Source organism: Arthrobacter sp. NyZ413, assembly GCF_049390645.1.
GTDB lineage: Bacteria > Actinomycetota > Actinomycetes > Actinomycetales > Micrococcaceae > Arthrobacter.
Genome location: NZ_CP155434.1, coordinates 4228299 through 4341135 on the forward strand (window position 1 = coordinate 4228299; position 112837 = coordinate 4341135).

108 protein-coding genes (2 of these 108 only partly in view) are annotated in these 112837 nt (G+C 64.2%); 44 read left to right on the forward strand and 64 right to left on the reverse strand.

Going from position 1 to position 112837, the window contains the following annotated elements:
- On the forward strand, positions 1-1511 hold the 3' portion of the coding sequence (locus ABCW42_RS19725; protein ID WP_423182772.1) for an FAD-binding monooxygenase. 388 nt of this gene lie to the left of the window's left edge; the window shows 1511 of its 1899 coding nt (coding positions 389-1899); its start codon lies beyond the left edge, outside the window; it ends in the stop codon at positions 1509-1511.
- Between the two features lie 52 nt (positions 1512-1563).
- Positions 1564-2268 (forward strand): alpha/beta fold hydrolase, encoded by a 705-nt coding sequence (locus ABCW42_RS19730; RefSeq protein ID WP_423182773.1) that lies wholly within the window; start codon positions 1564-1566, stop codon positions 2266-2268.
- Positions 2269-2305: 37 nt separating this feature from the next.
- Here the strand turns inward: ABCW42_RS19730 and ABCW42_RS19735 are convergent, their stop codons facing one another.
- Together ABCW42_RS19735 and ABCW42_RS19740 are read right to left on the reverse strand one after the other, a co-directional pair.
- Entirely contained in the window at positions 2306-2647 is a 342-nt protein-coding gene (locus ABCW42_RS19735) for a hypothetical protein (protein WP_423182774.1), read from the reverse strand.
- Between the two features lie 520 nt (positions 2648-3167).
- Positions 3168-3473: a hypothetical protein gene (locus tag ABCW42_RS19740; RefSeq protein ID WP_423182775.1), complete on the reverse strand. Its 306-nt coding sequence runs from the start codon at positions 3471-3473 to the stop codon at positions 3168-3170.
- Here ABCW42_RS19740 and ABCW42_RS19745 point away from each other — a divergent pair.
- Both ABCW42_RS19745 and ABCW42_RS19750 read left to right on the forward strand, forming a co-directional pair.
- On the forward strand, positions 3430-4908 hold the full coding sequence (locus ABCW42_RS19745; protein WP_423182776.1) for a L,D-transpeptidase family protein: 1479 nt from the start codon (positions 3430-3432) through the stop codon (positions 4906-4908). The two genes, ABCW42_RS19740 and ABCW42_RS19745, sit on opposite strands and share 44 nt — an antisense overlap.
- A complete protein-coding gene (locus ABCW42_RS19750) occupies positions 4892-5533 on the forward strand; it encodes a hypothetical protein (protein ID WP_423182777.1) in 642 nt (213 codons plus the stop codon). Before ABCW42_RS19745 ends, ABCW42_RS19750 begins: the two co-directional genes overlap by 17 nt.
- Positions 5534-5606: 73 nt before the next feature.
- Here the strand turns inward: ABCW42_RS19750 and ABCW42_RS19755 are convergent, their stop codons facing one another.
- Positions 5607-6644 (reverse strand): LacI family DNA-binding transcriptional regulator, encoded by a 1038-nt coding sequence (locus tag ABCW42_RS19755; RefSeq protein WP_423182778.1) that lies wholly within the window; start codon positions 6642-6644, stop codon positions 5607-5609.
- A 280-nt stretch (positions 6645-6924) separates the two neighbouring features.
- On the opposite strand from ABCW42_RS19755, the gene ABCW42_RS19760 reads away from it, so the two are divergent.
- The 7 genes from ABCW42_RS19760 (at position 6925) to ABCW42_RS19790 (ending at position 13569) form a co-directional block, all read left to right on the forward strand.
- Positions 6925-8244, forward strand: a complete 1320-nt coding sequence (locus ABCW42_RS19760; protein ID WP_423182779.1) for an extracellular solute-binding protein — start codon at positions 6925-6927, stop codon at positions 8242-8244.
- 3 nt (positions 8245-8247) lie between these two features.
- Complete coding sequence (locus ABCW42_RS19765) at positions 8248-9150, forward strand: carbohydrate ABC transporter permease (protein ID WP_423182780.1); 903 nt, start codon at positions 8248-8250, stop codon at positions 9148-9150.
- Entirely contained in the window at positions 9150-10052 is a 903-nt protein-coding gene (locus tag ABCW42_RS19770; protein WP_423182781.1) for a carbohydrate ABC transporter permease, read from the forward strand. The genes ABCW42_RS19765 and ABCW42_RS19770 overlap by 1 nt, the downstream gene beginning before the upstream one ends.
- Positions 10053-10064: 12 nt before the next feature.
- Positions 10065-11276, forward strand: coding sequence for a Gfo/Idh/MocA family protein (locus ABCW42_RS19775; protein ID WP_423182782.1), 1212 nt, complete (start codon positions 10065-10067; stop codon positions 11274-11276).
- 12 nt (positions 11277-11288) lie between these two features.
- The gene (locus ABCW42_RS19780; protein WP_423182783.1) at positions 11289-11987 is read left to right on the forward strand and encodes a ThuA domain-containing protein; all 699 of its coding nucleotides are present in this window, start codon (positions 11289-11291) and stop codon (positions 11985-11987) included.
- On the forward strand, positions 11972-13114 hold the full coding sequence (locus ABCW42_RS19785; protein ID WP_423182784.1) for a Gfo/Idh/MocA family protein: 1143 nt from the start codon (positions 11972-11974) through the stop codon (positions 13112-13114). The genes ABCW42_RS19780 and ABCW42_RS19785 overlap by 16 nt, the downstream gene beginning before the upstream one ends.
- 197 nt (positions 13115-13311) lie before the next feature.
- Entirely contained in the window at positions 13312-13569 is a 258-nt protein-coding gene (locus ABCW42_RS19790; RefSeq protein ID WP_423182785.1) for a hypothetical protein, read from the forward strand.
- 162 nt (positions 13570-13731) lie between these two features.
- On the opposite strand, the gene ABCW42_RS19795 is transcribed toward ABCW42_RS19790, so the two are convergent.
- Both ABCW42_RS19795 and xylA read right to left on the reverse strand, forming a co-directional pair.
- Positions 13732-15276 (reverse strand): xylulokinase, encoded by a 1545-nt coding sequence (locus ABCW42_RS19795; protein ID WP_423182786.1) that lies wholly within the window; start codon positions 15274-15276, stop codon positions 13732-13734.
- Between the two features lie 4 nt (positions 15277-15280).
- Positions 15281-16471 (reverse strand): xylose isomerase, encoded by a 1191-nt coding sequence (gene xylA / locus ABCW42_RS19800; protein WP_423182787.1) that lies wholly within the window; start codon positions 16469-16471, stop codon positions 15281-15283.
- Positions 16472-16707: 236 nt separating this feature from the next.
- Between xylA and ABCW42_RS19805 the strand changes: the two genes are divergently transcribed.
- The 3 genes from ABCW42_RS19805 (at position 16708) to ABCW42_RS19815 (ending at position 20228) form a co-directional block, all read left to right on the forward strand.
- The gene (locus tag ABCW42_RS19805; RefSeq protein WP_423182788.1) at positions 16708-17967 is read left to right on the forward strand and encodes an FAD-binding protein; all 1260 of its coding nucleotides are present in this window, start codon (positions 16708-16710) and stop codon (positions 17965-17967) included.
- 10 nt (positions 17968-17977) lie between these two features.
- On the forward strand, positions 17978-19219 hold the full coding sequence (locus ABCW42_RS19810; protein ID WP_423182789.1) for an ROK family protein: 1242 nt from the start codon (positions 17978-17980) through the stop codon (positions 19217-19219).
- 88 nt (positions 19220-19307) lie between these two features.
- The gene (locus tag ABCW42_RS19815) at positions 19308-20228 is read left to right on the forward strand and encodes an aldose 1-epimerase family protein (RefSeq protein ID WP_423182790.1); all 921 of its coding nucleotides are present in this window, start codon (positions 19308-19310) and stop codon (positions 20226-20228) included.
- 608 nt (positions 20229-20836) lie between these two features.
- On the opposite strand, the gene ABCW42_RS19820 is transcribed toward ABCW42_RS19815, so the two are convergent.
- The 3 genes from ABCW42_RS19820 to ABCW42_RS19830 all read right to left on the reverse strand — a co-directional run bounded on the left by ABCW42_RS19820 (position 20837) and on the right by ABCW42_RS19830 (position 23490).
- A complete protein-coding gene (locus ABCW42_RS19820) occupies positions 20837-22024 on the reverse strand; it encodes a 4-hydroxybenzoate 3-monooxygenase (RefSeq protein ID WP_423182791.1) in 1188 nt (395 codons plus the stop codon).
- A 126-nt stretch (positions 22025-22150) separates the two neighbouring features.
- Entirely contained in the window at positions 22151-22891 is a 741-nt protein-coding gene (locus tag ABCW42_RS19825) for an IclR family transcriptional regulator (RefSeq protein WP_423182792.1), read from the reverse strand.
- 8 nt (positions 22892-22899) lie between these two features.
- Entirely contained in the window at positions 22900-23490 is a 591-nt protein-coding gene (locus tag ABCW42_RS19830) for a TetR/AcrR family transcriptional regulator (protein ID WP_423182793.1), read from the reverse strand.
- Between the two features lie 111 nt (positions 23491-23601).
- Here ABCW42_RS19830 and ABCW42_RS19835 point away from each other — a divergent pair, with 111 nt between their 5' ends.
- The gene (locus ABCW42_RS19835; protein WP_423182794.1) at positions 23602-25158 is read left to right on the forward strand and encodes an MDR family MFS transporter; all 1557 of its coding nucleotides are present in this window, start codon (positions 23602-23604) and stop codon (positions 25156-25158) included.
- A gap of 265 nt (positions 25159-25423) precedes the next feature.
- Here the strand turns inward: ABCW42_RS19835 and ABCW42_RS19840 are convergent, their stop codons facing one another.
- Positions 25424-26476: an FUSC family protein gene (locus ABCW42_RS19840; protein ID WP_423182795.1), complete on the reverse strand. Its 1053-nt coding sequence runs from the start codon at positions 26474-26476 to the stop codon at positions 25424-25426.
- 284 nt (positions 26477-26760) lie between these two features.
- On the opposite strand from ABCW42_RS19840, the gene mscL reads away from it, so the two are divergent.
- The 6 genes from mscL (at position 26761) to ABCW42_RS19870 (ending at position 33585) form a co-directional block, all read left to right on the forward strand.
- Positions 26761-27192 (forward strand): large conductance mechanosensitive channel protein MscL, encoded by a 432-nt coding sequence (gene mscL, locus ABCW42_RS19845; protein ID WP_423182796.1) that lies wholly within the window; start codon positions 26761-26763, stop codon positions 27190-27192.
- Between the two features lie 1191 nt (positions 27193-28383).
- Entirely contained in the window at positions 28384-29742 is a 1359-nt protein-coding gene (locus ABCW42_RS19850) for an MFS transporter (RefSeq protein ID WP_423182797.1), read from the forward strand.
- A gap of 133 nt (positions 29743-29875) precedes the next feature.
- Positions 29876-30589, forward strand: a complete 714-nt coding sequence (locus ABCW42_RS19855; RefSeq protein WP_423182798.1) for a GntR family transcriptional regulator — start codon at positions 29876-29878, stop codon at positions 30587-30589.
- 2 nt (positions 30590-30591) lie between these two features.
- Positions 30592-31407 carry an aspartate/glutamate racemase family protein gene (locus ABCW42_RS19860; protein ID WP_423182799.1) on the forward strand — a complete coding sequence of 272 codons (816 nt, stop codon included), beginning with the start codon at positions 30592-30594 and terminating at the stop codon, positions 31405-31407.
- Positions 31408-31414: 7 nt separating this feature from the next.
- Positions 31415-32842, forward strand: a complete 1428-nt coding sequence (locus ABCW42_RS19865; protein WP_423182800.1) for an amidohydrolase family protein — start codon at positions 31415-31417, stop codon at positions 32840-32842.
- An 8-nt stretch (positions 32843-32850) separates the two neighbouring features.
- The gene (locus ABCW42_RS19870; protein ID WP_423182801.1) at positions 32851-33585 is read left to right on the forward strand and encodes a maleate cis-trans isomerase family protein; all 735 of its coding nucleotides are present in this window, start codon (positions 32851-32853) and stop codon (positions 33583-33585) included.
- Between the two features lie 2 nt (positions 33586-33587).
- Here the strand turns inward: ABCW42_RS19870 and ABCW42_RS19875 are convergent, their stop codons facing one another.
- The 4 genes from ABCW42_RS19875 to ABCW42_RS19890 form a co-directional block, all read right to left on the reverse strand.
- Complete coding sequence (locus tag ABCW42_RS19875) at positions 33588-33791, reverse strand: cold-shock protein (RefSeq protein WP_133204904.1); 204 nt, start codon at positions 33789-33791, stop codon at positions 33588-33590.
- Between the two features lie 176 nt (positions 33792-33967).
- The gene (locus ABCW42_RS19880) at positions 33968-34609 is read right to left on the reverse strand and encodes a TetR/AcrR family transcriptional regulator (protein WP_423182802.1); all 642 of its coding nucleotides are present in this window, start codon (positions 34607-34609) and stop codon (positions 33968-33970) included.
- A 22-nt stretch (positions 34610-34631) separates the two neighbouring features.
- Positions 34632-36104 carry an APC family permease gene (locus ABCW42_RS19885; RefSeq protein WP_423182803.1) on the reverse strand — a complete coding sequence of 491 codons (1473 nt, stop codon included), beginning with the start codon at positions 36102-36104 and terminating at the stop codon, positions 34632-34634.
- Between the two features lie 118 nt (positions 36105-36222).
- Positions 36223-37278 (reverse strand): iron ABC transporter substrate-binding protein, encoded by a 1056-nt coding sequence (locus ABCW42_RS19890; RefSeq protein WP_423182804.1) that lies wholly within the window; start codon positions 37276-37278, stop codon positions 36223-36225.
- 270 nt (positions 37279-37548) lie between these two features.
- Here ABCW42_RS19890 and ABCW42_RS19895 point away from each other — a divergent pair, with 270 nt between their 5' ends.
- Positions 37549-38208, forward strand: a complete 660-nt coding sequence (locus ABCW42_RS19895; RefSeq protein ID WP_423182805.1) for a hypothetical protein — start codon at positions 37549-37551, stop codon at positions 38206-38208.
- Here ABCW42_RS19895 and ABCW42_RS19900 read toward each other — a convergent pair.
- From ABCW42_RS19900 to ABCW42_RS19910, 3 genes are read right to left on the reverse strand one after another with little or no spacing between them, the layout of a single operon-like run.
- Positions 38195-39568: an NAD(P)(+) transhydrogenase (Re/Si-specific) subunit beta gene (locus tag ABCW42_RS19900; RefSeq protein ID WP_423182806.1), complete on the reverse strand. Its 1374-nt coding sequence runs from the start codon at positions 39566-39568 to the stop codon at positions 38195-38197. The two genes, ABCW42_RS19895 and ABCW42_RS19900, sit on opposite strands and share 14 nt — an antisense overlap.
- Complete coding sequence (locus tag ABCW42_RS19905; protein WP_423182807.1) at positions 39565-39903, reverse strand: NAD(P) transhydrogenase subunit alpha; 339 nt, start codon at positions 39901-39903, stop codon at positions 39565-39567. The genes ABCW42_RS19900 and ABCW42_RS19905 overlap by 4 nt, the downstream gene beginning before the upstream one ends.
- On the reverse strand, positions 39903-41087 hold the full coding sequence (locus ABCW42_RS19910) for a Re/Si-specific NAD(P)(+) transhydrogenase subunit alpha (RefSeq protein WP_423182808.1): 1185 nt from the start codon (positions 41085-41087) through the stop codon (positions 39903-39905). Before ABCW42_RS19910 ends, ABCW42_RS19905 begins: the two co-directional genes overlap by 1 nt.
- A 208-nt stretch (positions 41088-41295) precedes the next feature.
- Between ABCW42_RS19910 and ABCW42_RS19915 the strand changes: the two genes are divergently transcribed.
- Positions 41296-41907: an NADPH-dependent FMN reductase gene (locus tag ABCW42_RS19915; protein ID WP_423182809.1), complete on the forward strand. Its 612-nt coding sequence runs from the start codon at positions 41296-41298 to the stop codon at positions 41905-41907.
- Here ABCW42_RS19915 and ABCW42_RS19920 read toward each other — a convergent pair.
- Positions 41904-42134: a hypothetical protein gene (locus ABCW42_RS19920; RefSeq protein WP_423182810.1), complete on the reverse strand. Its 231-nt coding sequence runs from the start codon at positions 42132-42134 to the stop codon at positions 41904-41906. The genes ABCW42_RS19915 and ABCW42_RS19920 overlap by 4 nt on opposite strands.
- Before the next feature lie 12 nt (positions 42135-42146).
- On the opposite strand from ABCW42_RS19920, the gene ABCW42_RS19925 reads away from it, so the two are divergent.
- A complete protein-coding gene (locus ABCW42_RS19925) occupies positions 42147-45812 on the forward strand; it encodes a hypothetical protein (RefSeq protein ID WP_423182811.1) in 3666 nt (1221 codons plus the stop codon).
- 11 nt (positions 45813-45823) lie between these two features.
- Here ABCW42_RS19925 and ABCW42_RS19930 read toward each other — a convergent pair whose 3' ends face one another.
- The 12 genes from ABCW42_RS19930 to ABCW42_RS19985 form a co-directional block, all read right to left on the reverse strand.
- Complete coding sequence (locus tag ABCW42_RS19930) at positions 45824-46645, reverse strand: IclR family transcriptional regulator domain-containing protein (RefSeq protein ID WP_423182812.1); 822 nt, start codon at positions 46643-46645, stop codon at positions 45824-45826.
- A gap of 84 nt (positions 46646-46729) precedes the next feature.
- Complete coding sequence (locus ABCW42_RS19935; RefSeq protein WP_423182813.1) at positions 46730-47395, reverse strand: 3-oxoacid CoA-transferase subunit B; 666 nt, start codon at positions 47393-47395, stop codon at positions 46730-46732.
- A 1-nt stretch (position 47396) separates the two neighbouring features.
- The gene (locus ABCW42_RS19940) at positions 47397-48056 is read right to left on the reverse strand and encodes a 3-oxoacid CoA-transferase subunit A (RefSeq protein WP_423182814.1); all 660 of its coding nucleotides are present in this window, start codon (positions 48054-48056) and stop codon (positions 47397-47399) included.
- 6 nt (positions 48057-48062) lie between these two features.
- Positions 48063-49265, reverse strand: a complete 1203-nt coding sequence (locus ABCW42_RS19945) for a thiolase family protein (protein WP_423182815.1) — start codon at positions 49263-49265, stop codon at positions 48063-48065.
- A gap of 28 nt (positions 49266-49293) precedes the next feature.
- Complete coding sequence (gene pcaC, locus ABCW42_RS19950; protein ID WP_423182816.1) at positions 49294-49740, reverse strand: 4-carboxymuconolactone decarboxylase; 447 nt, start codon at positions 49738-49740, stop codon at positions 49294-49296.
- Entirely contained in the window at positions 49737-50540 is an 804-nt protein-coding gene (locus ABCW42_RS19955; protein WP_423182817.1) for an alpha/beta fold hydrolase, read from the reverse strand. The genes pcaC and ABCW42_RS19955 overlap by 4 nt, the downstream gene beginning before the upstream one ends.
- Positions 50533-52005, reverse strand: a complete 1473-nt coding sequence (locus ABCW42_RS19960) for a class-II fumarase/aspartase family protein (protein WP_423182818.1) — start codon at positions 52003-52005, stop codon at positions 50533-50535. Before ABCW42_RS19960 ends, ABCW42_RS19955 begins: the two co-directional genes overlap by 8 nt.
- Positions 52002-52592, reverse strand: a complete 591-nt coding sequence (gene pcaG, locus ABCW42_RS19965; protein WP_423182819.1) for a protocatechuate 3,4-dioxygenase subunit alpha — start codon at positions 52590-52592, stop codon at positions 52002-52004. Before pcaG ends, ABCW42_RS19960 begins: the two co-directional genes overlap by 4 nt.
- 4 nt (positions 52593-52596) lie before the next feature.
- The gene (gene pcaH / locus ABCW42_RS19970; RefSeq protein ID WP_423182820.1) at positions 52597-53472 is read right to left on the reverse strand and encodes a protocatechuate 3,4-dioxygenase subunit beta; all 876 of its coding nucleotides are present in this window, start codon (positions 53470-53472) and stop codon (positions 52597-52599) included.
- 42 nt (positions 53473-53514) lie between these two features.
- A complete protein-coding gene (locus ABCW42_RS19975; RefSeq protein ID WP_423182821.1) occupies positions 53515-55443 on the reverse strand; it encodes a bifunctional sugar phosphate isomerase/epimerase/4-hydroxyphenylpyruvate dioxygenase family protein in 1929 nt (642 codons plus the stop codon).
- Positions 55443-56342, reverse strand: coding sequence for a shikimate dehydrogenase (locus ABCW42_RS19980; RefSeq protein ID WP_423182822.1), 900 nt, complete (start codon positions 56340-56342; stop codon positions 55443-55445). The genes ABCW42_RS19975 and ABCW42_RS19980 overlap by 1 nt, the downstream gene beginning before the upstream one ends.
- A gap of 163 nt (positions 56343-56505) precedes the next feature.
- Positions 56506-57276: an IclR family transcriptional regulator gene (locus ABCW42_RS19985; RefSeq protein WP_423182823.1), complete on the reverse strand. Its 771-nt coding sequence runs from the start codon at positions 57274-57276 to the stop codon at positions 56506-56508.
- Between the two features lie 209 nt (positions 57277-57485).
- On the opposite strand from ABCW42_RS19985, the gene ABCW42_RS19990 reads away from it, so the two are divergent.
- Positions 57486-58805 (forward strand): MFS transporter, encoded by a 1320-nt coding sequence (locus tag ABCW42_RS19990; RefSeq protein WP_423182824.1) that lies wholly within the window; start codon positions 57486-57488, stop codon positions 58803-58805.
- 181 nt (positions 58806-58986) lie between these two features.
- Positions 58987-59223: a hypothetical protein gene (locus tag ABCW42_RS19995; RefSeq protein ID WP_423182825.1), complete on the forward strand. Its 237-nt coding sequence runs from the start codon at positions 58987-58989 to the stop codon at positions 59221-59223.
- A 15-nt stretch (positions 59224-59238) separates the two neighbouring features.
- Here ABCW42_RS19995 and ABCW42_RS20000 read toward each other — a convergent pair whose 3' ends face one another.
- The 3 genes from ABCW42_RS20000 to ABCW42_RS20010 are packed head-to-tail and all read right to left on the reverse strand — an operon-like array spanning position 59239 to position 60945.
- Positions 59239-59526 carry a MoaD/ThiS family protein gene (locus tag ABCW42_RS20000; protein WP_423182826.1) on the reverse strand — a complete coding sequence of 96 codons (288 nt, stop codon included), beginning with the start codon at positions 59524-59526 and terminating at the stop codon, positions 59239-59241.
- Positions 59527-59534: 8 nt separating this feature from the next.
- Positions 59535-60689, reverse strand: a complete 1155-nt coding sequence (locus ABCW42_RS20005; protein ID WP_423182827.1) for a WD40/YVTN/BNR-like repeat-containing protein — start codon at positions 60687-60689, stop codon at positions 59535-59537.
- 55 nt (positions 60690-60744) lie between these two features.
- A complete protein-coding gene (locus ABCW42_RS20010) occupies positions 60745-60945 on the reverse strand; it encodes a hypothetical protein (protein WP_423184957.1) in 201 nt (66 codons plus the stop codon).
- A gap of 104 nt (positions 60946-61049) precedes the next feature.
- Here ABCW42_RS20010 and ABCW42_RS20015 point away from each other — a divergent pair, with 104 nt between their 5' ends.
- From ABCW42_RS20015 to ABCW42_RS20030, 4 genes are all read left to right on the forward strand, one after another.
- On the forward strand, positions 61050-61613 hold the full coding sequence (locus ABCW42_RS20015; protein WP_423182828.1) for a universal stress protein: 564 nt from the start codon (positions 61050-61052) through the stop codon (positions 61611-61613).
- A 407-nt stretch (positions 61614-62020) separates the two neighbouring features.
- Complete coding sequence (locus ABCW42_RS20020) at positions 62021-62452, forward strand: metal-sensitive transcriptional regulator (protein WP_423182829.1); 432 nt, start codon at positions 62021-62023, stop codon at positions 62450-62452.
- 52 nt (positions 62453-62504) lie between these two features.
- A complete protein-coding gene (locus ABCW42_RS20025; protein ID WP_423182830.1) occupies positions 62505-62744 on the forward strand; it encodes a heavy-metal-associated domain-containing protein in 240 nt (79 codons plus the stop codon).
- Positions 62745-62753: 9 nt separating this feature from the next.
- The gene (locus ABCW42_RS20030; protein ID WP_423182831.1) at positions 62754-65198 is read left to right on the forward strand and encodes a heavy metal translocating P-type ATPase; all 2445 of its coding nucleotides are present in this window, start codon (positions 62754-62756) and stop codon (positions 65196-65198) included.
- Positions 65199-65296: 98 nt separating this feature from the next.
- On the opposite strand, the gene ABCW42_RS20035 is transcribed toward ABCW42_RS20030, so the two are convergent.
- Both ABCW42_RS20035 and ABCW42_RS20040 read right to left on the reverse strand, forming a co-directional pair.
- Positions 65297-65569 carry a DUF2277 domain-containing protein gene (locus ABCW42_RS20035; RefSeq protein WP_133204933.1) on the reverse strand — a complete coding sequence of 91 codons (273 nt, stop codon included), beginning with the start codon at positions 65567-65569 and terminating at the stop codon, positions 65297-65299.
- 103 nt (positions 65570-65672) lie between these two features.
- Positions 65673-66698, reverse strand: a complete 1026-nt coding sequence (locus ABCW42_RS20040; RefSeq protein WP_423182832.1) for an EamA family transporter — start codon at positions 66696-66698, stop codon at positions 65673-65675.
- A 70-nt stretch (positions 66699-66768) separates the two neighbouring features.
- On the opposite strand from ABCW42_RS20040, the gene ABCW42_RS20045 reads away from it, so the two are divergent.
- Positions 66769-67317 (forward strand): CGNR zinc finger domain-containing protein, encoded by a 549-nt coding sequence (locus ABCW42_RS20045; protein WP_423182833.1) that lies wholly within the window; start codon positions 66769-66771, stop codon positions 67315-67317.
- Positions 67318-67378: 61 nt separating this feature from the next.
- On the opposite strand, the gene ABCW42_RS20050 is transcribed toward ABCW42_RS20045, so the two are convergent.
- From ABCW42_RS20050 to ABCW42_RS20060, 3 genes are all read right to left on the reverse strand, one after another.
- A complete protein-coding gene (locus ABCW42_RS20050) occupies positions 67379-67723 on the reverse strand; it encodes a hypothetical protein (RefSeq protein ID WP_423182834.1) in 345 nt (114 codons plus the stop codon).
- A gap of 92 nt (positions 67724-67815) precedes the next feature.
- Entirely contained in the window at positions 67816-68370 is a 555-nt protein-coding gene (locus ABCW42_RS20055) for a DUF308 domain-containing protein (RefSeq protein WP_423182835.1), read from the reverse strand.
- Between the two features lie 9 nt (positions 68371-68379).
- Positions 68380-69723: an MATE family efflux transporter gene (locus ABCW42_RS20060; RefSeq protein ID WP_423182836.1), complete on the reverse strand. Its 1344-nt coding sequence runs from the start codon at positions 69721-69723 to the stop codon at positions 68380-68382.
- A gap of 147 nt (positions 69724-69870) precedes the next feature.
- Here ABCW42_RS20060 and ABCW42_RS20065 point away from each other — a divergent pair, with 147 nt between their 5' ends.
- Together ABCW42_RS20065 and ABCW42_RS20070 are read left to right on the forward strand one after the other, a co-directional pair.
- Complete coding sequence (locus ABCW42_RS20065) at positions 69871-70305, forward strand: DoxX family protein (protein WP_423182837.1); 435 nt, start codon at positions 69871-69873, stop codon at positions 70303-70305.
- 154 nt (positions 70306-70459) lie between these two features.
- Positions 70460-71428, forward strand: coding sequence for an acyl-CoA thioesterase (locus tag ABCW42_RS20070; protein WP_423182838.1), 969 nt, complete (start codon positions 70460-70462; stop codon positions 71426-71428).
- 160 nt (positions 71429-71588) lie between these two features.
- Here the strand turns inward: ABCW42_RS20070 and ilvD are convergent, their stop codons facing one another.
- Positions 71589-73457 carry a dihydroxy-acid dehydratase gene (gene ilvD / locus ABCW42_RS20075; protein WP_423182839.1) on the reverse strand — a complete coding sequence of 623 codons (1869 nt, stop codon included), beginning with the start codon at positions 73455-73457 and terminating at the stop codon, positions 71589-71591.
- 77 nt (positions 73458-73534) lie between these two features.
- Between ilvD and ABCW42_RS20080 the strand changes: the two genes are divergently transcribed.
- Positions 73535-74368, forward strand: coding sequence for a helix-turn-helix transcriptional regulator (locus tag ABCW42_RS20080; protein WP_423182840.1), 834 nt, complete (start codon positions 73535-73537; stop codon positions 74366-74368).
- A 2-nt stretch (positions 74369-74370) separates the two neighbouring features.
- On the opposite strand, the gene ABCW42_RS20085 is transcribed toward ABCW42_RS20080, so the two are convergent.
- From ABCW42_RS20085 to ABCW42_RS20095, 3 genes are read right to left on the reverse strand one after another with little or no spacing between them, the layout of a single operon-like run.
- A complete protein-coding gene (locus tag ABCW42_RS20085) occupies positions 74371-75771 on the reverse strand; it encodes an amidase (protein WP_423182841.1) in 1401 nt (466 codons plus the stop codon).
- Positions 75768-75956, reverse strand: a complete 189-nt coding sequence (locus tag ABCW42_RS20090) for a hypothetical protein (protein WP_423182842.1) — start codon at positions 75954-75956, stop codon at positions 75768-75770. The genes ABCW42_RS20085 and ABCW42_RS20090 overlap by 4 nt, the downstream gene beginning before the upstream one ends.
- Positions 75953-77326 (reverse strand): amidohydrolase family protein, encoded by a 1374-nt coding sequence (locus ABCW42_RS20095; protein ID WP_423182843.1) that lies wholly within the window; start codon positions 77324-77326, stop codon positions 75953-75955. Before ABCW42_RS20095 ends, ABCW42_RS20090 begins: the two co-directional genes overlap by 4 nt.
- Before the next feature lie 91 nt (positions 77327-77417).
- Between ABCW42_RS20095 and ABCW42_RS20100 the strand changes: the two genes are divergently transcribed.
- Positions 77418-78347, forward strand: coding sequence for a polysaccharide deacetylase family protein (locus tag ABCW42_RS20100; protein WP_423182844.1), 930 nt, complete (start codon positions 77418-77420; stop codon positions 78345-78347).
- Between the two features lie 30 nt (positions 78348-78377).
- On the opposite strand, the gene ABCW42_RS20105 is transcribed toward ABCW42_RS20100, so the two are convergent.
- From ABCW42_RS20105 to ABCW42_RS20175, 15 genes are all read right to left on the reverse strand, one after another.
- Entirely contained in the window at positions 78378-79100 is a 723-nt protein-coding gene (locus ABCW42_RS20105; protein ID WP_423182845.1) for a maleate cis-trans isomerase family protein, read from the reverse strand.
- On the reverse strand, positions 79101-79718 hold the full coding sequence (locus ABCW42_RS20110) for a cupin domain-containing protein (RefSeq protein ID WP_165962323.1): 618 nt from the start codon (positions 79716-79718) through the stop codon (positions 79101-79103).
- A gap of 113 nt (positions 79719-79831) precedes the next feature.
- Positions 79832-80545 (reverse strand): aldolase/citrate lyase family protein, encoded by a 714-nt coding sequence (locus ABCW42_RS20115; protein ID WP_423182846.1) that lies wholly within the window; start codon positions 80543-80545, stop codon positions 79832-79834.
- A 49-nt stretch (positions 80546-80594) separates the two neighbouring features.
- Positions 80595-81014 carry a cupin domain-containing protein gene (locus ABCW42_RS20120; protein ID WP_423184958.1) on the reverse strand — a complete coding sequence of 140 codons (420 nt, stop codon included), beginning with the start codon at positions 81012-81014 and terminating at the stop codon, positions 80595-80597.
- On the reverse strand, positions 81014-81943 hold the full coding sequence (locus ABCW42_RS20125) for a polysaccharide deacetylase family protein (RefSeq protein ID WP_423182847.1): 930 nt from the start codon (positions 81941-81943) through the stop codon (positions 81014-81016). The genes ABCW42_RS20120 and ABCW42_RS20125 overlap by 1 nt, the downstream gene beginning before the upstream one ends.
- A gap of 139 nt (positions 81944-82082) precedes the next feature.
- On the reverse strand, positions 82083-82907 hold the full coding sequence (locus ABCW42_RS20130) for an MBL fold metallo-hydrolase (protein WP_423182848.1): 825 nt from the start codon (positions 82905-82907) through the stop codon (positions 82083-82085).
- Entirely contained in the window at positions 82904-83686 is a 783-nt protein-coding gene (locus tag ABCW42_RS20135; protein WP_423182849.1) for a hypothetical protein, read from the reverse strand. The genes ABCW42_RS20130 and ABCW42_RS20135 overlap by 4 nt, the downstream gene beginning before the upstream one ends.
- 34 nt (positions 83687-83720) lie before the next feature.
- On the reverse strand, positions 83721-84395 hold the full coding sequence (locus ABCW42_RS20140; protein ID WP_423182850.1) for a cysteine hydrolase family protein: 675 nt from the start codon (positions 84393-84395) through the stop codon (positions 83721-83723).
- 104 nt (positions 84396-84499) lie between these two features.
- A complete protein-coding gene (locus tag ABCW42_RS20145; protein WP_423182851.1) occupies positions 84500-86095 on the reverse strand; it encodes an ABC transporter substrate-binding protein in 1596 nt (531 codons plus the stop codon).
- Positions 86096-86123: 28 nt separating this feature from the next.
- Positions 86124-86954: an MBL fold metallo-hydrolase gene (locus ABCW42_RS20150; protein WP_423182852.1), complete on the reverse strand. Its 831-nt coding sequence runs from the start codon at positions 86952-86954 to the stop codon at positions 86124-86126.
- Between the two features lie 9 nt (positions 86955-86963).
- The gene (locus ABCW42_RS20155; protein ID WP_423182853.1) at positions 86964-87791 is read right to left on the reverse strand and encodes a hypothetical protein; all 828 of its coding nucleotides are present in this window, start codon (positions 87789-87791) and stop codon (positions 86964-86966) included.
- A 42-nt stretch (positions 87792-87833) separates the two neighbouring features.
- On the reverse strand, positions 87834-88907 hold the full coding sequence (locus ABCW42_RS20160; RefSeq protein ID WP_423182854.1) for an ABC transporter permease: 1074 nt from the start codon (positions 88905-88907) through the stop codon (positions 87834-87836).
- On the reverse strand, positions 88904-89707 hold the full coding sequence (locus ABCW42_RS20165) for an ATP-binding cassette domain-containing protein (protein WP_423182855.1): 804 nt from the start codon (positions 89705-89707) through the stop codon (positions 88904-88906). Before ABCW42_RS20165 ends, ABCW42_RS20160 begins: the two co-directional genes overlap by 4 nt.
- Before the next feature lies 1 nt (position 89708).
- A complete protein-coding gene (locus tag ABCW42_RS20170) occupies positions 89709-90542 on the reverse strand; it encodes an ABC transporter ATP-binding protein (RefSeq protein WP_423182856.1) in 834 nt (277 codons plus the stop codon).
- A complete protein-coding gene (locus ABCW42_RS20175) occupies positions 90542-91429 on the reverse strand; it encodes an ABC transporter permease (protein ID WP_423182857.1) in 888 nt (295 codons plus the stop codon). The genes ABCW42_RS20170 and ABCW42_RS20175 overlap by 1 nt, the downstream gene beginning before the upstream one ends.
- A 408-nt stretch (positions 91430-91837) precedes the next feature.
- Between ABCW42_RS20175 and ABCW42_RS20180 the strand changes: the two genes are divergently transcribed.
- Genes ABCW42_RS20180 through ABCW42_RS20190 form a run of 3 tightly spaced genes read left to right on the forward strand, consistent with a single transcriptional unit; the run spans position 91838 to position 95202 of the window.
- Positions 91838-92812, forward strand: coding sequence for a branched-chain amino acid transaminase (locus ABCW42_RS20180; protein WP_423182858.1), 975 nt, complete (start codon positions 91838-91840; stop codon positions 92810-92812).
- Between the two features lie 10 nt (positions 92813-92822).
- Positions 92823-93785: an acetamidase/formamidase family protein gene (locus tag ABCW42_RS20185; protein ID WP_423182859.1), complete on the forward strand. Its 963-nt coding sequence runs from the start codon at positions 92823-92825 to the stop codon at positions 93783-93785.
- Positions 93778-95202: a dihydroorotase gene (locus ABCW42_RS20190; protein ID WP_423182860.1), complete on the forward strand. Its 1425-nt coding sequence runs from the start codon at positions 93778-93780 to the stop codon at positions 95200-95202. Before ABCW42_RS20185 ends, ABCW42_RS20190 begins: the two co-directional genes overlap by 8 nt.
- Positions 95203-95263: 61 nt before the next feature.
- On the opposite strand, the gene ABCW42_RS20195 is transcribed toward ABCW42_RS20190, so the two are convergent.
- From ABCW42_RS20195 to ABCW42_RS20220, 6 genes are all read right to left on the reverse strand, one after another.
- A complete protein-coding gene (locus ABCW42_RS20195; protein WP_423182861.1) occupies positions 95264-96586 on the reverse strand; it encodes a polysaccharide deacetylase family protein in 1323 nt (440 codons plus the stop codon).
- Positions 96587-97093: 507 nt separating this feature from the next.
- On the reverse strand, positions 97094-98041 hold the full coding sequence (locus ABCW42_RS20200) for a DUF4862 family protein (RefSeq protein WP_423182862.1): 948 nt from the start codon (positions 98039-98041) through the stop codon (positions 97094-97096).
- 22 nt (positions 98042-98063) lie between these two features.
- The gene (locus ABCW42_RS20205) at positions 98064-99260 is read right to left on the reverse strand and encodes an enolase C-terminal domain-like protein (protein WP_423182863.1); all 1197 of its coding nucleotides are present in this window, start codon (positions 99258-99260) and stop codon (positions 98064-98066) included.
- Between the two features lie 88 nt (positions 99261-99348).
- Complete coding sequence (locus tag ABCW42_RS20210; protein WP_423182864.1) at positions 99349-100776, reverse strand: NAD-dependent succinate-semialdehyde dehydrogenase; 1428 nt, start codon at positions 100774-100776, stop codon at positions 99349-99351.
- Positions 100773-102041 carry an iron-containing alcohol dehydrogenase gene (locus tag ABCW42_RS20215; protein WP_423182865.1) on the reverse strand — a complete coding sequence of 423 codons (1269 nt, stop codon included), beginning with the start codon at positions 102039-102041 and terminating at the stop codon, positions 100773-100775. The genes ABCW42_RS20210 and ABCW42_RS20215 overlap by 4 nt, the downstream gene beginning before the upstream one ends.
- 4 nt (positions 102042-102045) lie before the next feature.
- A complete protein-coding gene (locus ABCW42_RS20220) occupies positions 102046-103131 on the reverse strand; it encodes an Ldh family oxidoreductase (protein ID WP_423182866.1) in 1086 nt (361 codons plus the stop codon).
- Between the two features lie 55 nt (positions 103132-103186).
- Here ABCW42_RS20220 and ABCW42_RS20225 point away from each other — a divergent pair, with 55 nt between their 5' ends.
- Positions 103187-103978 (forward strand): IclR family transcriptional regulator, encoded by a 792-nt coding sequence (locus tag ABCW42_RS20225; RefSeq protein WP_423182867.1) that lies wholly within the window; start codon positions 103187-103189, stop codon positions 103976-103978.
- 183 nt (positions 103979-104161) lie between these two features.
- Positions 104162-105547: an MFS transporter gene (locus ABCW42_RS20230; RefSeq protein WP_423182868.1), complete on the forward strand. Its 1386-nt coding sequence runs from the start codon at positions 104162-104164 to the stop codon at positions 105545-105547.
- A 172-nt stretch (positions 105548-105719) separates the two neighbouring features.
- On the opposite strand, the gene ABCW42_RS20235 is transcribed toward ABCW42_RS20230, so the two are convergent.
- A complete protein-coding gene (locus ABCW42_RS20235) occupies positions 105720-107096 on the reverse strand; it encodes an MFS transporter (protein ID WP_423182869.1) in 1377 nt (458 codons plus the stop codon).
- 156 nt (positions 107097-107252) lie between these two features.
- A complete protein-coding gene (locus ABCW42_RS20240) occupies positions 107253-108203 on the reverse strand; it encodes a LysR substrate-binding domain-containing protein (RefSeq protein WP_423182870.1) in 951 nt (316 codons plus the stop codon).
- A 102-nt stretch (positions 108204-108305) separates the two neighbouring features.
- On the opposite strand from ABCW42_RS20240, the gene ABCW42_RS20245 reads away from it, so the two are divergent.
- The 4 genes in view from ABCW42_RS20245 to ABCW42_RS20260 are tightly spaced (at most 50 nt apart) and all read left to right on the forward strand, a layout consistent with a single transcriptional unit that may run on beyond the window.
- Positions 108306-109496 (forward strand): cytochrome P450, encoded by a 1191-nt coding sequence (locus ABCW42_RS20245; RefSeq protein WP_423184959.1) that lies wholly within the window; start codon positions 108306-108308, stop codon positions 109494-109496.
- Positions 109497-109536: 40 nt separating this feature from the next.
- The gene (locus ABCW42_RS20250) at positions 109537-109995 is read left to right on the forward strand and encodes a flavodoxin domain-containing protein (protein ID WP_423182871.1); all 459 of its coding nucleotides are present in this window, start codon (positions 109537-109539) and stop codon (positions 109993-109995) included.
- Positions 109996-110045: 50 nt separating this feature from the next.
- Entirely contained in the window at positions 110046-110489 is a 444-nt protein-coding gene (locus ABCW42_RS20255) for an HtaA domain-containing protein (RefSeq protein WP_423182872.1), read from the forward strand.
- Positions 110482-112837, forward strand: partial view of a cytochrome P450 gene (locus ABCW42_RS20260; protein ID WP_423182873.1) — the 5' portion only. Its footprint extends 641 nt past the window's final position; 2356 of the gene's 2997 nt are visible here — the first part of the coding sequence; its start codon is at positions 110482-110484; its stop codon lies beyond the right edge, outside the window. Before ABCW42_RS20255 ends, ABCW42_RS20260 begins: the two co-directional genes overlap by 8 nt.

A 112837-nucleotide genomic window follows, 5' to 3' on the forward strand; every position in this document is an offset into this window, starting at 1 on the left:
TCAGCGAGTTCCCGCACCTCATCGTCAACCAGGCCCGCGTGCTCGACTACTTCGCCGAATTCATGGCGAACTCCCCCGCCCGGATGACGCCCGATTATGGCTACGAATTCCGCAACCTCCACGTCACCGGCGAGGGCGAATACCCCGTCACCGTGACCCTTCTTCACACCTCCGGCCCCAACGAAGGCCAGGAGCGGATTGTCCGGGCAAAGTACGTCGTCGGCGCGGATGGTGCCCGCAGCAAGGTCCGCGAATCGATCGGTTGCACCCTCGCCGGCGACCAGGCGAACCATGCGTGGGGCGTCATGGATGTCCTCGCCGTCACGGATTTCCCGGATATCCGCCTGAAGTGCGCCATCCAGGGCGAAGCCGGCAGCATCTTGCTCATCCCACGCGAAGGCGGCCACCTGTTCCGCATGTATGTTGACCTCGGCGAAGTCGGGGCGGACGACGGACGCGCGGTGCGCAACACCACTATCGAGCAGATCATCGCGAAGGCCAACGAAATCCTCCACCCGTACACGCTCGACGTCCGCAACGTCGCATGGCACAGCGTCTACGAGGTAGGCCACCGCCTCACCAACCGTTTCGACGACGTCCTGCCGGAGGAGCGCGGCATCCGTTCGCCGCGGGTGTTCATCACAGGGGACGCATGCCACACCCACAGCGCCAAGGCCGGGCAAGGCATGAACGTCTCCATGCAGGACGGATTCAACCTGGGCTGGAAGCTCGGGCACGTCCTTGAAGGCCGGGCGCCGGAATCCCTCTTGTCCACCTACTCGGCCGAACGACAGGTCGTCGCGAAGAACCTCATCGATTTCGACAAGGAATGGTCCAGCCTCATGGCCAAGAAGCCCGAGGAGTTTGACGACCCCTCCGAGCTCGAGGACTTCTACGTGCGCACGGCCGAATTCCCGGCAGGCTTCATGACCGAATACGCTCCCTCCATGCTCGTCGCGGAGCCCACGCACCAGGAGCTGGCTACCGGGTTCCCCCTCGGCAAGCGTTTCAAATCCGCACCGGTCGTCCGGGTCTGCGATACGAACCCCATGCACCTTGGCCACCACGCGACGGCGGACGGCCGGTGGCGCATCTACGTCTTCGCCGACGCGGCGCCCGCGGGAGCAACCTCAGGCGTCTCGGACTTCGCCGAGTGGATCGCGAACTCGCCGGACTCGCCGCTGGCCGCAACGCCGTCGGGCGCTGACGCTGACGCGTGGTTCGACGTGAAGGTGATCTACCAGCAAAACCACGCGGGCGTCGACATCAGTGCCGTTCCGCCGGTCTTCAAGCCGCAGGTGGGGCCGTTCCAGCTCAACTACCTTGAGAAGGTCTTCGGCACCGATCCCGCGGCGGACATCTTCGACCTCCGGGGCATCGACCGCGGCGGCGCCGTGGTAGTGGTGCGTCCGGACCAGTACGTAGCGAACGTGCTCCCTTTGAGTGCGACGGCGGAACTCGCCGCGTTCTTCGCGCCCCTCTTGCGTTCGGGGTTGCCGGAGTCCGTCTGACAATTACTCAGTAGGCGTGGCTTCTGCCGGTGGCTCGTCGTAATGTACGGGCATGGACATCATCATGGTTCCCGGGTTCTGGCTGGATGCCTCGTCATGGTCCGAAGTCACCCCGCCGCTTGTGGCGGCTGGGCACCGGGTCCACCCCCTCACGATGCCTGGTTTGGAGGCCATTGATGCCCCGAGGTCAGGCATCGGGTTGCGGGACCATATCGAAGCGGTAGTCGAGGCCGTGGACGCGGTCGGAAATCCCGTGGTTTTGGTAGGGCACTCAGGCGGGGGTGCCATCATCCATGGCGCCGTCGACGCCCGGCCGGAAAAAGTAGTGCGGGCGGTATATGTGGACAGCGGCCCCCTTGGCGAAGGCGGCGTCATCAATGATGAACTGCCCGCCCAGGGGGACGCCGTCCCCCTGCCGCCGTGGGAACTCTTCGAGAATGAGGACCTTGTTGACCTTAACGAGGACCTGCGGGCCGCCTTCCGCTCCCGGGCCATTCCGGAGCCGAAGGGCGTGACGAGCGACAAGCAGCACTTGCATGACGTCCGTCGATACGATGTTCCGGCCACCATCATCGCCTGCGAATTTCCATCGAGCCTGCTGGCTGAGTGGATCGAATCCGGGCATCCTTTCGTGGCCGAACTGGCCCGCATCAACGACGTCGAATTCGTCGACCTCCCCACGGGCCACTGGCCCCAATTCACGAAGCCCCTCGAGTTGGGCGAAGCGATCCTTGCCGCGGTGGATCGGACTGTTTGACCAGACTGTTTGTTCCGGGGCGGAATCGGAGCGGATCTTAGAGCGGATACCGCCTCAGTCCCACGACGCCGCCGGCGGCAATCATGGCTCCGCCGAAAGCAAGCAGCATTCCAGCCACGGAAAACGTCGGGGAAACCTTGGGCGCGGCTTGGCTCGGGCCACCGGCGCCCGGGGCTGCGACCGCCGCGGTGCTTTGGCTTGAGGGTGTGGGGACAAGGGTGGTCTGCGGCGACGGTGCGGGGACCGGCGCCGTCGGCGTGGCTGTAGTCTCTGCCGGCTGAAGTTCCGCTGTCTGCGTCGGCTTGGGTGCGGCGACAGTGGGCCGTACCGTTCCCGGATCGGGCTGCGGTTGCGGCGGCAGCGGGGCCGGCTGCGCCACGGGCGGAGTGGACTTGACGCTAGGGCTGGGACTGGAGGAGTTTCCCGGCGAACACATGGGCACCAGCCCCAAAAGTCCCCCTTGGTTACAGGGCGCGGCCGTCGCAGGGCTTGCCGGGACGAGCAGAATCAGGCACCCGAAAAACACCAGCGCGCTAACTGTCACCCGGACCTTTCGGCTAGTCATGGGTTCGACTCTACCCACTGTGCGCCGGCTTCCAACGAAAACCGCTGTCACCAATAGCCCCACCAGACCCATTCCGCGGGGTATGATCCCCGTGTGCCTCGGGGGAAGGTTCTTTACGGTCGCATCGCTGCCGCGCTTGTCCTCAAGGGCTATGGCCTCAGTTGAATGCGGCAGTAGAGGAGAAGGCGATGACTGGCATCGGAACACACCCAAGAACGTCCCGCGGGCGCAGGCATTTCCTTTCCTCCCTGCGTTTCCAACGGCTAGGAGCCGCAATCGCCGTGGGCCTGTCCCTCGCGTTGCTGCCCGCCCAGGCTATTGCGGCCCCCGTCCTTCAAGCACCGGTTCCGTCCCCCTCCCCGAGCGCGGGAACGGCAAGCGACACGCCGCCGTCGACGGGCAGCACGGCGGCGACCCCGACGGAACCGGGCCCGACGGCGACGCTCCCGACGGCGCCCACCTCGCCGACCGCACCGAACACGCCAACCGCACCTACCGTACCGACGTCGTCACCCACCCCAGCGGCACCGACGACGACGGCGGCCCCGCCGGCCGCTTCGCCGTCGACTCCTGCTCCGGTACCCTCGCAGTCAACCGTGAAGGCGACCGACTTCGCCGTCCCGGGCGCGATCGGCGCCAAGCACGAAAGCCTCGGCGGAGACGCCGGAGCCCTCGGACCCGCTATCGCCGACCAGCAGTGCGGGCTCCCCGGCGGGGCATGCAAGCAGCAGTTCCAAAAGGGCTGGATCTACTACGTCCCCGGCTACGGCACGTTCTACGTCTGGGCAGGGATCAACGGCCGCTACCAAATGGTCGGCGCTGACACCGGCAACTTGGGTTACCCGATCAGCGACGAGCAATGCGGACTGGCCGGAAGCGCTTGTTCACAGCAATTCCAAGGCGGCCCCATCTACTTCGTCCCGGGATACGGCACGTTCGCCGTGTGGGGCGGGATCAACGGGCGCTATCAAAGCTTCGGTGGATCCGCCGGATACCTCGGCTACCCAAGCAGCAGCGAACAATGCGGGCTTCCCGGAAACGTGTGCGCCCAGCAGTTCCAGCATGGCGGGATCTATTTCGTCCCGGGATACGGGACTTTCGCTGTCATCGGAGCGATCAACGGCCGCTACCAAGGCCTGGGCGGAATCAACGGCTACTTGGGCGCGCCCCACGGCGAGGAGCAATGCGGACTCCGCTTCGGCGGCTGCTCGCAGCAATTCACCCGAGGCAAGATCTACTTCGCGGTAGGCGCCGGCACCATGCCGGTGTGGGGAGGACTCGGCAGCTTCTACGACTCCCGGCATGCGCAAGACAGCGTGATCGGTTATCCGACGACGGCGGAGGCTTGCGACACAGCCGGGAACTGCAGCCAGAGCTTCCAGTTCGGCCGGCTCCAATGGATCAGCACCGGCGGTGTCCGCTACACGATCTCCACTGACGGCTATTGCCCTGCGCTGAATTCCGGTGCCGTGAAATATCCGAGCGCCGGCGCGCAAAGAGTCTCCTTGGCCATCGCGGACGGTTATCGATCCACCCAGGTTTCCATGATCACGTGCGTCCGCCGCCCAGGCGATGGCCAGTATGTGAAGGAATGGGGAGCAATCGGCTCGGCCGGGGAATCGGGGTTCGCAGGACCGGGCGTGGCCACTGGTCCCACGTGGCAGGCGTTCTCCCCCACCGGTTCCTTCACGGTGACCGAGGCGTTCGGCCTGGGCAACCCCGGAACCGCGTTGTCCTACCGGACCCTGAACCCGTTCTCGCGTTGGGGCGGCAGGTTGAACGCCAACTACAACCAGTATTTCGAGTCGAGCTCGGCCATCTTCCCGGACGAGAACATGTGGTACTTCGCTACCCGGCCCACTCATGACTATCGGCAAGGTGTTGTGATCAACTACAACCGGCCGCCGGATTCGCCGATTGTGATGAACGCCGGTTTTGCGATCTTCCTGCACGGAAACAACAAACCGACGTGGGGCTGCCTGGCGTTCAATGACCCGGACCTGTTGCAATTCATGCGAACCGCGCAAGCGGGCGACCGGATCGTGATGGGAGTGGGTTATGACATCTTCTGGTAACCGCTGGGCGGGTGTCCCATTGTCGCTCGCGGTCGCGGCGGTGCTGCTCACCGCCTGCCAGGGCGGCCCGACGTCGGGCGCTTCCACTACGACGACGGCCGCCGCCCCAGCGTCCCCCCGCACCGATGTGACGGCAACCCCGGGCACGACGGCGATGGACGGCAGGACGATCGAATCCCCCGGAAGCCAGGCATGCGCCTCGCCGGCGTTGGACGCCATCCGGCAGAAACTCGGCGACGTCGCGGCTCAGGTCCAGGCGGGAACGGCGTCAGCGACCGAGAACCAGGGCATGAAGGAAACGAACTGCACCTTCAGCTTGGTGCCGGTACCGCAAGGCCAGGATGCGGATCCGGGCAACGCGCTGACGGTCTCCACCGATGTCTATCCGGACGCCGATTCCCTCGCGAAGGTCGGGCTTCCCCGGCTGATGATCTCCCCCAAACCGGTGGACGGCGCGGGCGAGCGGGCCTGGTATGCCCGTAACCAGTTGTCCTCAAGCACGGAGTACGTCCTCGAATCGGTTTCCAAGAACGTGGTCACCAGGATCACGCTCGCCCTTCCGGTCCAGGCCGCGCCGGTGGACCAGCCGCAGGACAAACTTACCGCCCTCCTCAACAGCCGCTGAGGCGGCTGCGCCTGCCTGCCGGCGCGGCCGGCCGGCGGGCGGGCGGCTCTGCCCGGCGGCTCAGCCCGCCGAGTTAGCCTGCCGGCGCGGCCGTTGATTCGCGGACCACCAAGTGGGTTGCGAGTTCCACGCGGTGTGAGTCCAAAGTGTCTCCGCGCAATTGGCGCATCACGAAGCGCAGGGCGGCACGTCCCATTTCCTGCAGGGGCTGGGACACCGACGTCAGGGGCGGGACGGATTCCTCGGCCTGGTATGTTCCGTCGAAGCCCACCACGCTCATGTCCTCGGGGATGCGGACTTTTTGCCGGCGGGCTTCAGCGAGGATGCCCAGGGCAATGCTGTCGCTCGCGGCAAAGATCGCCGTGGGCCTCGGTTGAAGCTGGAGGATGGACTTCATTCCGGCCACGCCGTTTTCGGGGCGGAAGGCGCCCGAGAAAATGTAGCTTTCTTCAACGGCGACGCCGTCTGCCATGAGGGCCGCCATGTAGCCATGGAGGCGGGCCTGGTTGCATTCCGCGGCTTCCGGACCGCCAACGTACGCGATCCTGCGGTGCCCCAGGCCAAGGAGATGCGCAGTCGCGGCTTTGCCACCGGCCCAGTTGCTGGCCCCGACGCTCACCACTTCTCCTTGCGGCGGGTTGAGCGGATCGATGACCACGATGGGTATCTGCCGGCGGTGGAACGGCTCCAGTTCGGCGGCGCTGAAGGCCGAGGTCACAACGATCATGCCGCTGCGCCCCTCGTCGACCATCCGCTGCGCCCGCTGCTCCGGGCTGAGGTGCGAACCGCGTTGCTGGCCGGTGACGTTAAGGAGGACCTCGACGTCGGACGCGGCCGCGTGCTCCAGCACGCCGTTGAGGACTTCCACCCCGTAAGCCGAGTTCAGGGTGTCGATCACCACCTCCACGACCGGCCGGCGCCAGACCGTGTTTTTCCGCTGCAACGGCGACTTGTATCCTGTCCGCTCCAAGGCCGTGAGGACTTTGGCCCGCGTATCCGCGGCCACGTCCTCGCGCCCATTGACCACTTTCGAGACGGTGGGCGCCGAGACTCCCGCTTCCCGGGCGATGGCGGCCAGCGTCAACTTGGCCGGGCGCTCTTTGCTAGCCACACATCACCTCGAGTCTTTCGAAATATTTCGCACACTCCAGTGTGGGTTTGGGCGCTATTGAAGTCAACTGCTTTTCGACCGGTCCGCCAAATACTTCGCCAATCGACGCTTGACGGTGACGCGGACCACAGCTAAATTTACTTCACCGAGTCGAAAATATTGTCGAAATATTTCGAACGTTTCCAGAAACAGTACCAACGGCAGCGCCACATCCCCAGAAGCGCTCCCGAACCAACACCCGGGCAATCAGCGTCGAGCCCGAAGGACGAATGGAAAGCAAATGGTAAAACTCACGTTGCGTTCAGCAGCGATGGCCGTCACCGCCGCGGCAATGTCGATCTCCCTCGCCGCCTGTGGATCCGGCGGACCGTCGAGCGCGTCCGCGAACTCCGACTCCGCAACCATGTGGGGACTCACCGGCGGCAACCAGCCGGTGCTCCAAAAGTCCATTGACGCCTGGAACAAGGCGCACCCGGACGAGGCCCTCAAACTCGACTTCTTCGCGAACGACGCGTACAAGACGAAGGTGCGCACCGCCGTCGGCGCCGGACAAGGCCCCACCTTCATCTACGGTTGGGGCGGCGGAGTACTGAAGTCATATGTCGACGCCGGCCAGGTAGCGGACCTGTCCGACTTCATTGCTTCCAACCCCGACGTCAAGAGCCGGTACCTGCCGTCCGTGCTGAAGAACGGCGTCGTCGATGGCAAGACCTACGCCCTTCCCAACAACAACGTTCAGCCCGTGGTGCTCTACTTCAACAAGGACGTTTTCGACAAGATCGGCGCCCAAGCCCCCAAGACCTGGGACGACTTGATGGCACTCGTGCCGAAGTTCAAGGCTGCAGGGATTGCTCCGTTCTCGCTGGGCGGCCAGTCCAAGTGGCCTGACCTCATGTGGCTGGAATACCTCGTGGAGCGGATCGGCGGACCGGAGGTCTTCGCCAACATCGCCGCCAACAAGCCAAACGCCTGGTCCGATCCTGCCGTGAAGGAAGCCCTCACCAAGATCCAGGACCTCGTTGACGCCGGCGGCTTCGTGAACGGCTTCTCCTCGATCGCGGCCGACAGCAACGCCGACCAAGCCCTCCTCTACACCGGCAAGGCAGCCATGATCCTGCAAGGCGGGTGGATCTACCAAAGCATGAAGAAGGACGCCGCGGACTTCGTCAAGAATGGCAAGCTCGGCTACACCGCGTTCCCGAGCGTTTCCGGCGGCAAGGGCGATCCCGCCAACATTGTGGGCAATCCGTCCAACTTCTGGTCGATTTCGTCCAAGGCCACCGACAGCCAAAAGAAGGCCGCCCTGGATTACGTGAAGAGCGGAATGTTCACGGACGCGGATACGCAGTCCTTGATCGATTCCGGAGCGGTACCCGTCACCACCGGCATCGAAAGCAAGCTCGCGGCATCGCCGGACAAGGACTTCCTGAGCTACCTCTACGGCATGGCCAAGAACGCACCGACGTTCACGCTCTCCTGGGACCAGGCCCTCAGCCCGGCTCAGGGCGACGCGATGCTCGCGAACCTGGACCAGATCTTCCTCAAGAAGATCAGCCCCGATCAGTTCGTCTCCACGATGAACGCGACGATCGGAAAATAGCCTGTGTCTGTCTCTTCCAGTACGTCCCGGCGGGTCCTTGAAAGGGGCCCGTCCGGGTGGTTGGCCGCTCCGGCCCTGTTCTTCTTCCTTTTGTTCGCCATCATTCCGCTGGCTGGCGTCTTCTTCCTCAGCTTCACCAAATGGGACGGGCTGGGGGAAATCAAGCTGGATGGCTTCTCGAGCTGGACAACGGTCCTGACTGATCCCGTCACCGGCAACGCCCTGTGGGTCACGGCCAAGATCATGTTCTTCTCGTTCATCGTCCAAGCACCGATCAGCCTCCTGCTGGGTGTGTTTACTTCCGCTTCCCAGAAATACCGGGCAGTCCTCGCAGTGCTCTACTTCGTTCCGCTGCTGCTGTCCTCGGCCGCCGTCGCCATTGCCTACAAGGCCCTGCTGGATCCGAACTTCGGCCTTGGACCGGGGCTCGGGATCCCGCTCCTCGCACAGGACTGGCTCGGCAACTCGGACCTGGTGCTGTTCGTGGTGGTGTTCGTCATCGCTTGGCAGTTCGTCCCGTTCCACACGCTCATCTACCAAGGCGGCGTCCGGCAGATTCCGGCCTCGCTCTACGAAGCGGCCCAGATCGACGGCGCCGGCCGCGTCCAGCAGTTCTTCGCCATCACGTTGCCCCAGTTGAAGTACACGATCATCACGTCGTCCACGCTCATGGTGGTCGGTTCGCTGGCCTACTTCGACCTTGTCTTCGTCCTCACCGGCGGCGGCCCCGGCTACTCAACGCGACTGCTGCCGCTGCACATGTACCTCACGGGGTTCAAGGCCAACGACATGGGAGCCGCCAGCGCTTTGGGCGTCATCCTCGTGGTGATCGGCCTCGCCTTGGCCCTGATCCTGCAAAGGCTCGGTGGAAAGAACCGCAACGCAAGCCAATTGGAAGGTGCCTGATGGCCTCCACGACCCAGATCCCGGTGCCGCCGGCAACCCGCGTGGCACCCAGCAGTAAGCCGTCGAAGCCCGGACGGGGCCGCGGACGTGCACGTCCCAACTTTTTGGGAGGCCTGGGCGGTTGGGTGTGGCTAGCCGTCATCATCGTTCCCATCTACTACGTGGTTGTCACGAGCCTCAAGAACCAGGCCGGCTTCTTTACCTCGAACCCGTTGCTGCCGCCCACCGAGCCCACCCTTGACAACTACAAACTGGTGCTCGAGAACGACTTCGCCATGTACTTCGTGAACAGCCTGCTCGTCACCGTGGGCAGCGTGGTTCCGGCGCTCCTGGTCTCGTTCATGGCCGCCTACGCGATTGTCCGGGGCAAGTCCCGCTTCCTCGGTTGGACCAACAAGCTCTTCCTCCTGGGCTTGGCCATCCCGTTGCACGCAACGATCATCCCCATCTACTGGATGATCACCAAAGCCCACCTCTACGACACCCTGCTGGCACTCATCCTGCCGTCCATCGCATTCGCCATTCCCATCTCGGTGCTCATCCTGAGCAATTTCATGCGCGACGTTCCCAACGAACTGTTCGAATCGATGCGGCTGGATGGCTGCTCGGACTGGGCCATGATGTGGCGACTCGCGCTGCCCATGACGCGTCCCGCCGTCGTAACTGTCGGAATCTACAACGCGCTCGGCGTTTGGAACGGCTTCCTCTTCCCCCTGATCCTGACGCAAAGCCCGTCCACCCGCGTCCTGCCGTTGTCCTTGTGGACATTCCAGGGCGAGTTCAGCGTCAACATCCCCGCTGTCCTGGCTTCGGTAGTACTCGCCACTTTGCCCCTGCTGGTCATCTACGTGGTGGCCCGGCGCCAATTGATCAGCGGCTTGACCGCCGGCTTCAGCAAGTAGAAAGGATTCCGTATGGCTACCCCCAAACCATTGCGTGTGGGCATGGTCGGCTACGCGTTCATGGGTGCGGCGCATTCGCATGCGTGGCGGACCGCGCCCAGGTTTTTCGATTTGCCTTTGGACCCGCGGCTCACCGCGCTGTGTGGAAGGAACGACGACGGCGTCCGGGCCGCCGCTGCCAAGCTCGGCTGGGACTCCGTGGAGACGGGCTGGCGGCGCCTGATCGAGCGGGACGACATAGACCTGATCGACATCTGCACCCCCGGGGACACCCATGCGGAGATCGCCATCGCAGCCCTTGAGGCAGGCAAACACGTCTTGTGCGAGAAACCGTTGGCAAACTCCGTGGCAGAAGCCGAGCGGATGACCGAGGTTGCCCGCGATGCCGCCTCGCGCGGTGTGATTTCAATGTGCGGGTTCTCCTATCGGCGCACTCCAGCGCTGGCTCTGGCCCGGCGCATGGTCGCCGAAGGGCGGCTCGGGCAGGTCAGGCACGTGCGCGCCCAATACCTGCAGGACTGGCTCAGCGACGAGAACGCGCCCATGACGTGGCGTCTGGACAAATCAAAGGCCGGCTCCGGGACCCTTGGCGACATCGGCGCCCACTCGATCGACGCCGCCCAATGGGTCACCGGGCAGAACATCACCGGCGTCTCCGCCGTGCTGGAAACCTTCGTCCACGAACGCCCGCTGGCCGGTAGCCTCGTGGGCCTTGGCGGGCACGGAGACACGGGCGCCGACGCGCCCCGCGGGAGGGTCACCGTTGATGACGCGGCGATCTTCAGCGCACGGTTTTCTCCTGACGGGTTCGACGGCGACGGCACCTCGCCCGGCGCCGTCGGGGTTTTCGAATCCACCCGCTACGCGCTGGGACGCAAGAACGCGATGCGACTGGAAGTCAACGGCTCCCTCGGCTCGCTCGCCTTCGACTTCGAAGACATGAACGTTCTGTCTTTCTACGACGCCTCCGAATCCCCGGATGCCGGGTTCAGGCGCATCTTCGTCACCGAACCCGAACACCCCTACGTCGGCAACTGGTGGCCCACGGGCCATGGCCTGGGCTACGAACACGGTTTCACCCACCAAGTCGTGGACCTCGTCAGCGCGATCGGCGCAGGCGAGCAGCCCTCGCCGTCGTTCGCCGATGCCCTGCAAGTCCAGCGCGTCCTGAACGCCGTCGAAACCAGCGCCACCGGTGAATCCCGCTGGACCAAAGTCAACTGAAATTGAGGAAACATGACTGAGAAGAAGACCGCCCTTGTGGTTCGGGGCGGCTGGGACGGCCATCAGCCGATCGAGGCCACCGAACTGTTCATTCCATACCTCCGAGGGAATGGGTATGAGGTCAGGGTGGAGGAATCACCCAAAATATATGCCGATACGGAATATATGGCTTCGGTGGACCTAATCATGCAATGCATGACGATGTCCACCATCGAGAAGGATGAGTTCGAGGGGCTGCGCACCGCCGTCGAGAACGGAACGGGGTTGGCTGGCTGGCACGGCGGAATCGCGGATTCCTACCGCAACACCTCCGACTACCTCCACCTCATCGGCGGCCAGTTCGCCTGCCATCCCGGCAAGCACCCGGAGGAGTGCACAGGCGAGCAGTCCGACAATTACGTCCCCTATACGGTGAACATGCTCCCCGCGGCTGCCTCGCATCCGATCACCGCAGGGATCACCGATTTCGGGCTCGTCACCGAACAGTACTGGGTCCTGGCCGATGACTACATCGACGTCCTGGCCACCACCACGCAGAAGGTCCGCGAATGGGATCCGTGGCACCGCGAAGTAACCTCCCCGGCCATCTGGACCCGGCAATGGGGCTCGGGCCGGATCTTCGTGTGCACTCCGGGCCACCGGGTCGAAATCCTCCAGGACGCCAACGTCCGCACCATCATCGAAAGGGGCCTCCTATGGGCAAGCCGCTGAAAGTAGGCATTATCGGCTGTGGCGCCATCATCGCCCAGTACTTGGCGAACTTCCGCCGCCTGGACGCGATCGAATTGGCCGCCGTCGCCGATCTCGACTTTGCACGGGCGCAAGCCGTGGCGGAATCGTACGACGGCGTTCGCGCCCTGTCCGTGGACGAACTCCTGGCGGCGGACGACGTCGACCTCGTCCTGAACCTCACCATCCCTGCCGCACACGCACCGATCGCACTGAAAGCGATCGCCGCCGGAAAGCACGTGTACGGCGAAAAGCCCTTGGCCGCCACTACCGCGGAAGCCCGGCTGGTGCTCGACGCCGCCCGGGAAGCCGGCGTGATGGTCGGCTGCGCCCCGGACACCGTGCTCGGCACAGGAATCCAGACTGCCCGCAAAGCGATCGACGACGGCCTCATCGGTGCGCCGATCTCCGCCACCGCCACCATGGTCACCCCGGGGCACGAACGCTGGCACCCGAACCCTGATTTCTACTACCAACCCGGCGGCGGACCCCTGCTGGATATGGGCCCGTACTACGTCAGCGCCCTCGTCACCCTGCTTGGGCCGGTGGTATCGGTTGTTGGCGCGGCAAGCCACACCCGTCCGACACGTGTGATCGGATCGGGCCCGCGCGAAGGCGAGGAAATCCCGGTGGACATCGATTCGCACGTCACCGGCGTCCTCGTCCACGCCTCCGGGGCTTTGTCGACCCTGTTCATGAGCTTCGACGCGGTCAAGTCGAAGTCGGCGAACATCGAGGTCCACGGCTCCCACGGCAGCCTTGCCGTACCCGATCCCAACCATTTCGACGGCGACGTGCAGCTTTTTGCCTTGGGCGCCGATGCCTGGGAGACCCTGCCGGTCTCGGCCGGGTACCTCGACTCAGGACGCGGCTACGGCATCGCCGACCTCGCCGTGACTGCCGCCGGGAGCGAGCCGCGCGCGGGCGGCCAGTTGGCGTACCACGCGCTTGAAGTCATGGAATCCGTGCTCGAATCAGCGCACAGTGGCTCGGCGATCGCCATCACCAGCACTGTGGCACGGCCTGAGCCTGTCCCGCTGGTGGCCTTGGCGGGCGGGATTTCCGTTGGTGGGGGTCCGGCTGGTGGGGCTGGTTCGGCTCTGGGGTGAGCCGGTAAGGCTTGCTGGAAGCCTGCTGCCTGAGGCGGCGGTCGACCTGAAGCGGCGGCGCGTGAATGCGCCGCCGCTTTTCTTCTACGCTGATGGCGATTGTGGCGCTTCCTGGCGGCTCCTTCAGGGGCTGGCGGGCCCTGAAGGAGACAAACCATGCAGAGTGATTCGTCACCCGCTACACACCTTCGCCTTGTGTGGCCGGAGTGGCAGGGCGCGGGAACTTCGAGCGTTCGGGCGTTGCCATCCATTTCGATGTGGACACCATTGACGCGAACGAAATCCAGCTCGGACTCGGCGCTGACCTAGGTGGCCTCACGAGCGCCCAGGCGCGCCGAGTCGTCTCCGACATCAACTCAAAGGCCGACGTCGTCGGCCTCACGATCGCGGAGTACATACCGCGCCAAGTCATGCATCTCCAGCAGCTCCTCGCGGGATTCCCCCTGATTGGTTAAGGCGCGGGTTGGTTGGGGGCGGGTTGGTTAGGGCGCGGGTTGGTTGGGGGCGTGGCTGGCTCAGGCGCGTGGCTGCTCAGCGGAAACCTCTGCCAGCCAGCCGGTACCCCCCGGCTCACGAATTTGCTCACCACCCGACAAATCCCGCGCCCACCAACTTACTCACGACCCTACAAATCCCGCGCTCACCAACGCGGCGGCCTTTGCATAGTTCTCAATGATGTGGCCCTTGAAGTCCGGCTCCGGTGCGGCATCCAACGCCACGGGCCAGTCTGGCCGCGATCCTGCGAGCGCCCACGCGGCCTGGACGGCTGCGCCTCGGGCAACGTATTCACCCGGACTCGGCACCACGACGGGGAGCTCAAAGACCTGCGCCGCGATCCGTTGCACCGCAGGATTCTGGACTGCACCGCCGATCAGCAGCAGCCGTTCGGCGCGCAGTCCCTGGGCGCGCAGCGCGTCGAACCCGCCAGCGAGCCCGCACAGCATTCCTTCAATGGCCGCCCTCGCGATGTTCGGCCGGGTAGTGGAGGCGATGCTGAGGCCGTGGAAACTCGCCTTCGCGTGGGGCAAGTTCGGGGTCCGCTCGCCCTCGAAATACGGCACGAGCACTACACCGCCCGCACCCGGTTCGGCCTCGAGGGCGAGCTTGGAGAGTTCGTCGAAATCCACGCCGAGCACTCCGGCAATGGAGCTCAGCACGCGTGCGGCGTTCAGCGTCACCGTGATCGGGAGGTACTCGCCGCTCGCGTCCGCGAAGCCAGCCACGGTCCCGCTCGCATCATGTGCTGGAGCAGAGTCAACCGCGAACACCGTACCGCTGGTTCCCACGGAAACAACGACGTCCCCGGCTTTGGCACCCAGGCCCAGTGCCGCGGCGGCATTGTCGCCCGCGCCGACGCCCAGCAGGATTGCGCTCCCATCGGCGTTCCCCGTTCCGGAGGGTCCGAAGCAGTCAGGGTGAATGCGGCCTGCGGTATCGCCAGGACCGAGCACTCGTGGCAGGATGACGATGCCTTCAGGGGGCTCCGTCGTCGACCCCGGCTGAGGCGATCCTCCGTCGAGTGAACCGCCCGAGGCTTCCCGGGCGTCTTGGCCGAACGCCAGTTTGAAGAGGTCGAGGTCGTAGCCGCCGGTCAGGGGGCTCCAGTATCCGGTACCGCTCGCATCTGACCGGTCCGAGGTCAGGGCGTCGAGGTTAGGCCCGAGCGGGCTCACACCAGCTGGACCGTAGCCACGCAGCCGCCAGGTAAGCCAGTCGTGGGGCAAGGCGACGGCGGCGACCTTTGCCACGCTTTCGGGTTCGGTATCCCGTACCCACCGGACTTTGGTGATGGTGAAGGACGCAACCGGAAGTAGCCCAGTCCTTCGAGAGAAGTCCTCGGCGCCCACTTCAGAGATGAGGTCGTTGGCCGCGCCCGCAGATCGCGTGTCATTCCACAGCAGGGCCGGCCGGATCACGTTCCCGTCGCGGTCCAGCAGCACCATTCCGTGCTGCTGGCCCCCGACGGACAGTGCACTGACATCAGACAGTCCGCCGGCGTCGTCGAACGCTTCAGAAAGCGCCCGCCACCACTCTTCCGGATGCACTTCGGTACCGTCCGGGTGGCTCGCCCGGCCTTCGCGGATCAGCGCACCGTTTTCCGCATCCAGGACTACTACCTTGCAGCTTTGAGTAGAGGAATCAACCCCGGCAACCAATGTCATGAGATCAGCGTGCTCCGAGAAGGTGTTCGATGAAAAGCTGCTGGAGCTTCACGAATCCGAAGCCTTTGCCACCGAAGTAGGCATCGGCGTCGAAGTCTTCGTAGGAGGACTTGTCGGCCCGCAGCTGCTCGTAGCCCTCGCCCGGGTTCAGCGTGGGTTCGTTGATTTCCGAGACGCGCGAAGCCTCAAGTGCGGCCTGGACCTCAGGATCGGCACGGAACGCCTTCGAGCGCTCCTTGAGGAGGAGGTAGGTCTGCATGTTCGCCGCAGCGGAGTCCCACACACCGTTGAGGTCCTCGGTCCGGCTGGGCTTGTAGTCGAAGTGCCGCGGGCCCTGGTAAGACGGGCCACCGTCAGGGCCGCCGTTTTCGAGCAGGTCGACCAAGGAGAACGCGTTCTGCAGGTCGCCATGGCCGAACACAAGGTCTTGATCGAACTTGATGCTTCGCTGGCCGTTCAAGTCGATGTGGAAGAGCTTGCCTTGGTAGAGGGCCTGGGCGATTCCGTGGGTGAAGTTAAGGCCGGCCATCTGCTCGTGTCCCGTTTCGGGGTTGATGCCCACGAGTTCCGGGCGTTCCAAGGTTTCGATGAATGCAAGGGCGTGGCCGAGGGTGGGGAGGAGGATGTCGCCGCGGGGTTCATTCGGCTTCGGTTCGATGGCGAAGCGGATGTTGTAGCCCTTGTCAGTCACATAGTCGCCAAGGAGGTTCACGGCCTCGCGGTAGCGTTCCAGCGCTCCTCGGATGTCCTTTGCTGCGTCATATTCACTGCCTTCGCGGCCGCCCCACATGACGAAAGTTTCGGCGCCGAGTTCCGCCGCGAGGTCGATGTTATCGAGCACCTTGCGCAGGGCGAAGCGACGGACGCCGCGGTCATTGCTCGTAAAGCCCCCATCTTTGAAGACCGGATGGCTGAACAGATTAGTGGTAACCATGGGAACCACCATTCCGGTCGCCTTCAAGGCACCCTTCAGTCGGTCGATCTCACGCTGGCGGTCGGCGGCCGAGCATCCGAAAGGGAAGAGGTCATTGTCGTGGAAGGTGATGCCGTAGGCACCGAGGTCGCTGAGCCTGTTCACCGCTTCCACAGTGTCGAGGGGCGGGCGGGTGGCCGAACCGAACTGGTCCTGGGCCTCCCACCCGACTGTCCATAGGCCGAATGAGAATTTGTCTTCGCGAGTGGGCTGAATCGCCATTGAATGCTCCGGGGGGTTGTGTCGGGTGCCGCGGGTCGGTGGATTGACGAGCGGGTTAGCGAAAAACGAATTGTTTCGCTACCAAACATATTATGGATTCTGCGAATGTCAACCGCTTCCTTCTGGAAACTTCGGGCTCAAAAATCACCGAAAACCCTGGCGAACGCGGACCGACCCTGTTATGTTGTTGAGGACATCAAATAGGGACGCAGGCCCTCGGAACGAAGGAATCAACCGTGACTGATCAGCTGGTGGCGGAACGCAACTGGGCAGGAAACTACAGCTACCTGGCACCTCGGATTGTCCATCCGGAAAGCGTGGCCGAACTCCAGTCACTCGTGGCCGACGCGCAACGGGTTCGCGCGCTCGGATCCCGGCATTCATTCAATTCCATTGCGGATTCGGCGGGCACTCTCACGGTGCTTGACCGTCTGGAGCCGGACATCCGGATAGACGCTGCCAACATGACAGTTACGGTGAGCGGCGGCACCCGTTACGGGACGCTCGCGGCGGAACTTCAACGCCAAGGTTTTGCCCTCCACAACTTGGCCTCGCTGCCGCACATTTCCATCGCCGGCGCCGTCGCCACCGCAACCCACGGGTCCGGGGACGCCAACGCCAACCTGGCCGCGGCTGTCGCTGGCCTCCGAATGGTGACGGCGGACGGCAATCTCCTCACCGCACGCCGCGGGGACGAAGACTTCGCCGGCATGGTTGTGGGACTGGGTGCACTCGGCATCGTCACCGAACTGACTTTGGACATTCAGCCGAGCTTTGACGTCGCCCAGAATGTCTTCGAAAACCTCAGTTGGGAGCGTGTACTCGACGACTTCGACAACGTCACGTCCTCCGCTTACAGCGTCAGCCTTTTCACTGATTGGAGCGGCGAAACCATCGGTCAGGCGTGGCTGAAACGGCGCAGCAGCGATTCGGTTCCGGACGTGTTCTTCGGCGGCACCCCCGCCACCGAAGCCCGCCACCCTCTTCCGGGCGTATCGGGCAGTAACTGCACGCAGCAGCTTGGTGTTCCCGGCCCATGGTCCGATCGGCTCGCCCATTTCCGGATGGAATTCACTCCGAGCCAGGGCGAAGAACTGCAAAGCGAATATCTGGTTCCCCGCGAGCACGCGGTCGAGGCCCTGCGAACCATGCGGAGGCTCTCCGACGTCGTCACCCCCCTGCTCCTCGTCGGCGAGATCCGCACGGTGGCAGCTGACGACCTCTGGTTGAGTGCCAACTACGGCCGCGACGGCATTGGACTTCACTTCACGTGGCGCCAGGATCAGCCGGCCGTCGAGGCCATCCTGCCGCTGATCGAATCAGAGCTGGCGCCCTTCGCAACAAGGCCGCACTGGGGCAAACTCTTCAACGCGGACGCTGCCGCAATCGCTCCCTTGTATCCGCGCTTCGCCGACTTCATCGCTTTGGCAAACCGCCTCGACCCGTCCGGAAAATTCCGTAACGACTTCCTCGACCGCACGGTGTTCGGGAGCTGATATTGTCGCGATGATGCCCTCCCCAACCCGCAGTCCCGCCCTAGCCAGCGAGCCGGACCCGTCACGCCGCAACAACTTGGCCCTGCTCACTTCATTGATCCATCACAATGGCCTGCTCAGCCGAGCGCAACTCACTAAACAGACCGGGCTGAACCGTTCCACGGTAGGCACGCTGATCGGGCAGCTGGTGGATCTCGAAGTGGTTTATGAGGCAGCACCCTCCGGGGAGGCCCAAGTGGGAAGGCCGAGCCCCATCGTCCATCCTCGGCCGTCCATCGCGGCTTTGGCGGTGAACCCGGAGATCGACGCTGTAACTATCGGCCTGGTCGGGCTCGGCGGAAAAGTCCAGAAGAAGATCCGCTTCGAAACCGAGAGGATCCCCACGGCCAAGGAAGCTGTGAACATCGCTGCAGCAGTCATTGCGGGGATGCGGTCCGAGCTCGATGCGGCCTACAGGATCACCGGGGTGGGCATCGCCGTACCCGGACTAGTCAACCTTGAGGACGGGGTGGTGCGGCACGCTCCGCATCTGGGTTGGCTGAACGAACCGGTGGCAAGCATGCTCAGCGAGGCCACCGGCTATCCTTGCCACGCTGCAAACGACGCCTCCCTCGGCGCCGAGGGCGAACTCCTTTTCGGCGCGGGCGCCGGCCAGCGCAATTTGATCTACCTCAACGGCGGGGCCAGCGGTATCGGCAGTGGAATCATTGCTGGTGGCGCGTTGCTTCGAGGCGCATCAGGCTACGCCGGGGAGCTTGGGCACACTTTCGTACGCACGTCGGGCAAACCGTGCCATTGCGGCGCCACCGGCTGTCTCGAAACCGAAGTCTCGCAATCATCCCTCTTTGAACTAGCCGGGCTGGGTGGAGGAGATGCCAGCCAGCTTGAGGCGGCCCTCAGCGGGAACCTGAGCGCAGCCGCTGCCGCGGAAGTTAGCCGCCAGCTTGAATATCTTGGCATCGCGCTCCGCAATGTGGTGAACACCTTCAACCCCGAGTCGATCGTCCTTGGCGGATTTCTCGGCGTCCTGCACTCTTTGTCGCCGGGCACGCTCGAAGCCTTCATCGAGTCCCAGGCAATGGACGGCCCGGCCGGCGAGGTCAAGATCCACCGCGCCTCCCTCGGTTCGGATCTGATGATGATCGGTGCCGCCGAACTCGCCTTCACGCAGTTCCTCGCTGACCCTGCCGGCACCCTCTCCGCTCTTCCCATGAATAAGGTCGACTATGTCCATGCCATCCTCCCCAGCTGACACCGTGACGCGCTCCCCAGCGGCGTCAGGCGGCGAGGTGTCAGCCGCCGCTTCATCGTCCCCAGTAGCCGCTGGCACTACATCACCCATGGGCGAGCACCATGAACTCAAGGCCACCCTTGGCGGCCGAAGCCAGCGGTTCGTAATTACTGAGGTCGCCGCGAGCCTGCGCGAACTACAAGTGGACGGCATCGAACTCATCCAGGACTACCCCACCGATGCCCAGCCGCCTTGGTGCTCGGGGTGGGTTTTGGTTCCGTGGCCAAATCGGGTGGCAGGCGGCGCATGGACCTACGACGGCGACGTCCAGCAGTTGGAGATCACTGAACCCGAGCTTGGCAACGCCCTCCATGGCTTGCTGACCCGCACCACTTACCGCGTCTCAGCACGCACAGCGGACAGCATCACCCTCGACGCCGGGATCTCACCCCAGGCAGGATACCCCTTCGAACTCGCGACGTCCGTCCGCTACCAACTCGTCCAGGACGGCCTGCTCGTCACCCATCGCCTTGAAAACACCGGAAATCATGCGGCACCCGTCGCGATTGGCGCGCACCCGTTCCTCCGCCTCGGTACGGTGCCGACAGAAGAGCTCACGCTGTACATCAACGCTGATACCCATATCGAGGTGGACGAACGCCTCAACCCGAGCGGCATCACCACGGACGTGGACGGCACGAAAAACGACTTCCGCACTGGCCAATTGGTGGGTCACGTGAACCTCGACGACGCGTGGAGTGGCGTCCAGCGCGAAGCCGACGGAAGCTCCGTCCACTACCTCGAAGCACCAGACGGAAGCCAGGTCCAGATGTTCATGGATGCCTCCTTCGGGTACATCCAGGCCTTCACCACTACGGAGTTTGCCACCACCGGCGGCATGGTTACCGCCGTCGCCGTCGAACCGATGACAGCACCCGCGGACGCTTTCAACAGCGGTGAAGGGCTTCGTTGGCTCGAACCCGGGGACGTTTGGGAGGCCAGTTGGGGCATCCGATACCGGCACGCCTAAGTTCGGCCCGGGACCGGATAGGCCGCCATGGCGAGCCACCTGAGTACCAGTTCCTCGTAGGCAATTGCGAGAGTTATCCAACTCGCTTTCGCAACTTTGCGCATCAACATCGTCCGCGAAGGCTGTCCAAGACAGGAAGACGCCGCAGCCACACCGATCAAATGGCTGGGATGACCGAGATTAGCGCCATAGCGACGTTTGCTCGTGCAAGGACCATTCCGCGGCAACTGGGCTAGCTGTACTCGGCCATGACTCAGGAGCTACGGACCTACCCACCAGCGTTCGAAGAGGCATACCTTCCGATCGTTCTACTGGAGCGGGCTGTTCCGTATCAAGATCTGGGGGCGGGATCGTGGTGCGCGTGAAATCCCGGAACAAAGTGGACCAACATGTCGATCTGGCGTGCGCCTTCCCCGGATCCAGGGGATTCCAACAGCATCAGGTGCAGCACAAATTGCCTCCCGACTCGCGAAATGACTAGCGACACCGGAATTCCAGTAGCGCCAGTGAATTTCCGCCTCGCCAGTGAATTTCCGCGTCGCCAAGGGCACCCCGCGTCGCCAAGCACACCCCGCATCGCCAAGCGGACGCCCCCGCGAAGTACCCGACTACCCCTCCCCAGGCCAGCCCGTGTACGACTCCGCCAGGTACGCCCGGGCATGCCGGGAGGAGACGACGGAGTGGAGTTCACCGATCTGTCGGGCGCGGCTGAAATCGTCGGCGTCGGGCGAGGTGTGGAGCATGGAGGTCATCCAGTAGGAAAAATGCTGGGCTTTCCAGACCCTTTCGAGGGCCCGGTCGCTGTAGGACTCCAAGAGCGCGGAAGATCGGCTGCCGTAGAAGGCGTCGAGGCCTTCGAAGAGCACTTTGACGTCGTGAAGCGCGAGGTTGAGTCCTTTGGCGCCGGTCGGCGGGACGGTGTGCGCGGCGTCCCCGGCGAGGAACAGATTGCCGTGCCGCATGGGGGTTTGGACGAAGCTTCGGAAAGGCAGGACCATCTTTTCGAGGACCGGGCCTTCCTTGAGTTCGAAGCCGTTGCCATTGACGCGTTTGCGGAATTCGGACCAGATTCGTTCGTCGTCCCAGTCAGCCACGTTTTCCTTGGGGTCGCACTGGAAGTACATGCGTTGCACGTCCTCGGTGCGTTGGGAGATGAGGGCAAAGCCGTTCCCGGAGTTCGCGTAGATGAGTTCGTCGGAGCTGCGTGGGGCTTGGGCGAGGATGCCCAACCAGGCAAACGGGTATTCGTGGAAGTGCCGCTTGCGCTTCGCTTCGGGAATCTGCGAGCGGCAGTGGCTCCGGGAACCGTCGGCACCGACCAGGAAGTCGGCCTGGATCTCGAAGTCCTGGCCGTCAGCGTCGGTGAACCGGACCGTCGGCCTGTCCTCAAGGTCGTCGATGGTGGTGTTCGTGACGCTGTACCGGACGTCGCCGCCGTCGATACTCCGTCGTGCGGCGAGGTCGAGGAAAACGTCGGTCTGAGGGTAAAGCCACACCGATTCGCCCACGAGTTCCTTGAAATCGATCCGGTGGCTTTCGCCGTTGAACCGTAACTCGATGCCGTCGTGCCGGTCGCCGTCGCGCAGCACCCGGTCCGAAACGCCGCTGTCCACGAGCAAGTTCACAGAGCCGTGCTCCAGGATGCCGGCGCGGACCGTTTCGGCGATCTCCTGGTGGCTGCGGACTTCGATCACGATCGATTCGATGCCCGATGTTGCCAGCAAGTGGGAGAGCATGAGGCCTGCCGGGCCGGCGCCCATGATGGCCACTTGGGTGGTGATGACTTTGCGTGCCACTGTTCCTCGCTTCGTTGCGGAGTGCGGTTGCGGATGCGGTGCGGAGTCCGGTAATTCCCGCCTGATTTGCACACCAGTGTGACGCGCGCCCCATGCGAGGCGTTAGCCGTATTCCGATCAACGGAATTATTCGGCGAGTCGCCGCCCAATCCCACGAGCCGCCGTCTGCAGGGCCGGCACCAGCGCCTGCAGGCGCATTTCCGCGAGGGGAACCACGACGCCGAGCGCGGCCACCGTTCGCCGCTTCACGTTGCGGACGGGCACCGCGATCCCCCACGTGTCCGGATCCACTACGCCCGCGAGCTGGGCATAGCCCTGCTGGGCGGTTTCGGCGAGAAGGTGGCGAACGACGTCGGCCGTCACCTTGCCGGCAGGGTCACTGAACTGTTCGAGGTACTCCGCCTGACGTTCGCGGGGCTGGTTGGCCATGAGCGCAAGTCCGACCGAGGAAATGTGGACGGGCATGCGTCCGGCAACGCGGGCGCGGTTGGCCACGGAACCACGACGGGACAGCCGCTCGACGAACAATGCCTCCCAACCATCCAGGACGGCAAGGTTCACGTTCTGGTTCAGCACCTGCTGGATGTCTTCCATGAACGGGACCGCGGCCTGGCGCAACGCCAAGGTAGGCGAATTGCGGTTGACGAGCTCCCAGAGCCTCATGCCCAAGCGAACATTTCCGGCGGCGCCGAGTTCCAGGAGCCCGTGTTCGGCGAGTTGGCGGACCAGCCGATGCGTGCTGGTGAGCGGCAGTCCCGCTGTCGCGGCCAGTTCCGAGAGCCGCAGTGACGACGAACCTTCGGGAAAAGCCTCAATGATCCGGACTATCCGGTCCACCACGGAATCACCGGACGCCGAGTTGGCCACGCGCGCCCTCAGAACCCGGCAGGGAGCAAGCCCATTGAAATCCGGGCGGCGGCCTCGAGGATGTCTTCCTCGTCGGCGTCGACATCGCGGGCCGCCATCCCGAGCATGTTGATTGTCAGCAGGGCGAATCGGACCCTCAACTGATCTTCAACGCTGGCGCCGGGAGGAGTGAGGACGCTAAACAGCTCCGCGACGACGGCAGCCATCCCCTCTTGTTGTCCGGCTTCGGACTTGAGTTCCCTGACAAGACGGTAGTTGGAACCGAGGAAACGGAACATGCGCAGTCCTTGGGCGTGGACGATCGCAGTCCACTTCTCAATCACGGCCCGGCGCAATTCCGGGCTCGGCTCCTGCGTCCGGGCCCAGGCCACAAGGTCGGCAATTTGTCCGCGCATGGTTTCCATCAATGCGCGGACAATGTCTTCCTTGCTTTTGAAGTGGTAGTAGAGCGCGGCCTTGGTGAAGCCGAGCTCCTCGGCGATCTGCCTCATCGACGTCGACTCGTAACCCTGCTCTGAAAAGAGGCGCAGGGCGACCGCCTGGATATTTGCACGGGTCCCGCCCACCGACGGGACAGTCGCGTCGCTCAAAAGTGTCATGTGCGTACTTTCCTTGATACTCAGCCGGCTTGCCAACTAACCGGCCGGTAAGTACCATACTAACCGAGCGGTAAGTGGACCGCAAAGACAACTTCCTAAGGACTCCAACGCATGAAAGCTGAACAGGATCCAATGCCCGCCCGGCTGTCGCCGCGGCAGATCGTGACCGCCATGAGCGGTCTCATCATTGCCATGCTGCTAGCCCAACTGGACAACATGATCGTTGCCCCGGCACTTCCGACCATCGTCGGTGAACTCGGTGGAATGGACCATCTCGCGTGGGTCACCACCGGCTATGTCCTCGCGTCTACCGTAGCCACGCCGATTTGGGGCAAGCTCGGCGACATCTTTGGACACCGCCGCACTTTCATGACCTCGATTGCCGTGTTCCTCCTCGGATCGGCGCTCTGCGGAATGAGCCAGGACATGGCGCAGCTCATCGGTTTCCGCGCATTCCAGGGCCTCGGCGCAGGCGGCCTGATGGTCGGAATCATGGCAGCGATCGGGCTCATGGTCCCGCCACGCGAACGCGGCAAGTACCAAGGCATCATGATGGCCGTCATGCCATTGGCCATGATCGGCGGCCCGTTGCTTGGCGGTTTCATCACGGACAACGCGTCCTGGCGCTGGGCGTTCTACGTCAACCTTCCCCTCGGCATCCTTTCCTTGGTGGTGTGCTGGTTCACCCTCAAATTGCCTAAGCAGAACCGGACGGAGAAGGTCCGCATCGACTGGTGGGGCTCCGCGGTATTGACCGTCTGGATCACCGCGCTCGTGCTCATGCTCAGCTGGGGCGGAAGCCAGTACGACTGGAATTCGCCCGAAATCATCGGACTCGGCGCGATTGCCGCCGTCGGGCTCGTCGTCTTCCTGGTGATTGAAAACAAAGCCGCCGAACCCGTCATCCCGCTTCGCCTCTTCAACAGCAGCAACTTCTCGCTTGCGAACGCCCTCGGTTTTATCGTCGGATTCGCCATGTTTGGCGGCATCACGTTCCTTCCCCAGTTCCAGCAGTACGTCCAGGGCCAGTCCGCTACCAACAGCGGCCTCCTGCTGATGCCGATGATGATCGCGGCCATGGTTGTCTCGCTGAGCGGCGGCCTCGTCATCACCCGCACCGGGCACTACAAGTCGCTGCCGGTCATCGGGTCCGCGCTCATGGCTGTTGGACTGTACCTGTTCTCGACCATGGGCCTGGACACTCCCGCCTGGCAGTCCGGCGTCTACATGGCCGTGCTCGGCGCAGGCATGGGCTGCATGATGCAGACCACCAACCTCATCGCCCAGAACAGTGTGCAGATCACGGACATCGGCGCCGCAACCGGAACCAGCACGTTTGCCCGTAACATGGGCGGTTCCCTCGGAATCTCGGTCCTCGGATCGATCTACGCGAACCGCCTCACCGACACCATGGGCAACGGTGGCGGCGGCGGACTACACCAGAGCGGACAGATCACGCCCGCAGCCTTGCACCAATTGCCCCAGGCCATCCAGGACCTGTTCAAGACTGCCGTGACGAACGGCATCCAGAGCGTGTTCCTGTGGGCCGCAATCGTGGCCGCCGTCGGGTTCGTCCTGGCGATGTTCATCCGCCACGTCCCGCTGCGCGGACACGCCCCGACTCCCACCGAGGCAGCGGAGGCAACCGCGGAAGAACTCGCCTTCTAGGAGCGCTTTCCCGGGGTGCGGGAATGGACATGTCCATTCCCGCACCCCATTGCTGTTTAAGCCCGACGGCGGAAATCACCTACCGCGTCGACCGGCGGCGGGCGCCGAAGCACTGTTACGTTTGCTGCGACGCGAGTCGGATGGCCAGGGACGTCGATAAAATCCCTTCCGCGATCGCGGTGAACCACGGCCGGCGTTCGGTGCCGAGGGGTGGCGGCACGGCCCATCAACCAAAGGACTGGGGTTCCCGAAAAGTTCGATTCCTTCATGGCTTTGCCCAACGCCGCCAGACCGCCGGAGCCACCACGACGGCGACACCCACAGCCGCGCCGATCACCGTTTCCACAATGCGGTCCCGAAGCAACAAGCCCGGATCCACCCGCGCCACAAGCAAGGTGGAAATCAAGGCAAGCGGCGTCACGAAGACCTGCGCCAGGAGGTATTGGCGGGCAATGAACAGCTCGGCGCCAAACTGGCACAACGCGATGACCAACACCATTTCCCACGGAACAGGGTTCAACCAGAGAATTCCAGCGAGCAGTAGCAAGCCCAGCACCGCGCCGGCGATCCTCTGGATGCCGCGGCGGATGCGGTGCCGCGTGGAATGGCCAACCAGCGGGACCACCGCCGCCACCATCGCCCAATAGGTGTGACCGAAGCCGAGCCGTTCGCCAACAAGGGTAGCCAAGGTGCCGGCTAGCCCCGCGGCCACAAGGTAACCACCGCCTTCCAGCCACGCCGCCCGCCGCTCAGGCCCGGTGTGCCGGATCCGCGGGGGCCGTTTCCATGGAGTCCTGTGGCTCTTGACCACCCGCGCGGACATGCCAATCAACAGGCACAGCACAGTGGTCAACACGGCCACCAACATGGCCTCCGCCAAGGGAGGCTGCGCCGGAATCGAGGCTATTGCCGCGAAAGCGAAGATATGGAAGAGGGATCCGGCCGGACGGAGCCGCCACCACGCGGCGATCAGCGAACAAGCACCGGCAACCGCCGTCGTCGACGCCGTCAGGAACCACGAATAAGCGACGGCGCCGATCCCCCATTGCTGCGCCACGCGAGCGGTCAAAGTCGCCAACAGGATGACCGCCAGCATGAGGCCGCCAGCCCGCAATTGGCTCCGGAAGCGCAGGCTATGTGGTTCGTTCCTGCCGTAAATCCCGGTGAAGGCGCCGAAGGAAGCGAACACTGCGAGGTCGAGGCGCCCGATCAGCGTCAACGCGATCAGCGGAACGAACACCCCCACGGCACAGCGAAGCGCCGGGTGATGGTCATTATTGCCCGGACCGATCCGGAACATCTCTGCCAGGACGCCCAATGGATCGCCTGCCTCCCTCTGCGGTTCGCGCAGCGCGCTTTCTGCGGATAATACTGCCCGACGGCGGCACTGGCATCCGCTTCGAGCTTACGTTGGGCGGTCCAACGAGTTTGTACGGACTTCCGTTCAATGGAATGTGGTGGGAGCGGCGGAGAGGCGCCGGGGACACTCCGATTGGTAGGCTCGTTCCAGTCAACCCTGCCGGGCCGAGCACCATTCCGGCCATATCCCATTTCCGATAGAGCGGCACAGACACGCCAGCACCGATACCCCGGAGGTCACCCATGCTCAAAGGATTCAAGGACTTCGTCCTTCGCGGCAACATCATCGAACTGTCCATCGCCGTGGTCATCGGCACCGCGTTCACCGCGTTGGTGACGGCGTTCACCACCAACATCGTGAACCCGGTTGTCGCGGCCGCCGGCGGTGTAAACGCCGAAGGCCTTGGCTTCGCGATCTGGCCCGACAACCCCAAGACATTCGTGAACTTCGGCGCAGTAATCACGGCTTTGGTGACCTTCATCATCACGGCAGCCGTGGTGTACTTCATCTTCGTCGCGCCGATGAACAAGATCAACGAGCTGACCAAGCGCCGCGCCGCCATCGCAGAGCCCGAGGAAGAGCCGATTCCCGCCGACACCGCGCTGCTCGTGGAAATCCGCGACCTCCTGACCGAACTCGCAGCGGCTAACAAGCAAAGCGACAACATCCGCTAAGCTCCGGCCCACGGCCACGTTCGCGACGCCCTCATCGCCAGGCGACGCCGAGAATCCCTGACGCCACCAATATTCCAGTGTCGCCAGGGATTCTCTGCGTCGGGTATCGGGATCAGCATCGCCGGGCAAAACCCGCGTCGCGCAGCATTGTCCGCCATCGCAACCCACGTCGACTGGCAAAACCCGCGTCGCGCAGCATTACCTCGGTCGCGCAGCACAACACTCGAGGCGAGTACCGCCGTCGGGCCTTCCACGACACCCTCATCGCCACGCGACGCCGAAAATCCCTGACGCCAGCAATATTCCAGTGTCGCCACCCCTTCTCCGCGTCACACGGCCGACTAAGCGTCGACTGGCAAAACCCGCGTCGCGCAGCCTTACCCCGCGTCGCGCAGGACAATACCCAAGGCGAGTACCGCCGTCGGGCCTTCCACGACACCCTAATCGCCTGACGACGCCGAGAATCCCTGACGCCACCAATATTCCAGTGTCGCCAGGGATTCTCTGCGTCGGGTATCGGGATAAGCATCGCCGGGCAAAACCGGCGTCGCACAGCAAGATCCGCGTCGCGCAGCATTGTCCGCCATCGCAACCCCACGTCGACTGGCAAAACCCGCGTCGCGCAGCATTACCCCGGTCGCGCAGCACAACACTCGAGGCGAGTACCGCCGTCGGGCCTTCCACGACACCCTCACTGCCAAGCGACGCCGAAAATCCCTGACGCCACCAATATTCCGGCGTCGCCAGGGATTCTCCGCGTCGCGCAGCCGGCTAAGCGTCGGCTGGCAAAACCCGCGTCGCACGGTATCAGCCCGAAGCTCCCCCCATCCCACGGAACCACGGAACCACGGAACCCCGGAACCGTGGTTCCAGCTTTGGTATCCCACAATGGGGCCGTGCGGGATCCAAACGCCCGCCGCCGCAAACGAGCGAGGCCATCGGTCACATTCTGTTTCTTCGATTTGTATACCAAATTCCTTGACAGTGCTTCGGGTCACATCTACCTTTGTTTTTGGGATCCCAAACCGGGATCCCAAAAACGGACCCAATGAACCGGCAGCGTCCTTCCTCCCAGAAACGAGGACCGGGCCGCTGTGGCTGCCGCCGGCGAGGGTCCCATCGCGGCGGCAACCCGCCCGGCCCCTACCTCCACGACGCTCCCCCGCACCTCACTCCCACGAAGGAGAAGCTGTGTCGCTCCAAAACACCGAAACAGCAAACGAAACCGCCAGCGAAGCAACAAAAACAATAGGAAAAACCGGCAAGGACGGCGTGCAGCGACGCACGAACGTCCGCTGGAAACTCTTCATCCTGTTGCTGATCCTGGTATCCGTCAACTACATCGACCGCGGTTCGATTTCCGTGGCACTGCCCATCATCCAGAAGGAATTCAACCTCGCGCCCGAGCTCGTTGGGCTTATGCTCTCTGCTTTCTTCTGGACCTATGCCCTGATGCAAATCCCCGTCGGCTGGCTCATCGACCGCTTCGGTCCCCGCAAGGTGATCACGGCCTCGTGCATCGGCTGGGGCGCGGCGACGGCGGCATCGGGCCTGGCCGGCGGCTTCCTGACCATGTTCATCGCCCGCTTGGGCATCGGCGTCACGGAGGCAGGCGTCATGCCGGCCGGGGGCAAGCTCAACGCCATCTGGATGCACCGCAAGGAACGCGGCCGCGGCGCAACTATCCTCGACGCAGGAGCCCCGCTGGGCGCAGGCCTCGGCGGCATCCTCATCACCTGGCTCATCGCCTCCACCGGAAGCTGGCGCTCTTCGTTCATCATTGCCGGTTTCGCCACGGTCCTCATGGGCGTGGCCGTATGGTGGTACGTCCGGGACAACCCGCGCAACCACAAGGCAGTCAACGACGCCGAAGCCGACTACATCGAGGCATCCCACGCCGAAGAAGACGCGGAAGCACAAAAGGAAGGCGCCAAAGGAAAGCGTGCGCTCCTCCCCTACCTGAAGTTCCGTTCGTTCTGGGCCATGTGCTTCGGCTGGCTTGGTTTCAACGGGGTGTTCTACGGCCTGCTGACCTGGGGTCCGCTCTTCCTGGCGCAGGCCAAGGGCTTCAACTTGAACACCATCGGTTGGTCCACGTTCGTGATCTTCGGTGCAGGGTTCGTCGGTGAAATCCTCGGCGGAACCATCGCTGACAAATGGCGCGCGTCCGGCGCTTCGGCCAACCTTGTCATGCGGACCCTGCTCGGTTTCTCCAGCGTCGTCGTGGTGGGCGGCCTCGTCGGGGTGACGGTCGTCTCCGACCCGATCACCGCCGTCGTACTCCTCTCCGTGGTGCTGTTCTTCCTTCGCTGGGTTGGCCTCTTCTGGTCCATTCCGGCACTCCTCGGCGGCCGCACGAACGCCGGCGTCCTGGGCGGCGCCATGAACTTCAGCGGGAACATCGCCGGGTTTGTCACCCCGATTGTGGTAGGCCTGATTGTCGGAGCCACGGGCTCCTACACCTGGGCACTCCTGCTGTTTGTTGGGTCCGCGGCCATCATGGCCGTCTCCGTCCTGGCCTTGGACTACAACAAGCGACTCCCGGTCTAACTCGCCTGACCGGTCCGGCCCGCGGTCCTGAACCGCCGCGGGCCGGACACCACCGGGAACGCCGGACGCGCGGCCCCAAAAAAAGGGGGCACAACAAACCGCGCGGCCTCATAAACCACGAATGGAGCTAGAAATGCTTACCGCAGAAGACACGAACAACGCGGATCGCCCTCTCCGGGAATCCGTGCGTGACACCCTCCGTTCGAGGATTTTCGAGGGCCACTATGCGCCCGGCACCCGGCTGGTGGAACGTGACCTCGCCGCCGAATTCAATGTTTCGCGACTCCCCATCCGCGAGGCCCTGCGCATGCTGCGCCAGGAGGGACTCATCCAGGACCGTGCGTCCCGCGGTTCCGAAGTGGCGGGGCTCAGCGCCAAGGACGTCGAGGACCTCTTCGATGTCCGCCAATCCCTCGAAGTCCTCGCTTGCCGGCTCGCTGCCACCCGCGCTACGGACAAGGACCTCAACCACCTGGCCGGGCTCCTCGAGGAAGCTGAACGCTGCCTCGCCAAGGGTTCGATCCTCGAGGCACACCGCGCCAACAGCGAATTCCACGACGCCATCACGGCCATCGCCAACAACGATTTCCTTCGCTCCGCCCTCGAACCCCTCCAAGGCCGCATGCACTGGCTCTTCCGTCACGTGAGCGATCTCCCCGAACTCATCCAGGAGCACCGCGAGCTCTACACGGCCATTGCAAGCGGCGACCCCGAGCGCGCCGCGACCCAATCGGCGTCGCACATTGGAAAGTACCGCGAGCAGTTCCCGGAGAACCCGCCCGCCGCCCAGCCCAAGCCACAAACCCGACCCAAGCTTCACGACCGACTCAAGCTGCAAGGCAAATGAACATGAAACTGCTAGTCATCAACCCCAACATCAGCGAGGAAGTCACTGCGCTGATCGACGCCGAAGCCAAGCGTTCAGCGGGACCGGACACAGAGCTGGTCGTCCGGACCGCAGGCCACGGCGTCGAGTACATCGAAACCCGCTTCGAGTCCCTCATTGCCGCGGGAGCCGTCGCCGAAATCATCGCCGAACACAGCGGCGGGGATCCGGCCGCGGATCGGGTAGATGGCGTTGTGGTGGCCGCCTTCGGCGATCCAGGCATGCCTGCACTCAAGGAACTGTGCGACGTCCCCGTCATCGGCATCACGGAAGCGGCATTGTGTGCCGCAGCACTCCAGGGCCAGCGTTTCTCGATCATTGCCATCTCGGACCGGATCACTGCTTGGTACCGGGACTGCGTGGAGCATTTCGGGCTCGGCGGACGGCTCGCGTCCATCCGCTCCATCAACCAAAGCCTCAACGGAATCGGCAGCGTGCAGCGCGACTTCAAGGAAACCCTCCTGGCGCTCAGCCGGCAGGCCGTCGCAGAGGACGGCGCCGACGTCGTGATCCTCGCAGGTGCCCCGCTCGCCGGACTCGCCCGCGAACTCGAAGGACAAATCCCGGTGCCGGTGGTGGACGGGATTTCCGCCGGGATCCGCATGACTGAAGCCGTCGTGGCCCTCCAGTCCGGCTTCCACCGCCAAGGCGCGTTCGCTCCGCCGCCCATCAAGCGGCGCCAGGGGCTGTCCGAAAAACTCGACGCTGCCCTGACCGCCATCCAGGCCGCCACCGCTTCCGCGACCGGCGCCCCAAACGCCGTTCCGGCCGGAAAGTAGGAACACCGTGACAATCCACGATCTCGTCATCGCCCACGGCACCGTGGTCAACAGCTTCGGCCGGCAGGCCGCCCATGTAGTGGTCGACGGCGGCCGCGTCACCCAGCTCGTCGACGCCGCCGAGCCGGTTCCGGCAGCCACGCGCACCATCGATGCGTCCGGCCAGTTGGTGATTCCCGGCGGCGTTGACGGACATTGCCACGTAGCCCAAGTGACCGGCCGCTACCGCACCCTGGACGACTACCGCACCACCTCCACCGCGGCGCTGTGGGGTGGCACCACCACCATCATCGACTTCGGCATTCCCCGTGACGCCCAGGAATCCCCGCTGGACGCGGTCCTCAACAAGAAGCGGCTTGCGGAAGAGTCCCGCTGCGACGTCGCGCTGCACGGTTCCGTGGTTACCTGGGACGAGACAGTGCCCTGGCAGCTGGAGCAGCTCGCTGCCGAGGGCGTCCGTTCCGTCAAGATGTACACCACCAACCGAGGCTCAACCATGGCCGACGGCGACACCATCCTGAAAGTCATGCGCGAAATGGTGCGCCTGGACGGTCTCACGTACATCCACGCCGAGCACGATCCCATCATCGCCGACTGCACCGAACAGCACGCCGCGGACGGCCGGATCGGCATCGAGCACTTGCACTCAACCCGACCGGAACTCGCCGAGGAAATCTCCGTCAAGGAAACCCTCGCCATGGCCGCATACACGGGCGCGCCGGTCTACTTCGTGCACCAGTCAACCCCCGGCGCGGTGGATCTGGTCACCGAAGCACGGGTTCGCGGCCAGGAAGCCTACTCCGAAACGTGCCCTCATTACCTGACATTGGACGACACCGTCTACGGTTCCGCCTTCCCCGAGTGGTACGCGTGCTGCCCGCCCATGCGCAGCCCCGAAACCGTCGCGGCCCTCAAGGAGCGCCTCGCGGCAGGTGCCATCCACACGGTCTCCTCGGACCATTCCTGCTACGACCTTTCCCAGAAGCGCGAGCGCACTGACGACATCCGCTCCATGCCGCACGGACTCCCCGGCGTAGAAACCCGGATGCCCGTCACGTTCACCGCGATGGCAGCCGGCAGCACCGTGGAGGACTTCGTCGAGGTCTTCTCGGCCGGCCCCGCGCGCATCAACGCCGTGCCCGGCAAAGGCACCATCGCGCCAGGGTTCGACGCCGACCTGGTCGTCTTCGATCCCGCCGAAAAACGCGAGGTCGACGGCGGTGCCCTCCACATGGGAACCGACTTCTCGCCTTTCGAGGGGAAGACGCTGAGCGGCTGGCCCGCCGTCGTCGTCTCCGCTGGGCGCGTGGTGGTCGACGACGGCGGTTTCCACGATCCCGGCCCCGTGGGCCGTTTCGTCCGCCGCAACGGGTTCACCGCACACCGCGATGCGCTGTCCTCCGTCCAAGACGGCGTAGCCGCCATTTCCCTCTAGGAGCCACCATGCCTTCAAACAACCGCCCCGTACGAATCGGCATGATTGTGCCGTCCTCCAACACGTGCCTTGAGCCGCAGAGCTACCGGATCCTGGGTGAGCGGAAGGACGTGACGATCCATTTCACGCGGATTCCGGTCACCCGGATCGCGCTGGACGATTCCTCGGACAAGCAATTCGATTCGGCCGTCATGCGGGAAGCCGCCGGTTTGCTGGCGACGGCGGACGTGGACGTGATCGCGTGGAACGGCACCTCGGGTTCCTGGCTTGGCGCCGCCCATGACGAAGAGTTGGTCCGCGAAATCACCGAGGCCACGGGCATCCCTGCCACGACGTCCACGCTGGCGTACATGGACGCCTTCAGGACATTCGGCACGGAGCGGATCGGCCTGTTCACGCCCTATACCGAGGACGTCAACAACGCGGTCATCGAGGCTTATGGCCGCGAGGGAATCAAGACCGTAGACCACCGCCACCTGGACCTGAGCGACAACGAATCGTTCGGCCGGGTCACGGACGCGGAAATGCTGCCCGGGTCCTTGGAACTTGCGGCCTCGAACCCGGACGCACTGATTTACCTGTGCACGAACCTCTATGGGGCCAACATTGCCGCGGAGGTGGAGGAAACCACCGGCGTGCCTGTACTGGATTCCGTGGCCGTGACGTTGTGGCACTGCCTCAAGCTTGCCGGCGCCCCTTTGCTTTCGCCGAAGTGGGGCCGGCTCCTGGCAGAAATCCCCTAGGACTAAAGGGGCTTGATGTTCTCCGCCTGGGGGCCTTTCGGGCCCTGGACGACGTCGAACTGGACCCGCTGGTTCTCATCCAACGACCGGTATCCGCTCGTGGCGATTGCCGAGTAGTGGGCAAAGACGTCGGCCGAACCGTCGTCGGGGGCAATGAAGCCGAAACCCTTTTCGGCGTTGAACCATTTGACAATACCTGTTGCCACGGCGCGTGTTCCTTCTCTAAAACTGACTGACCATCGGTTTCACGTCCGATGCCCCCCCGGACACATCCGTCCGATGCCTCAAAGCTACGGCCCGGGGTGCGGCGGCGCAAGGATATTTGGAGCCTGCCGCACGGATTGCTTGGACTTCACGCACGTCAAGGCCGTCAGCGACCGGGTCAGTCTGCGGCTTTGATGGCGGACCGCAATCCGGCCGCGAGCACGTCGGCCAGGAAGCTGAAGCGGTCCACGGGTTGCTCCGCCACGGCGGTCCGTGCCGCGTAGAGGTGCGGGTAGTCACTTTGTTCTTCGTCGCTGATGCTCCATGCGGATTCCATGGTCATGGCGTCGAGGCTCGCGCCGATCGCGGCACTGTCCAGCGTTTCCAAGGTGGGAATGACGAGGTTCCGCGGCGTCCCCGCCCGCTCAAACGCCTCGGCAAAGCGGTCATAGAGTGCCAGGGCGGCAGGGTGCGAAACCGGCTGCGCCAGCAGGAGCGGGAGGAGGGCCGGCACCAGGCTGTACGCCCTGAGCAGGGAGTCGAATATCTGGCGGATGACCTGGTCGAGGTTGCCCTGGGCCATTTCCGGCAGGGTGGCCTTTTCCACCAGCGCGCCACGGGCCAGCTCGATGATTTCCTGCCGACCCGTGACGTGCTTGTAGAAAGACGATTGCCTGACCCCGAGCCGTTCCGCGAGTCGCGGGATGGAGAGGCCCTCTTCCTCCTGGAACATCTCAAGCGCCGCCCTGCCGATTGCCTTCCGGGAGAGCCTGGGCGTCTTCGGCCGGCCTAGCTGGCTGGTTTTGCTGGGAGTCTGCATCCCTCAAGCCTAGGCTCGGATGTTACTCCACGTGGCCGATCCGCCCGTAGGCGGCACGGTTCACCCTGCGCAGTACGAGGGCCAGGACGGTTCCGGCAATGAACAGGATCGGCGCAATGACCAAAAGCGTGGTGTTGACGGGATCGCCGGCGGGCAGGCCCGTGATGAGCTGGGCATTGTTGACCATCAAGCAACCCACGATGCACATGATGATGGTGGCCGCGATGGCGGACGGAATAACGTACCAAGGCAAGGTGCGGTCCTTGCGGCGCAGGAAGAAGGCAACGACGCCGACTCCCGCCAGCGCCTGCAGGAGCAGGACGCCGAGCACGCCCGGAGTATTGGTCCAGATGACGAATTGGGTGAAGGGATCCAACTTGAGCAGCGCTGCCGCGATGACGAGGACAAGCGCGAGTATCGTCTGATCGACGCCGGCGACCGAAGGCGTGCTGTACCGCGGACTGATCCGGCCGGAGCGTTTGGGGAAGATGCCCTCGCGGCTCAGGGACAGGGTGTAGCGGTTGATGGTGTTGTGGAAGGACAATTGGGCGGCAAAGATGCTGGTGACGATCAGCACGCTCATGAGGTTCACGCACCATTCGCCCGCGAAGTTGCCGGCCGCGATGTAGGCGGTGTCGCCTGCGTCGAGGTGTCCCGCAGCGAACTCCTGCACGGCATTGGGGCCGAAGGCCTGGACGATGATCCACACCGCGAAGGCGTAGAAAGCACCAATGAACGCGATGGAAATGTAGGTGGCCCGCGGGACGCTCCTGTCCGGGTCACGGGCTTCTTCGCGGTACAGGGCTCCCGATTCGAATCCCATGAAGGCCGAGAAACCCAGCCCCAGGATCGCCGCGAACTTCGGGGAGAAAATCGCGTCCGAGCTGAAGGATTCAAAGCCGATGCCGTGCGCGCCGCCACGAGCCAGGACAAACACGGCGACGATCGCGACGATCGCCGTCTCCAAGGTGAGCAGGACAGCGAGAACCCTGGCGCCGACGTCGATACCCCGCCAGCCCAAGTACCACACGGCAGCGATCGAGACGATTGCGTAGAGCCACCACGGAAGTTCGAGGCCGGTAAAGGACTTCACGGCGAGGTTCGCCTGGATGCCGAGCAGGCCGTAGAGCCCGATTTGCAGGCCGTTGTAGCTCATCCACGCGGTGAGCCCGGAGCCAAGTCCAACTACGCGGCCGAGGGTCTTGGCGATGTAACCGTAGAAGCCGCTGTAGGACTGGACGTGGCGCGTCAACGCCATGAAGCCGATGGCGAAGAGGCCCAGGCCCAGTGCCGCGGCGATGTAGATGGAGGGGGCGCCGACGCCGCCGACCGCCAAGGCGAGCGGGGCGATTCCGACGACGATGGTCAGCGGTGCCGCTGCCGAGACGAGCATGAACACGATGTCGCGCGTACCGATCGCGTTCTTTTTGAGCCGCGCTTCGGGGAGCGGGGTGACAGGCGGCGCCGTTGCCGTTTTTTCATTAGTGAAAGCCATTCACTTATTGTTGGCGTAGATCACATTCCACGTCAAGAGGAGCGTGCGGTTTGGACGCCGAAGGCCGGCCCGCACCGAGTGCAGGCCGGCCTTCCTGGCGCCAAGAAACGGGCAGGACTTAGAGCAGCCCCGCCTGGGTCATCAGCTCGGTCACCTTGTCGCTGTTGAGCTTGGCGGGGTCGATCGACGGCGCCTGGAGATCCTTCAGCGGAACGAGCTTCGGGTTGGCGGGTACGTCCGAGCCGACGGTGTATTCGAAGGAGTCGCCGGTCTGCAGGACCTGCTGGCCCTCCTTGCCCGTGATGAACTTCAGGAATTCCTGCGCTTCGGCCTGCTTCTTGCTGGAGGCAAGGACTGCACCACCCGAGACGCTGACAAATGCGCCCGGATCCTGGTTCTTGAAGTAGTAGAGGGAGACGTTCTTGCTGTTCTCGCCGGTTTGGGCCTGGTCTACGAAGGAGTAGTAGTGGTACAGCACTCCAGCGTCGACTTCACCGGCGTTGACTCCAGCAAGGACCGGTGTGTCGTCCTTGTAGGACTTGAAGTTGGTCTTCGCGGCTTCCAGCCACTTCTCGGTAGCGTCCTGGCCCTTGAGTTCGAGCATCGCGCTGACGATCGCCTGGAAATCGGCGCCTCCCGTTGACGCGCCGATGCGGCCCTTCCAAGCCGGGTCGGCGAGGTCCATGAGGGACTTGGGGAGCTGATCCGCGCTCAATTTGTTCTTGTTGTACGCGAGCACGGTTGAACGTGCGGCGATGCCCGTCCAGTTGCCCGTGGAGGGCCGGTACTGCGAAGGAACCTGGTCCAGGGTGGCCTTGTCTACAGGCGCGAGCAGGCCGGCATTCGCAATCCGCACCATAGCCGGGGAGTTTTCGGTCAGGAAGACGTCCGCGGGGGAATTCTTTCCCTCTTCGCTCAGCTGGTTGCTCATCTCAAGGTCGTCCCCGTTGCGGAGTGTCACTTTGATGCCCGTCGCCTTGGTGAAGGCCGCCACCCAGGCGCCGGTGAGGTTTTCATGCTGGGCGTTATAGACCACGATGCTGTCGCCACCGGCAGCCGTAGCGCCGGAAGCGGAGCCCGACGTCGAAGCGGACCCGCCGCTGCACGCCGAAAGGGCCAGGAGCGAAGCCGAGGCGACGGCGATGGTCGTGGCAGTTTTGAAGCCGAATTTCATGGGGGCCTTTCGGGTTCCGACGGGGACCGGAACAGTTGGGGTTGCCTCGGAGGCGGGGCGCGGCACAGCTGACTGCAAATAAGAGCATATCTTTGTTGCGTAATTCGAGTCACGCCGGAACAGACTGTTACGGGTCGCGTTAAGAGGTCGCAAAATCTCGGCCTCCAGCCGTATGGAAACCATCAAGACCGGCAGCGGCATCCACGCCGGGTGCTCTCATGAAGGGAGGCACCAATGCACGTTCCGCCTTTCCCAGGAAGCTGATCCATCATGACCGGTAACGCGTTTACAAACACTGCAAAGCACGACGACGGCCTGCCGGGTTCGCGGTCACGCTACGGTGACTTTGTGGCGGTGGATGACAACGGCGATTTCACCTACTACCCATCCGAAGCCGCGGTGCTCGACGACTTCGAGTACGTTGCCGAAGCGGCGAGCATTTTCGACCGGGCAGGCAACGACTACCGCTTGACGTTGGAAGACGGCAGGACGCTACGAATCGGCGCGCCCCTTGGCCGGGTGGAGTTCACCTGGCTGCGCGAAGCGTGGATGAACGACCGGCACAGGGAGACCCGGCACCATCGTTTGCTCCGCTTCTACCCGAAAGTGCTGGAACCCCTCGTGGCGGGAATTTTCGAAACGCTCTGCCTCGAACTCGCCGGCGAAGACACCCAAGCCATCCAGCAGACCCAAGTCCCATGGACCGTCGAGACCAACGGGCATGTGTCCCACCTCAAAACGTTGACTGACGTGGACGGCCTCGTGGGAAGCCTTGGCGAACCCCGGAAAGCAACGGTGCGCGACCCTTTCGGACACCTCTACCGGCCCGCACCCCGCCCGCGGCGTCTCCTCCGCCGGCACGGCGGACGGGCGATCTACTACGTCGAGATCGAACAACAACCTCAAGGACCGGCGGCTACAAAGCCTTGACCGCGCTGAGCACCTTGGTCAGGGAATCCTTGGCATCGCCGAACAAAAGGGTGGTTTGCGGCTCGTACATGAGGTCGTTCTCGATCCCGGCGAACCCCGGGCGCATCGATCGTTTGAGGAAGACGACTTGCCGTGCATCGGCAACTTCCAAGATGGGCATGCCGTAGATCGGCGAGCCGGCCGTGGTCTTCGCGGCGGGATTGACGACGTCGTTCGCCCCCACCACCAAGGCGACGTCCGCGGTTCGGAACTCGGAATTGATCTCGGCCATTTCCTTGAGCGACTCGTAGGGCACGTTCGCTTCGGCGAGGAGGACGTTCATGTGCCCCGGCATGCGCCCGGCCACGGGGTGGATCGCGAAATCGACGTCGATACCCCGCTCCTCAAGCGCCAGCGCCAGTTCCGCTGCCGTGTGCTGGCCTTGGGCAACCGCGAGCCCGTAGCCCGGGACGATGATGACCCGTTGCGCGTAGCCCAGGAGCACCGCGACGTCCTCCGCGCTGGATGACCGCACCGGACGGTCGCTCACCGCCGTCGAACCCGCCGTCGAGCCTCCCCTGAACGCACCAAAGAGGATTCCCGCGACGCTGCGGCCCATGGCCGCCGCCATGGCCCGGGTCAGGATAGTGCCGGACGCACCCACCAAGGTGCCCGCCACCACCAACAACACGTTGCCGAGCACCAACCCGGAGGCGGCCACGGCCAACCCGGTGAACGCGTTCAGCAGGGAGATGACAATCGGCACGTCCGCGCCGCCCACCGGCAGCACGAGCAAAACACCGGCTGCGAGGCCCAGCAGCAGGAGCACCAAGGCGAGCGGCAGCGAACCGCTGAAAACAACCCCGACGGCGGCAGCCACCGCGGCGAGCAGCACGGCTGACATGAGGGCCGGGAGGCCGGGGAACACCACGGGGCGGGTGGTCATGAGCTCCTGCAGCTTGGAGAACGTGATGCCCGACCCCGCGAAGGACACGGCCCCCACCAGCAGGGTGAACACAATGGCCACCCGCACCGCGGCGTCCTCGGCGTGACCGAGTTCAAGGAGCGCCACCAGCGCGGCGGCGCCACCGCCAACTCCGTTGAACAAGGCCACAAGCTGCGGCATCTGGGTCATTTTCACCTGGCGGGCAACCGGCGCGGCCACCCCGGAGCCAACCACCATCGCGCCCAGGATCCAGGGAACGTTGTCCATCTTGACCGAGAAAAAGACGGTGGCGACGGCGAGCGCCGCACCAAATGCGCCCACGAGGTTGCCCCGCCGTGCGGTCCGCGGAGAGTTCAAGCCCTTGAGCGCGAGGATGAAGCACACGGCCGCGGCAAGGTAAAGAAGGGAGGTCCACACCGGATCGATGAGGGTCATCGCGTCCCTTCCTTGGCCTTGGTGTCCACGGCCGCGGACTTTTTGGCGGGAAGCTGCTTCGTGCGGCCGCGGAACATTTCGAGCATGCGGTCCGTCACCACGAATCCGCCCACCAGGTTGGCCGTCGCGAGCACGACGGCGAGCAGCGCCACGGCGAGCACCCACGGATCGGAGGCCTGCCCGGCCACGATGATGGCGCCCACCAGGATGATTCCGTGGATGGCGTTCGCTCCGGACATCAGGGGCGTATGCAGCGTGCTCGAAACCTTGGAAACCACTTCGAAACCCACGAAGACCGCCAGCACCGTGATGGTAAGCAGGGCGATGCCGTCCATTAGGAAACCCCCTCGTTCGCCGAATCCTTGGAGCCCATTGACTCGACAGCCCCCAGGGCCTCGGCGGTGGGGCCGTGCCGCACCACGCCGTCGTGCGTCAGGCAGGAACCCGCCACCACTTCGTCGTCGAAGTCGGGAACGAGGGCACCGTCGCGGACCATCAGTGCCAGCAAGTTGGCGACGTTCTTGGCGTACAGGCGCGAGGCATCCGCGGGCATGGACGATGCCGCGTCCTTCATGCCCACCAGGATGACCGCTCCCTGGCCGTCCGCGGTGGGCACCTCAAGGTCGAGGCCGGGCACCGAGCCCTCCACGTTTCCACCCGATTCGGCGGCGAGGTCGACGACGACCGATCCTGGGCGCATTTGCCGCACCATGTCGCGGCTCACCAGGAGCGGTGCCCGCCTTCCGGGGACGGCCGCCGTCGTGATCAGCACGTCAGCTTGGGCGACGTGCGGGGCGAGCAGTTGGCGTTGCAGGGCGCCGCGGTCCGCGCTGAGTTCGCGCGCGTAACCGCCCGAGGCCTCCGCAGTTTCGACGTCGAGCTTGATGAACGTGCCGCCCATGGAGGCGACCTCGTCGGCGGAGGCGGGCCGGATATCGTTCGCGGAGACACGCGCGCCGAGCCTTTTGGCGGTGCCGATGGCCTGTAGCCCGGCCACTCCGGCGCCAAGGACCAGCACCCGGGCGGGCGGGATGGTTCCGGCCGCGGTCATGTACAGGGGGAAGAAGCGGGGCAAGCGCATGGCCGCCTCGAGCACGCAACGGTAGCCCGTCACGAGCGCTTGGGATGTGAGCGCATCCATCGATTGCGCACGGGAGATGCGCGGCACGAGTTCGAGGGCGAAGGACGTGACTCCCGCTTCCGCGAGCGCCCGGACGGTGGCAAGTTCCGACGACGGCGAGGCGAGTCCCACGGTGACCGCGCCCCGGTGCAGGGCGGCCGCCGTCGTTGGCTCGAGGGGCCGGACGTGCGCGAACACGTCAAGGGTGCCCACCGCCAGGTCTGAAACGATGGCTGCGCCGGCTTCGCGGTATTCCTCGTCGTGATGTCCCGCGGCCGCTCCGGCACCGCTTTCGACGAGCACTTCGAGTCCCAGCGCGGCCAGTTGCTTGACCGTTTCCGGCGTCGCAGCCACACGCCGTTCGCCTTCCAGGCGTTCCCTCGCTATGCCGAGTTTCACCCGTGCTCCCTTCCCGAAACGTCCCCGGTCCGAGCCATCGTTGGCTTGAGTCTAAGGCTGGAAAGGCGTGGGCGGGAGGGGGCGTGCCTGCGGCTGTGGCCATTCACATCTGCCAGACGCTCCACTAAGCTCGCTGTGGCTGGGAGCCTCCAGTTACCGTACCGTCGATGAGCCGGTTCCGGCCGCGCCGTCGGGAAGGAACACAGCTATGGCAACGTACAAGATCGGATACTTCGTCGGCAGCCTTTCAAGCCGCTCCATCAACCGGGTCCTCGCCAAGGCGCTCATCAGCGTGGCACCGGAAGAGCTTGAATTCACGGAAATCCCCATCAAGGACCTTCCCCTCTACAGTCCGGACTACGACGCCGAGTACCCGCCGGCGGGCCGTGCGCTCAAGGACGCGATCGCGGCGTCGGACGGCATCCTGTTCGTCTCTCCCGAATACAACCGCTCCATCCCCGGTGCCCTGAAGAATGCAATCGACTGGGGTTCCCGTCCCTGGGGCACGAACTCGTTTGCGCGCAAGCCCACGGGCCTCATCGGCACCTCGCCAGGCAGCATCGGGACAGCCGTGATGCAGTCCAACATGCGCAGCGTCCTGAGCTTCCTCGACGCACCGCAACTGAACGCCCCGGAGGCCTACATCAAGTACGACGCCGCGGCCTATGCCGAGGACGGGTCCGTCGTGAATGAGGGCACGGCCGCGATGCTGCGCCACTTCATGGAAGAGTACAGCGCCTTCGTCCAGCGAGTCTTGGCAGCCAACGCCCCCGGGCACATCGGCGACCAGCATCCGGACAGTGCGAAGCTGACGCGCTAGCTGCCCAGCGAAGCGTTGGCCGGCCAGCGAAGCGTTGGCCGGCCGGCCGCCGTCGTGACCTCTTTTGCCCCGACTCCGACGGCGGCGCGCCGGTAAATCACGGCGTGCCGGACATCCACGGATTCAAAGAGGTCCAGGAACTGCGTCACAACGGATGTTGGCCGCTGCCGTGTGGTAATTTTCGCGAGGATCAATAGCGGCTCGTCCGTCATCGGGAGCCATGTCATTTCGGGGATTTCATGGTTTCTTTGCGTGCAAGGCTGCGCCGAAAGGCCGCGGGGTTCGCCGTTGCTTTGGGTGTCGTGCTGGCAGTTTCGGGTCTCGCCGCGCCGAGCGCAGTCGCTTCGGTCGAAGGTGGACCGGCAACCACGCCCGTCGCGGTCACGGGGACCTCGGGGAAGCCAAGCACCCCGGGCGCGTTCATTCCCATATCGCCGGCACGACTCCTCGACACCCGCAATTCCGCGCCGGCAGGCCCGGACGGAACCGTGTCCTTCCAAGTGGGCGGGGTCAACGGCATTCCGGCCAACGTCGCCGCCGTTGTCTTCAACCTCACCGTTACGGCCCCGCAGTCCTTCGGATTCATTACTGCGTACGCCTCGGGCGGCAACCGGCCGAACGCCTCCAACGTGAACTTCTCCAGCGGCCAAACGATCCCGAACTCGGTCACGGTTCCCGTGGGCGCAGACGGGAGGGTTGTCCTCTTCAACCGGTCCTCGGGCACCACCCAGCTCATTGCGGACGTTTCCGGCTACTACCTCCCAGGCACGCCCACGGCCGCGGGAGCGTTCGTACCCATCACCCCGGCCCGGCTCCTGGATACGCGCGGCTCGTCCCCTGCCGGCCCTGACGGAACGGTGTCCTTCCAAGTCGGCGGCGTCGCCGGCATTCCCGCGAACGTTTCCGCGGTGACGTTCAACCTCACGGTGGTGAGTCCGACGTCGTTCGGGTTCATTACCGCCTACGCTTCCGGAACGCCGCGGCCCAACTCGTCCAACATCAACTTCGCGACCGATCAAACCGTTCCGAATTCGGTGACAGTGCCAGTGGGCGCCGACGGCAAAGTGGTCCTCTTCAACCGCTCCTCCGGCGCCACCCAGCTGATCGCGGACGTCGCGGGCTACTACCTTGCCGGAACCCCGACGGCGCCCGGCGTCTTCGTTCCGATAACGCCGTCGCGGCTCCTTGATACGCGAAACAGCGCACCCGCCAGTCCTGACGGCACGGTGTCCTTCCGAGTGGGCGGCGTGAGCGGGATCCCCGCCAGCGCGGCAGCGGCTGTCTTCAACCTCACCGTGACAGCCCCGCAATCGTTCGGGTTCATCACCGCGTTCGCCTCCGGAACCCCTCGCCCCAACGCGTCCAACATCAATTTCTCGACCGGCCAGACCATTCCGGGCTCCGTCACCGTTCCCCTCGGTGGCGACGGACAGATCGCCTTGTTCAACCGCTCCGCGGGCGCCACCCAGTTGATCGCCGACGTCGCGGGCTACTTCCTCGCCGGATCGTCGAGCAGCTCTCCGAGCACATGGGGCGACAACCGTTCGAGCCAACTCGGCAACGGGACCGTGCCTTATGTTGCCGTCCCCGCGGCCATCTCCGGCTTGTCCGGTGTCACGGCAATCGCGGGCGACGGCGCCACGACTTTCGCGCTGTTGTCCGACGGGACGGTCCGGGCCTGGGGCTACAACGGGCAGGGCCAGCTCGGCAACGGCACCACAACCGATAGCGGCAGCCCTGTACAGGTCAGCGGGCTATCCGGCGTCACATCCATCGCGATCAACGGCCGCACGGCGTACGCCCTGCTGGCCGACGGGACCGTCCGTGTGTGGGGAGACAGCGCCGCCGGCCAGCTCGGCACCGGGGTCACCTCCAGCAGCACGCCGATCCAGGTTTCCGGGCTCTCCGGCGTCGCGTCGATTACGGCCACCTACAACGGAGCGTACGCCGTGCTGCGTGACGGAACCGTGCGGTCTTGGGGCTCCAACTTCGTTGGCCAACTTGGCAATGGCACTACCGGCACGGGCAGCAGCACCCCGGTCCAGGTCTCCGGGCTCTCTGGCGTCGCGTCGATTACGGCCAGCGATTTCACGGCGTACGCCCTCTTGTCCGACGGCACCATCCGCGCCTGGGGAGATAATTCGAGCGGCCAACTCGGCAGCGGAAGCTCCGCGAACAACAGCAACGTTCCCGTCCAGGTCTCCGGGCTTAGCGGGGTGGCGTCCATCGTGGCAAGCAACTCCAACGCGTATGCCCTCCTGTCCGATAAGACGGTGCGGTCGTGGGGCGTAAACGGATCGGGCGAGCTCGGCAACGGAACCACAAGCGACAACAACAACCCCGTCCGCGTCCAAGGCCTGAGCAACGTCGCCTCCATCACGGCGAGCAAAGGCACCGCGTACGCCGTCCTGGGTGACGGGACCGTCCGTGCATGGGGAGCCAACCAGGCCGGACAACTCGGCAACGGAACCACCACCAACAGCACCCTCCCCATCCAAATCCCAGGCATCACCGGAGCTGCCTTTGTCTCAGTGGACAAAGCGAACTCCACCACCATGGCCGCGTACGCCGTACTTCGCGACGGAACGGTCCGTGCATGGGGACTCAACCAGGCAGGGCAACTCGGCAACGGAACCACCGCCAACAGCACCGGCCCGGTGCAAGCCAGCGGTGTTAACGGAGCGGTCGCCATGGCTGTTGGGAGGGGAACGGCGTTCGCGTTGCTGGCCAACGGGACGGTCAGCGCGTGGGGTGACAACTACAGTCGCCAACTCGGCGCGTCCGGATCGACGTCCTACAGCAGCGTGCCGGTGGGCGTAACGGGACTCGATGGCATCTTCATGGCAGCCCAAGGCCAAACCACGAAGTATGCGGCGCTCACGAACGGGTCCGTTTGGGCGTGGGGTGGAAACGGATTCGGCCAGCTCGGGAACGGTACGACGACGGACAGCAGCGTCCCTGTCCGGGTCACCGGATTGTCCGGTGCCGTCTCCGTGGCCGCGAGCGGGAGCACGGCTTACGCGCTGCTGGGAGACGGCACAGTGTGGGCGTGGGGCGACAATTCATCAGGGCAGTTGGGCAACGGGACGAACACCAACAGCACCACTCCGGTACAAGTCACCGGGCTCAGCAAGGTAGCCGCCATCACCGTCAACGGCGGATCGGCCTACGCGCTGCTGAGCGACGGTACAGTCCGTGCGTGGGGATCCAACCAGTCCGGCCAACTGGGCAACGGAACCACCACCAACAGCGCCGTCCCTGTCCAGGTGCAAGGACTCGCTGGCGTTTCGACGGTCTCGGCCAGCTATGGCAGTGCATGGGCGGTACTGGCAGACGGGACCCTCCGGGCCTGGGGATTCAACGGCTACGGCCAACTCGGCAATGGGAATAAAGCCAACAGTAGTGTCCCGGTCCAGGTGAACGGGCTCGCCAGCGCAGCATCCTTCGCGGCGAACGGTGGAACGGCATACGCAGTCCTCCGGAATGGAACGGCCTGGGCGTGGGGCTTGGGAACTTACGGCGAGCTCGGGAACGGCAGCACCGCCAACAGCAGCGTTCCCGTCCAGGTCCAGGGCCTCACGGGGGTTGCCAGCATTGCCGCCAGTGAAGTCTCAGCCTTCGCGGTGCTCGCGGATGGAACAGTCCGGTCCTGGGGCGCCAACTGGTACGGCCAACTTGGAAACGGCACCATCACGAACAGTTCCGTTCCGGTCCAGGTGCAGGGCCTCGCAGGAGTGAAATCCCTCAGCGCCAGCATCTACGATGTCTTCACGCTGCTCAGTGACGGAACGGTCCGCGCCTGGGGCTACAACACCCAAGGCCAACTCGGAAACGGCAATACGACCGGGAGCACCGTACCCGTGCAAGTGCAGGGCGCGGGCGGCGTGACGAGCTTGTGGATGTAGGCGGACGCGTCCTAGTGCTTCGCCGCGATATCCGCCGAGATCAGGCCGGCGGTGCGCACGATTTCATCGCGGACCGAGTCGACATAGGCATTGGGGTCCGGCTGGGCTGCGACGTTCTGGGCCTGGAGCGAGACGTTGACGGCGGCCACCACCTTGCCGGCCGCATTGCGCACCGGCGCCGCGACGGACATGAGGCCCAACTCCAGTTCCTGGTCCAGGACGCACCAGCCCTGAGCGCGCACCCGGTCCAGCTCGGCCAGTAGCTCCGCTCGTGACGTCAGGGTTCGCGGAGTGAGGGCCTTGAACTCCAGCGAGGACACATACTCCTCGATTTTCGGTCCCGGGAGGTCCGCCAAGAGGACGCGCCCCATGGACGTGGCATACGCCGGGAAGCGGGTTCCCACAGTGATTCCCACTGTCATGATCCGGCGGGTGGCAACCCTCGCCACGTAGAAGATATCCGCGCCGTCCAGCACGGCGGCCGACGTCGACTCCCCCAGCTTCACTGACAGCTCCTCAAGGTGCGGCTGCGCGAGCTGGGGCAATGACAATGCGGACAGATACGAGTAACCAAGCTGCAGCACCATCGCCGTCAGCGCGAAGGTCTTGCCGTCCGTGCGGACATACCCCAGTTCCACCAAGGTGTGCAGGAAACGCCGGGCCGTGGCTCGGGTCAGGCTGGTCCGCGCCGCCACTTCGCTGAGGGTCATGACGGGGTTGGCGGCGTCGAAAGCGCGGATCACGGAGAGCCCGCGGGCCAGTGATTGAACGTACTGGTCGCTCGCCTGCGGGGAACCGGCCTGCGGCGCTCCGGATACTGCTGCGTCGGTCATGGTTACCAATCTTATGGGCGCGAGCTGGCAGCAGATGCCCTTGGGAATCCTTCCGAGGGGCATTTGCTGCCAACTCGCGTCACGTCAAACAGCCTTGAGCGGGACCGGCACCAAGGCTTGGAGTTCTTCGAGGGTGCAGCCGAAGGTTTCACGCACGCTGACGCCGTCGGGACCGGTGAGGAACACGGCCTTGTCCGTGTACACGCGGGTCACGCAGCCAACGCCGGTCAACGGGTAGCTGCACTGTTCCACGAGCTTGGAGGCGCCTTCGCGGGTCAGCAGGGTCATCATGACGAACACGTCCTTGGCGCCGGTGGCCAGGTCCATGGCTCCGCCGACAGCCGGGATCGCGTCCGGTGCCCCGGTGTGCCAGTTGGCGAGGTCACCCGTGGCCGAGACCTGGAAGGCGCCGAGCACGCAAATGTCCAGGTGCCCGCCACGCATGATCGCGAAGGAATCGGCGTGGTGGAAGTACGAGGCGCCGGGGAGCTCGGTGACGGGGATCTTGCCCGCGTTGATGAGGTCGCCGTCGATCTCGTCCCCGTGGGCTTCAGGGCCCATGCCGAGCATGCCGTTCTCCGTGTGGAGGGTGATGTTCTGCTCGTCGCTGAGATAGTTGGAGACCAGGGTCGGCTGCCCGATGCCGAGGTTCACGAACGAGCCGGGCGCGATGTCCCGGGCCACGAGGGCGGCCAGCTCGTCGCGGCCCAGCGGTGTTGCCGAGGTCTGCACATTGGTCTGGATGCTCATATCAGGCCACCTTCACGATGCTGTTGACGTAGATTCCCGGGGTCACCACGTTCTCGGGGTCCAAGGCTCCGATCGGTACGATCTCAGAGACCTGCACGATGGTGTGTTTCGCCGCGGCGGCCATGATCGGCCCGAAGTTCCGGGCGGTCTTGCGGTACACGAGGTTGCCTTTGCCGTCCGCCTTGAGTGCCTTGATGAGCGCGACGTCGGCGTGGATGGGTGTTTCGAAGACCTGCCACTTGCCGTCCAACAGGCGGGTTTCCTTGCCCTCGGCGAGCATGGTGCCGTACCCCGTGGGGGTGAAGAACCCGCCGATGCCGGCTCCCGCGGCGCGGATCCGCTCGGCCAGGTTGCCTTGGGGAACCAGTTCGAGTTCGATTTCCCCGGCCTTGAACTTCGCGTCGAAGTGCCAGGAATCGGACTGGCGGGGGAAGGAGCAGATCATCTTGCGCACCCGCCCTTCCTTGATGAGCAGCGCCAAGCCTTGGTCTCCCTGGCCGGCGTTGTTGTTCACCACAGTCAGATCGGTCGCCCCGGAATCCAGCAGCGCGTCGATGAGTTCGAACGGCTGCCCTGCGTTGCCGAAACCGCCGATCATGACGGTAGAACCGTCCTTGATGTCGGCAATAGCTTCGCCCACTGTGTCAATGAAATTCAGCATCGTCCCTTAACCCTTAATTCCGGCAGTGACGTTTTCCAGCACCACGGCCAGGCCTTGCCCGACTCCGATGCAGATCGCCGCCACGCCCCAGCGCTGCCCGGAGGCCTGCAAGCTGCGCGCGAGCGTCCCCAGGATCCTCGTGCCCGAGGCACCCAGCGGGTGGCCCATCGCGATCGCGCCACCGTGCCGGTTCACGATCGTCGGGTCGATCCCCCACGCATCGATGCAAGCCAGGGACTGCGCTGCGAATGCTTCGTTAAGTTCGACGGCGCCAACCTCGTCCCAGCCGATGCCCGCCTTCGCGAGGGCCTTGTTTGCCGCTTCCACCGGAGCGAAACCGAAGTACTGGGGATCATTGCCGTGTGCGCCGCGCCCGGCGATGCGGGCCAACGGCTCGAGCCCGAGCAGCCCGGCGGCGCTTTCGCTGCCGATCCAGGCCGCGGAGGCGCCGTCGGACAACGGCGACGCGTTGCCCGCCGTCACCGTGCCGGATTCCTCCGGCCGGAACACCGTCTTCAATCCGGCCAGCTTCTCCGCCGTCGAACCCGCCCGGATCCCCTCGTCCCGGACAAGGTCCGTTCCCGGAACCGCGGTCACCAGGTTGTCGTAGAACCCTTCGTCCCACGCCGCGGCGGCGAGGTTGTGGGACGCGGCGGCGAACTCGTCCTGCCGCTCCCGGCTGATCCCGTACTTCTCACGCAAGCGCTCCGTGGCCTCGCCCAGGGAAACGGTCCACTCTTTCGGCATGGCCGGGTTAACGAGGCGCCAACCCAACGTGGTCGATGCCAACGTCATGTCGCCGGCCGGGTAGGGCTTGGCCGTCTTCGGCAGCACCCACGGGGCGCGGCTCATCGATTCGGCGCCGCCCACGAGCACCAGATCGGCGTCGCCGGCATTGATCTGGCGCGACGCGATGATCGCGGCGTCCAGCGACGACCCGCACAAGCGGTTGACCGTGGTCCCCGGGATCGACGTCGGCAAGCCGGCCAGCAGCGTGGCCATACGGGCGACGTTGCGGTTCTCCTCGCCCGCGCCGTTCGCGTTGCCGAACACCACCTCGTCGATCCGCTCAACATCCAGCCCCGGGGCGCGCTTGACCGACTCGCGCACCACGTGCGCCGCGAGGTCGTCCGGACGGATCCCCGCAAGGCCGGCGCCGAACTTCCCGAAAGGCGTCCGCACGGCATCGTAAACAAAAGCCTGGTTCATGTGTTCCTCAAATTCTCGTGGGCCCCGGCTAGCGGGCGGCTTCGTCCATCGCGGCGAAGACCTGTTGCGCGGTTTTGAATGCGGTGTTGGCGGAGGGGACTCCGCAGTAGATGGCGGTCTGCAGCAGGATTTCTTTGACTTCGTCCCTGCTGAGCCCGTTGGTCATGGCGGCGCGGATGTGCATGGCGAGTTCCTCCCAGTGCCCATGCGCCACCATGGCGGTGATGGTGACGGCCGAACGCATGCGCCGGTCGATGCCGGGCCTGGTCCAAATGCCGCCCCAGGCGATCCGGGTGATCATGTCCTGGAAGTCGTCGGTGAATTCGTCCTTGTTCGCGTTGGCGCGGTCAACGTGGGCGTCGCCGAGCACTTCGCGGCGGACCACCATGCCGGCGTCGTAGATTTCCTGCGAGGTTGCCCCTCGCTGGACCGCGCCTTGCGATTCAACTGCGCCCTGCGAAGATTCGTGGCTCATTTTCCAGCCTCTTCCATGAAGTTCCGCATCAGGTCCGCAACCGCGGCAGGCGCCTCGGCGGGCGCAAGGTGCGCGACGCCGTCGAGCGCTACCGCCACAGCGGACCCGCCCCCGGCGTTGATTCCCGCCGCCGTTTCTTCAGCGAACGACGGCGGAGCCACCGTGTCCTCGACGCCGGCTACCGCTTGGGTCGGGACCGTGACACTCCCGAGCTCGGAACGGACATCGAAAGCGGCGAGGGCTTCGCAGCAAAAGGCGTAGCTGAAACGGTCGGCGTCGCGCAGGGAGTGCAGGAGGCGGCTGCTGACAACGGGCTCGCGGTCCATGAACCCAGCCGCGAACCAACGTTGTGCCGAGCCCTGAATCATCACGGCGGTGCCTTGTGCACGGACAACCTCGGCGCGTTCCAGCCAGCCTTCCGGCGTGCCGATCTTCGCGCCGGAGCATTGCACGGACAGGGACTTGAGCCGTTCGCCGTGCTTGATGCCCAATTGCAGGCCAGTGGCGCCGCCCAAGGAAACACCGGCGTAGTGGAACACTGCTCCGGGCGCGATCGAGTCCACCAGGTCCACGACGGATTCGGCCAACTCGGCGACGCTGAACGTCTCCGCGGCCGCCGGCGAAACGCCGTGTCCCGGAAGGTCCCAGCCAACGACGTCGAAATCGTTGCCGAGCAGGCTTGCCGCTTCGGTCCACAGCACCGTGGAGGTCCCGAGCGATGGCCCCACCACCAAGAGGGGCTTTTCGCCGAGGGTCCGTTGCGGGGACAGCAGCACGGCCTTGATCTTGGGCTTAGCCACGGTTGGCCTCCTTCGGAATCCGGGTAGTTTCAGGGTTCCCGGCATACTCCGGGAAGGCAGCGAGGATGCGGCGGGCGATTTCGACGGCCTCGCCCACATAGTTCGCGGGGTCCAGCAGCGCGTCGAGTTCGGCGTCGGAAAGCTTGTCCGCGGGCACCGCGTCCCGGAGGAGCCTGGCGTACAGCAGGGATTGCTCCTCATTCTCGGACCGCGTACCTGCGGGCGCTTGGAGCGTTTCGTCGACGACGGCCTGTAGCCGGGCTTTCGCCTCGCCGTGGTCCGTGTCGAGGAGCGGTACGACGACGGCCATCACCTTCTCGCTCAACAGCAGCGGCCCGGAGATGTCCAGGTTTCGGCGCATGGCCTCCGGGAAGACACGCAATCCGCCCGCGAGTTCCTTGAGTTGGGCGGCTGCACCCAGGGTGAGCCTCAGGAGTTCGCGCAAGGCCGGCCACTCGCTGTGCCACGCCCCGTCCGGACGTTCATCGTTGAAATTCGCGGCAGCAGTGTGCAGTTGTGCCGCGAGGCCTGGAGCCTGGAGAGCCGCACTTCGGACAAGGATGGAAAGGACCGGGTTCTGCTTTTGCGGCATGGCCGAGGAGCCTCCGCGGCCAGCCGCCAAGGGCTCACCTAGCTCTGCCACTTCGGGACGGCTAAGGAACAGCAGGTCGGCGGCCATCTTGCCGAAGGAGTCCGACAACGCCGCCAGAGCATCGCCTACCCCAGTCACGGCGAGGCGGCTGGTCTGCCACGGAGCCGGAGCCGAAGCCAAGCCGAGCTTCGCCGCCAAGGCGTCGGCGAGATCGAAGGGGCTCAAAGGAGAGTCGCCGGCCATTACCGAGGCCGAAGCCAAAGTCCCTCCAGCCCCGCCGAACTGCACCGGAAGCTCAAGTGATTGCAAGCGGCGGCCGGCGGCTGCGATTCCCTGGAACCACTGCGCGGCCCTGAGCCCGAACGTGAAGGGAAGCGCATGCTGGGTCAGGCTCCTGCCGACGCACAGCGTGTCCGTATGGTGTTCCGCGAGGGCGGCGAGCGCCGTCGTCGTTCCCTTCACTTCGGCGAGCAACGCTCCGCGGACGTTGCGGATCATCACCATGAGCGCGGTGTCCAGCACGTCCTGGCTAGTCAGGGAGGTGTGCACGGCGGCGCCGGCACCGACGTGGCCGCGTTCGGCGTCGGCGGTTTTGACGTTCTTCCGGAGTTCGACGAGGAGCGGGATGACCGGGTTTCCGCCGCCCTGTGCCCGTTCGGCGATCGAAGCGACGTCGTAGTGCGCCGGATCCGCGGCGTGGGCAACCACGGCGGCGGATCCAGCGGGAGCCAGTCCGGCGTCTTCCAGTACGGACGCCCAGGCGGCCTCGACGGCGAGGATCGCAGCGACGACGGCGTGGTCCCCGGTCAGCGCGGCGACCAGGGGCGACGCCGATACCGGGCTGAGGAGCCCGAAATCGCCGTCGATATTCACTTTGAGGCGCCTTCGACGCGCTCGAAGTCGAGGAAGACGGTCTCGTCCGTGCCCTGCAGGCGCAGGTCCCACGTGAGTCCGCCATCGGCGTCGCGGCGGGCGATGAGGGTTTTGCGGCGCTCGGGTTCGAGCGAGCTGAGCAGTGGATCGGCCGCGAGGGCTTCCTCGTTCTCCGGCAGGTAGATGCGGGTGAACAGGCGGTTCATGAGGCCTCTCGCGAAGACGGCCACCGAGATGAACGGCGCTGCCGCCGGTTTTCCGGGGACCGGCGGGGTGGTGCCGGGATTGACCGTGGTGAAAGTGAAGACGCCGGAGTTGCCGACGGAAGCGCGGCCCCAGCCGGTAAAGGTGTAGCCGTCGCGGACCAAGGAACCGGTGCGCTGGACCACGTTGCCGTGGGCATCGGGCTGCCAGATTTCCAGGATGGCGTCGGGGATGGTTTCGCCTGCGCCGTCGTACACGGTGCCTTGGAGGCGGATGCTTCCGGGGCTTCCCGGTGCAAGGAGCTCGTTGTCCTTGGTGAAGGGGAGGGCGTAGCCGTAGAACGGGCCAACGGTCTGGCCGGGAGTGGGGGTCAGCTTGCTCATGTTCCTACTCCTCGTCCCCGGCGTCGCCGTATGCTTCGTTTTCGGTCCAGGTCCGCTTCGACCCGGTCAGGACAATGTCCCAGTTGTAGCCCAGGGCCCATTCGGGGCTCGTCAGTTCGTGGTCGTACGTGGCCACGAGGCGGTCGCGGGCGTCTTGGTCCACGATCGACTGGTAAATGGGATCCAGCGGGAACAACTGGTCGCCGGGGAAGTACATCTGGGTGACGATGCGCTGCGTGAAGTCCGTGCCGAACAGGGAGAAGTGGATGTGGGCCGGCCGCCACGCGTTGAGGTGGTTCTTCCACGGGTAGGCGCCGGGCTTGATGGTGGAGAAGCGGTAGGAGCCGTCCGGGCCGGTGATGCAGCGTCCGACGCCGGTGAAGTTCGGGTCGAGCGGTGCGGGGTGCTGGTCGCGCTTGTGGATGTACCGGCCGGCGGCGTTCGCCTGCCAGATTTCCACTAGCTGTCCCGCTACGGGGCGGCCGTCGCCGTCGAGCACTTTGCCCTGCACGATGATCCGTTCGCCTTGCGGTTCGCCGTTGTGCTGGATGGTGAGGTCGGCTTCCAGGGCGTGCACGTCCTGGTGCCCGAAGGCGGGCGAGAACAGCTCGATGGTTTCCGGGTCCGCGTGGTGCAGGCTCTTGGTGGGGTGCCGCAGGATGCTGCTCCGGTACGGGGCGAAGTCGAGCCGGGGCTGCGTCTCGGGCGCGGCGCCATCCTTGAGCGCCCGCGCGTAAGCGTCGCCGATCGCCTTGATCTCGGCGCTCAGGTCCGCTTGGGTCTCGACGGCGGCGTCCAACGGCGCGTGCCCGGCATGCGGTTCAGCCGCGGGTACGAGCTCGTCGTCTTGGTGATGCCCGGCGTTTGCATCTAGCTGCACGGCCGGCTCCTTCCTGGTTGGTTTCGTGATTCCGGTTTCGGTTTAGTAGCGGTGCAGGTGGTCGTATTGGACGGCGTGGCGCACAGGGGCGTTGGGGGCTCCATAGCCGTCGTAGTTGCCGCGGCGCTCCACCATTTCGAAGAAGACGCTGCCCACTGTGGCGGTGTAGAAGTGCAGGAATTCGCCGTTGGCGTCCCGGTCGTAGAGGAGGTTGAGTTCCTTGAGGGTGGCCAGGAAGTCCGGGTCCAGGGCGAAGCGCGCGTCCAGGTCCTCGTAGTAGTTGGCCGGAATCTTGAGGAACTCGAGACCGCGGGCTCGCGCTGCCCGCGCGGTGGCCACGAGGTCCTGAACGGCGAACGCTATGTGCTCCTGGTAGGTTTTGCGGCCGCCGTTGCCTTGCTGGCCCGGTTCTTGGTGAAGCAGCGGGGCCAGGTTCAGCACGAGGCGCACGGCCCTGTCGGACGTCTGCATGACTTGCGAGCGCACCAGGCCGTTGGGGCTCGGCACTTCGGCAAACGGCTGCGGTTCCAGTGCGAGGGCGCTCGTGTAGAAGAGGACGGCCTCGTCGAAGTGCTGCCAGGGCTGGGCCAGGTTCACGTGGTCAATGACCGCCGGGTCCGCCGTCTGGCGGCGTTCCAAGCCTTCGCCGAATTCGCTGCCTTCACCAAATTCACCAGTCCAGGCGGCGGTGCCGTCGGGGTTGCCTTGGCACAGGAAGATCTCGGTGGAGTCCGGAGCGGCGATGCCTTGGAAGACCTCTTCGTCGGCCTGGACCTTGCGCGGTACCACGGGTGCCTTGAGTTGCTGGGCACGGGCTGAGGCAATCACGGGGGAATCGACGTCGAACCCCAACGCCGCGATGGCGGGCTCGCTGTGCGACGGCGCTTGTTCGTTGATGATGACGCGTGCGTGGCCCATGGACCAGAGCTGGACGTCCTTGGTGCGGTGGCGGCCGTCGAATTCGAAGCCAAGCTGGCCCAGGAGTTTTTCGAGCTGGGCGGGTTCGTCGGTCTTGACCTCGGCGAAGTTGAAACCGGCGGGTTCGGCCACCTTGGGGAGCGTGGCCAGTTCCATCGGATAACGACGGCGGCCTGCCGCCCGGGTGCCCATGTCACCGTTGCCGCCGCCCGCCGTCGTGATCGCCGGGTTCGCCTCGAGCCACTTGGCGCTCTGTTCCTCGAGCCAGATCAGCGAACGCATGGCGTCGACGGCTGTGCGTTCGACGTCGGACTGCCGGAAGACATCGTTGAAGACCTCCAACGAGACCGGACCGGAGTAGCCGGCGCGGACAACGTGGCCCATGAACTTCGCGAGCTCGAACTGCCCTTCGCCCGGGAAGACGCGGTAGTGGCGGCTCCAGGACAGCACGTCCATGGAAAGTTTCGGGGCGTCGGCCACCTGGACGAAGAAGATCTTCCCGGCCTGGATGTCCGCGATCGGTGCAGTGTCCCAATCGCGGGAAAGGATGTGGAAGGAATCGAGGCAGGTGCCAAGGTGCGGGTGGTCGACGGCGGACACGAGGCGGTGTGCGTGCTCATAGTCATTGACGTATTTGCCCCAGGCGAGCGCTTCGTACGCCACTTTGACGCCGTGTTCACCGGCCAGTGTGGCGAGTCGGGCGAGCTGCTCGGCCCGGAGGTCGTCGTCGTCGATCGTGGCGGTTCCCACGTTGGTGCATACCAGGATGGTGTCCATGCCCAGGCGGGACATGAGCTTGAACTTCGCGTCCGCCCGGCGCAGGTTCTCTTGCAGGATGTCCTCGGAGACGCCGTCGAAGTCGCGGAACGGCTGGTACAGGTCAAGGCTGAGGCCAAGGTCGGCGGCCATCTTCCGGATGTCCTCCGGGCTCAGGGACGACGTGACCAGGTCCTGTTCGAAAATCTCGATACCGTCAAAACCCGCAACCGCACAGGCTTGCATCTTTTCCTTGAGGGTGCCGGACAGGCAGACCGTGGCGATTCCCGTGCGCATCAGTGACCAGCTCCCGCGAGCGCCTTGGCTTCTTCGGCGCCCACAAGTTCCAGGAAATGTGCCCGCATCCGTTCGGGATCGGCGTCGCGGCCTGTGAAGATGCGGAAAGCGTCGGCGGCCTGGCCCACTGCCATCCGGCCGCCGTCGAGCACCCGGCAACCCTTGGCCCTGGCTTCGAGGACCAGCGCGGTCTCGATCGGACGGTAGACGATGTCCGCGACCCAGTGGCGGGATTCCACGAGGGACATGTCCAGTGGGAGGCCGGGATGGGCGGCCATGCCCACCGGGGTGCAGTGCACCAAACCGTCGGCGAGCGGCATAAGCTGCGGCAGCTCCGCCGTCGTACGCGCCGTTATTGTCCGGTCCGGGAACAAAGCGGAAAGCTCGACGGCGCGCTCCGCACCGCGTGCGGGATCCACGTCCACGAGGTCCAGCGTCTTCACGCCGGCGGAGAGGAGTGCGTACGCGACGGCGGAGCCGGCTCCTCCGGCGCCAAGCTGGACGACGCGCTCCAGGCCGGCGTCGGGAAGGCCTGCGGCCAGAGCGGAAGCGAAACCGGAAAAGTCGGTGTTGTGGCCAATGAAGCGGCCGTCTTCGATCAGGACCGTGTTCACCGCACCGAGCCGGCGCGCGTCGTCGGAAATCTCGTCAAGGAACGGCAGCACCAGTTGCTTGCACGGATGGGTGATGTTGAGGCCGTTGTAGCCGAGCCGGGACGCGGAGACCAGGAGGTCCCCGACGGCGGAACCCGGCAGGGAGAGCTCCAGCAGGTCGATGGGCCGGTACAGGTAGCGCAGCCCCTGGACGTCGGCCTCCCTCTCATGCATGGGCGGCGTCAGCGAAGGGATGACGCCTTCGCCGATAAGGCCCACCAGGAAGGATTCGGCTCGGTTGCTCATACTTCATTGCTCCTTTGACAACTGCACCTGCGGATCGGCTGGCGCTGGCTTCCATGCCTGGCGCGGGCCGCTTCGTCGGGCGTTATGGATCAGACTACACAAAATGTTCATATATTGCACTAGTGTTCTTATCGCGAACAAAAGTGGCACGGCGCAAGCGCCTTTAGCGCTGCGGCAAGCGGTCCGCGAGCTCGGCAGCCGCGCTTTTCAGCAAGGGGACGACGGCAATGAGCTGCTCCACTTCCATCCGGAACACCGGGACGGCCGTGGCAAGCGACGCGAAAGCGATTCCCTGTGAGTTGAGCACGGGCACGGCGACGGCGCGCATGCCCACCTCGTTCTCCTGGTCCATGAGGGCGTAGCCCTGGCGGCGGGTCTTGTCGATCTCCTCGCGGAAAACCTCACGGTCCGTGATGGAGAATTCCGTGAGCGGCTCGAGTTCGATCCCTTCGACCAGCTCCTTGCGTTCCACGTCGTCGGCAAAGGCAATCAGCGCCTTGCCGACCGCCGTGGTGTGGAGCATTCCAAGATGCCCGGGATCACTCGTAACCCGGAACATCTGGGGTCCGTCCACCTTGTTGACCGTGAGGTGGTGGTGGCCATCGCGGACGGAAAGGATGGTGGCTTCGCCAGTCCCTTCGGTGACGCGCTGCAAGATGGGCCGGGCCGTGCCGGCGAATCCGTGATGGTTGGACACCCGCTGGCCCAGCTGGAAGACGCGAAGCCCCAGGTGGTAGCGGCGGCCGTCGGCCTCGTAGTCCACGAATCCATCGCGGGTAAGCGAGCCCAGCAGCCGGTAAGTGGTGCTGAACGGCAGGTCCGCCTGGCGCGCCAACTCGGAAGCGCTCGCCCCCTTCGGCTCGTTGCCCAGCAATACAAGGAGGCCCAGGGCCTTTCCGATCATGTCGGTTTTTGTGTCTTCCTTCACATCCATAGCTAAATGTTCCCACATCGTGAGAGCTATATCTAGATGGTGAGTAAATATCTTGACAAGTGACTGTGCTCACAGTCATCATTGCTGTATCGCACAAGTCGCTCTCACATGGTGGCTACAGTGCGAGTTTCACTGCCGGAGCCCCGATCAGCGTTCAGGCACGCAATATCCAGCCAGATGCGACATCGCCGTCACACCAAAGGAACACCATGAGCCACACGATCCCGTCTACGGAGCCGGGCACTGCTGCCACCGCAGGAACGCCGAAGAAAGCCGCACTCGCCAGCTTCCTCGGCAGCGCCGTCGAGTACTACGACTTCTTCATCTTCGGTTCGGCGGCGGCCTTGATCTTCCCGCACGTCTTCTTCCCCAGCGCGGATGCCAACGCGGCAATCATGTCGTTCGCGACGTTCGGCTTTGCCTACGTCGCACGTCCGGTGGGCGCCATCATCCTGGGGCACTTCGGAGACCGGATCGGCCGCCAGCGCGTGCTCATGTTCACCCTCGTCCTGATGGGCGGCGCAACCTTCATCATCGGTTGCCTTCCCGACTTCAAGGCGATCGGCTGGTGGGCACCCGCGCTCCTGGTCTTTGCGCGCCTCTGCCAAGGGCTTTCCGCCGCGGGCGAGCAAGCCGGCGCTTCGTCCATGACACTTGAACATGCTCCGGACAACCGCCGTTCCTTCTTCACCTCGTGGACCCTCACCGGAACCCAGGGCGGGCAAATCCTCGCCGCGCTGATCTTCATCCCCGTCGTCGCCCTGCCCGACGACGTCAAGTACAGCATCGGCTGGCGCATCCCGTTCTGGCTCAGCGCCGTCGTGGTGGTTGTCGCCTTCTTCATCCGCCGCACCCTCCACGAGCCGCCGGCGTTCGAAGAAGCGAAGAAAAACAACCAGATCGCCAAGCTCCCGGTTGCCGACCTCCTCCGCCAGCACTGGGCCGACGTCCTCCGCGTGGTCTGCTGCGCCTTCATCGCTGCCGTGAGCACCGTCTTCGGGACCCTGGCCATCGCCTATGCCAAGGACGTGGCCCACGTGAACAGCACCATCACTTTGTGGCTCGTGGTCGTCGCCAACATCGTCGCCCTCGGCACCCAGCCCGTCTTCGGCGCGCTGGCCGACCGCATCGGCCGCAAGCCCGTCTTCATCTACGGCGCCGTCGCCAGTGCGATCATGACCCCGGTGTTCCTCCTGACCCTCGAAGGCGGCAGCGTACCGCTCATGTTCCTGGTCTCCGTGGTCTACTTCGCTATCGGATACGCCGCGGCCAACGCCGTCTGGCCTTCTTTCTACGGCGAGATGTTCAGCACGAAGGTCCGCTTCTCCGGCCTCGCCATCGGCACGCAGCTCGGATTCCTCATGGCAGGCTTCGCCCCGGCAATCGTCACCGCGATGGGCGGCACCAAGGCCGGTGGCTGGGTCCAGATCAGCATCTTCACCGGCGCCATCTGCGTCATCGCCGCCGTCTCGGCCCTCACGGCCCGCGAATCCTTCAAGACCCCGACGTCGCAACTCGGCTTGAAGTAAGGCCCCCGCTTTACCCCTTCCTCGATCCGTTGCTGCGTATGTGTCGTTTTGACCCTGGAACGACACATACGCGGCAACGGATTTTTTCGTGCCCCTAACCCGCGCGAAACCGCCTTGCAACATTGCCCCGCCACACTGGAATAGCCGGCAAACGCAGGCAGCTCCAGCCAGGGAGGCCATTATGTTGAAGGAAGTATCCGCGAAGCCCACACGAATCCGCGCACTTGACCAGCTGCACCGCGGCGACCAAATCGAAGCCCGCCTCTCCGTCGGCCCCTCCTACGATGACGTGGTCATCCGCAGGGGCAGCGTCCAGGAGACGGCCCCGGGCATCGGCGTCGTCTGGATCATGGACCAGCTGACCGGCCTTCGCAAGGCCATCAATGCCGACGAATGCACCGTCTGGCGCGTGGCCTGAGCCGCACCCCGGCCTTCAGCCGCCGGCCACGGATTGGATGATCAAAACCTCCTGACCGCCCACAACCTCAGTATCCAGGCCCTTGAGACGACGAACTTCCTCGCCATTCACGTAAATATTCACGTAGCGGCGGAGGGAACCGGTTTCGTCCCGGAGCCTACGGGCCAACACCGGGTAATCCCCGGTCACGGCATCGAGCAATCTTTCCACGGTCACAGCGCCGTCGGCGGGTGTAGTCAGGCAGGACTGCCCGCCGGCGAGCGGCTGGAGGACGCTCGGCAAAACAACCGTAATGTCAGGCAAGGCCGGTCCTACGCCGGAAGACTCGTCATAGCTGAGGCGGCAGTCTGCTCAGCAAGGAGATCACCGGAGACAACAGCGGCGCGGACGCACAAGACATCCGGGAGATGCGAGGCAACCTCCTGGAACGTTTCGCCTTCGTCAGCGCTGGCGTAAACCGAACCTCCGCGGGTTCCGAAGTACACCCCGGCGGGTTCAGCCGTATCCGCCGAGGCCGCGTCACGGAGCACCGCGTTGTATTCGTGGTCCGGCAACCCCACGTCCAAGCGCTTCCACGTAAGTCCGGCATCGTCCGTGCGATGGACCGCGAGCCGGCCGTCCGGCGGAATCCGCTCTCCATCCGCCTTGATCGGCACCACCCAGGCCGTACCCTCGCGCCGCGGGTGGGTAAGCATGACAAAACCGAAATCGGCGGGCAGGCCCTCGGCGATGGAAACCCAGTTCTCGCCGTTGTCATCCGTGCGGTAAACGCCGTGGTGGTTCTGCGCGTAAAGGCGGCCTTCGACGACGGCATCCGCGGCGATCTTGTGCACGCACTGGCCGAACTCGGGATTGGGATCCGGCATGAAGTAGGCCGAAATCCCCTTGTTGCGCGCCTCCCAGGAGGCACCGCCGTCGAGCGATCGGTAGACGCCGCCAGTACTCATGGCGACGTGGACGTTCTCCCCGGAAGGATTGACCACGATCGAATGCGCCGCCGCGCCGCCATACCCGGCTCCCCAGTCGCTGTGGTGCGGGTGCTCCCAAAGGCCACGGTTGAGCTCAAAGTGCTCGCCGCCGTCGGTGGACTTCCACACTGAGATCGGCTCGCAGCCGGCCCACACGACTCCCGGCCTGGCAGCGGAATCGGGGTAAATCTGCCAGATCCGTTCGAGAGCGGCATCGGTGCCTTCGGGAAATTTGATGGCGCCTTGTTCGGGCTCGGTCCATGTCGCGCCGAGATCGTCGGAATGAACCACGGTGGGCCCCCAGTGTTCGGAGCGCACGCCCACCATGATCCGCGGGCTGCCCCCACGGGTATCGATCCCGATGCTCGGGATCTCACTCATGAGGAAATGCGGACCGGAGAAGGACCACTGTTTTCGGTCTGAGCTGCGTGCAAGCCAGAGTCCTTTTTTGGTCCCGATCGCTAAGACATAACTCTCTGCGGTAGCCATGAACCCCATGCAACCATCACCGTGCGGGAGCCGCAACGGTTTTTATGCGCTGGCGTGAGCCAGGTCAGTCGACGAATTCGGACTGCGTCTCTATGAAGTCCCAATCCGCGTCGCTGAGTCCGCCTGCGAGGTCATCCGGGTGCGGACCGCCGGCTTCGGCAATGCGCTGCAGGACTTCCGTTGGAATTTCCGTTGAACGGAGGTTCTCCCGCAGCCACTCCTTGCTATTAACGTCAATATCCAGCCACCACATGAAGATCTCCACGTGGACCACCCCTTCCTTTGCAGTTACAACGCTAGGCCTGCGTGAGATGCTCGACAAGGCCTTGCGCAGCTGTTCAAACCCGGCCTCCGAGGCAACAATTGAGTATGGCCTCGGAGAGTTTCAGTGGTCGCGTTCCTTTGGTGCTCGGCGTCTTACCGGGCCAGCATCCCCATGTACTCCGCACAGCGCGGGACCTCGCCCTCCGCCTGGCCGCGCCCTTGGTCTGTGCCTACGTGGATGAGGCAAGCTACTTGGTGGAATGGGACCCCGCCAAGGAAACGCACCGAATGTCGCTGCACCCGGGGAAGGCTGACGCCGACGTCGCGGCCGTCCGGACCGAACTCCGCACCCAGATCCAGGAGGCCGCTGGCGAAGCTCCAGTGGACTGGACGCTGCGCCTTCTTGCCGGTGATCCCGCACGCGCCATTGGCCGGCTGGCCGACGACATCCAGGCTTCCATGATCATTCTCGGATGTCCTGAGCCGGGGCTGGGGCACAGGATTTCCGAAGCCGTCAACGGTTCAGTCGCCATGTGGCTGACGCGACATCAGAGCCGGCCCGTGCTTTTGGTCCCAATCCCCCGCCATGAACGCCGCAGTTCCCACGATTCCGCCACGCCAAGCACGGATCGCGAAGAGGCTCCGCCCGGCCCGGAAAAACTAAAGTGAAAGTAGTAATTCAGATCGGTAGCGGAAGGCCGTCGGGCCACGTAAGCTGATTGTCAGCAGGAACCCAAGAACCTGCTCCAAAGTCCGCTCCGGAGTGCGTATCCCCCAATAACGCACTCCGGAGCTCTTTGTTTTAACGCGCGCTGGCTGCCCGGCTACCGCTGCCCCGGCTGCCACTGCGTGCCCCGCTCCGTGGCTGCCGCGAGGTCCCGCGTCGTTGCCGGGAGACCCGTTCCTGAACCTGCTTGGCCCATCAGCGGCCCCAAAAACACGGCTGCCGTGTCGCAAGCACTTTCCCGATTCAAAGAGGGTCGGGAAGCCGACCCCACCCTTCTTGCCACCGGCGGGTTTCGCATACCCCCTGGGGGTACTTGAATTCATACCCCTAGGGGGTATACCTTGGGACCATGAGCACGGTTGAACTGAACCCGCCGGAAACTAAATCGGTCAACGTGGAACCGGTCGATGTGGAAACTGTCGATCTGAACGCGGTGGACCTCGCGATTGGCCCCACGGATGTTCAGGTCGGGGACGGGACCCATTCGCCACACGGCTACTCGAGTCACAAGGACTCGTACCTGAAGCGCCTCAAACGTATCGAGGGGCAAGTGCGCGGTATCGCGCGCATGGTTGAAGAGGACAAGTACTGCATCGACATCCTCACGCAGGTCTCCGCGGTCACCAAAGCACTCCACGCCGTGAGCCTCGGCCTTGTTGAGGAGCACATCGGCCATTGCGTTGCCGGAGCGGCTTCCGAGGCCGATCCCGATCTTCGAGCCGAGCAAATCGACGTCAAGGTCAAGGAGGCAACCGATGCCATCGGGCGCCTGCTGCGGTAATCCCGCAAGCAATCACCACTCCACCATCCAACTCACCACCAAGGAGCACACAATGGGCCGCACCGCCACCATCCAGACGAACGTCAGCGTTTCCGGCATGACCTGCGGGCACTGCATCTCGGCAGTCAGCGAGGAAATCGAATCACTGGCCGGTGTGGAACAGGTTGAAATCGACCTCAACCCAGGCGGGCTCTCCACCGTCACCATCACTTCTACCCAGGAGCTGTCGCCGGCTGAAATAGGCGAAGCTGTTGCCGAAGCCGGCTACCTGGTAGTTGCCAATGAGGCCTAGGGGCCACTCGTGACTAATCAGGACATCTTGCACCAAACGGGCACGCGCATACTCGAACTCGACATCGAAGGCATGACGTGTGCTTCCTGCGTGGCCCGCGTCGAACGGAAGCTCGGGAAGCTCGACGGCGTCGAAGCGTCGGTCAATCTCCCGCTTGAATCGGCCCACGTCACTGTCCCTGCCAACATCACCGACCAGCAGATCGTGGACACCGTCAAAGCCACTGGCTACAAAGCCCGGATCCGCGGAGCGGGACCCACCGTGCCCGCGACCGACGTTCAGGTCGACGTTCAGGAGCATCACAATCACGACGCCGGAGCGCAGCTGAGCGGGACCGCCCACCACGTCCCGGCAGAACATGAACATAACGCCGTCGGAGGCACGGGCGGCGACCATATGTCCCATGGGCCAGCCGCACATCAGTTGCGCCCTCGCCTGATAGGCGCAGCAATCCTGACGGTCCCGGTTTTCGCGATTTCGATGATTCCCGCCTTCCAGTTCCCCCAGTGGGGCTGGGTCGCCGCGGTCTTGGCCCTACCCGTGGTGAGCTGGGCTGCGTGGCCATTCCATCGCGCCGCCGCAATCAACGCCCGCCACTTTGCCTCGACCATGGACACCCTCGTCTCCATAGGCGTGCTTGCAGCCTACGTCTATTCGTCATGGCAACTCCTCGCCAACCCCATGCTGACGGAATACCCCGGCATGGAGTCGATGCCGGGCATGAGCGACATGGGGGACATGAGCGGCGGTGGCTTGTACTTTGAGGTTGCCGCGGTGGTGACCACGTTCTTGCTCCTGGGCCGCTTTCTCGAAGCCAACGCCAAATCCAAGGCGGGCGACGCCCTCAGGGCCTTGCTCGATTTGGGAGCCAGGGAAGCAACCGTGCTGCGCGACGGCGTCGAGCACAAGATCCCGGCCGAACAGCTCGTGGCCGGAGATGTCTTCGTGGTCCGCCCCGGTGAGAAGATCGCCACGGACGGCGTAGTGACGGGCGGCGCTTCCGCCGTCGACGCTTCGCTGGTCACCGGTGAATCCGTGCCGGTCGAGGTCGGCCCCGGCAGCCAAGTCACAGGTGCCACCATCAACGCATCCGGCCGGTTGATCGTCCAGGCAACACGCGTCGGCTCGGACACCACCTTGGCGCAAATGGGACGGCTTGTCAGCCAGGCCCAGACGGGAAAAGCCCCGATTGCACGGCTCGCCGACCGCATCAGCGCGGTCTTCGTTCCCCTTGTCCTGGTGGTCGCCGTTGTCACATTCGTGCTTTGGTTCGTTCTGAGCGGGGACCTCAATGCGTCCTTCACGGCGGCGGTATCTGTACTGGTCATCGCGTGCCCGTGCGCTTTGGGCCTCGCGACCCCTGTCGGGCTTCTGACCGGAACCGGCCGTGGCGCCCAACTCGGCATCCTTATCAAGGGACCCCAGGTCCTCGAGGATACCCGCACCGTGGACGCAATCCTCCTGGATAAAACGGGCACAGTCACCAGCGGCAAACTCGCCGTAGGCGGCACGATTGCCCTCAACGGCCACTCCCCTGCCGATGTCCTGACTCTCGCGGGCGCAGTCGAGGCAGCGTCCGAGCATCCCATCGCCCACGCGATTACAGCCGCCGCCACCTCGGCCTTGCCGGGTACCGGTTCGCTGCCAGTAGTGAAGGACTTCGATTCTGCTCCGGGCGGCGGAGTCCGCGGGATGGTAGCGCTGAACGGATCTGGTCCCGGCGACGCACGGATCGGGGATGCAGGGATCGACCACGAGCAGTTGGTCCTGGCTGGCCGGACGGCTTGGTTGGAACAGAACGGGATCTTCCCGGATCCGGCCCAACAGGAGGCATTTGCCGCCGAAGAAGCACAAGGCGCAACTGCCATCTGGGTAGCCGTTGACGGAACACCTGCCGGGATTGTGACCCTGAGGGACACCATCAAACCTGGATCGGCCGCCGCTATCGCGAAGCTCAAAGAGCTTGGCATCCGTCCGTTGCTACTTACCGGGGACAATGCCGCGGTCGCAGCCCAGGTGGCTGCGGCCGTCGGAATTGCCCCGGAGGATGTGCGGGCGGGCGTCCAGCCCGAGGGCAAAGTGGAAGCCGTTCGGAACCTCCAAAGCCAGGGCTCCACCGTGGCCATGGCAGGAGACGGAGTCAACGACGCCGCAGCCTTGGCCCAAGCCGACCTCGGCATTGCGATGGGTTCGGGCACGGATGTCGCCATCGAGGCTTCCGACCTGACAGTAATGGGCAGCGACCTCGGTCAGCTCGTTCAAGCCATCGAACTGTCGCGGAAGACACTCGGCACCATCAAGACAAACCTGTTCTGGGCGTTCTTCTACAACGCGATCGGAATCCCGGTGGCAGCCCTGGGTCTGCTGAACCCAATGATCGCGGGAGCCGCCATGGCGGCGAGCTCAGTCCTGGTGGTCGCAAACTCGTTGCGCCTGCGCTCCTTCGGGCGGTAGCAAGCGCAGGGCTGGCGAGTCTGCCCACTTCGGGTGGCGCGCCGGTCCTGGCGCGTAGCGGGCTACCCCTTCGCTAGGGAAGTTCCGCCAGCCGCCGGTTACGCGGTTCCGAAGCGAACGGCCGCACGGGCCTTGGCTTTGGCCGCTTCGTCGTCACGGTTGCGCGCGGGCGCGTGGGTCACCAAGGCATCGAGAAGGTGCTGCGTGGCGTGGGCGATCTCCTCGACGGCCCTGGCGAACGCCTCCTCGTTGGCCTTGGAGGGCTTGGTGCTGCCGCTGATCTTGCGCACGTATTGCAAAGCGGCAGCTTCAACCTCCGCTGAGGTAGCTCGGGGCTCGAAATTGTGAAGGGTGTGGATGTTGCGGCACATATCACCCATGCTAGGCCCAGCGCCCCTTGGAAGGGATGCCCGCACATGACAACGACGATGCAGCACAACCACGATGCAGGACAACCACGACGGGAAAGCAGCCCTAGATCAACTCGGAAGGCACAGGCTCGACGTCGTTCGCGTGGTCAAGCTCGGGAGCTGCGGCTTTGCCCGGCTCCGCGGAACCTAGCCGGTCGGCCCGTAGTTCGTCGATGCGGACCAGGACCACGCCGCAAACAATCAACGCACCACCGAGGAGCTGGATGGTTCCGGGCAGCTCAGCCAGCAACAACCAGGCCCAGACCACGGCGAACAAGACTTCCGTCAGGGAGACAAAGGACGCGACCTTCGAACCGAGGCTGCGCGCGGCCATGATTCCCGTGACATAGGACAGGACCGTCGCCAACAAGATCAACCCGGCGAGGGAAACCCACCACGGAGTGGTCCAGGGACCCAGGTGCGTGTCAGCGGAAGCGAACGTCATGGACAGCAGCCCGGTGCCGCCGGCAACCCACACGAGGACCGAGCCCACCATGAGGCCGCCCGACGCGAGGACGATAGGCGGCAAGGTGTCGTTCTGCTTGGCGGTGATGAAGAAATAGATCACGAGGCAAACCGCTGCAGCCAACCCCCAGAGGACTCCGACGAAGTCCACTTTGACCGAGCCCGTGAGGTCGAGGACCAGGATCAGACCGCCGAGGGAAAGCAAGGTCCCCACCGACGTGAGCGCGCGCGGGCGCCGTCGGGTTGCCATCCACAGCCACAAAACGATCAGGGTGGGCGCGAGATACTCAAGCAACAAGGCCACTCCGACGGACAGCCGCGAGACGGCGTTGAAGTAGAAAAGCTGGCATCCGGCCACGCCAATCACCCCGAACAGCATGATCGTCAGCCAGTTGTCCTTGAGCTGGTGCCACCGTCCGCGCAGGGCAATGATCGCGGGAATCAGCAAAACCAACGAGGCACCGGTCAAACGAACCGCGACGGCCGCACCCGGCGTCCACCCGGTTTCCAGCAGGGACTTGGCAAATGAACCGGACAAGCCGAAGACCGCTGAGGAGAAAAGGGCGATCCCAACGCCAGATGCCATGAGGCGCGGAGCACCGGTCCGAGTGGTTGCAGCCGACACAGCAGCCTCCTGTCAGGAGTAAAATGGGTTACGCTGCTGACAATACTCCGGAAATATGTAAGGAGTCAAAGTGCTTTTTGCACCTGACACTGAAACTGCCCTTCGCAGCCTGGTCAACTTGATCAATACGGCGGCGAACGGCACCGAATCCCTCACCGGCGTCGCCGAACTGCGTGCCTTCCTGGACGTCGAAGGATTCACGGGCAGCAGGGAAGGCAGCGAGGCCGAGTTGCAGAGCGTGAAACGGCTGCGTAGCCAGCTGGCAGCGCTGTGGACCGCGAATGAAGAAACCGCGGCAAAGGGCGTCAACCAGATCCTCACCGACGCCCGCGCGCTCCCCCAATTGGCCAAGCATGACCACCTGGACTGGCATCTTCATGCCACCCCGCAGGACGCTCCCCTCGCGGATCGCATGGGGACGGAGGCGGCCATGGCGCTTGTGGATGTGATCCGCAGCAAGGAAATGGACCGCTTGCGGGTTTGCGCGGCCGACGATTGCGATGCCGCCGTGCTGGACCTCAGCCGCAACCGTTCCAAGCTTTATTGCGATACGGGAAACTGCGCCAACCGCACGCACGTGGCCGCTTATCGCGCCAGGAAGGCCTCAGGCTCGGAATAGGCGGGCGGGATGGCACCCGTCAAAGCAAACGCTCGCCAAAGCGAAAGGCGAGCAGCGACCCTTAGCGGGTTTCGGCGTCGGGCGCTTCCGGGTCGCCGGCCGGACGGTGCGTCACGGGGCCGTGGCTCGGCTTCTTCGAACTGAGGTTGACGCCGGATCCCTTGCCGAGGTGCTCGGCGTTCTCCTTGTGGGTCATGGACAGCATGGCCGCCAGGACCAAACTGACGATGAATGCGATACCAGCCCCGGTGAAGGCGAGATCGAAGCGGGGGGTGCGGGCACTGCCGCCCGAGGCGAAAATCAGCACCGCAAAGAAAATCACCACGCCCCAAAACGCGGAGAACATCAGCGGTCCTTTAACCGAGGTCCGCATCTTGCGCGGCTCTCCGGGTTTCTGGTCAGCCAAGATCAATCCTCCAATGTGGCGTGGTTGCCGGCGCCATGCGCGCCCACGAAGTTCTACTCAGAAAGTTCTACGCAGAGTAGAACGTACGACTACTAGTTTACGGCCTCAATCGAGGGGGTTCGCCCATCGTGCCGAAGGCTCAGTCCGGAAAGCACCCACAAGACCCCTGAAATGATCGCGCCGCCACCGGCAACACCGAGCAACGCGTGCGCTCCAAGGTCGATGAAGAACGGCAGCGCCACAGCGGTCCCGATCCCCACTACGCCGGAAATGAGCCAGTCGCGGGCGAGTGCGTGGCGGCCCCGGCGGGTGAAACCCCGAACCAGCTCAAGGATTCCGAGGACCAATAGCCCCACGAGCGCGGAAATCGCCACCCCGGCATCGGACTGCGTAATCAAAGCCACCACTCCAGCTGCGCCAACTACAACCGCAGCGGCCGCCGGCACGCTGGAAGCCAGGAAAGCGAAGCCCGCGGTCGCCAACAAGTAGAGGCCGGTTGCCCAGGCGAGGACCTGCACCGACGGCGAGCCCCAAAAGACCGTGACGGCGCCGAACACCAGTGCAACAACGGCACGAATAAGGACTGGCTTCCAGAGTGCCGAGGCCGTCGGCGTGGAGGAAGCTACTGAAGAGGCGGGGAAAGTCACCCGTCCAGTTTAGTGCGAACCAAGGACCATCCATTTATCGGTCCGCGCGCGCAGCCCCAAAGTGACCCCGCGCGCCATCATGTAGCCCAGCGCAAACGCGAGCCACAACCATACGAGCCCCGCCGCGCCGTCGGGCCTTATCAGGTGGACGGCCGCCAGGAGCGGCACATAGGCCGCGAGGTTTACGACGCCGGCAATCGCCAGGTACCGCGCGTCGCCCGCGCCGATCAACACGCCGTCCAGTACAAATACGTAGCCCGCGAGCGGCTGCCCTGCGGCGAGCACCCACAGCGCCGCGGTGAGCGCGGACTGGACGCCGCCGTCGGAAGTGAAAAGGAAGCCCACCCACGGAGCAAAGACAGCAAGGAGGACCCCTGTCACCACACCGAATCCCGCTCCCCAGCGGATCATGGTGCGCGTGAGTTCGCGCGCCCGCGTCGGACGGGAGGCCCCGAGTTCCTTGCCGATAAGGGCTTGCGCGGCGATCGCCAGGGCGTCGAGCGCGAAGGCCAGGAAGGAGAAGATTGTCATCGCGAGTTGGTGGGCGGCCAGGTTGACCGATCCCTGCGCGGTGACAACAAAGACCGTCGCGAGGATGGCCAGCCGCAAGCTGAGGGTGCGGAGCATGAGCCACGAGCCCACGGATGTCATGGTTCTGATGCCGCGCCAATCCGGCCTGAGGGATACCCCATGGCGACGGGCGTTCCTGCCCACCATTACGAGGTAGACCGCCGCCATGGCCCATTGCGCGATGCTCGTGCCGATCGCCGAGCCCGCCACGGAGAGGTGCGCGCTGTAGACAAGGAACCAGTTGAGGCCGATATTCACGGCAAAACCGGCCGTCGCCACCACCAAGGGGGTGCGGGTGTCCTGGAGCCCGCGGAGCACACCGGTTCCGGCGAAAATCAGGAGCATTGCCACGAGGCCGGGCATGGACCAGCGCAAATATTCCACCGCATATCCGCGGACCTCGCCGTCAGCTCCAAGCAGCCCGACGAGCGGCTCGGCGGCGAGGAAGCCCGCTACCGCAAGAACTGCACCCAAGAGCAATGCCAGCCACACGCCGTCGCGCCCTGACGCGAGCGCTTTGCCGAGTTTTCCGTCGCCGATTGCACGCGCCACTGCCGGGGTCGTCGAATATGCCAAAAACACCATGAGCCCGACGGCGGTGTACAGCAGGGTGGAAGCGAGTCCCACGCCGGCCAGTTGCGGGACGCCGAGGTGCCCCACAATCGCGGAGTCGGCCAGGAGGAACAGGGGTTCGGCAATGAGGGCGCCGAAAGCAGGGACGGCGAGCCGCAGGATCTCCCGGGTATTTGAGGGCGCGGCGGGACGGGTCACTGTTTCGGGCACCTATCCAGCGTAGCGGGGGCGCGGAGGGCGCCCGCCTAATTGACACTTCAAGCAAAATTCGCAACCCTTAAGTTGAAGCTTCAATAAATTCGGCCCTGTCCGAGAGGCTTTGAGACAGCCATCCGCTACTCGAAACGGTGCAACCACATGAAACAGTCCACCCTGACCAACACAGCCCTCACCGTCCTGCGCGTCATCGTCGGCTTCATCTTCGCCGCCCATGGTTGGCAGAAATTCACCGAATTCACCATCCCCGGCACGCAGGGCGCCTTCGCCAAGATGGGCGTTCCCGCCGCCGACGTCGCAGCTCCGATCATCGCAACGCTCGAACTGCTTGGCGGGATTGCGCTGATCGCCGGCGTTCTGACCCGCGTCTTCGCCGCGCTCCTTGCACTGGACATGCTCGGTGCACTGGTCCTGGTCCACGCTCCCGCCGGCCTGTTCGCCGACAAGGGCGGTTACGAACTGGTGCTTGCCCTCGCCGCCGCTGCCGGGGCGGTCGCCCTCACCGGCGCCGGTCGAATCTCGGTGGACGCCGCCGTCTTCGGCAGGAAGGGTTCCAAGCTGGCGATCCTGGCGTAGCTTCGCGACGCGCGATCCGCCCAGCGCGGGGCAAATGGACTGGCGACAAGGGAATTCCTAGAGCGCCAGTCCATTTCTGCGTCGTAGGTCAACCTGAGCGTCGCCGTCTCGTCATACAGCGCAACGGCATCACCGCCGTCGATACACTCACGTCATGAGCGAGCGCCCCTCCCATTCCGTCACTCTACGGTTCCTTGCTTCCCCCACCGACGTCGGACACAGCGGATCCGTCGACGCCGGCACCGTCCTGGAATGGGTGGACAAGGCCGCATATGCAGCCGCCGTGGGATGGTCGAAGTCCTATTGCGTCACGGCGTACGTCGGCAACATCCACTTCGCCGATCCCGTGAACAGCGGCGACATGGTGGAGGTGGAAGCCACCATCGTCTACACCGGACGCTCCTCGATGCACATCCGCACCATCGTGTCCTCGGGCGACCCCAAGGGTGGCCCCGCGACCATGCGCAGCCAATGCCTGGTGATCTTCGTGGCCGTCGGCCCGGACGGACGCCCGGTTCCGGTTCCGCAATTCGAGCCGTCGACGGCGGAGGAGACTGAGCAGCGCGACAACGCTCTTGCGCGGATCGCCGTGCGGGAACAAATCGTCGAGGCCATGAACGCCCAGGAATATACCGACGCCGGTACGGCCGAGCGCGTCGTCCTGCGGTTCATGGCGGCGCCCACTGATGTGAACTGGGGTGGGAAGGTCCATGGCGGCATCGTCATGAAGTGGATCGATGAAGCCGCCTATGTCTGCGCTTCCCGATACTGCGGAAAGGACACAGTCGCAGTGTTCTCGGGCGGCGTTCGCTTCTATCGCCCGCTCCTGATCGGGGACGTCGTGGAAGTCGAAGCCCGGCTCGTCTACACGGGCCGTAAAGGGATGCACATCGCAGTGCACGTGCGCTCGGGAAACCCCAAGAGCCGCGAGATGAACCTCACCACGTACTGCCTCACCGTGATGGTCGCCAGGGATGCAAGCGGCGCTGCCGTGCCGATCCCGCCGTGGGAGCCGAAGACCGACGAAGACCGGCGGCTCCACGCCCACGCCCGCGAACTCCTGGAGATCCGAGGTCGAGCGCCAGGCAACCGCTTGCCCGACCACCTCTTAAATGGCAGCTAGCCCACCGGACGTGAGCGAGCGTCCCGCTAAAACCCACCGGACGTGAGCGAGCGTCCCGCCAAAACCCACCGGACGTGAGCAAGCGTCCGGGCGTGCATAAAACGAAAGGTGCAGTGGCCGCCCCCAGCGGTGGCCACTGCACCCTTGTTAGCTGCCGCTGCTAGACGCGGACGGCTGCTGGCTGCGGCTCCAAGGGCACGTGCCTCACGGCACCCTTGTCTGCCGAAAGCGCGAACGCCGCGTAGGCGCGCAACGCGGGGGAAACCGCGCGCTCACGGTTGCGCGGCTGGTAGCCCGTGGTCGCCTCGAGCAGTGCGCGACGCCGGCCGAGTTCGTCGTCGGACACCTCCACCATGATGGAGCGGGACGGGATGTCGATGGAAATCGTATCGCCATCCTCGATGAGGGCGATCGCTCCGCCTGCGGCCGCTTCGGGGGAAATGTGGCCGATCGACAGCCCGGAGGTGCCGCCGGAGAAGCGACCATCGGTGATGAGCGCGCATTTCGCCCCGAGTCCGAGGCCTTTCAGGAACGACGTCGGGTAGAGCATTTCCTGCATGCCGGGGCCACCGCGGGGGCCTTCGTAGCGGATGACGACGACGTCGCCCGCAACGATCCGCTTGCTCAGGATTGCCTCGACAGCATCGTCCTGGGATTCAAAGACGACGGCCGGTCCGGAGAAGCGGAAGATCGACTCGTCCACGCCTGCGGTCTTCACGACGCAGCCGTCGAGGGAGATGTTCCCCCGAAGGACTGCAAGGCCGCCTTCGACCGTGTGGGCGTGGGCGATGGAGCGCACGCAACCGTTCTCGGCGTCGGTATCCAGGCTTTCCCAACGCTCGGACTGGGAGAAGGCCGTGGCGGAGCGGAGGCAACCGGGGGCTGCGTGGAACAACTCGATCGCTTCCTCGGTGGCCTGGCCGCCGCGGATGTCCCAAGCGTCAAGCCAAGAGCGGAGGTCTGAGCTGTGCACGGAACGCACGTTGTGGTTGAGCATGCCCCCTCGGTCGAGTTCGCCCAGGATCGCCGGGATACCGCCGGCGCGGTGGACGTCCTCGATCAGGTAGGTGCCGTTCGGCGCCACCTTGGACAGGCACGGGGTGCGGCGCGAGATTGCGTCGATGTCCTCGAGGGTGAAGTCGAGTTCGGCTTCCTGGGCTGCGGCGAGCAGGTGCAGGATGGTGTTCGACGAACCGCCCATGGCGATGTCCATGGTCATCGCGTTTTCAAAAGCGGTATGGCTGGCGATCGAACGCGGAAGGACCGATTCGTCGTCGTCGAAGTAGTGCGCCTTGGTGATGTCGACGATTGCCTTGCCGGCGTCCTCGTACAGGGCGCGGCGGGCGGTATGCGTGGCGAGCGTGGTGCCGTTGCCCGGCAGCGAGAGGCCAAGGGCTTCGGTGAGGCAGTTCATCGAGTTGGCCGTGAACATGCCCGAGCAGGAACCGCAGGTGGGGCAGGCGTTCTCTTCCAAGGTGAGCAGATCGGCGTCGGAGACGCTTTCATCCACGGAGTCGGCGATCGCGCTGATCAGGTTCAGGCGCTTGCGGACGGTACCGTCGACCAAGACGGCGGTGCCGCCTTCCATGGGGCCGCCACTGACGAAGACCGTGGGGATGTTGAGCCGCAGGGCAGCCATCAACATGCCGGGGGTGATCTTGTCGCAGTTCGAGATGCAGATCAACGCGTCGGCGCAGTGGGCGTTGACCATGTATTCCACGGAGTCGGCGATGAGCTCACGCGACGGAAGCGAGTAGAGCATTCCGCCGTGGCCCATGGCGATGCCGTCGTCCACCGCGATGGTGTTGAATTCACGCGGGATGCCACCGGCCTCGATGATCGCATCGGAGACGATCCGTCCAACAGGTTGGAGGTGCGTGTGTCCGGGGACGAATTCGGTGAAGCTGTTCGCGACGGCGATGATCGGCTTTCCGAAGTCGGCCCCATTCACGCCGGCTGCACGGAGCAAGGCTCGTGCGCCGACCATGTTGCGGCCGTGGGTGACTGTTCGTGAACGTAGTTGTGGCATTCGACCAGTTAACCAGTCCCGTCCCGGAGCCTGAAGACGCTCCGGATACTAGTAGTGGCAGTGCTAGATTTGGTGGAATGAGTGAGGAGCGCAGGCGGGAGTTGGGCCAGTTCCTGCGGGACCGGCGAGGAAACCTGGTTCGGGCGGAATTGGGGTTGCCGCCTATCGGACGCAGCCGCACACTGGGGCTCCGGCGCGAAGAAGTCGCCTCCTACGCCGCGGTGAGCGTCACTTGGTACACGTGGCTCGAACAGGGCCGCGAAATCAACGCTTCCCGGCAAGTGCTCGAAGCGATTGCGCGCGTGCTCGGCCTGACCAGTGCGGAGAAGTCCTACCTGCTGGCCCTGGGCGGGTACACCCCCGTGCCGACTGCCCATGCCGGCGTGATCGAGGAAACGCCGGCCCACCTGCAACGGCTCTTGGATACCTTGGAATTTCCGGCTTTCGCCGTAGCACCCGATTGGGGCATTGCCGGCTGGAACCGGGCCTACGCCGGCCTGTATTCCCGCATCGCCAGTGTCGGCTTGGCTGACAGGAACCTGTTGTGGCTGATCTTCACGGATCCGCACTTGCGGGAGATGCTCCCGGACTGGGAAGAGACGTCGCGCCACTTCGTGGCCGAATTCCGGGCGGAGGCCGGTGCACGGCTCGGCTCCGAGGCCCACACCGCTCTCATCAACCGCTTGGTCGAAGCCAGCCCAGAGTTCGCGAAACTCTGGGGAGACCGCGGCGTGGAACGGTTTGCTTCCCGGCAGCGCGTGTTCCTGCACCCCGCGGTAGGCGAACTCATCTTCGAGCAGCACCGGCTGGTCCCCTCGGACGCCCCGGAGTTGCATTTGGTCATGTACGCGCCCGTTCCAGGCACACCGACGAGTGCCCGGATGCGGGAGTTGGCGGGGGTCGGCGCCTGACCTCAGCCCGCAGGCAAAGTCCGTACGGGAACGTGCGTCCACCACGGCATGGCATGCTCGTAGGCCTTGGCAATTGCGAGCACCCGCGCGTCTGACCACTCCGGCCCCATGATGTGGAGTCCAACGGGCTGCCCGTCCGCAAACCCGCAAGGAACGCTGACCCCCGGCATCCCGGTGAGGTTCGCCGCGGAGAGCATGCGCAACGCACTTGAGAGGGAGTCCTCCCCGGCACCGCCTGTCAGTTCGGAGGACATCGAGCACGCGAGCGGAGCGACCGCAGGAAGAGTCGGCGACACCAGGGCATCCACACGGGCGCGGAGCATGGTTTCAGGGATGGACCTCCGAAGGTGGCTTCGGACCTGCCAGGCCAACCGGATGTCATCTTCGGTTGCCAACGCTCCAGTCTCGATCATGACCCGGGTGGCAGGAAGGTACCGTTCTGCCGCTGCCGCCAAACGCTCCCGGTGGTGGCTCGCCGATTCGGAAAGCGAAATGGCCACGCTGGCATGGAGGGACAGGTCAAGCCCGGGCATTGGCAGGTCAACGATCTCGAAGCCGAGGTCCGCGAACACCAAAAGGGCACGTTCGACGGCGGCAAGGACGCCCTCAGTGACGCCCCAGTCAGACCATAGCTGCCGGTCAATCCCCAGCCGGATAGCCTCAGGAACTTGCTGGAGCTTGGCAGAAATCCCGCCTTCCAACAGTGCAAGGCCTTCCGGTTCGGCCATGCCCTCGAACAAGGCGGCGCAGTCTTCCACGCTTCGCGCGATCGGACCCACATGGTCCAGGGTGTGGCTCACATTGAGTACCCCGGTGGAAGATACGGCACCGCGGGTGGGCTTCAAACCCACCAAACCGTTGACGGAAGCCGGATTCCGGACCGATCCCCCGGTATCCGTCCCCAGGGCCCCCGGCGCACTGCCCACAGCAACGGCCACGCCGGACCCAACACTGGAACCGCCGGCATACCGTTCAGGATCCCAAGGGTTGCGCGACGGCGGTATTCCTTGCCCAAAGGCGAATTCGTGCGTCTGGAGCTTGCCGAGCAGCACAGCACCGTTCGACCGCAGCCGTCGGACCACACCCGCATCAGAGACGGCGATGTTGCCACGGAGGCTTTCGGATCCGCCTTCGGTGGGCATCCCACGCACGTCAATGACGTCCTTCACGCCCAACGGGATTCCGTGGAGGACGCCGGCAAACGTCCCGGTAGCGGCGAGCGCGTCCGCTTCGCGGGCCGACCGGCGTGGGCTGGCTTCGTCCACGAAAGCCCAGGCACGCGCGTACTCTTCCGTTTCCCGGATTCGTGCCAGGAGCGAGTCGAGGAGTTCCACTGCCGACAACTCCCGCCGCCGAATGAGGGCAGCGGCCTCGACCAAGCCCAGTTCCCAGGCCGCGGTCACGGCGTCACCTCCGCCGCCAGCTCCTCGAAAGCTGCCCTCAACGATTCCATCCCCGCGCGAAAGTCCTGGTACGAGGATTGCAAGGCCGGGCCGTCTTCGCGGGCGATCGCGTCGCCCACCAACTCCCGAACAATCCGAAGCTGCCCGTCATCCAGGGCATCCACAGCGCCCAACGCGTCGCTCATCGGTGCGCCGCCGTCGTGAGCTTGCCGTCCCGGACCACGGCGACGCCGTCCACGAAGACCATCCGCACGTCGCGGAAGTCATCAGCGCGAGCCACTACGACGTCGGCGGCACAGCCGGCCTCCAAGCGCCCGCTTTTCGGTGCGATTCGAGGGATGAGGTCGGCGACACGCGAGGTAGCCATGGCAACGGCGCCAGCCAATGACCGATGTCCGCGGGCCACGATGTCCTGGACGGCGGCAATCAACTCGTCGTGGTCGCCGTCATGGCCATAGTCGGTGCCGATCACCGAGATGAGTTCAGGTTCGCACAGCAGGAGATCCCAATGCTCCCGGGTTGTGACCGTGCGTTTGCGGTGCAGGAGATCGAAGACCGACGCTTCGGCCGGCCAACCCGTTTTCCGTCCGAGGACAGCCAGTTCGCGAGCCTCGTCAGGGGTATGCGAAGGATGGTTTGCATGGGCCGCGATCACCGTGGTGCCGCTTCCCTCAAACTCAAACATCAGTTCCCGCAAGACACTGGCCGTAGCTGAGGCGCTGTGCACGATTGCAGGCACGCCGAACGCCGCCGCAGCACGAACCCCTTCCCGGATCCCTTCGATCGCAGGGTTGAACGACGGCAAGACTGAATCCGTCACCAGTTTTGCGAGCTGGGTTGCCGTGAAGGCCTCCGCCAGCCCGGCCGCGTGGGCGGCTTCGGCGAGCGCTTGAACATCGAAAGCGCCGACGTCGATGAACCGGCCCAGGACGGCCTCTTTGATGCGGCGGGCCTGGTCGATGGAGATCCGGATCCCTGAAGCCTTGCGGATGGCCTCCGGGATGTAGACGAGGTCCTGGCCTCCTCCGCCGAGCGTTTGACCTCCGCCCAGCTCCCCGATGGCGACAGCACCGTCGTCGAGCATTTGCGCTACGGTCAGGTCGTACGCTTCGGGCGTGAGGCCTTGTCCGTCGGCGCGGGAAGCGGCTTCGAGGCAATGCGGCAAGTGGGTGGTGGCTCCTTTGACGTGGACGGCGTGCCGGCGGTCGGCTTCGCGCACATCGTCCATTGACGCAAAACCGCACAGGTTGAGGACCGTTGTGGTTCCGGCAAGGAGGTGCCTGTCCAAGTTGCCCATCCAGCGGTCCGCGGGGAGCGCATGTGCCGCGCTGGGAAACAGGGCGCCGGGGGTCACTCCATGCGTGTGGTTGTTGATGAGGCCAGGCAGGACGATGCAACCAGATGCGTCGATGACTTCGCCGTCGAAATCCTGGCCCGCCTCCCAGCGATTGAGTATCTCCGCGACCCGGCCCTGCCGAATGACGAGGGCTCCTGCTTCGACGACGGAATCCCCCACGCCCGGTACAACGGTTCCTCCGCGAATGAGCGTGGACATTCGATCCCCTCTCGGCTATTTTCATCATATCGAAGTTTGCTTCACTATAGCCGCAAGGGTGCGGCTTCGGAACCCCCGAACGGAGAACCTGATGGCAGTGCCGCAGACGCAGCGGGATTTCGTCGGATACGGCGAGAATCCGCCTTCATTCAGCTGGCCGGACGGGGCCCGCGTGGCAATTTCACTGGTCATCAACGTGGAGGAAGGCGCCGAGCGCAGCACTGCCCGCGGAGACTCCGCCGACGACCTCGGTGCACATTGGATTCCCGCCCGGCGGTCCGACACACGGAACCTGACGCTGGAATCCGCCTTCGAATACGGCGCCCGCGCCGGCATGTGGCGGCTTTTGCGGATCCTCCGGAAACACAATGTCCGCGCCACCGCGTTCTGCTGCGCAGCCGCTCTGAAACTCAATCCGCCCGGCGCCGCGGCCCTGGTCCGCGACGGTCACGAGATCGCCGATCACGGTTACCAATGGGACACCCACACCGAGCTCGACGACGATGCCGAGGAGCGCCTCATCCTCTCCTCCCGCGACGCCATTCACGCCAGCACAGGCCGGATGCCCACCAGCTGGTACTCGCGGGACGGCCTCAAACCCGGAACACGCGCAATGCTCGCCAGGGCCGGATTCGCGTATGAGTCCAACAGCTTCAACGACGACCTGCCGCATTGGGGTTCAGGGCAGGGTAATCCGCCGCTCCCCGTACTGCCTTACGCCGGCGACACCAACGATTCCGGGCTCTTCAGGCAATTCCCCACGGCGGCGTCGTTCGCCAACCACTTGATGGCGGCCCTGGACATGCTCCTTGACGACCCCCGGCGCGGCCCTTCGGTCATGAGCGTCGGGCTTCACCCGCGACTCATCGGCCGCCCCGCTTACGCGGTGGCCCTGGACCGTTTCATCGCCCATGCGCGCGGCAGGTCCGCCTGGTTTGCCACGCGGCAGGAAATCGTGGACGCGTGGGTCCGGATTACGACGCCGGAACGCACGACGGCGGCCTGCCCGCCGCCGTCGTAGGGTCACCGCCGTTGGAGGAGCACAAGCACATCAGTGCTCCGCCAGGAGGACGCCCCAACCGTGAATCGGACGGGCCGCCCGCGCCACCCGCAGCAGGTGCCACACGGTGGCGATCGCGCTGTCTACCACCGGGATGCCGAACTCATCCTCCAAACCAGGCACCAAGTAGCCCGAACGAAGGTTGGTTCCGACGCACACTACGGCGTCGACGTCGCTCGCAAACGCCGGCCTCGCCATCGCCTCGATGTCCGCGTCAGCCAACCGCGCAATCTCCGGGTTGCTCATGGCCGAGGCCGGAACCGACACCGCCTGAACGATGATGCCAAACCGGGCGTACTCGTCCCGGATCTGGGCGGCGATAGTGGCCGGTCCGGGGAAGAGAAGCCCCACCCGTGTTGCCGACAAGGCCGCAAGCGCCTCGACGACGGCCACGGAAGCGGTGGTCGCCGGGGCCCCGCAAACCGTTTCCAATTCCGAACACAAGGCCCGGTCGCCGCTGATCCCTGTCCATGATGCTGACGTGCCGTGGAACGCGATGGCCTGCAGTTCCGCATCCGCCAAGAGTCCGGGAGCGCCGCCGAGGACACCCAGGTCCACGGCGTCGTCAAGGCTCGGCGGCAGGCGGAACCTGCTGTAGTGGACCCCTAAGTCCGGCTGCCCGGCAAGGATCGAGGCAGTGAGCGTTTCAGCATTCGAGTTGCTTGACGGGACAAGGACCCCAAGCCGGGTGAGGGGCCCGGGAACCCCGGCCACCTAGTGGGCCTTGCCCAGTGAAGGCGGCGTGGAGATTGCAAGCATCACCGCGGCCGAGGAAGTGTGGTTGCTCCACCAGTGCGGGAGGGAAGCGTCGTAGGTCAGGCTGTCGCCCGCTTCCAGAAGGAAGTCCTGGCCTCCGACGGTCGCCACCAAGGTGCCGGCCTGGAGGATGACGCACTCCTCGCCCTCATGCGAGTGCGGCACGTGGGCGCCATCGAAGTTGGCGGGAATGGTCATGTTGATCACGCCCAGCTTGCGTTCGGAGTCGGGAACGATCAGCTCCATGATGATCCCCTGGGAGGGGATCTCGATGCGACGCCGATCGGCCCGGCGGACCAGCATGTGGTCCTGTCCTTCGTGCGGGTCCGTGAACATGCTGGCCAGCGGCAACTCAAGGGAGTTGGCCAAACGGAGCAGGGTCGCGAAAGAAGGATTGCCGATTCCCCGTTCGATCTGGCTGATGAGCCCGGCACTTACGCCAGCGCGTTCGGCAAGTTCTTCCACTGTGAAACGGCCGAGGCGTTGCTGCTTGATCATCGCCCCGAGGTGGGCGATCCAGAAGTCTCGTTCCAGGGACTCGGTTACTTCGCTGCCTGCGGTGCCCGTGCCTTCCACGACGACTCCTTCACTAGTCCGCGGTTTTGCGTCAGTATATCGAAGATAGTTTCGTGCCGGGGCTTTTTTGACGGCCCTCAATTCGACCGGCATTCCGCCTCCGCCCAGCGCGTTCATGCTGCCCGCAGATCGGCATAACCGGACAGGAGGGAGGCAACTTCCTTCTCCCAGTACACAGCGCAACGGTCGGCCCCGCGGTTGAAAACCTCGGCAGCGGAGGCCATTCCGGGAGCCGGAAGGCCGATGCTGGAACCGGCGCCGGACACCACGTCCACCACCCGCTGGACTGCTTCCTGCAAGGCTTCTGCTCTCTGTTCCCCATGGCGGAGGAGGTCTGCGGCGAGGTCCGTCGGCCCCACCCATCCGCCACCGAATGCCTCGCTGTCCACGAATTCCTTGACCCGTTCGACCGCTTCCACGGTCTCGAACAAAACCGTGACCACGGGCACGAAAGAGTAGTCAGTGCCGAACCCCGATGCCGGAGTGACTTGCCTCGGACGGGATCCATGGGGCGCGTACCGGGTCGCTTCGAAGGCGCGCTCCAACTCGTCCACAGTGCGGACCTGGGGCAAGACGATCTCTGCGACTCCCGTATTGGCGAATGCCACGATGGTGTCGTTTTTCAGGTCCGGCACGCGGGCGGCCACCCGCACTCCGGAGCCGGCCAGGCGCTGCACGACGTCGGAACATTGCTGGACGGTGATGCCTGTCTGTTCTGCGTCGAGGACCAGGAAACCCACACCGGTACGGGCCAGGAGCGCCAGCAACGTCGGGGTCGGATCGGCCGTGATGATGCCAACGTTGCGTTCAAGGGTTTGCGAAGTCATGGAATATTCCTTTTGAAGGTTCTGCGACGGCAATGAAAGCCTGGGCGGCTCACTCGTCGGGGATGAATTGCCAGTCCGCTGGTTTGCTGACTCCGACAACGAGCTCAACGGCTTCGTCGCCATCATTGGTAAGTCCGTGGGAGGTGCCACGGGGGATGTAGATGGCGTCGCCCGGTTTTGCCCGGTACGTAGTGCCACCAAGGTGGACTACCGGAGTGCCACTGATGACAACGTAGAACTCCGAAGCGTCGGGGTGGTGGTGGCACAAGTGGTGTTGTCCCGGCAGGATCTTCCCCCAACTGACGCACAAATCGTCCGAACCGCTGAGGTCCCTGGAGATGAGCGTGCTGACCAGGCCTTGATCCCGCTGGCCGCCCAAGCCCACCTTGTCCAGTGCCGTGAAGCCCTGCTCGTGCACATTGTGGACCAAGCGGGCGAGGTCGACGGTTTCCTGGCCGATGCCACCCATCACGCCACTCCCTCGAAGGCCGCAGTCCTCGCGCCGTCAGCCTGCACGGGAGGGTGTTCCATCCACCACCGTGCGATTTCCTCGCGCGTCGCAAACCAGACGCCGGGCTGCGCGAGGGCGTATTCCAGGAAGCGGCGCACTCCGTGGGCTACGCTCGGCCGGCCGCCGATCCGCAAGTGCAAGCCCACGGACATCATTTTGGGCACGGTCTCCCCCTCGATCAGGAGGCAATCGAGGGAATCCTTCAACACGGTGAAGAAGTCCTCAGCCGTTCCGAGGCTTCCGTTGCCCCAGAAGCGGGCGTCGTTCGTGTCGCCCGAATAGGGAACTACGAGGTGCCGGCGCGGTCCGGCCTCCACATAGTACGGAAGATCGTCGGCATAGGAATTCGAGTCGTACAGCACTCCTTCTTCCGCCAGGATGGTCCGAGTGTTTTCGGTGATGCCTTCGCGGACGTACCAACCCACCGGCCGAACTCCCGAGACAGCCTCGACGGCGGCCAGGGACTTGCGGATTTCGCGCCGCTCCTCGTCGGGCTCCATGCCCACGGTTCCCCGCCATTTGTAGCCATGGGCGCAGATTTCGTGGCCGTCGCGCACGATCGCCCGGGCGGCGTCGGGGTTGCGTTCAAGGGCGGCGCCACAAGCCATGACGGTCGCCCGGATGTTGTATTCGCGCAACATCCCAAGGTAGCGCCAGATTCCCACCCTGCTGCCATATTCAAAGAATGATTCCTTCATGAGGCTGCGGCGCGAGGGGTCCGCAGCCCAGCCCCCGAATATCGAGACGTCTTCGTCCTTCTCATCACCGGCTTCGATGGAACTTTCTGCGCCTTCTTCGTAGTTCAGCACGACGGAGACAGCCACCTTGGCGCCCTCGGGCCAAGTGACGACGGGAGGGTTCTCCCCGTATCCAATCAAGTCCCGCATTGTCTCTCTCCTTGCTTTTCGTTGGCATCCGCCGCAGCAGCCTGCCACGGCTTCCTGCTGTTGCCGGGTCCCCAGGATCGCGAGCGCTTGTCTGTGGCAACCGACGTCCGAATTTTCATTATGTTGATCAATCTTCATTCTAAAGGGACCGCCCTTCATACACCTTCCGATGGGCGGCCAACGAGGTCTTGAGCATTCCCTCCACGTCGTCAATGACATTTCCGTGGGCAGGGCCGATGAGGTTGACCGAATATGCCTCCAGCGTGTCCTCGATGCCTTGGAAGGCCACGCCCACATCGACGAATTTGGTCCAGTAGAGCGCACGGCCCGTTCCGTAGGCAGCCTGCTCCACCGACGGCGGCGCCGGCATCTCGCTTGAAAGCAGGCGGCACTGCCCCGGCAAATGCACCGGCTCGTCGTCCTCCGCCGAAGCAGGAACGTCGTGGATGAAGGAAAAGCCATCGGAAACGAACATGACACCCGCCCCGGAGTCATAACCCCACAGCGTGTTCTCCAAGTCGCGGATATACGCCGGGAGGAATTGGAACGTCCGGCCGCCCAGATCCAAGGAATCACCGGCGAGCATGCTCCTCAGGCGGTGGGCATGCTCCGGGAAGTGCAGAAAGTAGTCACGCACATCTCCCACCACAACCGCGGACGGATACCTCGAGAGCAGGGCCGGAAGATTGCCCGCATGCGGGATTTCCGGATGCGTGGGGAAGACGAAGTCAAGGGTCCGGCCGGCCAAGGCATGGTCCAGCTGGGCCAGGACGGTTTCGCGGTGGGCGGGATCTCCCGTATCCACCAGGATCGTGGCTTCCGAACCCACTACCAAGTAGGACGAGACGTGGTAGTGGACCTCCTGCCCGTCGGCATTGGCGGACAGGCACCCTCCCAGCCAATGGACACCGTCGGAAAGAGCCCGGCCCACGGCGGGCTCGCATCCGGGAACCAAAGAACTCATTGGATGCCCGCCTTCCTGATCGCCGCGGCCAATTCCAAGGCCGCGTCAAGGCACTTTCCTCGACCGACAAAGGGAACACCGTAGCCAGGCCCTATGGCCTTGACCTCGCGCCGCCGAACAATGTCTTCAACATCACGAGCGATGCCACGCGTATCCGCCTCCGCGAACCACTGGAACTTTCTCAGGCCTGCCTCGGCCGTAAGGCCGTCGGCTAAGAGGCCTGAATAAGAGCCGTGCGTGAATGCGTCCGACGTCAGGAGCGCGCCGGATTCGTGATCGAATATCCACAACGTCGGCAGGAGCCGCATCAGCGGCGACACGAACCCCAGGGTCAGGCCGTCGAGGACTTCGACGTCGAGCGCCGTTCCAGGATTGACCATGATCCGCCTCGGTTCCGCCGACGACCTCGGGACGGTGATTCCACCCGTGTACCAGACGGATTCGACATTGAACCTGGCTTCGATGGCGGGTACGTTCAGGCAGCATTCCATTTCGGTCCGGGTCAGCACAATGGCCAACGGTTCGCCCGGATCGAGGAGCATGTCCAGTTGGGCCACGATTTCGGCCTCGTGCAGCCGGACCCCGGTGTCAACCAGCACCGAGCCAGCGCGTCCTTTGATGAGGTAGCAATTGACGGGCTGCGTGGCCTGGACGCCCGGGGGACACCAACTGACGTTCCGGTCCAGGAAGATCTCTCTTCCCAAACGGTAAACGCGGTCAGGAACGAGGCCGCAGACGCCGTCAATCGGGACGGCTGTCCTGGTCGTTTGTTGATTCATTGGGCTTCCCTCCCTCCTTTACCCGTTGAACCTCCTAGGCAACGCTCGCCGAATCCCACACCGCCAGCGCCTCGTCCAACGTGCAGACGTCGTGCCTGGCTTTCATGACAGTCATGGCCGCATCGTGGACCACGGTGTCGTACGCGCCGACCGCATCCTCAAGCAGCACGGCGTAAAAGTCGTTGTGCACGGCATCGCGCAGCGTTGCTTCAACGCAACCGCCCGTGGAAACACCAACCAGCGCGACGGACTCAATGCCTTGGCTGCGCAAGAGGAGCGCCAATTCCGTTCCCACGAACGCACTCGGGCGGCGCTTGGTGATGATGACCTCGCCGTCCTCCGGCATGCACTCGGCACAGAACTCCGTGGCCGGATCGCCTTTGACGCTCAGCTTGCCAAGGTCGATGGGCCGGCCATTGGCGGCCGTATACAAAGCCCGCAGCCAAGCGGCAGGCGAGCTGCCGCCGTCGGGCAGGTTTTCGACGCGGATATGGAAGACCGGAACGCCGTTCTTGCGCGCCGATTCGATGGCCCGCCCGCAACGTTTGGCGACGTCGGGCATCATGCTGAGGTCGTGCCCGGAGTCCCCGATAGCACCGCCGGCGTAGACCGCACCCTCTTGCATGTCGATGACGACGAGGGCGGTAGTGGCGGGATCGAGCAATTCCTGCAGGGTGTCGCGGACCTGTTTTCCGCAGATTTCAATCATGGAAAGTTCCTTTGGGTGTGTGGTGCCGGCCGGGCCCGACGGCGGTCGGCCGGCACCAGCTCGCGGCCCAGTGCCGCTTTGGTTGGGAAATGACTGCCGGCGGCCTAGCGGCCGAGGGCGTTGAAGTAGATCTGGCCGTTGGTCAGCGGCACCGCTCCAGTCAGCCCGGTCTTGGCGACCAGGACTCCCTTGGTTTCGACCAACGAAAGGATCGGTGCGCCGTCGTCGACCAGTCCGGCCATCTTGTTGAGGAGGGCCGTGCGTTTGTCCGTTTGGGTATCCGGAGTAGCGGCGAGCTCGGCGCGGGCCTTATCGAAATCGGGGTTCGACCAACCGGTCGTGTTGCTCGGAGCACCGGTCCCGTAGAACGCGTAGCTATAGAACGCCGGGTCAGCGATGACGATCGGTTCCGAATAGAGCACTGCTTGGTAGCGGCCTTCCAGGAGCGCCGTCGAGAAGTCCGTAGAACTGGCAACGTTCTGCAGTTGGACGTCGATCCCCACTTCCTTCAGCATCGATTGGATCAGGACCGCGGACTTCGCCGCGACCGGACCCGGCCTCGTTGCGCTGTAGCTCAGGGTCAACGGGAAGCCATTGGCGTATCCCGCATCAGCGAGGAGCTTCTTCGCCCCCGCCTGGTCGAATTTGTACACCGCAGAAGCGTCGACCCCGGGGAAGATTGATGTGGCAGCTTCGCCGAAGCCCGCGTAAGCGCCCCTGACCAAAGCATTGCGATCGATGGCCATGGAGATCGCGTGGCGAACCCTCGGATCTGCCAACGGACCGGTCTTGGTGTTGAACATCATGGTGTCGCGGGTCTGGCTGGGGCAATTGAGGACCGTTACCCCCGGCGTCTTTTCCAAGGACTTGTACTGGTCGTATTCAAAGCCATTGGCAACCTGCACCTCGCCGCTCTCCACCAATTGGCTTCGCGTCGCGGTGCTTTGGACTGCCTTGACCACAACCCGCTTGACAGGGCCCCGCTCGCCTTCCCACTTCGGATCGGCAGTGACGGTCAGCGAGGCGCCAGGAGTGAATTCCTCCAGTTTCCAGCCGCTGTAATCGGCGAGGTTCTTGGAAAGCCAGGCATTCGCCGTCGGGTCGTCGGGCGTCACGTGCTTCTTGGCTTCCACGCTGTCATGGATGTAGAAGAGGTTGTTCTGCAATGACTGCACAGTGTAGGAAGTCAGTTGGGTGGTATTGAGCTGAACCGTATGGTCGTCAATCACTTTGACCAAGTTGTCGATGTTGAACCCGCTGCTCTTGAGCGTTCCCTTCATCACTGGCTGGCGCTTCATGCCGATGTCCAGGCTCCACCGGACGTCTTCGGCCGACAGCGTGTTCCCGTATTGGCTTGTGAGCTTGCGGAGGGTGACCACGATGCCGGTACCGTCGGCGCTGGGTTTCGCGCTCTCGGCGAGGCGGCCTGAAACCTCGGTGGTCGGGGCGGGGCAGGACTTGCCGTCGCTGGCGCCAGGCTTGTACTCGAGCAGTTGGGAGCCGAGGCCACTGAGCACAACATGGGAGGCGCTGCCGCCCCACGGTGCCGGGGTCAAGCTGTCCGGAAGGGCTCCGACGGCAACAACAACGTTGTCGACGGACTGGACGGCCGCAGTTTGGGAGGTTGAGCCCCCGCAGGCGACAAGGGACAGGGCGAGGGCGGCAGCAGCGCCCCCGGTGAGCAAACGCAGACGTTTCATAAGGTGACTCCGTTTATTGGGGGGGAAGCTACGATTGTGCGGTCTCGTAGCGGTAGGCCCGCTTGTGGCCCGCCCTGATGATGGGCTCCACGTCGCGGATGTTGCTGATGAAGTTGCCATGGGTCGGGGCAACGGACTTCACGCCGATTTCATCAATAAGATGAAGGACTCGGTCATAGACTGCATCGGCGTCGTTGGCGAAGCGGGCCCAGTAGAGGGCGCTTCCGGTGAAGAATGCGGCATTTTCGACGGCGATTGGAACCTGCAGCTCACTGGTGGTCAAGCCGCATTCGCCCGGGAGGTGTACCGGGTCTTCGTCGTCGAGTTCGGGGCGGTGCATGTAGCAGAAACCGTCGGCCGTGAAGAGCACTCCGGCTTCCGGAACGAATCCCCATTGGGTGTTGGGCAGGTCCCGGATGAGGGCCTCCACCACCATGAACTCCTGTCCGCCGAGGTCAATCCGGTCTCCAGGCACCCTTGCGTGGAGGTTGGGAACGATCTGGGGATAGAAGAGGTGGTAGTCGCGGATATCGCCCACCACCTGGATGTTCGGGTATTTTTCGACGAGCCTCGGGAGGTTTCCCGTGTGGGGAAGCTCGGGGTGGGTGGGAAAGACGTAGGTGAGTTCATTCCCGTCCAGCAGTTCATCGAGGGTGCGGGAAATGATGGGCCAACTGGACGGGTTGCCAGTGTCCACCAAGATGGACGAGTGCTCCCCCTGGACAAGGTAAGTGGAGTTGTGGCCATGGATTACCCGGTCCGCCAAGTGGAAGGGAAGGCAGGAACTCATCCACGTGACGCCGTTGGCGACGGTGCGCGGGAGGTCGCTGCTCATCGTTTCTACGAGTTGTTCTTCCATGGGGATCTCCTAAACAAACTGGGGGGTGAGGGCGTCGAGCATGAATCCAAGGTGCCGGCGGACCACATCCCGTCCCTTCAGGACGCAGCCGCGGGACGGAGCGATGACTTCCGGGTCCAGGGCGTCGAACTTGTCCTGGAGCCATTCCCGCAAGGGCTCGCAAGTGGACCGCGGAATCCATTCGTACTTCGCGTAAAGATGCCCAGCCACCTGTTCCACCGTGGTGGCGTCATCAGCGGTGGAGTCGATGACGCGCCGGCCGTCGGGGCGGTCCATGACACCGTGGGTGAAAGTGTCCGAGGTGAAAAGGGTTCCGGTTTCCTTGTCCCAACCCCAGAACGTGGGGAGGAGCCTGAGCAGCGGCGATTCAACTTCCAGCACGCGCCCGTCGGCTATCCCGATTTCCGCCGCCCGGGCCATGGAATCGCCTTCTTCCGTCCGCTGGGCGTCGATCTGGTGGCGCCGTCCCCGCAGGGCCAGGCGGCTCAGGTCATCGAACGCGTCGAACGGGTTGATGACCCCTCCCGTGAAAAGCCGCTCAATGTCGAACCGGCCCGCGATGGGCTCCAGGTTTGAGACGCAGTCCATCTCGCTGCGCGTGAAGAAAATGGAGACTCCCCCGCCTTCTCCGATGAGTCCCGCGAGATCGTCCATGATCTCCTTGCTATGCACAGCCAATCCGGAGTCGACCAGGAGGTGCGAGGTGCCCTCGGTCAAGAGGTAGGCGTTTGAGGGCTGGAATCCGGTTGCACCTTGGGGAACCCAGCTCACCCGGCCGTCAAGCGGGATGGTACCGCCGAGGACCGCCAACTTATCTGCCTGCAATGAAGTGAACATATCTTCAATCTATTGAATATCGAATGTTTGTCAAGGATTTTTTCAGTTCTTCGGTCCGCGCGCGGGCGCGGCCGGACCCGCCTTCGATGGCTTGCGGGCTTTGCGGAGTATGTTGCCGCGCGTCCGGGGGTCCAGCAGGGTGATCAGGGCATCCAGCAGCACGTAGCCCAACAGGCTCGTAGCGCCCATGATGAGGACGAATCCTTGGATCACGGGCACATCGCCCTTGAGCACACCATCCAACGACCACCCGCCGACGCCAGGCCACGAGAACACGCTTTCGACGATGGCCGCACCGCTGAGTGCAGCGGCAAACAACAGCACCATGTAGGTCATGAGCGCTCCGCGGACATCACTGAGCGCGTAGCGGAACACCTGGAATGGTTTCAGTCCGCAAGCCCTCGCGAACTCGATCTGGGGAGAATTCAAAATTTGGAGCAATCCTGTCCGCACTGTCTTCCCAAATGGGGCCGCGAAGAACAAGCCCATGGTGACAATCGGCAATGCGGCCCTGCCCATGATGGATTGAACCGCGCTCCACTGGCCGGCGATCACCGCGTCCAAGGCCACCGATCCCGTCACCTTTGGCGGCGGAATGTCGGAGCTGGAGAGCATCCCCAACGGCGCCGGGGCCAAATGGAGTTGCTGGTAGAAAATGAAGAGGAGCAGAAGCCCCAGGACAAACTCGGGCATCGCCATGAGGATCGAGACGCCCGCCGTAAATGCCTTGTCCGCTCCGCGCCCGTACCGGTAGGCCGCAAGGGTTCCCATTCCCATGCCAATCAACAGCGCCAGGACCAGGCCCGGGATGAGGTAGACCAAGGTATTGGGCAACCGCGTCCAGATCTCTCCCGAGACCGGGCTTCCGGTGAAGAACGAGTTCCCCAAGTCCCCGCTCAGGGTGCGGCCCATGTAATCCAGGTACCGCTCCAGGAACGGTTTGTCCAAGCCCAACTGGGCATTGATCCGCGCGATGTCCGCGGGAGTGGCGTACTCGCCAAGGAGAGCCACTGCGGGATTGCCCGGAAGCAAGGAAACCAAGCCGAAACTCAGCGTGATGAGTCCCAGCAGGAGCAGGATGGCGATGACAATCCTGGACAGGACGTAGCGGATCACGCCATGACCTCCTGCGCACCGGGGTTATAGGGAATCGGAGGCATGGCTGCCGACATGAGGGCCTTTGTGTAAGGCTGCTGCGGATTGGAGAGGACGTCATGCGTGGATCCGATTTCAACGAATCGCCCACGGTGCATCACGGCCACGCGGGAGCAGAAATGGCGGACGGTCTCAATATCGTGCGAGACGAAGACATACGTCAGCCCGCGCGCCGCCTGAAGCCTGGAAAGCATGCGCAGGATGGACGCCCTGATGGTCAGGTCCAATGACGACGTCGGCTCATCGAGCACTACCAGCGCGGGGTCCGTTACCAGGCACCGCGCGATTCCTACCCGCTGCTGCTGGCCTCCGCTGAGGTTGGCCGGGCGGCGGTTCAGGAAGTCCTGGGACAGCCCCACTTCCTCCAGCGTCTCCGTGACACGGCGCAGGCGTTCGGTGCGGGAGCCGTAAGTCCTCGCGACAACCAAAGGCTCCTCGACAATCTGGCGGATAGTCAGACGCGGGTTGAGCGAAGCGAACGGTTCTTGGAAAACAATCTGCCAGCGCCGGCGACGCTTCCGCAGCTCCGCCTTGGACAGGGCACGAACGTCCTCGCCTTCGAGGAGGATCGTGCCGGAATCGGCCTCGCTCAGCCTGAGGATGAGGCGCCCAAGCGTGGATTTTCCCGATCCGCTTTCGCCGATGATCCCCAAGGTCTCACCGCGTTCAACCGAAAAGGAAATACCGTCCACCGCTGCCACGGGCAGACCCTGCGGACTTCGGAACGTCTTCCGGACGTCCTTCAATTCAATGATGGGCATGTCAGATGCTCCTGGATTTGGAGAGTTCGGTGGCCAGCATGGCCTCGGCAGCCTCCGGCTGGACCACGGAATTGAGCAGCGAGACTGTGTAAAGGTCCTTGGGTTGGACAAAGACTTGCGATACCGGACCTTGTTCGACGAGGCGGCCCCGATACATCACCAGGACCCTGTCGCAGTAGTTCGCCACCACCCCGAGGTCGTGGGTGACGATCAACATTGACCGTCCGCTCCCTTTCGTCAACCGGGTGAGCGTATCCAGAACTTGCCGCTGGACGGTCAGGTCGAGCGCCGTCGTCGGCTCGTCCGCGATGACGAGACGCGGGTTGAGGTACAGCGCCATGGCGATAACCACCCGCTGCGCCATGCCGCCGCTGAGTTCGTGGGCGTATCCGCGCATGACCCGCTCGGGATTGTCCACGCCTGAGGAAGCCAGCAACTCCAAAGCCCGGTCACGCGATCCGGCGTCGACGCCGACCCCGTGCGCCTTGGCGATGTTGCTGAACTGCTTTTCAATGCGAACCACTGGATTCAGTGCACTGAAGGGGTTTTGCGCAACGAATCCGATCTCCTTGCCGCGAATGCGGCGGATCTGCCTTTCAGGCAACTCAAGGAGATCTTGGCCATGGAATTCGGCGGTACCCGCCGTGACACGCCCCGGTGGCATCAGCAGTTTGATCACGGAGCGCACCACCGTGGATTTGCCTGACCCGGATTCACCCACGACGCCGACGATCTCGTTGGCGCCGACGTCGAACGATACGCCGTGCAGGGCACGGGTGACTCCGCTTCGGGAATGGAATTCGGTCACGAGGTCCCGCACCTGAAGTCCTGTCATCACCGCGCCCTTTCCACTCGCTCGATCTTGGTTTCTATCGCTCCGGCGATCACGTTGAGTGATCCGATGGCCAGGAGCATGGCCAATGTGGGAAAAGCGGCCGCCCACCACTCGCCGCGGATCAACATGCTGGCGCCGTCGTTGATCATGGCACCCCATGTTGGCGTGGGCGGCTTGACCCCGACGCCCAGGAAATTCAGTGCGGCAATGGTTCCGAGTGCGTTGGCCGCCGTCAGGGTTGCTTGCACCAGGACAACGCCATACGCGTTGCGGAAAATGTGGTTGAACGCGATGCGAAGGGGTGAGCAGCCGATCGCCGCCGCGGCTTCCACATAGCGGGCCGAACGAAGTGCCATGGCCGCAGCCCTGGAAAGACGGACGAAGCGCGGGGCCGCGACAATTGCGATAGCGAGCACGACATCCGTCGCCCCGCCGCCAAGGAGCTTGATGGAAACCACTGCGATGACGATGATCGGCAGGGCGGCGAACGCGTCAATGACCCGCATGATGGTGTCCCCCAGCTTCCCGCTGGTGGCAAACAGGCCCAACGGGACACCGACCACCAAGGACAATGCTGTAGCAGCCAAGGCTACGGGGAGGTCCAATTTCGCCGCTTCGATGGTCCGCGAGAAGACGTCCATTCCATTGCCATCAGTCCCGAACCAGTGAATTCCGTTCGGCGCGATCCCGATTGCGTCGGTGTCCGGTCGCAACGGATCGTGCGGGAGTGGCGCGAGCATTGCCATGAGCGGCAGCCCCATGACGATGGCGACTGCGAGCGCGACCATGATGGTGTTGGACCGGTTGAAGAGGAGCGCCTGTCCGCGGCGCGCCCACTGCGTGACCCGCAGGCCCGGGGAAGTGCGCGGAAGCCCCTGGATGCTCATGGAGCCTCCCTTGGGAGATTGATCCCACACATAATGTATTGAAGATTGTCCTGGCTCAGGACCGACGGTCGGTGCATCTTTGGCTCCTATTCAGACCTCGAAGAATAATCAGCTCATATCAAAGTCTCGTCACTTTATTGAATGTGACTGTAGCCGCAAGTGTGATGAATTGCACTCTTTTGCCGAAAATCATGGACTGGCCCGCTCGGGAGCGCGTTGCGGAAGGTGCCCACAACCCCTTCCCCGGCAGACCCACAAAGCGGGCAGTATGGCCGCGGGCGCCGCGCGGAGCTATTGACACCGGGAAGAACCAACTTCAATATAGTGAGCAAGTCCCGACTGTGATGAAGCTCCGGTGCTGTCGATGCCGCCAGCACCCCACGAAGTAGATGAGGAACGGAACGCACCATGCCCAACTTTCAGGAATCAGCAACCGCGGTAGCTCCCTACCAGGAGCAACGCGATCAGCCTGTCAAGTACTTGCTCCGTGACGGCGAACTGGTGGACTACGACGACGCCCGGCTCCACGTACTCAGCACCTCGCTCAAATACGGCGTGGGAGTCTTTGAAGGATTCCGCGCCTACTGGAGCGAGGACGAACAGCAGTTGTACGCGTTCAGGGTGATTGACCACATGAAGCGGCTGATTGATTCGATGCGCGTGGTTGAGATCGATGGCCCCCAGGACATTGATGAACTCTCCGAACAGCTGCTCGGGCTCATTCGGGCAAACGGGCTACGGAGCAACCTCCATATGCGCGCGCAGGTCTTCGTGGATTCCAAGGACGGCAAGCCGGAGGACACGGGCCCCTCCACAGTGTTCATGGCCGCCATTCCGATGGGGAACTACTTCGGCGGCACAGGTCTCAACGTCCAGATCAGCAGTTGGGCGCGGCTTTCGGACCGCTCCATGCCACCGCGGGTGAAGTCGATCGCCAATTACCAGAACGGCCGGCTCGCCCTGCTGGAAGCCAAGCGGAACGGCTACGACGCGGCCCTCCTGCTGACGGAAGGTGGACACGTCGCCGAAGGCGCCGGCTACAACGTCTTCATGGTGCGCCAGGGAAGGCTGTGCACTCCGCCAGCAACGGACAGCATCCTCGAAGGCATCACCCGGGACAGCGTCCTGCACCTTGCGCGGACCGAACTCGGCCTCGAGGTGGACATCCGCCCCATCGACCGCACCGAACTGTACTCCGCCGACGAAGTCTTCGTGTGCGGCAGCGCGGCTGAAGTCAACCACGTGGCGTCGGTGGACCGCACCGCCATCGCCAACGGACAAGCGGGCGATGTCACCCGGAACCTCCAGGAGCTGTATCGGCAAGCCGTGATCGGGAAAGTGGCCTCGGACCGGAACTGGGCAACGCCCGTTTACGCATCCTAGGGGGCAACCGATGGAAGAAACGCAAACGCTGACGCCGCTGGCGCGCGTCGGATTCGAAGGGGCTTCGCTGACCTTTGAATCCATTGCCGAGCCCGTCCTCACCGTGGACCAGGGCGAACATTTCTGGCTGGACGCACGAAGCCTGCTCACTGGAGGCCTCTTCGAAGAAACCGGCGAATACGAAAAGCTGTCCATTCCCGTCACCGGTCCGGTCGCCGTCCGGGGCGTGGAACCGGGCGACGCACTGCGCATCGACGTCCACGAGATCAAGATCGCGGATCGGGGTGCGATGGTTACGCTTCCCGGCCGTGGCGGATTCACTGGGGGTCTCGGCAGGTCCGGGCATGTGGTGGACATCGCGGATGGGTACGTGGAGTTCGACGGCGACACCAGAATCCCCGTCCGGCCGATGGTCGGAAAAATCGGGGTGGCGCCCGCAGGCCCCGGCCCTGATTCGAGCACCGTAGGTATCCATGGCGGAAACATGGACTGCAAGGACGTCACGGCCGGTGCCGCCGTCGTCGTACCTGTCCAAGTAGCCCAAGCGATGCTGTACGCAGGCGATCTGCACGCCGCCCAAGGCGACGGCGAATGCTCGCTGACCGCCGTCGAGGTCGAAGGCAGCGTGCGGCTCTCCTGCACGGTGGTTCCCGACGGCGGCCGGCCGGCCGTGCCGCTTCGACGCCCGGTGGTCCTCAGCGGCGGTTCCGTCATTACCATCGGCGACGGCGACACCTTGGATGAGGCGGCGCGGCTCGCCTTGGACGACATGCTGGAACTGCTCCAAAACGACCGTGGGTGGCCACGCGAGAAGACCGCAATGTTGCTTAGCTCAGCCGCCGACGTTTCCGTCTCGCAGTTGGTCAACGCGCGCCTCTCGGCCAAAGTGTCGCTGCCCTCCCGCTATTTCACCGCTGAACCCTTTTCCCTCGAATCTTCCAACACTATGAATGCGCAGGTTTCCGATGCTTGATCTCCTCCTGACCAATGGGTTGGTCGTGACCCCGTCCGGCGCGGAACGCCTGGACATCGGCATTGCCGAAGGCAAAATCGTGGCGCTCCGCGCTTCGGGTGCAGGCGCGCCCGAAGAAGCCCGGCGGGTGGTGGACCTGAAAGGCCAACTGGTGGTGCCTGGCGGCGTCGATCCGCACGTACACACCAACTCCGTCCTCCCGACGGCGGCCGAGAGCGGAATCATGTGCTTCGGTCCGGACCGCGTCAGTGAAGGTGCCATCTACGGCGGCACCACCACCCTGGTGGACTTCGCCCATTGGAAGCCCGGAGATGAACTCTCCGAATCGTTCGCACGGAAGTCGGCCGAGTGGGCCGGCTCCACCTACACGGACTATGCATTGCACGGGACGTTCAAGGAGCCGGAGATCCCGTTCGACGTCCTCGAACAGATCCCGGACGCCGTGGCGAACGGTCATGGCAGCTACAAGGTGTGGATGACGAATACCACGCCCACCAGGCCGAAACAGAAGACCGACTTGGGCAATATGTGGGGCTTGATGGAGCAGACCGCCGCCGCCGGGGCAATGCTTGCCGTGCACGCCGAGGACGACGACATCGTCATGTACTCGTACAAGAAGCTCCAGCACCAAGGCAATACCGGCATCGAGTACATGCACCATGCCCACAACAACCTGTCCGAGAAGCTCTCGTTCCAGCGGGCCATCACCTTGGCCCACCATGTAGGCGCTCCCATCTACCTGATGCACGTCAGCGCGCGCGAAGGAGTGGACGCCATCCGCGAAGCGCGGGGACGCGGGCAGGCCGTCTACGGGGAAATCCTTCCGCACTACGCGTATTTCACGGCCGAGGACTACCGGCAGGAAAACGGCGCGATCTACCACACCTACCCATCGCTGAAGTCGGAAAACGACCGCGATTCAATGTGGGAATCGCTGCTGGAAGGATCACTCAGCACCCTGGCGACAGACGGCGTGTGTACCGACCTGGACGTCAAGACGCGCGGAAAGACGATCCTGGACGCCACCGGCGGCCACGCAGGCGTGGAAATGCGCATGGCCGTGGCGTACACCGAGGGCGTCGCAAAACGTGGCCTGGACCTGACGCGGTTCGTGGACATCACTTCCGCGAATGCTGCGAAAATCCTTGGCCTGTACCCGCAGAAGGGCGTCATTGCCGTTGGCAGTGACGCCGACCTGGCCGTCCTGGACACCACGGTGGACCGCAAGATCACAGCCTCTGACCTCCACGAGGCCGACTACACACCGTGGGAGGGCTATCGCGTGGCCGCATGGCCAAGCATGACCGTGCTTCGGGGAAAGGTCATGGTGGAAGAGCGCAAACTGCTGGGCGGCCCGGACGGTTCACTGCTCAGGCAGCGCGTTTCCAGCGATGTGCTCAACCGTCCGGCCTGCTGACTGCGGTTTCGGGGTCTGGGGGTTTCGGGGTCTGGGGGTTTCGGGGTTTCAGGGGGACCTCTCAGCCGACGTCGTACATCTCGTAGTCGTCTGTGGTGATGGTGCCGTTGGTCTGGATGTTCAGGCCCCAACTGATTCCTGACGCGCCAGCCGGCAGGGGTGGCGTGGTCCAGGTCGCTTGGGTCCAGTTGGCCGTCGCACCGATCAGCGGACTTGCCGTCCAGTACTGCCAGAACCCGTTACCGATCCGGTAGTAAAGCTCAAACTGGGTTGCCGCCGTCGACTTGTACCAGGCCTTCAGCTGATAGATATGCCCGGGGGTTCCGGTCGGCGAGCAACCGCCCAGGTCCAAGGCCGGCAGGAGCTTCGCGTCCCCGGACGCGTAACCGCTCAGGGTGAGCTGTTCGGCGGTGGCGCCGGTGTGGCCCGGGGAGACAACGGCGAAGGCAGCGGTGTTCGTGCCGTAGCCGCCGGCCGCCCAGCACTGCGGGACGGTGTTGATGAGTGTTTCCAAGCTGGGGTTTTGGATCATGTTGGTGCCCGGTGGTGGCGGTGGCGGGACTGCCGGGCCCTGGACTGCCGGCTGCTGGGCGCCGCCGATGACCTGGTCCACGGTCTTCACGGCGACCGTGCCGGCTGCCTTTTGCTGCGCGAGCCAGGTCGCGAACTGCGTGAACAGGGTCGGAGTGATGGTCAGCGTCGGGTCCGTGCCGACGGCGATGTGGTGGAAGGTCAACTGGACCCAGCCACCGCCGGCGGCCTGGGCGTGAGTTACCTCGTTCTCCAGGCTCTGCAGTGTCCAGGTGCTGTCTACCTCATCCGGGGCCGCGGTGTCGTAAGGGTTGGCCGGAGGGACGGTTTCCGCCACAGGAAGTGTCGCGGGGGCAGGATCCGGAGCGGCAATGTCGCCCAGTCCCCGGGCACTGTTGAACCCGCATTGCTTTACCAAAGCCTCGATGGCCGGATCTTCGGAAGCGAACGGGTAGGCGAAACTGGTGACTTTGAAGCCCATGTTCATCAATGCGACACGGCCGTCACAGATCTGCCGGGTCGACTCGTCAGGAGTCAAGTACACCAGGTCCGGGTGGGTGACGGTGTGGCCTCCGATCTCGTTGCCGTCGGCGGCGAATTGCTGCAAGTTCGCAGTGGTCAAGTAAGTGGGCTGGCCGATCCATCCGGTAGTGATGAAGAAGGTGCCCACCAGTCCCAGGCCCTTCAACGTGGACTCGGCAGTGATCTGGTCCGCGTTGCCGTCATCGAATGTCAGGGACACCACGGTGTTCGCCGCGGCATCCGCCGGACCGGCAAAAACCACCGCATAGAGGAAACCGGCAACTACCAGCGCTACGCTGCCAAAAGCCCACCATCTATGCCGCAAGCGCACACCCGACTGTGTCCTTTTACCGTTTGGCCGTGCACGTCCCCCGTGCCTCCGTACTGCAGTCCAACTTTGCTGATTCGCGGGGCTCACGATCAGCTCCTCCCCAGTCCGACTCCCAGTCCAGGCAATTCACTGGTAGCCGTGATGCTTCGTTGATGTTCCGTATAGATGTGCGGCCTGAAAGGAAATTGGCCTTTGATCCGGCGACGGCACTGAAGTGCCCGGGATTTGTTCGTACTTGCGCACTTGGAACGATACGACCAGCAGGAAGCGCAAAAACGAGTAGCCGGCACTCGTTCCTTCCGGCGTGCTGTTAGGTAGGGCAGTTGATGTGGCTAGTTAGTCAGTTCAGCCTGGCCAAGACCCGGAGTCCGCGTGTTCAAGCCGGAGAATACCGGGGTTCAGCCAGCGAACCCCGGCCCCACTTGTATCCGGCCCCGCCCCTGTGTCCGTCAGCGCGCAAGAACGACCGAGTGTGCGCTTCGCCGCGATGGGCAACGCAACAAAGCGCTAGTTAATAACGGGCGCGGGATGATCCAAGGGAAGGAGGTCGAGCAAGGCAAGACCGAGCCGGAGCCGGTCCGCGCCTGCGGAACCTTTGGGGGCGCCGGTCTTGACTCCAATGTAATTGAGCCCGTCCGGGAGCTGCCGCAGCAGCTCCCGGACTCCATCAGCGTCGAGCAGCGACGCTGGCTCATCCGCGGCGAGGCCCAAATGCGCGTCCTCCCATTCCGCGCTACGGTTTGTCGCCGTCGGAGCTGCCCCCGAGAATGCGAAGGCGCCCAGTCCGTCGCCGAGTTTCGCGACGTGCTCGGACGGTGTCCTCGCGTTGCGGCCCTCGATGGCCGACCTGCCCCAGTTGATGAGGTGCCGGATTCGCCCGGGTCCGTATCCGGAGGCTGATTGGACTGCCTCGATCTCTTCTTCAAGGCCCAAATAGCCCTTCTGCGCCGGCTGCCGACCGATGAGCGCGTCGGAGTGCTCAATAAGCAATTCGATGTTTGCCCAATCCCAACCGGCGATCTCCCGGAGGGACTCGGTAAATGCCCACAGGCTGGAGCGGTCGGCGCGCGGGGCGGACTGAAGCACGAAAGCCCGGATCGAGGACGGTCCCAGCTGTTCCCGCAACTGAAGCGTCTCCGCGTGAGCGGACGAAATATCGTCCAAAGCACGACGGCGGCCGGCCGGGTCCCGCGAAGCCAGACCGTACAGCGGATCATCGCGTGAGGCACTGAGCGTCATGGACATGGCACTGACGGTGTTGGACCAACCAGGATCCAGAAGGCCGGCCAGCGTGGCCAGTCCGCGTGGGTGAAGCCGGCCGTCCAGCACCGGGAGTTCCAAGCCGCCTATCCGCGGCTCCGACCTCAGCTGGGGATACCACTGCTCCTCGGCCTCGAAGTCGTCGCTGAGGCGCGCTGGTGCTGCGTTGTAGGCCGAGTAGACGATCGTGTTCATCGGATCCGTTACCTGCTCCGGCCTAGGATGCCGCGAAGACGTCGCGCGACTCTTTGATCCGGTCCTCGGCGAATTCGATTCCGAAGCCCGGGCGCGTCGGGAGCGCGAAGGATCCTCCGTGCGGGGTTGGCGTGTCGGTTTCGAAGTAGTGCCGTTCGGGCATGTGGTGGAAGAGGTATTCGACGCGCGGGCAGACTTCCGGCGACTGGCTCGCAACCACATGCAAAGCAGCGTGGATGCCGTGGCCGTGGGGAATGACTGCGACGCCGAAGGTTTCGGCCATCGCGCACATGCGCACAAGGTCGGTGGTGCCGCCACACCATTCCGGGTCGACTTGGAGGACGCCCAGCAGTCCGCGTTGGAGGAACGGCAGGATGTCGTGCCGGTCGTACAGATGTTCTCCCGTGGCAAGCGGGATGCTGGTGGACGCCCGCAGTTGGGAGAAGGACTCGATGGCCCCCGCGGGGAACGGCTCCTCAAGCCAGTCAGGACGCAGATGCTCGACGCGGCTGGCCCAGCGGCGGGCATACTGGAGATCCCAGCTCATGAAGGCGTCGAACATCAACGCCGAGCGCTCCCCTACCGTCTCGCGGGTCCGCTGCACGAGTGCTACGTTGCGTTCCATTCCTTCGGGCCCTTGCGCGGGACCGTCGGAGAAGAACCATTTTTGGGCGGTGTAGCCTTCCTCGAGAAGCCGCGCAGCTGTTTCCTCCACCTCTCCCTCGCCATGGAATGTTCCAAGTGTGCTGGCATAGGCGGGGATCCGGGTGCGTCCGGAGCCTCCCAGCAACTGCCAGACCGGCACCCCGAGCAGGCGGCCGCGAAGGTCCCACAAGGCGTTGTCGACTGCGCTGATCGCGATCTTGCGGTTGCCGTGGCGGGAGTGCCGGTTGCCCCGCTGGAGCATGTCCCAAATGAAGGTGTTTGCCAGTGCGTCGAGGCCAAGCAGGGAGGATGCCATCCCCTCGGCCAAGGGAGCGACGGCTTCCTGGTCGATCGGGCCGTATCGGCCGGTGACCCCGGCCGTGGTGCCGATCTCAAGGTAGAGGGATGTCTTTCGTCGGGGACCTGCCGGCGCCGGCCAACCGTCAGCGGGATGGTACTGGTTGTAGACGCTGACGGCCCGGGACTGGGGAGGGAACCCCCGGTTGGTTGAATCTTCGGGAATGAGGGCGGAAAGCTCGATCATCCGGACCGAGGAAATCTTTGCTTGGATCATGAGTATGCCTTCCAAATGCCGGTCCCTGCCGGGACAACGTGGGCGTTCCGACTAGACGATTCTTTTGCAATCATTTTGGTCCTTGGCCTTACAGGTCTATTCCGATGTATTTTTCCTCAAGGAATTCCAGGATTCCCTCGGAGCTTCCTTCCCTGCCGAGGCCGCTTTGCTTCATGCCGCCGAACGGGGCTGCGGGATCGCTGAGGACGGCGCGGTTGACGGCGACCATGCCGGCGTCGAGGCGTTGCGCCACGGACAGGGCCTGGGCGGATTCGCCGTAGACGTAGGCGATGAGGCCGTAGATAGTGTCGTTCGCCATCCTCACGGCGTCGTCGACGTCGTCGTATTCGATAATCGCTGTCACCGGACCGAAAATCTCTTGCCGGGCGATCGGGTTGTGGTGCGTTACGCCGGTCAGGACCGTCGGTGAGTAGAAGGCGCCGTCCTTGGAGGACTCCCCGCCTGTGAGGATCGTGGCCCCGAAGTCGACGGCGGCACTGACCAGTTCGGCGACCTTGTCGCGTTCCTGCACGGAGACGAGGGCACCGAGCTGATTGCTCCGGTCCAGTCCGGGGCCCACCTGCCATTGCGAGAGTTCGGACCGCATGCGTTCAGCGAAATCCGCGGCGAGGGAGGAATGGACGTAGAAGCGGTTGGCGGCTGTACAGGCTGATCCGCCGTTGCGCATTTTGGCGATCAGGGCTCCCTCGACGGCGGCGTCGAGGTCGGCGCCCGGCAGGATGACGAACGGTGCGTTCCCGCCGAGTTCCATGGACGCGCTCACCACGTTGTCGGCGGCCTCGTGCAAGAGGACGCGGCCGACTTCCGTGGAACCGGTGAAGCTGACTTTTCGCACGTCGGGGTGGTGCAGCATGCGGGCCACCGCGGGGCCGGTGGGTACCGGCGTCACGAGGTTGACCACGCCGTCGGGCACGCCGGCGCGTTGCAGGGCGTCGACGACGAACGCTGCGGTGAGCGGTGTCTCGCGGGCCGGTTTGAGGATCACGGTGCATCCTGCTGCCAGTGCGGGGGCGATCTTGCGGGTGGCCATGGCCGCGGGAAAGTTCCACGGGGTGATCAGCAGTGCGACGCCGATGGGCTGGTGGGTCACGACGATGTGCTTGTCCCCGCTCGGGGAGAGCCGGAAGTCGCCGCGGACCCGGACGGCTTCCTCGGCGAACCAGCGGAAGAATTCGATCGCGTAGTTTGCCTCGCCAAGCGCGTCGGCATAAGACTTTCCGTTTTCGAGCACGATGGTTTCGGCGAGCTTCTCCCTTTCATCAGTGAGGATTTCGAAGGCGCGTCGAAGGATTTCGCCGCGTTCACGGGGAGCCGTCGCCGACCAGGACGGCAGCGCTTTGGAAGCGGCTTCGACGGCGGCATCACAGTCCGCTTCGTCCGCGATCGCGAACGATGCGAGCAACTCCCCTGAGGCAGGATCGACGACGGGGAACCGTCCGCCGCTGCGCCCCTCGGTCCAGCGTCCGGCAATGAACAGGTCGGAAATGTGGCTCATTTGTTGATCTTTCTTTCGCTCAATCGGCCGGCGACAAGCGGCGCGAGGGCCGCCCGGTCGCCGTCGAACGCGGCCCGCACGATCCGGGCGACGGTTTCTTCATTCGGTTCAAGACTCGAGTTGGCGACCAAGCGCCGGACTGTCAGGGACAGCTCAACGATGCGGGGAAGTTCGGCCTCCGTCACACCCATGCCCGCCAGATCTTGCGGGAGGCCGATGTCCGCCATGATCGCCGCGACCTCGTCAACCGCCGCCTGGGCGGCGTCTTCGACGGAGCCGGACCCGACGCCGAGGGCACCGGCAATCTCAGCCAGCCGTCCGGCGTCGTTCCCCACGATCGCCTGCATGACGTACGGCAAGAGCATTCCGGTCCCAAGCCCGTGCGGGGTGTGGGTCAGCGCTCCGACAGGATATTGGATCGCGTGGGAGAGGTGGGTGCCGGCTGTGCCGAAAGCCATGCCCGCGAGCAAGCTGGCATAAGCCATGTGGGACCGGGCTTCAAGATCGTTTCCGTTCCGGACCGCCTGCCGCAGTGAGCGGCCGATGAGGCCGATTGCTTCAAGGGCGAGGGCCGAGCTGAGCAGGTTGCGGCCAACGAACACCGGAAGTTGCTGGTTCCACGCGGGCTTGCGGGCCTGCGCGGTGAATGCCTCGACGGCATGAACCAGGGCGTCGGCACCGGCGCTGGCGGTCACCGAAGCCGGTGCGCCGAGCATGAGGCGGGGATCAACGACGGCGGCCCGCGGGATCAGGTGGGGGCTGGAAATACCGACCTTGAGCTCACGGTCCGGGTCGGCGAGGACGGCGACGGGGGTGACTTCGCTGCCCGTGCCCGAGGTCGTGGGAACGGCTACGAGCGGCAGCACCGGCCCGGGGACCAGGTTTTCGCCGTAAAAACGGTTGAGCGGGGTGCCGTGTGCCAGGCCAAGTGCGATGAGTTTCGCGAGGTCCAGGGCGCTGCCGCCGCCGAAGCCGACAATGACGTCCGGGTTTGCGGTCCTCGCCCGGTCAATGGCTTCCTCCACCACGTCCACGGGCAGTTCCGGCACCACGTGGGAATCGACGACGAACGCGATACCCGCGTTACCGAGTCCTTCCAGGAGTTCGGTGAAGGCCTCGCCCGTGGCCAGGAACGGATCGCACACCACCAGAGCGCGGCTGCCGAGCGAAGCGACGGTTCCGGGGATTCCCGCCCGGGATCCGTCACCAAAAGCAATCGAATCCGGCAGCCTCAGCAAACCGAATGAACCAGCAATATCAGTCATGGGATCATCCTTTTCGAGTATTTAGGGGCTGCTTATTTGAGTGCCCGTATTTCAGTGCCGCGTATTTCAATGCCAGGGCCCAGACTTCTTCGTCCACCGGAACGCCGTGGGCGTCGTTCATTTCCTTGGTGCGCCGCGCACGGTCTCCGGGGATATCCACCCCGCCCGTGGCTGCGCTGTCGCGGACGGTGTCCAGGTAGGCCGTCAGGGCGGGGAGCATGCCCAGCAGGCCAAGCCGTTCCAGGCTCACGCAGATCAGGAGGTCGCCCTTGGTTGCCGGGAAATCGGTGTCAAGCGTGCCCACAACATCGGCGCCGAACGCCGTCGCAGTCAGGGTGCCGACCAAAGCTTCCAACGCAATGCCCAGCGCATATCCCTTGGGTCCCCCGAACGGGGAAAGGGCTCCTCCTTGGGCCGCCGCGGCGGCATCGCTGGTGGGGTTCCCGAGGGCATCGACAGCCCAGCCGGACGGCAGGGGCCGGCCGGTGGCGGCGTAGTCCAGGATCTTGCCCATCGACACCTGCGCAGTGGACATGTCCAGCACGAGGGGATCCCCGCCGGTGGGAACACCGATCCCGATCGGGTTCGTTCCCACGGTCGCACCCCTGCCGCCCCACGCATGGACCAAGGCCTCACTCGTAGTCAGCAGCAAAGCGACCTGCCCTCGGAGCGCGATGGACTCCACGTAGGGTGCGAGCATTCCTATATGGCTTGAATTCGAGATGGCAGCCATCGCGACTCCCGTTTCCTCCGCCCTCGCCACCACCGCGTCGATGGCTTGGTACGCGACAACCGGTCCGAAGCCGCGGTTGCCGTCAACCCGCAGGACACTTGGGGTCAGCCAGTCGAGTTGAGGCCGGGCATTTGGCTCGATTAGTCCTTTCCGCATCCGGCCCACCAGAACTGCCAACCTGCGGATACCGTGCGAAGCATGCCCCCGCATCTGGCCCTCGACGAGGCTAGCCGCCTGGACCGCGGCATTCTCCTCCGACGCTCCGTGGACAATGAGCGCACGAGCAATAACGTCCTGCATTTCTTCGCGACCAACCACCGTGAGGTCTGGCGCGCTTTCCTTGGCGCTTGTTTTCATTGGTCCCTCCTCTGTATAACTCGTTAGATCATCCACTCAGGAAAGAAAGCCCTCCATGCTCCGTCCCGCAGAACAGGACGCTGGTTCCGCGTCCTCCTTGTCCCGGGGGCTTGCGCTCCTTGATTTGTTCACGTCTCCGGACCAGGTCCTCAGCATCAGCGAACTCGCCCGCCGTTCGGGTGTTCCGAAGTCCACGACCCACCGCCTGGTACTGGACTTGATCGCGTGGGGAGCCCTTGAACGGGGACCCGGCGGCATCAGTTTGGGCGTGCGGCTATTCGAGCTCGGATCGCTTGTCCCGTCGTCGAACACCTTGCGGGAACTGGCCCTGCCCTTCGCCCACAACCTCAACGAAGTCACGAAGCTCACGAGCAACATCGCCATCCGCGAAGGCAGCGAAGTGCTCTACATCGAGAAGATCACCACCCGTACGCTCAAGGTTCCGCATTCCCGGGTCGGAGGCCGGGCGAGGATGCACGCAACCGCTCTCGGAAAGGCGATCCTCGCCTTCAGCGACAAGGACTTCGTGGACTCGGTGCTGGGTGGAACCCTGCTCCAACAGACGGAGAAGACCATCACGGATCCCGCCAAGCTCCGTACGGAGCTCTCACGGGTCCGGCAGGAGCGCGTGGCCTACGACGTCGAAGAATCCCGGCTTGGCCTCTTTTGCGTCAGCGCGCCGGTCTTCAACGGACAAGGCGGTCCCGTGGCCGGCGCCATCTCAGTGACCGGGGCAACCGAGCTCGCCATTGCGAAACGCTACGCCCCGGCAGTACTGGCAACCGCAATGGCCCTGAGCACTGCGATCGGCAGTGCCAAGCGGCCCCCGCGGCGGAACGCGTCCTGAACTTCCTCCATGCGGTGCCCGCCTTTACGCCGTGACCAGCGCCTGCTCCAGAAACGGTCCGCCCAGCGGGACGAACAGCAGTTGCCGTCCCATCATGCGGGAAGGGACCTGCCAACTCCCGCTCGAGAGGCGTATCCAGATACGTAACGCCCCGAATGTGGGCCACAACACAAAGGAGTGAGCGTGACTGAGACACGCAGCACGGCGCCCGCCGCCTCGATACCGCAAACGCCGGACCTTTCGGCGCAGGAAAAACGCGCGACAATCCGCAAAGTCATCTGGCACCTGATCCCGATCCTGGCTTTCGCGTACTTTTTCAATTCACTCGAAAAGACGAACATCGGCCTCGCAGCCCTCCAAATGAACAAAGCGCTCGGCCTGACCACCGCAGCCTTTGGCCTGGCATCCGGCCTGCTCTTCGTCGGCTATGCCATTTTCGAAGTGCCCAGCAACCTCATGCAGTACAAGCTCGGTGCCCGCAAGTGGCTCGCCCGCATCATGATCTCCTGGGGCCTCGTCGCGGCGGCCACCGGCTTCGTCAACGGCGAAGCCGCCCTGTACATCCTGCGGATTCTCCTGGGTATTGCCGAAGCCGGCTTCTACCCGGGCGTGATCCTCTACTTCACGCTGTGGATTCCGCGCCAGTACCGGGGCACCATGCTGTCCCTGTTCGTCCTTGGCGGGACCCTTGCCGGCGTCATCGGGTCTCCACTGACCGGCCTGCTCCTGACGCCCAAGAGCTACTTCGGCATCGAATCGTGGCGGGCGATGTTCGTGCTCGAAGGTTTGCCCGCGGTTATTATCGGCATTCTCTGCCTTTTCGTGCTCCGGGACCGCCCGGCGGACGCGAAATGGCTGACGCTGCGTGAGAAGAACTGGCTCGAAACCTCCATCGACGCCGAAAATGCCATGGTTGTTTCCAAGCATTCCGGACTGGGAATCTTCCGGGCCATGGCCGATATCCGCGTCCTGGTCCTCTCGGTGATCTACTTCTGCCTGAAGTTTGGCCAGTACGCCCTATCCTTCTTCCTCCCGCTCATGGTGGTCGCTTTCCAAGCACAGGCCGGAACGAAAATGGACACCTTCCAGGTGAGCCTCATGGTGGCCATTCCCACGGCCGTGGCCGTCCTCCCGGCAATCTTCTGGGCACGGCACTCCGACAAGACAGGCGAACGTTACTGGCACGCAACCATTCCCGCGATCGTCGGCGCCGTGGGAATCTGCGTCTCGGCAGCCTTCAACCAGCCGGTCCTCATCATGATCGCGCTGTGCGTCTCAACCATCGGCCTCACCGCCCAAAGCGCCCCCTTCTACCAAATCCCGGGCTACTTCCTCACCGGCGCGGCCGCCGCGACCGCCTTTGGCCTGATCAACTCACTCGGCAACCTCGGCGGATTCGTCGCGCCTACCGTATTCGGCGCACTCAAGGACGCCACCGGCAGCTACACCATCCCGAGCTACCTCATGGGCGGCATCCTGATCCTGGCAGCCTTGCTCACGGCATTCCTTCCACGGATGTTCAAGTCACTGAAGCCGGCGCAGCCAGGCCACAACGCAATCGACGAGTGATGAGCACCGGGCGCCGCTCACCACAACCGCACGGACCCTTGTAACGAAAGTCCCGCCAGTGCGGCAGAGGGGTGGTGCGCGCAGCAGATGCGCGTACCACCCCTCTGGCGTGAAGGGACGGACGGATTCCTTGCCCTCCTCAGTGCGTTGGGCTCAGTGGATTGGGCTCAGCTCAGTCACGTGCCCACACCAGGGGGCTCATCGCCTGCTCGCGTTCGTGCTCGGGGCCGAGCGGAATTCCGGAGCGGTCACGAAGCATCAGCGTGGCGATCAGGCCGATTGCTGTCATTGCGACGAGGTAGATGACGATCGACCATGAAGTCCCGGTGGCTTGCAGCAGGGCTTGAGCGATGGTCGGGGCGAACGAGCCGCCGAGCACGGCGCCGAGGGCGTAGGTGATGGAGACTCCCGAAAACCGGATGGACGCCGGAAAAAGCTCTGCGTAATAAGTTGAAATCGGACCATAGGCAAAGCCGATGCCGACGGAAAGGATCAGCAGTCCAAGCAGGAGCATCCAGATGTTGCCGGTGTTCGCCAAGGGGAACAGCGCCACGACTCCCACGAACTGCGCAGCCCACCCGATGATCAGGGTATTACGGCGGTTGATGCGGTCAGAGACCACTCCAGAGAGCCAGGTCGAAGCGAGCCATGCCACAGAAGAAGCGGTGACGGCCCACAACACGGGCTCGGGTTGGAGGCGGACCGGTCCGGTGGCTGCAGTCGCGTAGTTCTGGATATAGCCGGTGGTCATGTAGCCAGCGGCATTGCTTCCGGCGAAGACAAGCGCGGCGATGACCACCAGGAGTGCGTGCCTCCTGAAGACCTGGACAATGGGCATTCCCGCCTGCCCGCGGTGTTCGGCGATCTGCGCAAAGACGGGGCTCTCCTCGACGCGGCGCCGTATATACCAGCCGACGAAGATGAGTGCCACGGAGAGGAGGAAAGGCACCCGCCAACCCCACTCGAAGAATGCCGCTCCGGGGGCGATCATGCTCATCACCGCAGTGACGCCCGAGGAGAGCAGCAGGCCCAACGGAACGCCGATCTGCGGCGCAGCCCCGAAACTACCGCGTCGTCTGGTTGGTGCCTGTTCAACAGCCATGAGTGCCGCTCCGCCCCATTCGCCACCCGCGGAGATACCTTGCAGGACACGCAGTGCGATCAGCATCAAGGGAGCGGCGAACCCGATCGACGCATAGCCGGGGATGAGTCCGATCACGGCGGTGGACGCTCCCATGAGGACGAGCGTGGCCATCAGGACTCCGCGGCGGCCGTACTTGTCGCCAAAGTGCCCGGCCAGGAATGCACCCAGGGGCCGGAAGAGGAACGAGATGCCGACGGTGAGGAACGACAGGATTGTGGCGAGGCCAGGACCGGCAGGAGCGAAGAAGAGCTTGCCGAACACCAAGGCGGCCGCGGTGCCGTAGGTGAAGAAGTCGTACCATTCGACGGTCGTTCCGACCACTGTGGCGAAGATGATCCTTCTCGGACCGGCGGCGGACACAACGCGCCCGGCGGAAGCAAGAGCGGGCTGACCTATCGAATTCATAGCGAAGACTCCTTTGTCGGTTGCGAACAGCGGCGACGGCACTGCGTGCGGTCTGCTCGGTGTTCGAAAATCAGGATGAAGGAGTCAATAGTCAAGTACAACTGAGCATAAATGCTTGATAAACCCAGTTTTACTTCTGAATGGGCGCGGGAGGGCCTATTCTGTCGCTTTTCCAATAGCACGTGCCGGCGTCCACTGGTGCTCGGCGACGGTCAGGCGCGCGTAGTCGACCAGCGCCTGGGCCCGGTCGGAAAGTCGGACCGGACTCGGCCAGGCGATGACGACGGATTCCGCGGAGAACTGCGGGACGATCCGCTTGGCCACGACGCGGCGCCCCTCGTAGCTCTCATCGTTGGCAGGCTTCTGGATGAGCACGCTGTATCCGAACCCGCGGGCCACGAGTGAGCGGACGAGTTCGAAGTTCGATGTCCGATGGGCTATCTTCGGCCGGACGCCTGCGCGGCTGAACATGTGCAGAGTGTGGTCGCCGCTCGGGGGCAGGTCAAGGAGGATCAACGGGTCATCCAGCACGTCTGTCAGCGAGATGGAGTCCTCCCCGGCAAGCCGGTGGTCGGCGGGAAGCAGCACGTGGACCTCGGTGTCGAACAGGACGACGTGGTCAAGGTCGCCAGGCATCCCGAAGTGGTAGCCGATCATCACGTCGATTTCCCCGCCTTGCAGCATCGGCAGCAGGTCATTCACGGTACCGTCGACGATTCGGAGTTCAAGCCCGGGATGAGCGTCGCGGAACCCTTCCATCAGGGGCGGCAGGACTGTTGCGGCCAGCGTCGAGTAACACCCGACGCTGACCGGCCCGCGTAGCGGACCGCCGAAGCTGCCCACGCCGCGGCAGAGTTCGTCCGCTTCGCGAAGCAACCGGCGTGCCAACTCCACGAGATAGGTGCCGGAAGGAGTCAGGGTCAGCCCGCGGGATCGCTGCCTGATGCAAAGGTGGGCGTTCAGGGCGGTTTCGAGGTCCCTCACGGCGAGGGCAACGGCATTGGGGGTGAGGTACAGCGCTTGTGCCGCCGCGGCGAAAGACCCGTGATCAGCTGCAGCGCAAAACAGTTCCAACTGGCGCAGGGTGATTTTTGATGCGAGCTCCATAACTCAATATTACTTCGCCCTAGACTCAGATTTGCTCAGTTGTACTTCGTTTTGTGGGCACCCAGACTGGATGAAACATCGCAAAAGTACGAAGGAGTGCTGATGAAAACACCAACCAGGGCGCCTGTTGCCGAATGGGTCGAGGCCGGGCAGCTTCTCCGCGACCCCTATCCCACTTACGCGCGGCTGCGCCGTGAAGCTCCGATCGCATTTGTCCCCCACATGAACCGCTACTTCGTCACCACCTTCCGGGAGTGCTTCGACGTCGAGATGGATCAGGCGACCTTCAGCTCGCGCGAGAATGCGGATCATTCGACAATGATCCGCTCGATGGGCAGGCCCCTGTTGCGCAAGGACGATCCGGCGCATAAGGACGAGCGCAACGCCATGGCACCCGCCCTGCGACCGGTGGCCATCAAGAAGCACTGGAACGCGGTATTTCGCGCCAATGCTGAGAAATATATCCGCCGCCTGCGGGATGCCGGCAGCGAGGCCGACCTTTGCCGCGACTTTGCCGTGCCGTATGCGGCCAACAACCTCGGCTCTGTGATCGGACTCCACAATATTGCGGCGGAGCAGATGATGCACTGGTCCCACACGCTGATCGCCGGCACCGCCAACGTCACGGATGATCCGGCGGTGTGGGTTGAGACCGATTCGGTCCGCGCGCAGATAAACGAAGCGATCGACCGGGCTCTCGCAAGGATCTCGGGCGGCCCCGAGCCCTCAATGATTTCGGCAATGCTCAGCGCCGGCCTCGATGAAGAAAGCCTGCGGGCGAACGTGAGGCTGACGATTTCCGGGGGGATGAACGAACCGAGCCATGTCATCTCCAGCGCCGTATGGGCGCTTAGTGCCTTCCCCGACCAGCGCGAACTTGTGCTGGCAGGTCGGCGGACGTGGCGCGATGTCTTTGAAGAGACTGCGCGTTTTCAGTCCCCGGTAGGGATGTACCCGCGGCGCGCCACCAGGGAGACAATCCTCAACGGCGTCTTCATTCCCGAGGACGCCACCTTGGCACTCATCGTTGCATCGGCCAACAGGGACGAGGCCCGGTTTGACCGTCCCGAGGTTTTTGACCTCAACCGCGACAGTACCTCGCACCTCGCATTCGGCAACGGTACGCACATCTGTGCAGGCAACTGGGTGGCACGCGCCACGGTCGGCGAGATAGCCCTTCCCGCGCTGTACTCCGCTTTCCCCGGCCTGACCGCCGTCGAACCCGACACAACAGACTTCCACGGATGGGTCTTCCGGGGAATCCGCTCGCTTCCCGTCGCTTTGTCGGCCTGACCCATCCAGCGACACATCGGACCACAACAGAGGATTTGCCATGATTATCGACATTCTTTTCGGCACTGAAAGCGGCAATGCCGAGCTCGTCGCCGAAGACTTGGCCGAGGCGCTCGGCAGCGAGCACGAGGTCCGGGTCTCTGATCTCGCCGACGCCGACGTCGGTGGGTTCCGTCAGGACTCCCTCTACCTGATCATCTGCTCGACCCACGGCGAGGGCGACCTCCCGCAGAGTGCGGAGCCCTTCGCCGCTGCTGTTCATGAGAACAGCCCCGACCTTGCAGGAGTCAGGTACGCGGTGTTCGGCCTCGGAGACAGCACCTACCCGAACTACGGCCGCGGGGGCGAGCTCATCGACGAGCTCCTCGGTGCTCACGGCGCGACGCGGGTCGGTCCGTACGGCAGGCACGATGCCGCAGGCAGAACGGAACCCGGCAATCTCACCGCGTCATGGGCAAGCGAAGTGCTCAGCGAAGCCCACCACCCTGTCACCGCCTAGCTATCCACATGTGCGATTCCGGCCTGACCTGGACGGTCAAAACATCGTTCGTGAGGTACATCGAAAGCATGAAGGACGGCCACGTCGCAGTCGCGGACGGGGCCCTACGGTTGCAAGACGGATCCTTCCACTTCCCGCTGGCTTCCGGCACGCCCCGGAATGGACTCGCGTTCGGAGGATCCGTGCACTTCACCGGTCACCTCGGCATGCTCTCGCTGGCCATTTCCGCGCCGGCGGTGGTCAGCGCGGACGACGGACTGGTTCTCTCGATTGCCGACGACGAAGAACCCGGTGAACGCCGTCCGTTCGTCATTCTCGGAAAGCCCGGCCAATATCCCGGGCACGTGGAATTCCCTTCTCCGGCCCTCACGCCAGCCGGGGCCGACTTGTTTTTCGACAACTATCGGCCCGGTACCCTTTTCGACCCTATTTTCGTCATGCCGGGGCTTCCCGGGCAGGCGGACCCAAAGCACCAGGAAGTGTGGCATGACTAAACAAGGACTCCCGGCGCCCATCGCCGACTGGGTCACGATCCCCGAGCTGTACCGCGACCCTTTCCCGATCTTCGAGCGGCTCCGGTCCGAGGGTGGCGTCCATTGGGTTCCCGCGGTGAACAGGTATTTGGTGACCTCCCACGACGCCGTTCATGCCACCGAACTGGATCAGGGCACGTTCTCGGCGAACGAGGAAGGCTCGCTCATGATCCGGGCGATGGGACACTCCATGCTGCGTCGTGATGATCCTGGACACTACGCAGAGCGCAAGGCCTGGCAACCAGCGCTGCGGCCAGGAGTTGTCAAGAAAACCTGGATGCCGTTGTTCGAGCGCAATGCCGAGCGGTACCTGCGAGAGTTCATGGACAAAGGTCCCGGCGCGGACCTGGTTTGGGATTTCGCCGCTCCTTATGCCGCGGAGAACCTGCGCGCCGTGATCGGATTGCACAACGCCACCCAGCAGGACCTCCAACGCTGGTCGCAAACCATGATCGACGCCACTGGCAACTACGCCGATGACCCCGTTGTTTGGGCGAAAGGAGAGGCTTCCTTCAACGAAGTCGACGAAGCACTGGATGAGATGCTTGCCTGGCACGTCAAGCACCCCGACAACAGCCTGCTCTCGAACCTGCTCGCCCTCCCCGACTACCAAATGCCGCTGGCAGCGATCCGCGCCAACGTAAAGATGACGATCGGCGGCGGGCTGAACGAACCCCGTGACGCAATCGGCGTGGGCATGTGGAGCCTTCTCACCCATCCTGAACAACGGCGGCTCGTCGAAACCAACCCGGATCTGTGGGACGCGGTCTTCGACGAGACCATCCGCTGGGTCGCCCCTATTGGCATGTACTCCCGCCAAACCACGCGGGATGTCGTCCTTGAAGGGATCCGCCTTCCCGCCGGAGCCAAACTTGGCATCTGCATCCTCTCGGCGAACCGCGACGAAAAAGTATGGAATGAGCCCGCTGCCTTCGATATTTCCCGGCAGTCCGAGGGGCCGCACTTGGCGTTCGGCAAGGGTGTCCACGTCTGTCTGGGGGCGTGGGTCGCGCGCGCTGAGGTTGCCGCGGTTGCGCTGCCGAAACTGCTGTCCTCGCTGCCCGGACTGTCCCTCGATCCGGGGAACCCTCCGGAGGCTGGCGGGTGGGTCTTCCGCGGCATGACCCGACTTCCAGTTACGTGGGCCTCCACCCCAACCCCCAGGCCTTGCAAAGCCTCCCCGAGCATCGCGATTGTGGGTGCCGGTCCCTCTGGTTGCTACACCGCCCAGGCCCTGCGCCGCACCTTCCCTGACGCCGAACTCGTTGTCATCGACGAACTCCCTACCCCGTACGGGCTCGTGCGGCACGGAGTCGCCCCCGACCACCAAGGCACCAAGGCAGTCAGCCGCCAGTTCGCGCGCCTTTTCGAGAAGGATGCCGTCCGATTCGTCGGAAGCACCCGAGTGGGCACGGACGTCAGCTTGGACACGCTCACCTCCGCATTCGACGCCGTCGTGCTCGCAACCGGGCTCCATCAGGACACATTCCTGGACGTTCCCGGAACCACTTTGGATGGCGTCCACGGGGCTGGGAAGATCACCCGGCTACTGAATTCCCACCCGCACGAGGTCCGGCCCGCCCCCGGCCTTGGCACCTCAGTGGCGCTCGTCGGGCAAGGAAACGTGGCGATCGACGTTGTACGCCTGCTCGCAAAGAAAGACTCCGACCTCACGGACTCGGACATCGACGACGACGCCCACGCCCGGCTCACCAATGGGCTCCGCACCATTCACGTCATCGGCCGGTCAATGCCGCCAATGGCCAAATTCGATCCGGTGATGCTCAGGGAACTTGGCGAGCTGCACGGTGTCGAGCACATTGTCCACGGCGTGGATGAGCGCGACCTCGCCGCCGCCACCGACCCGCGCTCCGCCGTCGTGCTTGAATTGGTAAGCCGTCCGCGTACCGATGCGCGGCTCCGGGTGGAATGGTGGTTTGGCTACTCACCCACCCGGATCAACGATCTGGATGGGAACCGGCACGCAGCGAGTGTCAGCATCGAAAACAAGGACGGAACAGGGCTTGAGCTAAAGGTCGACAGCATCATCACCGCCATCGGGTTCCAAGCCACAGCCGGACAACAAATCGTGGACATTGACGACGCCGCTCGGGAAAGCGGGCGCATCCGCGAGGGCCTGTACGCCGCCGGATGGACGCGTCGGGGGCCCAAGGGAACGATCCCCTCCCATCGGTCCGATTCGAGGCAACTGGCTGAAACCATCCAAGCCGACTTTGCCGGGCCCGCGCGCAAACCCGGGCTCACTGCCATCGAACGGTCCCTTGCCAGCTCGACGAGCTACGACGGTT

What these genes read in the sequence shown, in the direction of transcription:
- ABCW42_RS19730 (WP_423182773.1), top strand. Translation starts at nt 1,564, where the DNA reads ATGGACATCATCATGGTTCCCGGGTTCTGGCTGGATGCCTCGTCATGG.
- ABCW42_RS19750 (WP_423182777.1), top strand. Translation starts at nt 4,892, where the DNA reads ATGACATCTTCTGGTAACCGCTGGGCGGGTGTCCCATTGTCGCTCGCG.
- ABCW42_RS19760 (WP_423182779.1), top strand. Translation starts at nt 6,925, where the DNA reads ATGGTAAAACTCACGTTGCGTTCAGCAGCGATGGCCGTCACCGCCGCG.
- ABCW42_RS19770 (WP_423182781.1), top strand. Translation starts at nt 9,150, where the DNA reads ATGGCCTCCACGACCCAGATCCCGGTGCCGCCGGCAACCCGCGTGGCA.
- ABCW42_RS19775 (WP_423182782.1), top strand. Translation starts at nt 10,065, where the DNA reads ATGGCTACCCCCAAACCATTGCGTGTGGGCATGGTCGGCTACGCGTTC.
- ABCW42_RS19780 (WP_423182783.1), top strand. Translation starts at nt 11,289, where the DNA reads ATGACTGAGAAGAAGACCGCCCTTGTGGTTCGGGGCGGCTGGGACGGC.
- ABCW42_RS19785 (WP_423182784.1), top strand. Translation starts at nt 11,972, where the DNA reads ATGGGCAAGCCGCTGAAAGTAGGCATTATCGGCTGTGGCGCCATCATC.
- ABCW42_RS19795 (WP_423182786.1), bottom strand. Translation starts at nt 15,276, where the DNA reads ATGACATTGGTTGCCGGGGTTGATTCCTCTACTCAAAGCTGCAAGGTA.
- xylA (WP_423182787.1), bottom strand. Translation starts at nt 16,471, where the DNA reads ATGGCGATTCAGCCCACTCGCGAAGACAAATTCTCATTCGGCCTATGG.
- ABCW42_RS19810 (WP_423182789.1), top strand. Translation starts at nt 17,978, where the DNA reads ATGATGCCCTCCCCAACCCGCAGTCCCGCCCTAGCCAGCGAGCCGGAC.
- ABCW42_RS19815 (WP_423182790.1), top strand. Translation starts at nt 19,308, where the DNA reads ATGGGCGAGCACCATGAACTCAAGGCCACCCTTGGCGGCCGAAGCCAG.
- ABCW42_RS19830 (WP_423182793.1), bottom strand. Translation starts at nt 23,490, where the DNA reads ATGACACTTTTGAGCGACGCGACTGTCCCGTCGGTGGGCGGGACCCGT.
- ABCW42_RS19835 (WP_423182794.1), top strand. Translation starts at nt 23,602, where the DNA reads ATGAAAGCTGAACAGGATCCAATGCCCGCCCGGCTGTCGCCGCGGCAG.
- mscL (WP_423182796.1), top strand. Translation starts at nt 26,761, where the DNA reads ATGCTCAAAGGATTCAAGGACTTCGTCCTTCGCGGCAACATCATCGAA.
- ABCW42_RS19855 (WP_423182798.1), top strand. Translation starts at nt 29,876, where the DNA reads ATGCTTACCGCAGAAGACACGAACAACGCGGATCGCCCTCTCCGGGAA.
- ABCW42_RS19860 (WP_423182799.1), top strand. Translation starts at nt 30,592, where the DNA reads ATGAAACTGCTAGTCATCAACCCCAACATCAGCGAGGAAGTCACTGCG.
- ABCW42_RS19870 (WP_423182801.1), top strand. Translation starts at nt 32,851, where the DNA reads ATGCCTTCAAACAACCGCCCCGTACGAATCGGCATGATTGTGCCGTCC.
- ABCW42_RS19880 (WP_423182802.1), bottom strand. Translation starts at nt 34,609, where the DNA reads ATGCAGACTCCCAGCAAAACCAGCCAGCTAGGCCGGCCGAAGACGCCC.
- ABCW42_RS19885 (WP_423182803.1), bottom strand. Translation starts at nt 36,104, where the DNA reads ATGGCTTTCACTAATGAAAAAACGGCAACGGCGCCGCCTGTCACCCCG.
- ABCW42_RS19890 (WP_423182804.1), bottom strand. Translation starts at nt 37,278, where the DNA reads ATGAAATTCGGCTTCAAAACTGCCACGACCATCGCCGTCGCCTCGGCT.
- ABCW42_RS19895 (WP_423182805.1), top strand. Translation starts at nt 37,549, where the DNA reads ATGACCGGTAACGCGTTTACAAACACTGCAAAGCACGACGACGGCCTG.
- ABCW42_RS19900 (WP_423182806.1), bottom strand. Translation starts at nt 39,568, where the DNA reads ATGACCCTCATCGATCCGGTGTGGACCTCCCTTCTTTACCTTGCCGCG.
- ABCW42_RS19905 (WP_423182807.1), bottom strand. Translation starts at nt 39,903, where the DNA reads ATGGACGGCATCGCCCTGCTTACCATCACGGTGCTGGCGGTCTTCGTG.
- ABCW42_RS19915 (WP_423182809.1), top strand. Translation starts at nt 41,296, where the DNA reads ATGGCAACGTACAAGATCGGATACTTCGTCGGCAGCCTTTCAAGCCGC.
- ABCW42_RS19920 (WP_423182810.1), bottom strand. Translation starts at nt 42,134, where the DNA reads ATGACATGGCTCCCGATGACGGACGAGCCGCTATTGATCCTCGCGAAA.
- ABCW42_RS19925 (WP_423182811.1), top strand. Translation starts at nt 42,147, where the DNA reads ATGGTTTCTTTGCGTGCAAGGCTGCGCCGAAAGGCCGCGGGGTTCGCC.
- ABCW42_RS19930 (WP_423182812.1), bottom strand. Translation starts at nt 46,645, where the DNA reads ATGACCGACGCAGCAGTATCCGGAGCGCCGCAGGCCGGTTCCCCGCAG.
- ABCW42_RS19935 (WP_423182813.1), bottom strand. Translation starts at nt 47,395, where the DNA reads ATGAGCATCCAGACCAATGTGCAGACCTCGGCAACACCGCTGGGCCGC.
- ABCW42_RS19940 (WP_423182814.1), bottom strand. Translation starts at nt 48,056, where the DNA reads ATGCTGAATTTCATTGACACAGTGGGCGAAGCTATTGCCGACATCAAG.
- ABCW42_RS19945 (WP_423182815.1), bottom strand. Translation starts at nt 49,265, where the DNA reads ATGAACCAGGCTTTTGTTTACGATGCCGTGCGGACGCCTTTCGGGAAG.
- pcaC (WP_423182816.1), bottom strand. Translation starts at nt 49,740, where the DNA reads ATGAGCCACGAATCTTCGCAGGGCGCAGTTGAATCGCAAGGCGCGGTC.
- pcaG (WP_423182819.1), bottom strand. Translation starts at nt 52,592, where the DNA reads ATGAGCAAGCTGACCCCCACTCCCGGCCAGACCGTTGGCCCGTTCTAC.
- ABCW42_RS19975 (WP_423182821.1), bottom strand. Translation starts at nt 55,443, where the DNA reads ATGCGCACGGGAATCGCCACGGTCTGCCTGTCCGGCACCCTCAAGGAA.
- ABCW42_RS19980 (WP_423182822.1), bottom strand. Translation starts at nt 56,342, where the DNA reads ATGAGCAACCGAGCCGAATCCTTCCTGGTGGGCCTTATCGGCGAAGGC.
- ABCW42_RS19985 (WP_423182823.1), bottom strand. Translation starts at nt 57,276, where the DNA reads ATGGATGTGAAGGAAGACACAAAAACCGACATGATCGGAAAGGCCCTG.
- ABCW42_RS19990 (WP_423182824.1), top strand. Translation starts at nt 57,486, where the DNA reads ATGAGCCACACGATCCCGTCTACGGAGCCGGGCACTGCTGCCACCGCA.
- ABCW42_RS19995 (WP_423182825.1), top strand. Translation starts at nt 58,987, where the DNA reads ATGTTGAAGGAAGTATCCGCGAAGCCCACACGAATCCGCGCACTTGAC.
- ABCW42_RS20005 (WP_423182827.1), bottom strand. Translation starts at nt 60,689, where the DNA reads ATGGGGTTCATGGCTACCGCAGAGAGTTATGTCTTAGCGATCGGGACC.
- ABCW42_RS20015 (WP_423182828.1), top strand. Translation starts at nt 61,050, where the DNA reads ATGGCCTCGGAGAGTTTCAGTGGTCGCGTTCCTTTGGTGCTCGGCGTC.
- ABCW42_RS20020 (WP_423182829.1), top strand. Translation starts at nt 62,021, where the DNA reads ATGAGCACGGTTGAACTGAACCCGCCGGAAACTAAATCGGTCAACGTG.
- ABCW42_RS20025 (WP_423182830.1), top strand. Translation starts at nt 62,505, where the DNA reads ATGGGCCGCACCGCCACCATCCAGACGAACGTCAGCGTTTCCGGCATG.
- ABCW42_RS20035 (WP_133204933.1), bottom strand. Translation starts at nt 65,569, where the DNA reads ATGTGCCGCAACATCCACACCCTTCACAATTTCGAGCCCCGAGCTACC.
- ABCW42_RS20065 (WP_423182837.1), top strand. Translation starts at nt 69,871, where the DNA reads ATGAAACAGTCCACCCTGACCAACACAGCCCTCACCGTCCTGCGCGTC.
- ABCW42_RS20070 (WP_423182838.1), top strand. Translation starts at nt 70,460, where the DNA reads ATGAGCGAGCGCCCCTCCCATTCCGTCACTCTACGGTTCCTTGCTTCC.
- ilvD (WP_423182839.1), bottom strand. Translation starts at nt 73,457, where the DNA reads ATGCCACAACTACGTTCACGAACAGTCACCCACGGCCGCAACATGGTC.
- ABCW42_RS20080 (WP_423182840.1), top strand. Translation starts at nt 73,535, where the DNA reads ATGAGTGAGGAGCGCAGGCGGGAGTTGGGCCAGTTCCTGCGGGACCGG.
- ABCW42_RS20090 (WP_423182842.1), bottom strand. Translation starts at nt 75,956, where the DNA reads ATGAGCGACGCGTTGGGCGCTGTGGATGCCCTGGATGACGGGCAGCTT.
- ABCW42_RS20095 (WP_423182843.1), bottom strand. Translation starts at nt 77,326, where the DNA reads ATGTCCACGCTCATTCGCGGAGGAACCGTTGTACCGGGCGTGGGGGAT.
- ABCW42_RS20100 (WP_423182844.1), top strand. Translation starts at nt 77,418, where the DNA reads ATGGCAGTGCCGCAGACGCAGCGGGATTTCGTCGGATACGGCGAGAAT.
- ABCW42_RS20115 (WP_423182846.1), bottom strand. Translation starts at nt 80,545, where the DNA reads ATGACTTCGCAAACCCTTGAACGCAACGTTGGCATCATCACGGCCGAT.
- ABCW42_RS20120 (WP_423184958.1), bottom strand. Translation starts at nt 81,014, where the DNA reads ATGGGTGGCATCGGCCAGGAAACCGTCGACCTCGCCCGCTTGGTCCAC.
- ABCW42_RS20125 (WP_423182847.1), bottom strand. Translation starts at nt 81,943, where the DNA reads ATGCGGGACTTGATTGGATACGGGGAGAACCCTCCCGTCGTCACTTGG.
- ABCW42_RS20130 (WP_423182848.1), bottom strand. Translation starts at nt 82,907, where the DNA reads ATGAGTTCTTTGGTTCCCGGATGCGAGCCCGCCGTGGGCCGGGCTCTT.
- ABCW42_RS20135 (WP_423182849.1), bottom strand. Translation starts at nt 83,686, where the DNA reads ATGAATCAACAAACGACCAGGACAGCCGTCCCGATTGACGGCGTCTGC.
- ABCW42_RS20140 (WP_423182850.1), bottom strand. Translation starts at nt 84,395, where the DNA reads ATGATTGAAATCTGCGGAAAACAGGTCCGCGACACCCTGCAGGAATTG.
- ABCW42_RS20145 (WP_423182851.1), bottom strand. Translation starts at nt 86,095, where the DNA reads ATGAAACGTCTGCGTTTGCTCACCGGGGGCGCTGCTGCCGCCCTCGCC.
- ABCW42_RS20150 (WP_423182852.1), bottom strand. Translation starts at nt 86,954, where the DNA reads ATGGAAGAACAACTCGTAGAAACGATGAGCAGCGACCTCCCGCGCACC.
- ABCW42_RS20155 (WP_423182853.1), bottom strand. Translation starts at nt 87,791, where the DNA reads ATGTTCACTTCATTGCAGGCAGATAAGTTGGCGGTCCTCGGCGGTACC.
- ABCW42_RS20165 (WP_423182855.1), bottom strand. Translation starts at nt 89,707, where the DNA reads ATGCCCATCATTGAATTGAAGGACGTCCGGAAGACGTTCCGAAGTCCG.
- ABCW42_RS20170 (WP_423182856.1), bottom strand. Translation starts at nt 90,542, where the DNA reads ATGACAGGACTTCAGGTGCGGGACCTCGTGACCGAATTCCATTCCCGA.
- ABCW42_RS20175 (WP_423182857.1), bottom strand. Translation starts at nt 91,429, where the DNA reads ATGAGCATCCAGGGGCTTCCGCGCACTTCCCCGGGCCTGCGGGTCACG.
- ABCW42_RS20180 (WP_423182858.1), top strand. Translation starts at nt 91,838, where the DNA reads ATGCCCAACTTTCAGGAATCAGCAACCGCGGTAGCTCCCTACCAGGAG.
- ABCW42_RS20185 (WP_423182859.1), top strand. Translation starts at nt 92,823, where the DNA reads ATGGAAGAAACGCAAACGCTGACGCCGCTGGCGCGCGTCGGATTCGAA.
- ABCW42_RS20190 (WP_423182860.1), top strand. Translation starts at nt 93,778, where the DNA reads ATGCTTGATCTCCTCCTGACCAATGGGTTGGTCGTGACCCCGTCCGGC.
- ABCW42_RS20200 (WP_423182862.1), bottom strand. Translation starts at nt 98,041, where the DNA reads ATGAACACGATCGTCTACTCGGCCTACAACGCAGCACCAGCGCGCCTC.
- ABCW42_RS20205 (WP_423182863.1), bottom strand. Translation starts at nt 99,260, where the DNA reads ATGATCCAAGCAAAGATTTCCTCGGTCCGGATGATCGAGCTTTCCGCC.
- ABCW42_RS20210 (WP_423182864.1), bottom strand. Translation starts at nt 100,776, where the DNA reads ATGAGCCACATTTCCGACCTGTTCATTGCCGGACGCTGGACCGAGGGG.
- ABCW42_RS20215 (WP_423182865.1), bottom strand. Translation starts at nt 102,041, where the DNA reads ATGACTGATATTGCTGGTTCATTCGGTTTGCTGAGGCTGCCGGATTCG.
- ABCW42_RS20220 (WP_423182866.1), bottom strand. Translation starts at nt 103,131, where the DNA reads ATGAAAACAAGCGCCAAGGAAAGCGCGCCAGACCTCACGGTGGTTGGT.
- ABCW42_RS20225 (WP_423182867.1), top strand. Translation starts at nt 103,187, where the DNA reads ATGCTCCGTCCCGCAGAACAGGACGCTGGTTCCGCGTCCTCCTTGTCC.
- ABCW42_RS20235 (WP_423182869.1), bottom strand. Translation starts at nt 107,096, where the DNA reads ATGAATTCGATAGGTCAGCCCGCTCTTGCTTCCGCCGGGCGCGTTGTG.
- ABCW42_RS20240 (WP_423182870.1), bottom strand. Translation starts at nt 108,203, where the DNA reads ATGGAGCTCGCATCAAAAATCACCCTGCGCCAGTTGGAACTGTTTTGC.
- ABCW42_RS20245 (WP_423184959.1), top strand. Translation starts at nt 108,306, where the DNA reads ATGAAAACACCAACCAGGGCGCCTGTTGCCGAATGGGTCGAGGCCGGG.
- ABCW42_RS20250 (WP_423182871.1), top strand. Translation starts at nt 109,537, where the DNA reads ATGATTATCGACATTCTTTTCGGCACTGAAAGCGGCAATGCCGAGCTC.